General features: G+C 36.0%; 113 protein-coding genes, 6 tRNA genes, 1 rRNA gene, 6 pseudogenes and 1 riboswitch. Of the genes and pseudogenes, 94 read left to right on the top strand and 32 right to left on the bottom strand.

Features of this window, described 5'->3' with window-relative positions; all coding sequences use genetic code 11:
* A 5S ribosomal RNA gene (rrf, locus tag EW028_RS26410) occupies window positions 1-77 on the top strand; the annotation flags it as partial.
* Between the two features lie 122 nt (window positions 78-199).
* Here the strand turns inward: rrf and mbcS are convergent.
* The gene (mbcS, locus tag EW028_RS12055) at window positions 200-1,786 is read right to left on the bottom strand and encodes an acyl-CoA synthetase MbcS (protein WP_131521040.1); all 1,587 of its coding nucleotides are present in this window, start codon (window positions 1,784-1,786) and stop codon (window positions 200-202) included.
* Window positions 1,787-2,055: 269 nt separating this feature from the next.
* Between mbcS and EW028_RS12050 the strand changes: the two genes are divergently transcribed.
* From EW028_RS12050 to EW028_RS11980, 15 genes are all read left to right on the top strand, one after another.
* Window positions 2,056-2,132: transfer RNA gene (locus EW028_RS12050), tRNA-Asn, on the top strand.
* 112 nt (window positions 2,133-2,244) lie between these two features.
* A tRNA-Glu gene (locus EW028_RS12045) sits at window positions 2,245-2,319 on the top strand.
* Between the two features lie 56 nt (window positions 2,320-2,375).
* Window positions 2,376-2,451 (top strand) — tRNA-Val (locus EW028_RS12040).
* Between the two features lie 18 nt (window positions 2,452-2,469).
* Window positions 2,470-2,553: transfer RNA gene (locus EW028_RS12035), tRNA-Tyr, on the top strand.
* 14 nt (window positions 2,554-2,567) lie between these two features.
* Window positions 2,568-2,642: transfer RNA gene (locus EW028_RS12030), tRNA-Gln, on the top strand.
* Window positions 2,643-2,655: 13 nt separating this feature from the next.
* Window positions 2,656-2,728 (top strand) — tRNA-Lys (locus EW028_RS12025).
* A 184-nt stretch (window positions 2,729-2,912) separates the two neighbouring features.
* Entirely contained in the window at window positions 2,913-3,818 is a 906-nt protein-coding gene (rocF, locus tag EW028_RS12020; RefSeq protein ID WP_131521039.1) for an arginase, read from the top strand.
* 133 nt (window positions 3,819-3,951) lie between these two features.
* Window positions 3,952-4,515, top strand: coding sequence for an RNA polymerase sigma factor SigW (gene sigW / locus EW028_RS12015; protein ID WP_004225410.1), 564 nt, complete (start codon window positions 3,952-3,954; stop codon window positions 4,513-4,515).
* 13 nt (window positions 4,516-4,528) lie between these two features.
* Entirely contained in the window at window positions 4,529-5,155 is a 627-nt protein-coding gene (locus EW028_RS12010) for an anti-sigma factor family protein (RefSeq protein ID WP_004225400.1), read from the top strand.
* A 149-nt stretch (window positions 5,156-5,304) separates the two neighbouring features.
* Window positions 5,305-6,141, top strand: a complete 837-nt coding sequence (cdaA, locus tag EW028_RS12005) for a diadenylate cyclase CdaA (RefSeq protein WP_131521038.1) — start codon at window positions 5,305-5,307, stop codon at window positions 6,139-6,141.
* Complete coding sequence (locus EW028_RS12000; protein WP_131521037.1) at window positions 6,134-7,210, top strand: CdaR family protein; 1,077 nt, start codon at window positions 6,134-6,136, stop codon at window positions 7,208-7,210. The genes cdaA and EW028_RS12000 overlap by 8 nt, the downstream gene beginning before the upstream one ends.
* Before the next feature lie 213 nt (window positions 7,211-7,423).
* On the top strand, window positions 7,424-8,776 hold the full coding sequence (gene glmM, locus EW028_RS11995) for a phosphoglucosamine mutase (protein ID WP_131521036.1): 1,353 nt from the start codon (window positions 7,424-7,426) through the stop codon (window positions 8,774-8,776).
* Window positions 8,777-8,903: 127 nt separating this feature from the next.
* Window positions 8,904-9,419 carry a type 1 glutamine amidotransferase domain-containing protein gene (locus EW028_RS11990; RefSeq protein WP_054549732.1) on the top strand — a complete coding sequence of 172 codons (516 nt, stop codon included), beginning with the start codon at window positions 8,904-8,906 and terminating at the stop codon, window positions 9,417-9,419.
* Window positions 9,420-10,013: 594 nt separating this feature from the next.
* On the top strand, window positions 10,014-11,816 hold the full coding sequence (gene glmS, locus EW028_RS11985; RefSeq protein WP_131521035.1) for a glutamine--fructose-6-phosphate transaminase (isomerizing): 1,803 nt from the start codon (window positions 10,014-10,016) through the stop codon (window positions 11,814-11,816).
* A 222-nt stretch (window positions 11,817-12,038) separates the two neighbouring features.
* The gene (locus tag EW028_RS11980) at window positions 12,039-12,803 is read left to right on the top strand and encodes an SDR family oxidoreductase (RefSeq protein ID WP_131521034.1); all 765 of its coding nucleotides are present in this window, start codon (window positions 12,039-12,041) and stop codon (window positions 12,801-12,803) included.
* 248 nt (window positions 12,804-13,051) lie between these two features.
* On the opposite strand, the gene EW028_RS11975 is transcribed toward EW028_RS11980, so the two are convergent.
* Window positions 13,052-13,306, bottom strand: a complete 255-nt coding sequence (locus EW028_RS11975) for a GlsB/YeaQ/YmgE family stress response membrane protein (protein ID WP_016991561.1) — start codon at window positions 13,304-13,306, stop codon at window positions 13,052-13,054.
* 693 nt (window positions 13,307-13,999) lie between these two features.
* Between EW028_RS11975 and EW028_RS11970 the strand changes: the two genes are divergently transcribed.
* The 23 genes from EW028_RS11970 (at window position 14,000) to EW028_RS11860 (ending at window position 38,472) form a co-directional block, all read left to right on the top strand.
* Entirely contained in the window at window positions 14,000-14,488 is a 489-nt protein-coding gene (locus EW028_RS11970) for a VOC family protein (protein ID WP_131521033.1), read from the top strand.
* A gap of 335 nt (window positions 14,489-14,823) precedes the next feature.
* On the top strand, window positions 14,824-15,816 hold the full coding sequence (locus EW028_RS11965; protein ID WP_193767366.1) for an ABC transporter substrate-binding protein: 993 nt from the start codon (window positions 14,824-14,826) through the stop codon (window positions 15,814-15,816).
* A gap of 135 nt (window positions 15,817-15,951) precedes the next feature.
* Entirely contained in the window at window positions 15,952-17,622 is a 1,671-nt protein-coding gene (locus tag EW028_RS11960) for a helix-turn-helix domain-containing protein (protein ID WP_131521031.1), read from the top strand.
* Between the two features lie 165 nt (window positions 17,623-17,787).
* Window positions 17,788-18,480, top strand: coding sequence for a stalk domain-containing protein (locus EW028_RS11955; protein WP_131521030.1), 693 nt, complete (start codon window positions 17,788-17,790; stop codon window positions 18,478-18,480).
* A gap of 222 nt (window positions 18,481-18,702) precedes the next feature.
* Window positions 18,703-20,052, top strand: a complete 1,350-nt coding sequence (locus tag EW028_RS11950) for a TraB/GumN family protein (protein ID WP_227744936.1) — start codon at window positions 18,703-18,705, stop codon at window positions 20,050-20,052.
* Between the two features lie 183 nt (window positions 20,053-20,235).
* Window positions 20,236-21,189: a sugar kinase gene (locus EW028_RS11945; RefSeq protein WP_131521028.1), complete on the top strand. Its 954-nt coding sequence runs from the start codon at window positions 20,236-20,238 to the stop codon at window positions 21,187-21,189.
* 12 nt (window positions 21,190-21,201) lie between these two features.
* Window positions 21,202-21,822 (top strand): bifunctional 2-keto-4-hydroxyglutarate aldolase/2-keto-3-deoxy-6-phosphogluconate aldolase, encoded by a 621-nt coding sequence (locus tag EW028_RS11940; RefSeq protein WP_131521027.1) that lies wholly within the window; start codon window positions 21,202-21,204, stop codon window positions 21,820-21,822.
* A gap of 13 nt (window positions 21,823-21,835) precedes the next feature.
* Window positions 21,836-22,900 (top strand): mannonate dehydratase, encoded by a 1,065-nt coding sequence (gene uxuA, locus EW028_RS11935; protein ID WP_131521026.1) that lies wholly within the window; start codon window positions 21,836-21,838, stop codon window positions 22,898-22,900.
* A gap of 9 nt (window positions 22,901-22,909) precedes the next feature.
* A complete protein-coding gene (locus EW028_RS11930; protein ID WP_131521025.1) occupies window positions 22,910-23,932 on the top strand; it encodes a zinc-binding alcohol dehydrogenase family protein in 1,023 nt (340 codons plus the stop codon).
* Entirely contained in the window at window positions 23,925-24,758 is an 834-nt protein-coding gene (locus EW028_RS11925) for an SDR family oxidoreductase (protein WP_131521024.1), read from the top strand. The genes EW028_RS11930 and EW028_RS11925 overlap by 8 nt, the downstream gene beginning before the upstream one ends.
* Before the next feature lie 36 nt (window positions 24,759-24,794).
* On the top strand, window positions 24,795-26,060 hold the full coding sequence (locus tag EW028_RS11920; RefSeq protein ID WP_112116856.1) for an MFS transporter: 1,266 nt from the start codon (window positions 24,795-24,797) through the stop codon (window positions 26,058-26,060).
* A gap of 21 nt (window positions 26,061-26,081) precedes the next feature.
* Entirely contained in the window at window positions 26,082-27,581 is a 1,500-nt protein-coding gene (locus tag EW028_RS11915) for a UxaA family hydrolase (RefSeq protein WP_131521023.1), read from the top strand.
* Between the two features lie 12 nt (window positions 27,582-27,593).
* Complete coding sequence (locus tag EW028_RS11910) at window positions 27,594-28,859, top strand: mannitol dehydrogenase family protein (protein WP_131521022.1); 1,266 nt, start codon at window positions 27,594-27,596, stop codon at window positions 28,857-28,859.
* Window positions 28,847-29,854, top strand: a complete 1,008-nt coding sequence (locus EW028_RS11905) for a zinc-binding alcohol dehydrogenase family protein (RefSeq protein WP_131521021.1) — start codon at window positions 28,847-28,849, stop codon at window positions 29,852-29,854. Before EW028_RS11910 ends, EW028_RS11905 begins: the two co-directional genes overlap by 13 nt.
* A 15-nt stretch (window positions 29,855-29,869) precedes the next feature.
* Entirely contained in the window at window positions 29,870-30,868 is a 999-nt protein-coding gene (gene allD, locus EW028_RS11900; protein ID WP_131521020.1) for an ureidoglycolate dehydrogenase, read from the top strand.
* 74 nt (window positions 30,869-30,942) lie between these two features.
* Entirely contained in the window at window positions 30,943-31,944 is a 1,002-nt protein-coding gene (locus EW028_RS11895) for a LacI family DNA-binding transcriptional regulator (RefSeq protein ID WP_131521019.1), read from the top strand.
* 142 nt (window positions 31,945-32,086) lie between these two features.
* Window positions 32,087-33,298, top strand: a complete 1,212-nt coding sequence (locus EW028_RS11890; protein WP_131521018.1) for an MFS transporter — start codon at window positions 32,087-32,089, stop codon at window positions 33,296-33,298.
* Window positions 33,299-33,451: 153 nt separating this feature from the next.
* On the top strand, window positions 33,452-33,688 hold the full coding sequence (locus EW028_RS11885; RefSeq protein ID WP_131521017.1) for a small acid-soluble spore protein Tlp: 237 nt from the start codon (window positions 33,452-33,454) through the stop codon (window positions 33,686-33,688).
* 252 nt (window positions 33,689-33,940) lie between these two features.
* Window positions 33,941-34,474, top strand: coding sequence for an RNA polymerase sigma factor (locus EW028_RS11880; protein WP_048393966.1), 534 nt, complete (start codon window positions 33,941-33,943; stop codon window positions 34,472-34,474).
* On the top strand, window positions 34,461-36,095 hold the full coding sequence (locus tag EW028_RS11875; RefSeq protein ID WP_131521016.1) for a DUF4179 domain-containing protein: 1,635 nt from the start codon (window positions 34,461-34,463) through the stop codon (window positions 36,093-36,095). The genes EW028_RS11880 and EW028_RS11875 overlap by 14 nt, the downstream gene beginning before the upstream one ends.
* A 145-nt stretch (window positions 36,096-36,240) precedes the next feature.
* On the top strand, window positions 36,241-36,522 hold the full coding sequence (locus EW028_RS11870; protein WP_131521015.1) for a transporter suffix domain-containing protein: 282 nt from the start codon (window positions 36,241-36,243) through the stop codon (window positions 36,520-36,522).
* Window positions 36,512-36,943: a MarR family winged helix-turn-helix transcriptional regulator gene (locus EW028_RS11865; RefSeq protein WP_131521014.1), complete on the top strand. Its 432-nt coding sequence runs from the start codon at window positions 36,512-36,514 to the stop codon at window positions 36,941-36,943. Before EW028_RS11870 ends, EW028_RS11865 begins: the two co-directional genes overlap by 11 nt.
* 248 nt (window positions 36,944-37,191) lie before the next feature.
* A complete protein-coding gene (locus EW028_RS11860) occupies window positions 37,192-38,472 on the top strand; it encodes a histidine--tRNA ligase (RefSeq protein WP_131521013.1) in 1,281 nt (426 codons plus the stop codon).
* Window positions 38,473-38,535: 63 nt separating this feature from the next.
* Here EW028_RS11860 and EW028_RS11855 read toward each other — a convergent pair whose 3' ends face one another.
* Together EW028_RS11855 and EW028_RS11850 are read right to left on the bottom strand one after the other, a co-directional pair.
* Window positions 38,536-40,158 carry a hypothetical protein gene (locus EW028_RS11855; protein ID WP_066037933.1) on the bottom strand — a complete coding sequence of 541 codons (1,623 nt, stop codon included), beginning with the start codon at window positions 40,156-40,158 and terminating at the stop codon, window positions 38,536-38,538.
* Window positions 40,155-40,937 (bottom strand): ABC transporter ATP-binding protein, encoded by a 783-nt coding sequence (locus EW028_RS11850; protein WP_066037934.1) that lies wholly within the window; start codon window positions 40,935-40,937, stop codon window positions 40,155-40,157. The genes EW028_RS11855 and EW028_RS11850 overlap by 4 nt, the downstream gene beginning before the upstream one ends.
* Window positions 40,938-41,157: 220 nt before the next feature.
* On the opposite strand from EW028_RS11850, the gene EW028_RS11845 reads away from it, so the two are divergent.
* A complete protein-coding gene (locus EW028_RS11845) occupies window positions 41,158-41,682 on the top strand; it encodes a GrpB family protein (protein ID WP_131521012.1) in 525 nt (174 codons plus the stop codon).
* Window positions 41,683-41,729: 47 nt separating this feature from the next.
* Here EW028_RS11845 and EW028_RS11840 read toward each other — a convergent pair whose 3' ends face one another.
* Window positions 41,730-42,941, bottom strand: coding sequence for a Zn-dependent hydrolase (locus EW028_RS11840; protein WP_131521011.1), 1,212 nt, complete (start codon window positions 42,939-42,941; stop codon window positions 41,730-41,732).
* Between the two features lie 4 nt (window positions 42,942-42,945).
* Window positions 42,946-43,641, bottom strand: coding sequence for an L-2-amino-thiazoline-4-carboxylic acid hydrolase (locus EW028_RS11835; RefSeq protein WP_131521010.1), 696 nt, complete (start codon window positions 43,639-43,641; stop codon window positions 42,946-42,948).
* A 137-nt stretch (window positions 43,642-43,778) separates the two neighbouring features.
* Between EW028_RS11835 and EW028_RS11830 the strand changes: the two genes are divergently transcribed.
* The 4 genes from EW028_RS11830 to EW028_RS11815 all read left to right on the top strand — a co-directional run bounded on the left by EW028_RS11830 (window position 43,779) and on the right by EW028_RS11815 (window position 48,739).
* Window positions 43,779-44,660, top strand: a complete 882-nt coding sequence (locus EW028_RS11830; RefSeq protein ID WP_131521009.1) for a LysR family transcriptional regulator — start codon at window positions 43,779-43,781, stop codon at window positions 44,658-44,660.
* Between the two features lie 86 nt (window positions 44,661-44,746).
* Window positions 44,747-46,201: a sodium/proline symporter gene (locus EW028_RS11825; protein ID WP_131521008.1), complete on the top strand. Its 1,455-nt coding sequence runs from the start codon at window positions 44,747-44,749 to the stop codon at window positions 46,199-46,201.
* Window positions 46,202-46,377: 176 nt separating this feature from the next.
* A complete protein-coding gene (gene pdxR, locus EW028_RS11820) occupies window positions 46,378-47,826 on the top strand; it encodes a MocR-like pyridoxine biosynthesis transcription factor PdxR (protein WP_131521007.1) in 1,449 nt (482 codons plus the stop codon).
* A gap of 4 nt (window positions 47,827-47,830) precedes the next feature.
* Window positions 47,831-48,739 (top strand): D-alanine--D-alanine ligase, encoded by a 909-nt coding sequence (locus EW028_RS11815; RefSeq protein ID WP_131521006.1) that lies wholly within the window; start codon window positions 47,831-47,833, stop codon window positions 48,737-48,739.
* A 188-nt stretch (window positions 48,740-48,927) separates the two neighbouring features.
* Here EW028_RS11815 and EW028_RS11810 read toward each other — a convergent pair whose 3' ends face one another.
* Window positions 48,928-49,767, bottom strand: a complete 840-nt coding sequence (locus EW028_RS11810) for a YitT family protein (protein ID WP_036079667.1) — start codon at window positions 49,765-49,767, stop codon at window positions 48,928-48,930.
* A 203-nt stretch (window positions 49,768-49,970) separates the two neighbouring features.
* On the opposite strand from EW028_RS11810, the gene EW028_RS26065 reads away from it, so the two are divergent.
* The 5 genes and pseudogenes from EW028_RS26065 (at window position 49,971) to EW028_RS11790 (ending at window position 53,650) form a co-directional block, all read left to right on the top strand.
* Window positions 49,971-50,015, top strand: a complete 45-nt coding sequence (locus tag EW028_RS26065) for an erythromycin resistance leader peptide (RefSeq protein WP_112118014.1) — start codon at window positions 49,971-49,973, stop codon at window positions 50,013-50,015.
* 273 nt (window positions 50,016-50,288) lie between these two features.
* Window positions 50,289-51,737, top strand: a complete 1,449-nt coding sequence (locus EW028_RS11800) for an Msr family ABC-F type ribosomal protection protein (protein ID WP_131521005.1) — start codon at window positions 50,289-50,291, stop codon at window positions 51,735-51,737.
* Window positions 51,738-51,860: 123 nt separating this feature from the next.
* Window positions 51,861-52,303: pseudogene (locus EW028_RS11795) on the top strand (SRPBCC family protein).
* A 77-nt stretch (window positions 52,304-52,380) separates the two neighbouring features.
* Entirely contained in the window at window positions 52,381-52,515 is a 135-nt protein-coding gene (locus EW028_RS25645) for a DUF4303 domain-containing protein (RefSeq protein ID WP_217492442.1), read from the top strand.
* A gap of 13 nt (window positions 52,516-52,528) precedes the next feature.
* Window positions 52,529-53,650, top strand: a complete 1,122-nt coding sequence (locus tag EW028_RS11790) for a serine hydrolase (RefSeq protein WP_131521004.1) — start codon at window positions 52,529-52,531, stop codon at window positions 53,648-53,650.
* A 29-nt stretch (window positions 53,651-53,679) separates the two neighbouring features.
* On the opposite strand, the pseudogene EW028_RS11785 reads toward EW028_RS11790, so the two are convergent.
* Window positions 53,680-53,982: pseudogene (locus EW028_RS11785) on the bottom strand (US22-like family protein); the annotation flags it as partial.
* Window positions 53,983-54,227: 245 nt separating this feature from the next.
* Between EW028_RS11785 and EW028_RS11780 the strand changes: the two are divergent.
* Window positions 54,228-54,755, top strand: coding sequence for a cupin domain-containing protein (locus EW028_RS11780; protein WP_131521003.1), 528 nt, complete (start codon window positions 54,228-54,230; stop codon window positions 54,753-54,755).
* A 103-nt stretch (window positions 54,756-54,858) separates the two neighbouring features.
* Complete coding sequence (locus EW028_RS11775) at window positions 54,859-55,278, top strand: Rrf2 family transcriptional regulator (protein WP_131521002.1); 420 nt, start codon at window positions 54,859-54,861, stop codon at window positions 55,276-55,278.
* Window positions 55,279-55,318: 40 nt separating this feature from the next.
* Here EW028_RS11775 and EW028_RS11770 read toward each other — a convergent pair whose 3' ends face one another.
* Window positions 55,319-55,723: a carboxymuconolactone decarboxylase family protein gene (locus tag EW028_RS11770; protein WP_131521001.1), complete on the bottom strand. Its 405-nt coding sequence runs from the start codon at window positions 55,721-55,723 to the stop codon at window positions 55,319-55,321.
* A 110-nt stretch (window positions 55,724-55,833) separates the two neighbouring features.
* On the opposite strand from EW028_RS11770, the gene EW028_RS11765 reads away from it, so the two are divergent.
* From EW028_RS11765 to EW028_RS11745, 5 genes are all read left to right on the top strand, one after another.
* Window positions 55,834-56,253: an Lrp/AsnC family transcriptional regulator gene (locus EW028_RS11765; protein WP_131521000.1), complete on the top strand. Its 420-nt coding sequence runs from the start codon at window positions 55,834-55,836 to the stop codon at window positions 56,251-56,253.
* A 16-nt stretch (window positions 56,254-56,269) separates the two neighbouring features.
* Window positions 56,270-56,794 (top strand): GNAT family N-acetyltransferase, encoded by a 525-nt coding sequence (locus EW028_RS11760; RefSeq protein ID WP_131520999.1) that lies wholly within the window; start codon window positions 56,270-56,272, stop codon window positions 56,792-56,794.
* 22 nt (window positions 56,795-56,816) lie between these two features.
* Complete coding sequence (locus EW028_RS11755) at window positions 56,817-57,161, top strand: YunG family protein (protein ID WP_131520998.1); 345 nt, start codon at window positions 56,817-56,819, stop codon at window positions 57,159-57,161.
* A 137-nt stretch (window positions 57,162-57,298) separates the two neighbouring features.
* Window positions 57,299-57,892, top strand: coding sequence for an NADPH-dependent FMN reductase (locus tag EW028_RS11750; RefSeq protein ID WP_004231581.1), 594 nt, complete (start codon window positions 57,299-57,301; stop codon window positions 57,890-57,892).
* A gap of 75 nt (window positions 57,893-57,967) precedes the next feature.
* A complete protein-coding gene (locus tag EW028_RS11745) occupies window positions 57,968-58,906 on the top strand; it encodes a ring-cleaving dioxygenase (RefSeq protein ID WP_193767365.1) in 939 nt (312 codons plus the stop codon).
* Between the two features lie 48 nt (window positions 58,907-58,954).
* Here the strand turns inward: EW028_RS11745 and EW028_RS11740 are convergent.
* Window positions 58,955-59,164: pseudogene (locus EW028_RS11740) on the bottom strand (MFS transporter); the annotation flags it as partial.
* On the opposite strand from EW028_RS11740, the pseudogene EW028_RS11735 reads away from it, so the two are divergent.
* Window positions 59,147-59,365: pseudogene (locus EW028_RS11735) on the top strand (TetR/AcrR family transcriptional regulator); the annotation flags it as partial. The pseudogenes EW028_RS11740 and EW028_RS11735 overlap by 18 nt on opposite strands.
* Window positions 59,366-59,451: 86 nt before the next feature.
* Here EW028_RS11735 and EW028_RS11730 read toward each other — a convergent pair.
* Window positions 59,452-59,841, bottom strand: coding sequence for a RidA family protein (locus EW028_RS11730; RefSeq protein WP_131520996.1), 390 nt, complete (start codon window positions 59,839-59,841; stop codon window positions 59,452-59,454).
* Between the two features lie 422 nt (window positions 59,842-60,263).
* Here EW028_RS11730 and EW028_RS11725 point away from each other — a divergent pair, with 422 nt between their 5' ends.
* From EW028_RS11725 to EW028_RS11715, 3 genes are all read left to right on the top strand, one after another.
* The gene (locus tag EW028_RS11725) at window positions 60,264-61,316 is read left to right on the top strand and encodes an AI-2E family transporter (protein ID WP_048394009.1); all 1,053 of its coding nucleotides are present in this window, start codon (window positions 60,264-60,266) and stop codon (window positions 61,314-61,316) included.
* Window positions 61,317-61,380: 64 nt separating this feature from the next.
* Window positions 61,381-61,908 (top strand): GNAT family N-acetyltransferase, encoded by a 528-nt coding sequence (locus EW028_RS11720; protein ID WP_131520995.1) that lies wholly within the window; start codon window positions 61,381-61,383, stop codon window positions 61,906-61,908.
* Between the two features lie 234 nt (window positions 61,909-62,142).
* Window positions 62,143-63,174 (top strand): S66 family peptidase, encoded by a 1,032-nt coding sequence (locus tag EW028_RS11715; RefSeq protein WP_131520994.1) that lies wholly within the window; start codon window positions 62,143-62,145, stop codon window positions 63,172-63,174.
* A 42-nt stretch (window positions 63,175-63,216) separates the two neighbouring features.
* On the opposite strand, the gene EW028_RS11710 is transcribed toward EW028_RS11715, so the two are convergent.
* Entirely contained in the window at window positions 63,217-64,560 is a 1,344-nt protein-coding gene (locus EW028_RS11710) for an MATE family efflux transporter (protein ID WP_131520993.1), read from the bottom strand.
* Window positions 64,547-65,014 carry a GNAT family N-acetyltransferase gene (locus tag EW028_RS11705; protein WP_131520992.1) on the bottom strand — a complete coding sequence of 156 codons (468 nt, stop codon included), beginning with the start codon at window positions 65,012-65,014 and terminating at the stop codon, window positions 64,547-64,549. The genes EW028_RS11710 and EW028_RS11705 overlap by 14 nt, the downstream gene beginning before the upstream one ends.
* Before the next feature lie 86 nt (window positions 65,015-65,100).
* Here EW028_RS11705 and EW028_RS11700 point away from each other — a divergent pair, with 86 nt between their 5' ends.
* The 3 genes from EW028_RS11700 to EW028_RS11690 all read left to right on the top strand — a co-directional run bounded on the left by EW028_RS11700 (window position 65,101) and on the right by EW028_RS11690 (window position 68,594).
* Entirely contained in the window at window positions 65,101-65,931 is an 831-nt protein-coding gene (locus tag EW028_RS11700) for a MerR family transcriptional regulator (protein WP_131520991.1), read from the top strand.
* 184 nt (window positions 65,932-66,115) lie between these two features.
* A complete protein-coding gene (locus EW028_RS11695; protein WP_131520990.1) occupies window positions 66,116-67,417 on the top strand; it encodes an SMI1/KNR4 family protein in 1,302 nt (433 codons plus the stop codon).
* 1 nt (window position 67,418) lies between these two features.
* Window positions 67,419-68,594: a DUF4272 domain-containing protein gene (locus EW028_RS11690; RefSeq protein ID WP_131520989.1), complete on the top strand. Its 1,176-nt coding sequence runs from the start codon at window positions 67,419-67,421 to the stop codon at window positions 68,592-68,594.
* Between the two features lie 49 nt (window positions 68,595-68,643).
* On the opposite strand, the gene EW028_RS11685 is transcribed toward EW028_RS11690, so the two are convergent.
* From EW028_RS11685 to EW028_RS11675, 3 genes are all read right to left on the bottom strand, one after another.
* Window positions 68,644-70,056: an erythromycin esterase family protein gene (locus EW028_RS11685; RefSeq protein ID WP_131520988.1), complete on the bottom strand. Its 1,413-nt coding sequence runs from the start codon at window positions 70,054-70,056 to the stop codon at window positions 68,644-68,646.
* Between the two features lie 140 nt (window positions 70,057-70,196).
* The gene (locus EW028_RS11680; protein WP_131520987.1) at window positions 70,197-70,550 is read right to left on the bottom strand and encodes a hypothetical protein; all 354 of its coding nucleotides are present in this window, start codon (window positions 70,548-70,550) and stop codon (window positions 70,197-70,199) included.
* A 22-nt stretch (window positions 70,551-70,572) separates the two neighbouring features.
* A complete protein-coding gene (locus tag EW028_RS11675) occupies window positions 70,573-71,256 on the bottom strand; it encodes a DUF2225 domain-containing protein (protein WP_131520986.1) in 684 nt (227 codons plus the stop codon).
* A gap of 333 nt (window positions 71,257-71,589) precedes the next feature.
* Here EW028_RS11675 and EW028_RS11670 point away from each other — a divergent pair, with 333 nt between their 5' ends.
* Window positions 71,590-72,363 carry a Cof-type HAD-IIB family hydrolase gene (locus EW028_RS11670; RefSeq protein ID WP_131520985.1) on the top strand — a complete coding sequence of 258 codons (774 nt, stop codon included), beginning with the start codon at window positions 71,590-71,592 and terminating at the stop codon, window positions 72,361-72,363.
* Window positions 72,364-72,424: 61 nt separating this feature from the next.
* Window positions 72,425-73,021, top strand: a complete 597-nt coding sequence (locus EW028_RS11665; RefSeq protein ID WP_131520984.1) for a DedA family protein — start codon at window positions 72,425-72,427, stop codon at window positions 73,019-73,021.
* 30 nt (window positions 73,022-73,051) lie between these two features.
* On the opposite strand, the gene EW028_RS11660 is transcribed toward EW028_RS11665, so the two are convergent.
* The 5 genes from EW028_RS11660 to EW028_RS11640 all read right to left on the bottom strand — a co-directional run bounded on the left by EW028_RS11660 (window position 73,052) and on the right by EW028_RS11640 (window position 78,529).
* Window positions 73,052-73,789, bottom strand: coding sequence for a cyclase family protein (locus EW028_RS11660; RefSeq protein ID WP_131520983.1), 738 nt, complete (start codon window positions 73,787-73,789; stop codon window positions 73,052-73,054).
* A 91-nt stretch (window positions 73,790-73,880) separates the two neighbouring features.
* Window positions 73,881-73,986: riboswitch (SAM riboswitch) on the bottom strand.
* Between the two features lie 81 nt (window positions 73,987-74,067).
* Window positions 74,068-74,472: a YuzC family spore coat inner layer protein gene (locus EW028_RS11655; protein WP_227744935.1), complete on the bottom strand. Its 405-nt coding sequence runs from the start codon at window positions 74,470-74,472 to the stop codon at window positions 74,068-74,070.
* Window positions 74,473-74,589: 117 nt separating this feature from the next.
* The gene (locus EW028_RS11650; RefSeq protein WP_131520981.1) at window positions 74,590-76,161 is read right to left on the bottom strand and encodes a helix-turn-helix domain-containing protein; all 1,572 of its coding nucleotides are present in this window, start codon (window positions 76,159-76,161) and stop codon (window positions 74,590-74,592) included.
* A 74-nt stretch (window positions 76,162-76,235) separates the two neighbouring features.
* Window positions 76,236-77,186 carry an ABC transporter substrate-binding protein gene (locus EW028_RS11645; RefSeq protein WP_131520980.1) on the bottom strand — a complete coding sequence of 317 codons (951 nt, stop codon included), beginning with the start codon at window positions 77,184-77,186 and terminating at the stop codon, window positions 76,236-76,238.
* 158 nt (window positions 77,187-77,344) lie between these two features.
* Window positions 77,345-78,529 carry an MFS transporter gene (locus tag EW028_RS11640; protein ID WP_131520979.1) on the bottom strand — a complete coding sequence of 395 codons (1,185 nt, stop codon included), beginning with the start codon at window positions 78,527-78,529 and terminating at the stop codon, window positions 77,345-77,347.
* Between the two features lie 110 nt (window positions 78,530-78,639).
* On the opposite strand from EW028_RS11640, the gene EW028_RS11635 reads away from it, so the two are divergent.
* Window positions 78,640-79,023 carry a winged helix-turn-helix transcriptional regulator gene (locus EW028_RS11635; RefSeq protein ID WP_131520978.1) on the top strand — a complete coding sequence of 128 codons (384 nt, stop codon included), beginning with the start codon at window positions 78,640-78,642 and terminating at the stop codon, window positions 79,021-79,023.
* A gap of 55 nt (window positions 79,024-79,078) precedes the next feature.
* Here the strand turns inward: EW028_RS11635 and EW028_RS11630 are convergent, their stop codons facing one another.
* A complete protein-coding gene (locus tag EW028_RS11630; RefSeq protein ID WP_131520977.1) occupies window positions 79,079-79,924 on the bottom strand; it encodes an aldo/keto reductase in 846 nt (281 codons plus the stop codon).
* A gap of 331 nt (window positions 79,925-80,255) precedes the next feature.
* Between EW028_RS11630 and EW028_RS11625 the strand changes: the two genes are divergently transcribed.
* The gene (locus EW028_RS11625) at window positions 80,256-80,696 is read left to right on the top strand and encodes a VOC family protein (protein ID WP_131520976.1); all 441 of its coding nucleotides are present in this window, start codon (window positions 80,256-80,258) and stop codon (window positions 80,694-80,696) included.
* A gap of 56 nt (window positions 80,697-80,752) precedes the next feature.
* Here the strand turns inward: EW028_RS11625 and EW028_RS11620 are convergent.
* Window positions 80,753-81,607: pseudogene (locus tag EW028_RS11620) on the bottom strand (LysR family transcriptional regulator).
* Window positions 81,608-82,035: 428 nt separating this feature from the next.
* Here EW028_RS11620 and EW028_RS11615 point away from each other — a divergent pair.
* The 8 genes from EW028_RS11615 (at window position 82,036) to EW028_RS11580 (ending at window position 89,028) form a co-directional block, all read left to right on the top strand.
* Entirely contained in the window at window positions 82,036-82,704 is a 669-nt protein-coding gene (locus EW028_RS11615) for a response regulator transcription factor (RefSeq protein ID WP_016992630.1), read from the top strand.
* The gene (locus EW028_RS11610) at window positions 82,701-84,074 is read left to right on the top strand and encodes a HAMP domain-containing sensor histidine kinase (protein ID WP_131520975.1); all 1,374 of its coding nucleotides are present in this window, start codon (window positions 82,701-82,703) and stop codon (window positions 84,072-84,074) included. Before EW028_RS11615 ends, EW028_RS11610 begins: the two co-directional genes overlap by 4 nt.
* Window positions 84,075-84,184: 110 nt before the next feature.
* Entirely contained in the window at window positions 84,185-85,096 is a 912-nt protein-coding gene (locus tag EW028_RS11605) for an ABC transporter ATP-binding protein (RefSeq protein WP_131520974.1), read from the top strand.
* Complete coding sequence (locus EW028_RS11600) at window positions 85,093-85,800, top strand: ABC transporter permease (protein WP_131520973.1); 708 nt, start codon at window positions 85,093-85,095, stop codon at window positions 85,798-85,800. The genes EW028_RS11605 and EW028_RS11600 overlap by 4 nt, the downstream gene beginning before the upstream one ends.
* A complete protein-coding gene (locus EW028_RS11595; RefSeq protein ID WP_131520972.1) occupies window positions 85,800-86,537 on the top strand; it encodes an ABC transporter permease in 738 nt (245 codons plus the stop codon). Before EW028_RS11600 ends, EW028_RS11595 begins: the two co-directional genes overlap by 1 nt.
* A 24-nt stretch (window positions 86,538-86,561) precedes the next feature.
* Window positions 86,562-87,818: an erythromycin esterase family protein gene (locus EW028_RS11590; protein WP_131521046.1), complete on the top strand. Its 1,257-nt coding sequence runs from the start codon at window positions 86,562-86,564 to the stop codon at window positions 87,816-87,818.
* 69 nt (window positions 87,819-87,887) lie between these two features.
* On the top strand, window positions 87,888-88,772 hold the full coding sequence (locus EW028_RS11585; RefSeq protein WP_131520971.1) for a helix-turn-helix transcriptional regulator: 885 nt from the start codon (window positions 87,888-87,890) through the stop codon (window positions 88,770-88,772).
* Between the two features lie 97 nt (window positions 88,773-88,869).
* Window positions 88,870-89,028, top strand: coding sequence for a DUF1540 domain-containing protein (locus tag EW028_RS11580; RefSeq protein WP_004231699.1), 159 nt, complete (start codon window positions 88,870-88,872; stop codon window positions 89,026-89,028).
* Between the two features lie 49 nt (window positions 89,029-89,077).
* Here EW028_RS11580 and EW028_RS11575 read toward each other — a convergent pair whose 3' ends face one another.
* The gene (locus EW028_RS11575; RefSeq protein ID WP_004231701.1) at window positions 89,078-89,320 is read right to left on the bottom strand and encodes a hypothetical protein; all 243 of its coding nucleotides are present in this window, start codon (window positions 89,318-89,320) and stop codon (window positions 89,078-89,080) included.
* 320 nt (window positions 89,321-89,640) lie between these two features.
* On the opposite strand from EW028_RS11575, the pseudogene EW028_RS11565 reads away from it, so the two are divergent.
* The 3 genes and pseudogenes from EW028_RS11565 to EW028_RS11555 all read left to right on the top strand — a co-directional run.
* Window positions 89,641-89,769: pseudogene (locus EW028_RS11565) on the top strand (EamA family transporter); the annotation flags it as partial.
* A gap of 85 nt (window positions 89,770-89,854) precedes the next feature.
* Complete coding sequence (locus tag EW028_RS11560) at window positions 89,855-90,397, top strand: histidine phosphatase family protein (RefSeq protein ID WP_131520970.1); 543 nt, start codon at window positions 89,855-89,857, stop codon at window positions 90,395-90,397.
* A 75-nt stretch (window positions 90,398-90,472) separates the two neighbouring features.
* Entirely contained in the window at window positions 90,473-91,120 is a 648-nt protein-coding gene (locus tag EW028_RS11555; protein WP_131520969.1) for a uridine kinase family protein, read from the top strand.
* A 41-nt stretch (window positions 91,121-91,161) separates the two neighbouring features.
* Here the strand turns inward: EW028_RS11555 and EW028_RS11550 are convergent, their stop codons facing one another.
* The 4 genes from EW028_RS11550 to EW028_RS25870 all read right to left on the bottom strand — a co-directional run bounded on the left by EW028_RS11550 (window position 91,162) and on the right by EW028_RS25870 (window position 93,195).
* Window positions 91,162-91,806, bottom strand: coding sequence for an SIMPL domain-containing protein (locus EW028_RS11550; RefSeq protein WP_131520968.1), 645 nt, complete (start codon window positions 91,804-91,806; stop codon window positions 91,162-91,164).
* A 47-nt stretch (window positions 91,807-91,853) separates the two neighbouring features.
* A complete protein-coding gene (locus EW028_RS11545) occupies window positions 91,854-92,480 on the bottom strand; it encodes a DUF2238 domain-containing protein (protein ID WP_131520967.1) in 627 nt (208 codons plus the stop codon).
* A 108-nt stretch (window positions 92,481-92,588) separates the two neighbouring features.
* The gene (locus tag EW028_RS11540) at window positions 92,589-92,891 is read right to left on the bottom strand and encodes a YunC family protein (protein WP_004231716.1); all 303 of its coding nucleotides are present in this window, start codon (window positions 92,889-92,891) and stop codon (window positions 92,589-92,591) included.
* Between the two features lie 181 nt (window positions 92,892-93,072).
* Complete coding sequence (locus EW028_RS25870; RefSeq protein WP_255501615.1) at window positions 93,073-93,195, bottom strand: hypothetical protein; 123 nt, start codon at window positions 93,193-93,195, stop codon at window positions 93,073-93,075.
* 271 nt (window positions 93,196-93,466) lie between these two features.
* Here EW028_RS25870 and EW028_RS11535 point away from each other — a divergent pair, with 271 nt between their 5' ends.
* Window positions 93,467-94,201: a polysaccharide deacetylase family protein gene (locus EW028_RS11535; RefSeq protein ID WP_131520966.1), complete on the top strand. Its 735-nt coding sequence runs from the start codon at window positions 93,467-93,469 to the stop codon at window positions 94,199-94,201.
* Between the two features lie 65 nt (window positions 94,202-94,266).
* Here EW028_RS11535 and EW028_RS11530 read toward each other — a convergent pair whose 3' ends face one another.
* Window positions 94,267-94,527 carry a hypothetical protein gene (locus tag EW028_RS11530; RefSeq protein ID WP_131520965.1) on the bottom strand — a complete coding sequence of 87 codons (261 nt, stop codon included), beginning with the start codon at window positions 94,525-94,527 and terminating at the stop codon, window positions 94,267-94,269.
* A 105-nt stretch (window positions 94,528-94,632) separates the two neighbouring features.
* Between EW028_RS11530 and EW028_RS11525 the strand changes: the two genes are divergently transcribed.
* Both EW028_RS11525 and EW028_RS11520 read left to right on the top strand, forming a co-directional pair.
* Window positions 94,633-95,427, top strand: coding sequence for a DUF2268 domain-containing putative Zn-dependent protease (locus EW028_RS11525; protein WP_131520964.1), 795 nt, complete (start codon window positions 94,633-94,635; stop codon window positions 95,425-95,427).
* Window positions 95,428-95,445: 18 nt separating this feature from the next.
* Window positions 95,446-95,955 (top strand): DNA-deoxyinosine glycosylase, encoded by a 510-nt coding sequence (locus EW028_RS11520; protein ID WP_131520963.1) that lies wholly within the window; start codon window positions 95,446-95,448, stop codon window positions 95,953-95,955.
* Window positions 95,956-95,969: 14 nt separating this feature from the next.
* Here the strand turns inward: EW028_RS11520 and EW028_RS11515 are convergent, their stop codons facing one another.
* From EW028_RS11515 to EW028_RS11505, 3 genes are all read right to left on the bottom strand, one after another.
* A complete protein-coding gene (locus tag EW028_RS11515; RefSeq protein WP_131520962.1) occupies window positions 95,970-96,770 on the bottom strand; it encodes a cytochrome c oxidase assembly protein in 801 nt (266 codons plus the stop codon).
* Between the two features lie 13 nt (window positions 96,771-96,783).
* Window positions 96,784-97,266: a DUF2243 domain-containing protein gene (locus tag EW028_RS11510; RefSeq protein WP_193767364.1), complete on the bottom strand. Its 483-nt coding sequence runs from the start codon at window positions 97,264-97,266 to the stop codon at window positions 96,784-96,786.
* A gap of 71 nt (window positions 97,267-97,337) precedes the next feature.
* Window positions 97,338-98,228 (bottom strand): endo alpha-1,4 polygalactosaminidase, encoded by an 891-nt coding sequence (locus tag EW028_RS11505; protein ID WP_131520960.1) that lies wholly within the window; start codon window positions 98,226-98,228, stop codon window positions 97,338-97,340.
* Between the two features lie 132 nt (window positions 98,229-98,360).
* Between EW028_RS11505 and EW028_RS11500 the strand changes: the two genes are divergently transcribed.
* The 13 genes from EW028_RS11500 (at window position 98,361) to EW028_RS11440 (ending at window position 113,500) form a co-directional block, all read left to right on the top strand.
* Window positions 98,361-98,723 (top strand): hypothetical protein, encoded by a 363-nt coding sequence (locus EW028_RS11500; protein ID WP_131520959.1) that lies wholly within the window; start codon window positions 98,361-98,363, stop codon window positions 98,721-98,723.
* Between the two features lie 320 nt (window positions 98,724-99,043).
* A complete protein-coding gene (gene abc-f / locus EW028_RS11495; RefSeq protein WP_131520958.1) occupies window positions 99,044-100,684 on the top strand; it encodes a ribosomal protection-like ABC-F family protein in 1,641 nt (546 codons plus the stop codon).
* A 253-nt stretch (window positions 100,685-100,937) separates the two neighbouring features.
* Window positions 100,938-101,969: a hypothetical protein gene (locus EW028_RS11490; RefSeq protein ID WP_131520957.1), complete on the top strand. Its 1,032-nt coding sequence runs from the start codon at window positions 100,938-100,940 to the stop codon at window positions 101,967-101,969.
* 20 nt (window positions 101,970-101,989) lie between these two features.
* The gene (locus tag EW028_RS11485; protein ID WP_131520956.1) at window positions 101,990-104,560 is read left to right on the top strand and encodes a hypothetical protein; all 2,571 of its coding nucleotides are present in this window, start codon (window positions 101,990-101,992) and stop codon (window positions 104,558-104,560) included.
* Complete coding sequence (locus tag EW028_RS11480) at window positions 104,560-106,131, top strand: hypothetical protein (protein WP_131520955.1); 1,572 nt, start codon at window positions 104,560-104,562, stop codon at window positions 106,129-106,131. The genes EW028_RS11485 and EW028_RS11480 overlap by 1 nt, the downstream gene beginning before the upstream one ends.
* The gene (locus EW028_RS11475; protein WP_193767363.1) at window positions 106,112-107,785 is read left to right on the top strand and encodes a YcaO-like family protein; all 1,674 of its coding nucleotides are present in this window, start codon (window positions 106,112-106,114) and stop codon (window positions 107,783-107,785) included. Before EW028_RS11480 ends, EW028_RS11475 begins: the two co-directional genes overlap by 20 nt.
* A gap of 15 nt (window positions 107,786-107,800) precedes the next feature.
* Window positions 107,801-109,093: a hypothetical protein gene (locus EW028_RS11470; RefSeq protein ID WP_131520953.1), complete on the top strand. Its 1,293-nt coding sequence runs from the start codon at window positions 107,801-107,803 to the stop codon at window positions 109,091-109,093.
* A 46-nt stretch (window positions 109,094-109,139) separates the two neighbouring features.
* Window positions 109,140-109,922: a thiopeptide-type bacteriocin biosynthesis protein gene (locus EW028_RS11465; RefSeq protein WP_193767362.1), complete on the top strand. Its 783-nt coding sequence runs from the start codon at window positions 109,140-109,142 to the stop codon at window positions 109,920-109,922.
* 13 nt (window positions 109,923-109,935) lie between these two features.
* Window positions 109,936-110,655, top strand: coding sequence for a SagB family peptide dehydrogenase (locus tag EW028_RS11460; RefSeq protein ID WP_193767361.1), 720 nt, complete (start codon window positions 109,936-109,938; stop codon window positions 110,653-110,655).
* Window positions 110,656-110,657: 2 nt separating this feature from the next.
* Window positions 110,658-111,458 carry a hypothetical protein gene (locus tag EW028_RS11455; protein ID WP_131520950.1) on the top strand — a complete coding sequence of 267 codons (801 nt, stop codon included), beginning with the start codon at window positions 110,658-110,660 and terminating at the stop codon, window positions 111,456-111,458.
* Between the two features lie 10 nt (window positions 111,459-111,468).
* Window positions 111,469-112,368, top strand: coding sequence for an ABC transporter ATP-binding protein (locus EW028_RS11450; RefSeq protein WP_131520949.1), 900 nt, complete (start codon window positions 111,469-111,471; stop codon window positions 112,366-112,368).
* A complete protein-coding gene (locus EW028_RS11445) occupies window positions 112,361-113,152 on the top strand; it encodes an ABC transporter permease (protein ID WP_131520948.1) in 792 nt (263 codons plus the stop codon). The genes EW028_RS11450 and EW028_RS11445 overlap by 8 nt, the downstream gene beginning before the upstream one ends.
* 183 nt (window positions 113,153-113,335) lie before the next feature.
* Complete coding sequence (locus EW028_RS11440; protein ID WP_131520947.1) at window positions 113,336-113,500, top strand: thiazolylpeptide-type bacteriocin; 165 nt, start codon at window positions 113,336-113,338, stop codon at window positions 113,498-113,500.
* The last annotated feature ends 63 nt before the right edge of the window (window positions 113,501-113,563 follow it).

Raw genomic sequence — 113,563 nt, 5'->3', positions numbered from 1 at the left:
CCGAACACGGAAGTTAAGCTCTTTAGCGCCGATGGTAGTTGGGGGCTTCCCCCTGTGAGAGTAGGACGTCGCTAGGCGCAAAAAGTCGCTACTGATACACTCAGTAGTGGCTTTTTTTATTTGAGCCGACTATTTTTAATTCATCAATACATAAAAGAAGGCATCCTCAATGGATGCCTTCTTGTTTTAAATACTTAACTTAATGTGTATGAACTGTAGTAGCTCGTAGTTCGATACGGCGAATTTTCCCTGATGTCGTTTTTGGTAACTCATCAAGAAAGACGATACTACGAGGGTATTTATAAGGGGCTGTTAACGCTTTTACATGCTCCTGTAGCTCCTTTGTTAACTCCTCTTCATTACATTCTTTGAAGCCTTCTCGTAAGATAACAAATGCCTTTACAATATGCCCTCTAATTTCATCTGGCGCAGCTACAACTGCACACTCTTGTACAGCTTCATGTTTGTTTAATGCATCTTCAACTTCAAATGGTCCGATCGTATAACCAGATGAAATAATAATGTCATCTCCACGACCTTCAAACCAGAAGTAACCGTCTTCATCACATTTTGCTTGATCACCTGTAATATACCAATCCCCACGAAATGCAGCTTGTGTGCGCTCAGGTTCTTTATAATATTCTTTAAATAAAGCTGGTGAAGATTTGTGAACAGCAATATCACCAACTTCGCCAACTGCTGCTTCATTCCCTTCATTGTCGATAATACGTACAATATTACCTGGAGTTGGAACACCCATAGATCCAGGACGTAATTCTGTGTTTTCGAGTGTACCAATTAATAGTGTGTTTTCTGTTTGTCCATAGCCATCACGTACTTTTAGTCCAAAATGATTCATAAATGTTTCGATAACTGGGCGGTTTAAAGGCTCACCAGCAGAAACGGCACTACGTAGAGATGATAGATTGTAGTCTTGTAAATTATCGATTTTCGCCATAATCCGGTATTCGGTCGGTGTACAACAGAGAACATTAACTTTTTCATCCTGCATTAATTGAAGATAGGTTTTTGCATCGAATCCACCATGATAGACAAATGCAGTAGCGCCCAGCATGATTGTTGATAAAAAAGGACTCCATATCCACTTTTGCCAACCAGGAGCAGCTGTTGCCCACACGAGGTCTCCTTCACGTACACAAAGCCATTTTGAAGCCGCAGTTCTAATATGTGCATATCCCCAGCCGTGTGAATGAACAACGCCCTTAGGTTTACCAGTTGTACCAGAAGTATAAGATAGGAATGCCATGTCATCGCGTGTAGTAGCTACAGCTGTAAATGTAGCTTGCTGCTTGCTTGCTAATTCATCTAAAGAAGTCCAATCTCCTTTCGCAGCACCAATCACTAGTTTATTTTTCAATGTGTCTACAGAAGAAGTAATTTGATCAACTTCACTAGTAAAAGCCTCATAAGCAATAACTGCACTAGCAGAAGAATGTTCCATCCGATATTCTAAATCGCTTGCACGTAGCATCTCTGAACATGAAATGGGTACGATACCAGCCTTTAAGCAGCCTAGAAAAACGAAATAAGCTTCTGGAAGTCGAGGAATAATAACTAATACACGATCACCTTTTTGAAGCCCCTTCTCCGTAAAAGCGTTTGCGTATTGATTCATTTTTTGGCTAAGTTCCACATAAGAAACTGTACGTCTCTCTTGTTGTGTATTCAACCAACGTATTGCTTGGCGATCACTATCTTGCGAAAATTTTTCTAATTCCTCTGTGATGTTATAAAATTCAGGTGCAATTAAATCATTTGATACCATCTTGAACATCCTCCCCCAGAAAATTTGATAGAAAATTCATAAAACTATTTTTATTTTAACAATTACAATAATATACAGCAAGAATATTTAGTACGTTAAATAGAAATATTAGAATTAATAGAGAACTATTATGCTTTCAGACGAATGTAGAAGCAGACTTCGACAAAAAATATAAAAATTTTCACAAAATGTGTTGCATTATTTAGAATGCTTGCTATAATAATAAATGTACTTAAGAGGTTGTTTAAAACCGAAGTGAATAGCATTGTTCCGAAGTAGCTCAGTTGGTAGTAGCACCTGACTGTTAATCAGGTTGTCGCAGGTTCGAGTCCTGCCTTCGGAGCCATTTTTTTGTCCTTTTTTCAATCACTATAATACATAAAATAATTTGTGAAAAAGCATTGCAATTATTAATTAAAAATGTTATTATAATTCTTGTCTTGTTGAGACGTAATATTGGCCCCTTGGTCAAGTGGTTAAGACACCGCCCTTTCACGGCGGTAACACGGGTTCGAATCCCGTAGGGGTCACCATTTAAAAATTTAGGCTTTATAAAGAATATAAACTGTGATATAACACCTGTTTCTATGGAGGATTAGCTCAGCTGGGAGAGCATCTGCCTTACAAGCAGAGGGTCGGCGGTTCGAGCCCGTCATCCTCCACCATTCTTATTGTGTTATTTCGGAGGGGTAGCGAAGTGGCTAAACGCGGCGGACTGTAAATCCGCTCCTTAGGGTTCGGCGGTTCGAATCCGTCCCCCTCCACCAGTTTTATAAATGATTGGGGTATAGCCAAGCGGTAAGGCAACGGATTTTGATTCCGTCATGCCTAGGTTCGAATCCTAGTACCCCAGCCATTTTTTCTTTTATGAGCCATTAGCTCAGTTGGTAGAGCATCTGACTTTTAATCAGAGGGTCGAAGGTTCGAGTCCTTCATGGCTCACTTTTTTAGAATAAAATTATTCAAAAGTGTTATATTAACTACAGATAACTAATCTCTTGCTGAAAACAGTAGGAGATTTTTTTATGTTATTTATAAATGAATAAATATACAACTTTTTGTCGAGTTGAGCCAAGTGGTATATAGGCTTTACAATATTCTTATAACTTTTAGGGGGTATAAAAACATGAATAAACTTAATATTTCTATTATTGGAGTACCAACAGATTATGGACAAACACGCCGTGGGGTAGATATGGGACCAAGTGCTATTCGATATGCAGGTATTGTTGAACGTTTAGAGGCTATCGGACACGATGTACAGGATCAAGGGGATATTCGTGTTAGTCAAAAGCTTGCAGACGGAGCTGTGGATGAAAAATTACTAAATTTAGAGGAAGTTGTAGAAGTTAGTACTGCATTAGCAAATAGTGTGCATGAAGTAGTGGAACAAAAAAAATTCCCACTCGTATTCGGTGGAGACCATAGCATTGCTATTGGAACATTAGCTGGATTAGGTGAGCATTACAAAAATCTTGGTGTTATCTGGTATGACGCTCATGCAGATTTAAATACACCTGAAACAACACCTTCAGGCAATATACATGGGATGCCGTTAGCCGTTAGTATTGGGCTAGGACATGAACGTTTAGTGCAAATTCGCAACTATGCTCCAAAAATTAAGCCAGAAAACGTGATTATTATTGGAGCTCGTTCAGTAGACCCAGGAGAACGTGAATTGATACGTCAACAAGGAATTAAAGTATATACAATGCATGAAATCGACCGACTTGGCATGACACGTGTGATGGAAGATGCACTTGCTTATTTAAAGGAACGAAATGTTGATGGCTTACATTTATCACTTGATTTAGACGGATTAGATCCACTTTATACGCCAGGTGTGGGTACACCAGTTCCAGGTGGAATTACGTACCGAGAAAGCCATTTAGCAATGGAAATGTTACAAGAATCAGGCATGGTAACTTCAGCCGAGTTTGTAGAGGTAAATCCTATACTAGATGAAAAGAATACAACAGCAAATGTGGCTGTTGCATTAATGGGATCTTTATTTGGTGAAACACTAGTTTAAAGAAAATTTGACAAAAAATTGCCTGTTGTCACATTGCATAAAAATCTTTTGCTATAATTGAATTAAAACGAAACTTTTCTTATCGGTGCTTCGTATAGTATAAGACAGTTGTAAAGGTGGAGAAGTCAACACAATGGATGCGTTAGTAAATAAGAGAATAAAACAAGTGCTTAAAGGCGATCAAAACGCATTTGCCGATATTGTGAGTCTCTATCAGCACAAACTGTACCAAGTATGCTATCGAATGTTAGGCAACAAACAAGAGTCTGAAGACATTGCTCAAGAGGCTTTTGTGCGAGCTTATATGAACTTGCATACATTTGATCAGAAAAGAAAATTTTCAACGTGGCTTTATCGCATAGCGACAAACCTCTGCATTGACCGTATTCGAAAAAAGAAACCGGATTATTATTTAGATGCAGAAGTAGCTGGTACAGAAGGGCTTGATATGTATTCGCAAATCGCAGCAGATGACCAGCTACCAGAGGAGCAGTTAGAACAAATGGAGCTGCAAGATCGCATTCAATATGAAATTGGACGATTGCCGGATAAATACCGTTCGGTTATAGTATTGAAATATATAGAAGAGTTATCGTTACAAGAGATTAGCGAGATTTTAGATATGCCGCTTGGAACGGTGAAAACGAGGATTCACCGCGGACGTGAGGCATTACGTAAGCAATTAAACAATCTGTAGGAGGGGGAGCGTCATGAATACTTGTCCAGAGCATATTATAGACTATATGCATGATTATTTAGACGGTGACATTAGTCGTGAGCATGAGCAAGAGTTGAAACAACACTTGCATACATGTAATGATTGTAAACAGTTGATGCAAGAATTGAGTGAAACAATCGCCTTTGTGAAGAGTGCTTCCCATATTACAGCGCCTCCGGGTTTTGAAGCAGCAGTTATGGCTCGTTTACCAAAACCAAAAAGTCGAGTAGGTATACAAAAATGGATTCGCCGGCATCCGTTCTTTGTGGCAGCAGCAGTATTTTGCTTATTCATGAGTGCTACATTATTGGGTAGCTTCATGGATGACCAGCATTTCTCAGTGACCAAGCAACCTAATTTAGTTGTGGATGGTCAAACAGTGATTGTACCTGAAGGGGAAGTGGTGAAAGGCGATATTGTTGTAAAAAATGGCGATTTGATTGTTGAAGGTGAAGTTGATGGTAACGTCACAGTAATCAACGGGCAATATATGGCATCTTCAGCGGTAGTTTCAGGGAGAATCGAAGAAATTGACGAAGTATTTGAATGGTTATGGTATACAATTAAAAATTCTGTTAAGACAGCCATGACATTTGAGGAAAAAGAAGAAACTAAATAACACTCTATACGTCCTAAAAAATAGTGCACGTGAGAGGCTGAAAGGTCTACTCTTCTGAGTAGACTTTTTATTTGAAAAAAGTTACATTTGATAAGAATGTGATATACTTGAATGTGTATGGATTCGTAATGAAAAGTGGGGGATGCCACGTGCAAATTATCGAACATTTCACGGATTTAACGCCTGTGAATATTGTTATTAACTTCATTGATGTACTGCTCGTTTGGTACGTTGTTTATAAAGTCTTAACCCTCATTAAAGGTACGAAGGCTGTCCAATTACTTAAGGGAATATTCGTCATTATTATTGCACGAATTGCAACAGACCTTTTAGGGTTACAAACACTTGGTTGGATGCTACAACAAGTTATTGAGTTTGGTTTCCTAGCGATTATTATTATTTTCCAACCTGAAATCAGACGTGGTTTAGAACAAATTGGGCGAGGAAAGCTATTCCAACGCTCATCTAGTCAAGAGGAAGAAGAACAAACAAGACTTATTGAGGCAATGAAGAAGTCTGTAAGTTATATGGCTAAACGTCGAATAGGTGCGTTAATTTCTATTGAAAAAGAAACAGGTCTTAATGAATATATTGAAACAGGTATAGGGCTAAATGCTGAAATTTCATCAGAATTACTGATTAATATCTTTATACCAAATACCCCGCTACATGATGGGGCTGTTATTATGCAAAAAGATAAAGTTACAGCAGCGGCTTGCTATTTACCTTTATCTGAAAGCCCATTTATTTCAAAAGAGTTAGGGACACGCCACCGTGCTGCTCTTGGTTTAAGTGAAGTTACAGATGCTATTACAATTGTTGTTTCAGAAGAAACAGGCGCAATTAGTATAACATTAAATGGTAATCTCCATCGAAATCTTTCTCTAGAGGAGTTCGAAACATTATTAAGAAAAATGTGGTTCGGATCAGTACAGGAATCAAGTGCATCCTCTAAGTTGACTTGGAGGGGGAAAAAGAATGGATAAAATGATGGATAGCCCTTGGGTACTTAGAATCATCGCGCTATTTTTAGCGTTTTTGCTTTTCTTCTCAGTGCGTACCGAGTTGTCACCTTTAAATAAAGCTACCTCAAATGAACAAACGGATGTTATTCGTGATGTTCCAGTGGATGTTTATTACGATAATGAAAATCTTATTGTGACAGGTTTACCTGAAACTGTGGATGTAACGATAGAAGGTCCGATGGCATTGGTTTTAAAAGCAAAGGGAGCTAAGGATTTTTCTATATTTGCGGATTTGAGCAATTTATTGCTAGGAGAGCATGATGTAAAACTGCAATACGAAAATATTTCAGAAAAGTTAAAAGTGACATTAGACCCTGCAACTGTTCATGTGAATATTGAGGAAAAGGTCACGCAGGAGTTCCGAGTGGACCCTGAAATGAACAAACGTTTAATTGAAGAAGGTTTTATCTTAAAAGAAATGACAGCCAACCCGCCAACTGTTTATGTAACAGGTGCAAAAAGTGCTATTGAAAGCATTAGTTATGTAAAAGCAACTGTTACAGGAGAGCAGGGCTTGAAGCAATCATTCACGCAGGAAGCAGCTGTAAAAGTATTAGATAGAGATTTAAATAAGTTAGACGTGACTATTGAACCTGAAATTGTGAAAGTTCAAGTAGATATAGCGGAGTATAGTCGAGAGATCCCAGTTGTCCTTAACGAAACAGGGCAAGCTGCCGAGGACATTACCATTAACTCATTAACATTTTCACCGAAAATGATTAAAGTGTATGGAAGAAAATCCATTATTGACAGTTTAACATCCATTCCAATAACAGTTGACCTGTCAAAAATTACTGAGTCCAAAACTTATGAATTTGATGTAAAATTACCAGATGGTGTGACAAAAATATCTGACAAGAAAATAAAAGTGAAGGCAGATATTACAAAGGTTGAACAAGAAGAACAGCAGAAAACACCAGCTTCTACAGAGGAAACGCCACCTCCAATTGAAGAACCTGATGTGACAGATGAGAGTACTCCAACTGATAAAAATACGTCAACTGAGGAATCGGAAGATATTGATTCTTAAACAATATGTGACTATAATTTTATTTTGATTCTAAATCAAAAATCCAATCAGGTTTGTAGTTCAGGTTTCATCCAACAAACTGGCAGAGTGGAATATTAATAATTACCAATGAATGAACAAAGGCAGACTTTTCCAAAAGTAAGCGGACAAGTGTCTAATGCTTGATAGAAACTCACTAGGCACTGTCTTGCATTGAAGGAGAGAATAAGTAGAATGGGTAAATATTTTGGAACAGATGGCGTCCGTGGCGTCGCGAATAGTGAATTAACACCAGAATTTGCATTTAAACTTGGTCGTATAGGCGGCTATGTTTTAACAAAAGATGCAACTGACCGTCCAAAGGTTTTAATTGGTCGTGACACACGTATTTCAGGTGAGATGCTTGAAGGTGCACTTGTGGCTGGTCTTTTATCAATTGGGGTAGAGGTAATGCGTCTTGGTATTATTTCAACACCAGGTGTGGCATACCTTACTCGAATTATGAGCGCAGATGCGGGCGTCATGATTTCAGCTTCACATAACCCAGTTGCAGATAACGGTATTAAATTTTTCGGTCCTGATGGCTTTAAGCTAACAGATGCACAGGAAGCGGAAATTGAAGCGTTAATTGATGCGCAAGAGGATAAATTACCACGTCCTATAGGAGCAGATTTAGGATCTGTAAGCGACTATTTCGAAGGTGGTCAAAAATATATTCAATACTTAAAGCAAACAGTGGATGAAGAATTTGATGGTATCCACGTAGCGCTTGATTGTGCACATGGTGCAACTTCATCTTTAGCTACACATTTATTTGCTGATTTAGAAGCGGACATTTCTACAATGGGAGCTTCTCCAACTGGCTTAAATATCAATGATGGTGTAGGCTCAACACACCCAGAAGGACTAGCTAAGTTTGTTACTGAAAAAGGTGCAGATGTTGGTTTAGCTTTTGATGGCGATGGAGACCGTTTAATTGCTGTAGATGAAAACGGAAAAATCGTTGACGGTGACCAAATTATGTTTATCATTGGTAAGCATTTAAATGCGGTAGGGCGTTTGAAGAAGCAAACAATTGTTTCAACAGTGATGAGCAATATGGGCTTCTATAAAGCTGTGGCTGACAATGGTATGCAAAGTGTACAAACAGCTGTAGGTGATCGTTATGTTGTGGAAGAAATGCGTGCGAATGAATACAATTTAGGTGGCGAGCAATCAGGGCATATCGTCTTTCTAGATTTTAATACAACAGGTGATGGCTTATTGACAGGAATTCAGCTTGTCAACATTATGAAGGCGACGGGTAAAAAGCTTTCAGAACTTGCAGGTGAAATGAAAATCTACCCTCAGCGTCTTGTCAATGTGCGTGTAACAGATAAGCATGCTGTGACTGATAATGCGAAAGTAGCTGCAGTAATTGCAGAGGTAGAAGCTGAAATGGCTGGAAATGGTCGTGTTTTAGTACGTCCTTCAGGTACAGAGCCATTAGTACGTGTCATGGTGGAAGCAGCAACAGAAACGGATTGCGAGCGTTTTGTCGAGCGTATTGCAGATGTTGTACGTGTAGAAATGGGCCTAACAGAATAAGAAATAGAGTGTAAACCCGATTTCCGTAAACAGGAAATCGGGTTTACTTATTTGAAAGGAATGTTTTAAATAAGCGAGATGGGGAACAGTAATTAGGAGTCACAATAACAAGGAGTGTTTAATTGATATGGCTAAAATTGCTACAGTTATAACAGATATGTTTGAGGACATTGAGTTTACAAGCCCTAAAGAAGCTTTGGAAGCAGCTGGGCATCAGCTAGTAACAATTGATATCGAAGCAGGCAAGGAAGTTAAGGGTAAGCATGGAGAGTCCGTGAAAATTGATAAAGGCATTGATGAAGTAAAAGCTACAGATTACGATGCATTATTTATTCCTGGTGGTTTTTCTCCTGATATATTACGTGCGGATGATCGTATAGTAGCATTTGCAAAGTCCTTTATGGATGAAATGAAGCCTACCTTTGCCATTTGTCATGGACCACAACTTCTTATTACTGCAAAGACATTAAATGGGCGTGACGCCACAGGCTATAAATCCATCCAAGTGGATTTAGAAAATGCAGGGGCAATCTTCCATGATGAAGAAGTATTTGTCTGTCAAAAACAGCTTGTAACAAGTAGAACGCCAGATGATCTTCCTGCATTTAATAGAGAAATTGTTAAATTATTAGACAGTAAATAAAGGATAGGCACAAGCATTTAAAATGCTTGTGCCTATTTTGTATTATCAAAGTGCTTATGTATCGCTTTGTCTACATATTTGTCACGAAAAAGCTTTAGGGCTAGGTGTTTTTTATAACGAAAATTTGACGGATAGCATATGATTGAGTATGATGGAGAAGTTGAAGATGAGGTCCGACCTTGTCCTTTAACGAGCGCCTAAGGAGGGAAGAAAGCGCAAAATCGGAAAACAATTATAGCGCCTGAGCTGAAGAAATCGGACGAAAAGATCTTCAGCAGACGAGGTGGAGGTTTATCGAAAATTCGGCGGATGCCTCCCAATCGACATACCCGATTGTCATTTTTCATTTTGAAAGCATTTGAGTGATTGAATGTACAGAAAATGGAGAAGGTATTGTAAAAGCAATAGATAAATAGATGAAGCTTCACATGTCGAAGATCTCTATTCAGGTGGCTGAGTAGCGTGAGTAGCTTGTGTGTATTGGAGTGCTTTATTTTTATAAAAATAAAGCATCGCTTGTGCATTCAAAAAATTCGATAGGATGAGGCCTAGTTTGTCATTGCATTAAATTGACATTATCGGAGGACGAGAATTATGTGTGGAATTGTAGGATATATTGGTGAATCAGATGCAAAGGAAATTTTATTAAAAGGCTTAGAAAAGCTAGAGTACCGTGGTTATGATTCAGCGGGTATTGCAGTACGTAACGAGGAAGGCGTAACGGTTTTCAAAGAAAAAGGGCGTATTGCAGATTTACGAGAAGCGGTAGATGAAGATGTTGCAGCGAAAATAGGGATTGGTCATACACGTTGGGCAACACATGGTGTGCCAAATCGTTTAAATGCTCACCCACATCAAAGTGCATCAGGACGCTTTACACTTGTGCATAATGGGGTTATTGAAAACTATCACTTATTGCAAAAAACATATTTAAAGGGCATTCCAATGAAATCTGATACAGATACAGAGGTTATTGTGCAATTAGTAGAGTTATTTGTGAAAGATGGTCTAAGCACTGCAGACGCTTTCCGCAAAACATTATCTCTATTACATGGCTCCTATGCACTGGCACTATTAGATGCAGAGGCAGCAGATACAATCTTTGTAGCAAAAAATAAATCACCACTTCTAGTTGGAATTGGTGAAGGCTTCAATGTTGTTGCGTCAGATGCAATGGCGATGCTACAGGTAACAGATCAATACGTAGAGCTTCACGATAAAGAGGTAGTTATCGTACACAAAGCAAGTGTGGAAATTACAAAATTAGATGGTACTGTAGTAGAGCGTGTACCATATACTGCTGAGCTTGATATGAGTGATATTGAAAAAGGCACATATCCACACTATATGTTAAAAGAAATGGATGAGCAGCCTACAGTTATTCGTAAAATCATTCAAGCATATGAAGGTGACAATGGTGATTTAACGATTGATGATGAGGTTTTAGAAGCATTACGAGCAGCAGATCGTTTATATATTATTGCAGCGGGCACAAGCTATCATGCGGGTCTCATCGGTAAACAATATTTCGAAAAAATGGCTGGTATCCCTGTAGAAGTGCATATTTCTAGTGAATTTGGCTATAACATGCCATTACTTTCAGAAAGACCATTATTTATCTTCATTACACAATCAGGTGAAACAGCAGATAGCCGTCAAGTACTAGTAAAAATTAAAGAGTTAGGCTATCCAACTTTAACGATTACCAATGTACCTGGCTCTACGTTATCACGTGAAGCTGACCATACCTTGTTATTACATGCAGGTCCAGAAATTGCTGTAGCTTCTACAAAAGCTTATGTGGCACAAGTAGCAGTCCTGGCATTAGCAGCCTATGTGACAGCAAAGTCAAATGGCAAAGGCTTAGAATTTGATTTAAAACAAGAGCTCGCGATTGCCGCTAATGGCATCCAAACAATAATTGATTCTAAAGATGTGCTAGAAGACATTGCAGAAGATTACTTAAAAATCGCACGTAATGCATTCTTCATTGGCCGTAATATGGACTTCTATGTCAGCCTTGAAGGTGCCTTAAAACTAAAAGAAATCTCGTACATCCAAGCAGAAGGCTTTGCTGGTGGAGAACTGAAGCACGGAACAATTGCCTTAATCGAAGAAGGTACGCCTGTATTTGCACTTGTCACACAAGCATCAGTAGGATTAAACATCCGTGGTAATGTCAAAGAAGTAGCAGCTCGTGGTGCATATCCATGTATTATCGCGATGGCAGGCATTGATGAAGACGGCGACCGTTTAGTCATTCCGCATGTTCATGAATTACTAACACCACTTGTATCAGTAGTACCTTTACAATTAATTAGCTACTATGCTGCACTTCACCGTCGCTGTGATGTAGATAAACCACGTAACCTAGCTAAATCGGTAACTGTTGAGTAGGAACAAAAATTAGATTTAATATGTTGTTGATTTGAAATAAAGTCATACCGTTTGTAAAAAAATCACACCATTTTACCCCTTTGGATACTATTAATCTAAAGGGGTGTTTTTATCCATAGCGAAACACCCCTTGAAACAGAATAGGAGAGCAACATTTCAAATAATGTCCCTTGATATAATTCTCTATGTAATCTAACTATGATTGAACAAGGAGATGGAAGCATGGGTAAGTTAACAGGCAAAATCGCTTTAGTTACAGGATCAAGTCGAGGAATTGGCCGTAGTATTGCATTGCGTCTGGCACAAGAGGGAGCCTTTGTCGTCGTTCATTATGGGAAAAGACGTAATGAGGCAGAAGCAGTTGTTCACCAGATCAAACAAAGCGGAGGAAATGCTTTGGCGATTGGTGCTGACCTTAGTACACTAGATGGTATTCAAGATTTATTTACTACTTTGGATGATACTATTCGGGAATATATGGGCTGTTGCGGATTCGATATTCTTGTCAACAATGCTGGAATTGGTCAAATTATCAGTTTAGAAGAGACGACGGAGGTATCATTTGACGAGGTAATGAAGATAAATGTTAAAGCACCACTTTTTATTACTCAGCAAGCTTTGCCACGTTTAAAAGATGGGGGACGTATTATTAATATTTCATCTTTTGTGACACGTGCAGCTTCACCAAGTGTCTTCACGTACAGTATGTCCAAAGGTGCAATCGATACGTTTACGCGTCTTCTAGCCAAACAACTAGGGAGCCGGAATATTACGGTAAACGCCATCCAGCCTGGGATTATTAATACAGAAATGAATGCTGAGACTTTGAAAAACCTTGATGGACAAAAATATGCGGCTGGTCTTTCAATTTTCAACAGATTTGGAGAGCCCGGGGATGTGGCAGATATTGCCGCCTTTCTTGCTTCATCAGACAGCCGTTGGGTAACTGGTCAATTGCTCGATGCAAGTGGAGGATCACATCTATAGAACATTAATTATCAAGCTTTGTATGGCATAATCCTCCTCAATCAGGCGCTATTGTTGTATAGGCTGTTCTGTTCTTCTTGAATTCACGGAGCGGAGGATTGTTAAGTTAATTAAAAACAAAGTAAAAGCGGTCCTCCACAGATATGATGTGGAAGACCGCTTTTTTGTTATAAGCACATTCACCATTTATTATTGGTTACATCTGATTCGCTTAATCGTATAGTAATAGATTAAGAGATCTATTTAGCTTACGAAGCATTACGCAATGATTTCAGAATTAAACTCAAAATGAAAACTAGTATAATTGCTCCAATGAGGGCAGGGAAGATATAGAAATCAGAAATTTTAGGACCCCAACTTCCAAGAAGCATACCACCAATCCATGCGCCGATAATACCTGCAATAATATTACCAATAATTCCACCTGGGATATCTTTACCCAAAATTATACCTGCAAGCCATCCGATAAGCCCGCCAATTATTAAAAACCAAATGAAACTCATACTATCCATCTCCTATTTTGTATTTTAAATATTTTGTTATAGTGTTTTATAACCTTTATTGAACTCTTTCAAACTATAAGGAGAGAAAAAATTTGTGGAAGTTTCAATGGGGATGATTTTTACTTCTATAACTGTTACAGTAACAGTACATGAAACTACTGAGAAGTTTGCTGCAAGCAAATATCCTCATTTATTTGCTTGTTCCGACTAGAGATACGGCTTTGTCAATATATACAATTGTTAAAAGGAGGTGTTGATACATCAGCTCATTTTACATTATTTGTTACACGCTATTATCATCGGTTTAAATATTAGTTAAGGCTGTAACTACACATAATTAATCTCTAAATCTTCCCTGTTAGATAAACAAAGTATCTGAATATCTAATAGGTGTTTTTTATATTTTTAATATATAAAAGCCTCCCGATGTAAGGGAGACTTCTAAGGTTTTAATGAATTCTAGGCCCCTTTGAATTATAGTATAATCAAGAAATTAAGCAAAATTTAAACAAGGCCTTCCTTTGCTATTTTAGTAAATTCTTAAGATTTTTCTAATCAAAATAATCCTACCATTCAAATTACAATCGGTTCGCCTATACTACTTAATCACTATTAACCTTTTGATTAAGCACAGTGGGAAGCTATTCTGCAATTAAAAGGAAATTATTAAAATAGGAGAAAGGGGTATGAAATATGAAAATCCGTAAGATTGATCATGTGGGAATAATCGTGAATGATCTTCCTGCAGCAAAAGCATTTTTTCTTGACTTTGGCCTTGAGGTGCTAGGGGAAGGAAAAGTGGAGGGTGAATGGGTGAAGAGGATGGAGCGAGTAATAGGGCTTCATGATATCAAAGAGGACGTTGCAAAATTGCGAACGTCAGATAGTGACGCAAATCTAGAAATAGTAATGCTGCGAACGCCAGACGGTGAGACGAATATTGAACTAGTAAAATTTAACGCGCCATCAAATGAAATAGGCATCCAGCATCCTTTAGCAAATACTTTGGGTATCCAGCATATTGCCTTCAATGTTGAAGATATTGAAGCCCTCGTTAACAAATTGACAAGGAAGGGCGCAGAACTTATTAGTGACATTTATAGGTACGAAAACGCTTATAAATTATGCTACGTTCGTGGGCCAGAAGGAATTATTTTAGAGCTCGCTGAAGAAATCAAATAGAATAGTAATCAACAGCTTGTTAATATGAAAAGAAACCACTGAAATGGTTTCTTTTTTTTCTATAGGGAGTTAATACTTATGCTTACATTTCACCATTTTCTCTCTTGAGATTCTAAATTGATCATATAGTCGAAATAGAAAGCACCATTAAAATGAATAATTCTTCACTAAAAATGAAGATAAAAAAGCAAAAGGCTTTCATAATCCTGATTATTGACATTTATCCAAATAAATTATTGCGTTTTTTCCATTGTTTCGCCCTTTCATAAAATCTATAATAACTCTGTAAATGATAATCATTTTCAATTGAAGTAAATCTGAAAGGGGCAACAAATATGAAGCAGTATATTGGAAAGCGAATTATACTATGGGGGAGTTTCCTCCTGTTGTTATTGATATTAGCGGCATGTAGTTCTAATGGCAACACATCTGTTGCGCAGAAAAAGGAAAACGAGAAAATAACTCAATCTGATGTGAAAGCAGAGGAAAGTGAGTCAATTGTTCAATATACAACGATTACAGGTGAACAGGTTGAAATACCTGCAGATCCAAAACGAGTCGTTTATATTGGTCAGACAGTTGGTGATTTCTTGGCGATGGATATTCCGGTTGTTGGTAATAATCTTCCTAAAGATTCTCCTAGTTACTATGAAGGTAAACTTGAAGGAATCGTTGATATTGGTAATCCAGCTGATTTAGAGACGATTTTGACTTTAAAACCTGATCTAATTATTAATGGCTATTACAAGGCGGATCCAAATCTTAATGAAGAATTGTCAAAAATCGCTACTACGATTCCCTTTAATCCTGCTCTTCCTTATACAGAACGAGTAAAAGAGATGGGGAATATCCTAGATAAGCAGGAAGAAGTAGCTCAATTGCTTGCTAAGTTTGAAACAGAGTCTAAACAAATGTTTGACAAGTTTCAATTAACTGAAGGGGAAACCGCAACAGTTTTCTATCAGCTAGGAAAGACGCTTTATGTTATGGGTGATCGTAGCCTAGGTGCTATTATTTATGGGAAAAATGGCTTTGCTGTCCCACCATCAGTACAGAAGAATATTATTGATGTAGAAGGGGTATCTTTCCTAGAGGTTTCCGAAGAGGTGCTTCCTGAGTTTGCTGGTGATCATTTGTTTGTTATTGTACAAGAGGATAGTGAAAGTGAAGCAGAAGCTGATCGGCTGCTACAAAGCCCGATATGGGGAACTTTGCCTGCTGTCAAAAAGGGGAAAGTTTATGTTGTTCCTAATGAATGGAATACAGATAATTTATTAGCTTTGGAGCAATTGTTCCAAAAGCTACCAGAGTGGATGCGCAAACAGTAAAAATTGTATCCGTGCAATCAATTTTTAAACCGCTAGTATTCTAAATACCACATACTCGAACAATCGTTGATAGTGAGTTATTATATGTTACAATAACGATAATGAGAATCATTTTCAATATTTGGAGAGTTGCTTATGAATCTGGCATCCTTATATATTAGACTACAACACTATGATCGATTTCAAGTTGATCGATTAATGTCAGCTAGTAGCCATAATGAGGGAATAAATAATTATGAAACAAATTTAAGCACGTTATTGATAGCACTTAGTCATGACATACGACTGTATGTAGACAAAATGGCAATCGATCTACGCCAAGGAAGCTGCACGCTCATTTTACCTGTACAAAGCTACACGGTAGAGTCAAGTAACAAAGAGGCACAGCTTGCTCGCTTTACCTTTGAAACTTTTGAAGTAGAAGGAATGACTTTGAACCGAATTGCTCATCCACCCTTGCTTTATGGTTATCCCTATCATCTGTTATTTTCTCAAGTCAAGCAGGTATTAGGAAATGAAGCATCGAACAATAATCAATTTTGTTCCTCTCTATCCACATTAGAAATGGCCATGTTGCAAGGTAGACTTCAGCAAATACTAGCTATGATGGTTCAGTTAGATGAACAAGCTAACCAGATACAGCACGAAGAAAAGACAAAATTGGTTCAACAGACTGTACAGTACATAGAACAGCATTATGATGAGGACTTAACAGTTGAACAATTAGCTAACATGGCTGGTATGGTAAGATGGCAATATAGTCAAAAGTTTAAAATATTGACTGGTAAAAAGCCGACGGATTATTTGACTCATGTACGGATAAACCAGGCAAAAAAACTTCTAAGTAATTCCACTGAGCCATTGAGAAAAATAGCTCGACAAACTGGGTTTAAGGATGAATATTATTTTAGTCGATGCTTTCATAAATTAACTGGAAACACCCCACGTGAATATGCAAACATTCAACTTCATACTCCAGAAAGAACAGTGATCGATTCATTTGGTAGAAAGATTCATGTTCCTAAAGATGCAACACGTATTGTGACTGATGGCAAATTTACACTTGGGGAATTACTTGTTCTAGGCATACCCCCTATAGGGGCGGCCATCTCAATCATGAAAGATAACGTGGTTTATCACAATAAATTAAGGAACATTCATAGTATTGGGCATTGGGTAGATCCGGATAAAATCGCACAGCTGCAGCCAGAGTTATTATTGCTTAGCTATTTTCATCCTGAACATGATTTGCAGAAACTAGATGCGATTGCTCCTACTATTATACTGAATAGCAAGTTTAGTCTATTTGAGCGGTTACGATATATCGCTAAACTATTTGAACGGAGTAAAGCGGCAGAGAAGTGGATTTCTACATATGAGAACAAAGTAAGATTGGTACGTAGGCAATTAGCAGATGTTTATGTTGCTGGGGAGACGGCTACTGTTTATCTCAAGTTAGATACTAAATATTATGTTATGTGTCAGACTGGATTGGCTGCAAGCTTGTATGAATCTCTTGGCTTTCGTCCTACTCCTCAGGTAATGCAGCTAATCGAGCAAGGGCAAGCATGGATAGAAATTCAGCAGCATCAAATAAATCACTATGCTGGAGAGCGTAATTTTATTTTGGCTTCCCCCCAAGAATTACTAACGATTACTCACTGCCCACAAATCGCCACGTTAATCGAGCTAGCTCCTGGTAAGACTCATTTCATAGATTTTATATGGAATCATTGTGATCCCATTACACGTGAACGGTTATTAGAGGTTCTACCGTCTATTTTTAAGAAGAAAGTTATTCGATAATTAAACAGTAAAACTCGATTCATTAATTGGATTGAGTTTTTGCCATTAATCGTATAATTGCTCACATATAAATTTAAAAAATATCCTGATATAAAAATCTTTAAAGGCTGTATGAAATTTCTGGTATAATTACATATATCTATGTTTATTTTAAGGAGTGATTTTATGAAAAAGCTATTTATAATAACTAGTTACTTAGGGTTTTTTATAGTAGGAGGTTTGACTTTTACCTACTTTTCAACAACGGAAGCAGCAAGTGACATGAAAAAAATTAGCGTGTTTCAGGATCCAATTAATTACTATGTAGATAAGGTTGAGAAAGTACCGCCAGAAGGTCAATTTGGATTTAATTATCAAGGTACGATATATGTCCCAATGCGATTTATTGCTGAATCTTTAGGTGAAAAAGTAACATGGGATGGGAAAACAAAATCCGTTTATATTGGTGATGTTCCAAAATTCATCGCTTTAAAAGATGTAAAACCTATTGGAAGTGATGAAGACCACTTCTTCCACAATCCAAGCTCTGTCATTATTAGTACAGGTGAAAAATTTGAGCGATCCTATCAGCTTGGTGGTTATCATGGAGGAGGCGCAGTTCAAGACCATACAGTTGAATATTTAGCTAATGGAAATTACAAGGGATTCGAAACCTATTTGGCACCCATTAAAAAATTAGCAGCTAATTCCTTCGGAATAGGTTTCTTGAAAATTTACGCAGATGGGAAATTAGTTTATGATAGTGGAGCAATCAAAGACAAGGTAAAGGTTCATGTTAATTTAGATGGAGTTTCAAAAGTGAAGTTTGAACTTGAAGGCAGTGGTTTAGGTATATTAGATCCTAAATTTATTCAATAAACCTTCTCTACTAATAAACAAAAAAGACGATGACATCATAATTTGTCATCGTCTTATTAAATTTGACCTCTTCATAACTATTTCAAAATAGAGAAATGCCAATACATATTTGTCAATATTTACACTTTTACTTATAAAATAGTTGGATGTTATATGGTATAATTTCATACGATACTGATACATAAAATAGGAAAAGGGAGAGAAAAGAATTTGATGAAAAAGATGATGAAACGAACGAGTGCAGCATTGCTTGGTGCCTCATTAATGCTGACGACAGTTGTTCCTGTGATTCATGCTGAGGAGCAAACAACACCCCTAGTACCGTCGATAAGCGAATGGGCGATAGAAACATTAAATGAGGGCGAAAAATACGGGATTTACTCAACTGAATGGTACTTTGATGGTTTCCTTCAGGAAATTCCAGTGGACAAAGTAAATGAGCTACTAGCTTTAACAGAAAAGAAGGTTGCCTCTCTAGGCTTAGCTGAAAATAAACAATACAAGCCACTAAGTGTGAAAAACGATAATACACGTGGTGATATTGTCAATCGCTTGTATAATATTGTAGCGCGGTATGATTTGCCTGTTGGTACAGATGCTGTGCAATTTATGAAAGAGCAAAATATATTACAAGGCTCTCCAAATGGACTGCAGCTAGAGAAAAAAGCAACCACTCAACAGGCTGTTTTGCTAGCCGTTCGTTTCATTCAGAGTACATATGCACTTGCAGAACAAGGCTCTAAAGGGGTTGCCTGGGTAGTAGAGGACGAGGATACGCTTATCTACTTATTAGGCTCTATTCATTTAGGAACACCAGACTTATATCCATTCGATAAAAAATTAGTAACGGCATTTGATGAATCGGATGCACTGCTGGTAGAGGCGAATATCTTGGATACGGAAGCACTTGAATACTATTCAGAGAAAGCAATGTATACAGATGGCTCAACATTGAAAGATGCTGTTGCACCAGAAACATATGCGAAGCTTGAACAAGTGGCAAAGCTGTATGGTCTACCAATGGACCAACTAACAGTTCAAAAGCCATGGATGCTTTCTAGTGCATTATCGATGCTAGCTATGGATGATTCATTTGGTATGACACCTCAAGAAATGGCTATGCACGGTATCGATATCTACTTTTTATTAAATGCACAGTTGCAGCAAAAGCCAGTGATTGAATTAGAAGGTACAAGAGCACAGGTTGATATGTTTGAAGGATTATCACCAGAGGCGCAGGAAGAGTCATTAGTCGCTGTACTGGATAGTATCATTCATCCATCGGAAGAAAATCAATCTGAAGTACTTCAAGAGTGGTTTACAAGCTGGAAGCAAGGAAATGTTGAAGAGTTTGCAAAAAGCTTCCAAGCAATGGAAGGTACATCGTCTGAATTTAATGAAATGCTATTTGGTCTACGTGATGAACAAATGGCCAAGAAAATCATGAATGTATTGGAAGAAAAAGAAGGTAAGTACTTTGTTGTTGTTGGTTCAGGTCACTTCCTAATCGATAAAAATATTCGCTATCATTTGGAGAAAAACGGCTACAAGGTAAAGCCATTTTATCAATAAAATAGATTCCCCTCGTAAAAGGATAGATTATTATCTGTCTTTTACGAGGTTTTTTTATTCATGTAAGACAAAAATGGTTATTTGATTCTAACTATCTAAATAATCGGATTATTGTTGCAACGTAAAAAAAATCGTGTTAGTATAAGTAAAACGTTTTACTAAAACGTTTTACTTATGAAGGGGATGAACATATTGGCAAATAAACGAATTGCAACGATTGGAGATGCAATGGTCGTTTTTAATCCATCTAAGACAGGTCCTCTACGTTTCGTTCCTTCCTTTGAGCGAGCTGTGGGTGGTGCAGAGTTAAATTTTGCGATAGGTGTTACGCGTTTAGATATGGAAGCAAAATGGATTAGTTGTATTGGAGACGATGAATTTGGCAAATTAATTTATAACTTTGCGCGAGGTGAAGGGATTGATGTATCACATGTCTTACGAACACCACATATTCCAACGTCTATCTACTTTAAGGAGATTCGGGAAGACGGTGCAGGTAAATCGTTTTACTACCGCAACCCATCACCTTTACTTGAGCTGACAGAAGATCGTATCGATGAGTCAGTATTGGATGATGTGGACTTATTACATATTAGCGGCGTGTATTTAGCGGTATGTGAACATAACATTGAAGTTGCATTGAAATTAATTGCTTTAGCACAAGCAAAACATATTCCAATTTCTTTTGATCCAAATTTACGTTTAAAACTATGGACTATAGAAGATGCCCGAGCAGTATACGAAAAAGTGTACCCATCTATCAATCTTCTTTTAACAGGACAGGATGAATTTGAGCTTTTATTTGAAGGGCGTACAGTTAAAGACATTCAAGAGAGTTATAAAATAGATGAAATTATTGTGAAAAAAGGTGAAGAAGGCGCCACGGTTTATACAGCCTCTCAACAGTATAATCGAGAAGCATTTTCCATTCGTGCCATTGATACAGTTGGAGCAGGGGATGCATTTGATGCTGCATATGTCTATAGCTATTTAAATGGTGATGATATTGTAGAACGCCTCCGTTTAGCCAATGGTGCAGGTGCATTGGTAGCAACAATTAAAGGAGATAATGAAGGGCTTCCATCCCTACAAGAATTAAGGCAATTTATTGGTGATGAAAAACTAATTGAGCGTTAGGAGTTGTTAGGAATGCAAAAAATCAAAATTTTGAAAGCGTTGTCAGATGCGAAAATTGTAGCTGTTATTCGCGGAAATTCACCTGAAGAAGCGACGGAAATTTCAAAAGGTGCTATCTCAGGTGGCATTCGAGCAATTGAAATAACGTATACAACACCTTTCGTTGAAGAAACTTTTAAAGCCTTACGCAATAGCGATGCAATAATTGGAGCTGGCACAGTATTGGATGTTGAAACTGCACGTCACGCGATTTTAAACGGTGCCAAATTTGTAGTTAGTCCAAGCTACAACGCTGCAATTGCAAAGCTCTGCAATCGCTATAGTATTCCATATTTACCAGGCTGTATGACCATTACAGAAATGGTGACAGCACTTGAAGGGGGAAGTGACATTATTAAACTATTCCCGGGAAATCAATTTGAACCAAACTTTATTAAAACCGTTAAAGGGCCTCTACCACATATCACAATTATGCCTACAGGTGGTGTTGGTTTGGCTAATATGAATGAATGGTTAGAAGCAGGCGCAGTTGCAGTTGGGATTGGAAGTGATTTAAATAAAGCATTTGCAAAAGATGGCTATGCAGGTGTAGTTGAACGTGCCAAAGCATATATCGAAAATCTATCAAACTAGGAGGTAATGACGTATGAATATGACATTTAGATGGTATGGTCGTGGCAATGATACAGTGAAATTAGAAGATGTGAAGCAAATACCAAATGTAAAAGGTATTGTTTGGGCACTCCATCACCTACCAGCAGGAGAGGTATGGACTAAAGAGGCTATTCAAGATGAAGTTGACTATATTCAATCGTTCGGATTCCATACAGATGTCGTGGAAAGTGTCAATGTCCATGAAGATATTAAATTAGGATTGTCCACACGTGATCAATATATCGAAAACTATAAACAATCGATTCGCAACCTTGGTGAAGTGGGTGTCAAAGTTATTTGCTATAACTTCATGCCCGTATTTGATTGGACACGTACAGACTTATTTCATCCACTAGAAGATGGCTCAACGGCTCTCTATTTTGATAAGGAAAAGGTCATGAACTTAGATCCACAAGAACTAGTGAATGAAGTAAGTGCTTCTTCAGATTTAACCCTTCCAGGATGGGAACCAGAACGATTAGCTCGACTCTCAGATTTATTTGAACAGTACAAAGAAGTAGATGAAGCCAAACTTTGGGACAACTTAGCTTACTTTTTACAAGCCATTTTACCAGTTGCGGAAGAGGTAGGTATTCAAATGGCAATTCATCCAGATGATCCACCATATACCATCTTTGGCTTACCTCGCATTATTACAGGAGCAGAAAGCTATGAAAAATTAATTAAAATCTCTGATTCAAATGCAAATGGCTTTACGTTCTGCTCAGGTTCAATGGGAGCAGACCCACAAAATGATATGGTAGCCATCGCTGAAAAATATGCATATCGTGCTCCGTTTGCTCATATCCGCAATGTCAAGATTATGGAAAATGGTAGTTTCTTTGAAACATCACATTTTACATCGGATGGTTCAATCGATATTAAAAATATTGTACGTACATTAAATGACCAAAACTATGAGGGTTATGTACGTCCAGATCATGGTCGTCATATTTGGGGAGAACAATGTCGTCCAGGCTACGGCTTATATGATCGAGCACTTGGCATTATGTATTTAAATGGACTTTGGGATGCTTATGAAAATCTGAAGAAATAGGTGACATGTATGAAAGCACTACAAGTAATCAAACCTTTTGAAATGGCTTTAATTGACGTAGCAGAACCAGTAATAACAAAGTCAACAGATGTCCTTGTTCAAACAGAATATGTTGGTATTTGTGGCTCAGACATGCATATTTATCATGGCTCGAATCCATTAGCGACATTGCCTCGTGTACCTGGGCATGAAGTTGCTGGCCGAGTGTTAGAGGTTGGTCAAGACGTACAAGGTTTAAAAGCTGGTGACAAGGTTGTTGTCGAACCAATTCGTTATTGTGGTGAGTGCTATGCTTGCCGTAAAGGACAACCAAATGTCTGCGAACAACTTTCTGTTTTTGGTGTTCATGAAGATGGAGGCATGCGTGAGCGTTTTGTTGTTGCTGAAAAGCAATTGCATAAAGTAGCAGACAACACCTCTTTAGAAGAGGCAGTCTTAATTGAACCTTATACAATTGGCGCGCAGGCAGTATATCGTGGTGAATTACAGGCTGGTGAGACACTATTGATTCAAGGGGCCGGACCGATTGGCATTTGTATTTTAAAGATGGCTAAATTAATAGATGCACGCGTGATGATTTCTGATCTAGATCCAGCAAAGCTCTCTTTTGCAAAAGAACTTGGTGCAGATGTAGTTGTCAATGTAAATGAGCAAGATTTATTAGAAGCTGTTAATCATTGGACAGATGGAGTAGGTGTCAATGTATCTATTGATGCAGTTTGTATTCCACTAACATTTAAGCAATCTATCGATGCTGTTTCAGTTGCTGGGAGAGTAGTAGTCCTTAGCTTTGGTGAGGAAGCCATTGAGCTTGCCCCACTACCGATTACGAAAAAGGAATTATCGATAAAAGGCTCACGTTTACAAACATTTCAATTTGAAAATGTAGTGAAGCTTGTTGATGCTGGAAAGTTACAGCATCAAGGTTTAATTACACATACTTTCTCACTACATGAAGCAAAAGAAGCATTTGAATATATAGAAAAAAACCAAAATGAAGTACGTAAAGTTATTTTAAAAGTAGGTGAGTAAGGTGCATGAAGCATTGCAAAATAAAGTGGCTGTTGTAACGGGTGGTAGTGGTGTTCTTTGCTCAGAGATGGCAATGGAATTGGCTAGGCAAGGTATGCGAGTTGCTATTTTAAATCGTACGGCGCAAAAAGGAGAAGCAGTCGTCCGATCGATTACAGAAAATGGCGGAGAAGCAATTAATTTTTCTGTGGATGTTTTAAACAAAGAGTCGTTAATAGCAGCGAGACAAGCAATTTTACAGCAATATGGTCAAATTGATGTACTGATTAATGGAGCGGGCGGCAATCATCCAGATGCCATTACGGCTGATGAAGTATATAAAGAACAATCGGCTACACCAAATTTCTTTGAATTAACACCAAACGGTTTTGAAAGCGTCTTCTCGAATAATTTTACAGGAACATTTTTGGCTGCCCAAGTTTTTGGTGAAGCATTACTGAGAACGAAGGGGACAATTATTAATATTTCATCCATGAGCTCCTATGCCCCTATGACAAAAGTGCCTGCATATAGCGCGGCAAAGGCAGCGATTAATAACTTTACGCAATGGATGGCGGTGCATTTTGCAGAAGCAGGTTTACGTGTTAATGCCATTGCACCTGGATTTTTTATTACCGAACAAAACCGTAATTTATTGCTAACAGAGGATGGTTCATTAACTGCACGTTCAGAAAAAATCATTACAGCTACACCACAAAAGCGTTTTGGAAAACCACAAGATTTATTAGGAACTTTATTATTTTTAGCTGATGATACATACTCAGCATTTGTCACTGGCGTAACAATTCCTGTTGATGGTGGATTTATGGCTTATTCAGGCGTTTAACAAAGGGGATTTATTTCAAATTTAGGGGTGAATGATATGAAACAACAAGGTATTTTTGGAGATGGCAAAACGGTTGTTATTGTCATGCTATTTTTAGCAGGTGTCATTAACTATTTAGATCGTTCAGCCTTATCAATTGCAGCACCATTTATTCAAGAAGATATTCATCTAACGTCAACCCAATTAGGGATTATCTTTAGTAGCTTCTCTGTTGGGTATGCCATTTTTAACTTCTTAGGTGGAATGGCTTCCGATAAATTTGGTGCCAAGTTAACGCTATTTGTAGCAATGATTGTATGGTCTTTATTTAGTGGAGCAATGGTTTTAGTCGTTGGGTTCGCATCGTTGATTATTGTTCGTATTGTATTTGGTATGGCGGAAGGGCCATTGTCATCAACCATAAATAAAATGGTGAATAACTGGTTTCCTGCTGATAAACGTGCCTCTGTAGTAGGGCTAGCCAATAGTGGTACGCCACTTGGTGGTGCAATCGCAGGTCCAATCGTTGGTTATATTGCATTAGCATATGGATGGAAATATTCATTTATTGCGATCATGATCCTTGGATTTATTTGGGCAATCGTATGGTTTAAAGTGGTGAAAGAAAAGCCAAACAAAGAAGACAGTGTAGAATCAATGGCAAACTTAGAGATTGCAGCAGAAGATATCAATCATAGTCGTGGTCTATCTTATTATTTAAAACAACCAACAGTATTATTTACTGCTTTTTCGTTCTTTGCCTATAACTATATCCTATTCTTTTTCTTAACTTGGTTCCCAAGCTATCTAGTAGAAGCTCGTGGAATGGCTGTAAAAGATATGAGTATTGTAACGGTTATTCCGTGGATTTTAGGATTCCTAGGTTTAGCATTGAGCGGAATTGTCTCAGATTTCATTTACAAACGCTTTATGCGTAAGGGAGTTTTATTCTCTCGTAAAGTCGTTCTAGTGACATGTTTATTCTTAGCAGCTGTATCGATTGGCTGTGCAGGTATTGTAACAACAACGGTTAGTGCTGTTGCGCTTGTTGCTACCTCTGTTTTCTTCTTATATTTAACAGGGGCTATTTACTGGGCAATCATTAATGATGTGGTGGAATCTAAGTATGTTGGATCTGTTGGCGGCTTTATGCACTTCCTTGCAAACACAGCTGGTATTATTGGGCCAACTTTAACAGGTTTCCTAGTAGACAGAACAGGAACATTCTCCGCAGCTTTCCTACTTGCAGGCGGCTTAGCGGTTATCGCTTCATTAGCAGTTATTAAATTTGTTACACCAATAGTTCATAAAGAAATAGCTTAGAAATAGAAAGGATGGATTCAAATGAACAATCAATCAGTTATTAAAATTCATCCGATGGACAATGTTGCCATAGCCTTGAGTGATCTTCCTCAAGGCTTTTTACTTCCATTGGATGGAAAGGAAATAACGTTACAGCAACAAGTACTACGTGGGCATAAGATTGCCATCAAGACTCTTTCTAAAGATGCACACATCACGAAATATGGTTTTTCAATTGGTCATGCGACAGAAGAAATCCTAGCAGGTGGCTGGGTTCACTCCCATAACATGAAAACCAATTTATCGGGTGAATTAAGCTATGAATTTAATCCAAAAACACATCCCGTAGCCGAGTCTCGTCATGCACAGCGCATGTTCAAAGGGTATCGTAGAAAAGATGGTCAGGTTGGTGTTCGAAATGAAATTTGGATTATTAATACTGTTGGATGTATTAACAAAGTAGCTGAAAACTTGGCGAAGTTAGGCAACCAATTATTGAAGGCTGACAATTTTGATGGTGTACAGCATTTCGCTCATCCATATGGTTGCTCACAACTTGGTGATGATTTAATGTATACACAAAAAATCTTAGCTAATTTAATTCATCACCCTAATGCAGGGGCAGTCATTGTATTAGGGCTAGGATGTGAGAACAATTATATTGAGCTCTTTAAGAAAACAATTGGTCATTATGATGAACAACGCGTTTCCTTTTTAAATGTTCAAGAATCAGCAGATGAAATGGAAGAGGGTCAACAACTGCTTGAAAAAGCCTTTGACTATGTGACGACATTTGACAGACAAACATTACCTATTTCAGAACTGAAAATTGGTTTGAAATGTGGTGGTAGTGATGGTTTCTCTGGCATTACCGCTAATCCGATGATTGGTGTATTTTCTGACCAGTTGATCTCAGCTGGAGGTGCAACGGTGTTAACGGAAGTTCCAGAGATGTTTGGTGCTGAACAGATTTTAATGGAACGTGCAAAAGATGCCTCTGTTTTTGAGGATATTGTGCATTTAGTAAATGACTTTAAACAGTATTTTATGAAATATAATCAACCTGTCTATGAAAATCCCTCTCCAGGAAATAAAGCGGGTGGAATAACAACATTGGAAGAAAAATCACTTGGCTGTATACAAAAAGGGGGCTTTCAAGAGGTAAAAGAAGTGCTTGATTATGGCGAACGTATGACAACAAAGGGGCTACATTTACTAAACGGTCCAGGAAATGATCTTGTTTCAACAACAGCACTGGCCTCAACAGGCTGCCAAATCGTCCTTTTCTCAACTGGTAGGGGAACACCCTTTGGAGGACCTACACCAACAGTCAAAATTTCAACAAACACACCACTTTATGAACGAAAAAAAAATTGGATTGACTTTAACGCAGGGCAGTTAGTGGATGGGAAGCCGATGGATATATTAGTCGATGAATTTATGGATTATATAGTAGCGCTAGCTTCAGGTGAAGTGCAAACGAATAATGAGAAATATGGATTCAAAGAAATCGCCATTTTTAAAGATGGCGTGACGATGTAGGAGAGAAATGACATGAAACATCCTATTAAAATTATGCAAATAGGTGATGGGAATTTTATCAGAGGCTTTTTTGACCTAGCAGTTGAAAAACTACAAGTCCCTTGCAGTATTGTTTCTGTCGCAGCAACAGCAAGAGGAAAAACAGTTAAACTGCTAGAAGAACAACAGCTGCAATTCACTGTGATGGAACGTGGGCTAAAAAACGGTGAGGTCGTAGAAGAAGAAACCACTGTTAAGATTATTCAAGATACTATTCATCCATATGAGAACTGGCCTACATTTTTACAATATGCACAGTCTGAGACATTAGAAATGATTGTGTCTAATACAACAGAGGCAGGGATTTATTATGAAAATATTCCTTATCCAACGGCTTGTCCAACAAGCTATGCAGCAAAGTTAACCGTCTTTCTAGAACAATATTACAAACATTTTCAAGGTGAAAAACAAGTGGCAATTGTGCCTTTGGAATTAATAGAACAGAATGGCTCTACATTAAAAACAATTTGTCTACAGCATGCTAAAGACTGGAAGTTGCCTACAGCATTTAATGATTGGCTTGCGACGTTAACTTTTTGTAATACACTTGTAGACCGTATTGTAACAGGTTATCCACAGGATTATCAGGGGGAGGATGCCCTTTACACAGTTTGTGAACCGTATTTCTTATTTGTAATTGATCAAAAAGAGCCATTTAAACATTGGCCAACAAGTCATGATTTCCCTTTTGTCTTTGATGATTTAGACATGTATCGAAAACGCAAAGTAGCCATTTTAAATGGTAGTCATATTTTGCTTTCAGCATTCGGCAAGATTTTTAACTATAAAACTGTAAGAGAGGCATTTTCTCATGCAGGTGTTCGAGCCTTTATTGAAAAAATAACAAACGATTTTACCCAACGCTTCCAAGTGGATGAGCACTATCAGCAAGATGTCTTTGAACGTTTTTTAAACCCATTTATTGAGCATCAGCTATATGATATTCAATTAAATGAGTTATCCAAGTGGCAAACACGTATTGCCCCTTACGCTGAAACAGAAATATACTATCAAGCTTTAGCAATAGGGATATATGCAATGAATCCAACACGCTTTTCCGTGCGTGAATCTGATCAAATTATTGAAAAACTGACTGAAATCCATAACTATTTTGAACAAGGTCAGTCAGAGCCAATGCAACAATTTATCGAACAATATTTCCAGTGTGATGCAGCAGAGGTTATTCAGCAATTATCTACAATTACTAGTTTATTGGAGGCAATAGCATGCGACAATTAATCATTAATGAACCGTTTCAAATGGTGGAACGTGAAGTAGACAAGCCTAGTATTGAAGGAAGTCATGATGTTTTATTAAAAATCACGCATATTGGTGTATGTGGAACAGACACACATGCTTTTGCAGGTGAACAACCATTCTTTAGTTATCCACGAGTGTTAGGCCACGAACTAGCTGCTATTGTGGAAGAAGTCGGTGAAGCAGTTAAGGACATCCAAGTAGGAGATCGTGCAACAGTTATTCCATACATCCATTGTGGAGAGTGTGCTGCATGTCGTCGAGGTCAAACAAACTGCTGTAAATCTTTGAAAGTATTAGGTGTACATATGGATGGTGGTATGGGCGAATATATCGTAGTTGATGACAGTATTGTAATTACTGATAATGCTGTGTCAGGTGACCAATTAGCTACTGTGGAACCATTAGCTATTGGTGCCCATGCAGTACGTCGTTCGGAACTAACAGAAAATGATACGGTACTTGTTATCGGTGCAGGGCCAATTGGATTAGGAGCAGCACGTTTTGCTAAGTTACGCGGTGCAAAAACAATATTAATGGATTTGAACGAAGAACGTTTAAAAGAAGGACAGGCATGGTCGGAAGCGGATGGTGTGATTGTTGGTAGCCATGACATAATGGCGCAGTTACAAGAAAAATGTAATGGTGAACTTCCTACGGTTGTCTTTGATGCAACAGGCAATCAACAATCAATGGAATCCTCATTTCAATACGTAGAAAATAGTGGGACATTAGTGTTTATTGGTTTAATGAAGAAAACTATTACATTTAATGATCCTGAATTTCATTCAAAGGAATTAACATTGAAAAGCAGCCGTAATGCTACGTTAGAAGATTTTGAGACGGTTATGAACTACATGCAGTCAGGAGCTATAAAGAAAGGCTATGTCACGAAGCATATTGCATTCGATGAAGCGATTTCTTACTTTGAGGCGAAACAATACAACACAAATAAAGCACAAATCTATTTTAAATAATGAGGAGGATTTTCAATGAATATTTCTGTACCAGCATTAAAAAAAATAGTAGTTCAAAAATTCACAACTGAAGGTGTTGAAGCTGAAACAGCAGCGCAAGTAGCAGATGTTTTGATTTATGCCGATTTACGAGGTGTCAGTTCTCACGGTGTTATGCGCGTGGAGCATTATATCACACGTTTACAGGCAGGTGGCATAACGAAAAATCCTCATTTTTCAGTAGAAAAAAGAGGCACAAATCACCTTCTTTTTAAAGGAGATAATGGCTTTGGGCATGTTATTTGTAAGGAAGCGATGGATGAAACCATTAAAGTGGCTAAGGAACATGGCTCATGTACAACGATTATTCAAGAGAGTAGCCATTGTGGGGCACTCGGCTATTTTCTTGAACAAGCCACGAGTGAAAATTTAATTGCTATTATGTGCTCTCAAACGGACTCCGCAGTTGTTCCTTTTGGCGGAAAAGAGCCTTACTTTGGTACGAATCCAATTGCTTACGGTTTTCCAACCAACGATAAACCGATTATTTTGGACATGGCAACAAGCAATGTAGCGCTAGGGAAAATTCTATATGCACGTGAAAAAGGGGAGACAATTCCAAATACATGGGGAGTTGATGCACAAGGAGCACCAACTACAGACCCACACCAAGTAAAATCTTTAACACCGTTTGCAGGGCCAAAAGGATATGGTATGGCACTTGTAGTAGATGTTCTTTCTGGAATTTTAGCAAGTGCAGCTTTTGGTCCACACATTTCAAAAATGTATGGTGATTACGAACAGAAACGTAATCTAGGACAATATTTATATGTATTAGATCCAAATATTTTTGGAGATGTAGATCAATTCAAAGCAAATATCTCACAAATGATGAACGAATTACATGATGCGCCAACCGCACCAAATTTTGATCAGGTACTAGTGCCTGGTGAAATTGAACAGAAACGTAGTGTGGAAACAATGGATAAGGGAATTGACTTACCTGAACAAGTCTATAACTATTTGACTAGTTAATTTAACCAGTAAAGTATGCTATGCTACATAATACCAAGGAGAGTTTTCATATTATAGGTAGGAGATTGATTTTAGTGAAAAAAACAACAATTGCCGATGTTGCACAATATGCAAATGTTTCGAATAGTACAGTATCGCAATATTTGAATAAGCGATATGAATATATGAGTGCAGAAACTCGTAAGAAAATTGAAGAGGCTATTGAAGCATTGCAATATCGTCCGAATTTAATGGCTCGTAGCTTAAAACAGAAATCTACCTTTACAATTGGTATTATTGTGGCAAATATTATCCATGACTTTTCAACAAAAATAATAAATGCATTGGAAGCAGAGTTCGATAAAGAAGGCTTTCATATGATTGTGTGTAACTCAGCGGATAACCCTAAAAAAGAGAAAAAGCATATCGAAACTTTACTAGAAAAACAGGTGGATGGCTTAATCGTTTTTCCAACAGGAGAAAACAAAAATCTCTACATAAGACTTCATCAACAAGCAATGCCAATCGTTTTTATTGACCGTTTTATTGAGGGAGTAGATATTCCTGCAGTGTTGCTTGACAATTTTTCTGCCATGGATACGGCAGTGGGGACATTTCGAAAGCAACCAATAGCCTTTATCACTACTTCTTTAGCCTTACCGATTACTCCTCGTGTCGAACGTTTAGAAGGATTTCGTCAAGCGCTCAGAAATAGGGATCTGTTGATTGATGAGCGCTATATAAAAAATGGTGAGCCAGCTGAGATGACAGAGATTTTTAATCAATTATTTACATTGGAGCAACCACCCAGGGGAATCATTGCGGCAAATGATCGTATTTTTCAAGAATTAATGCTTTATATTAAAAAAAGAAACATACATGTGCCTAATGATGTACAAGTAATCGCTGTGGATGATGTACCATATGCCAACTTTTTAACACCTTCCATTACAACATTGCAACAACCCATTTTACCAATGGCACAGAAAGCGGCATCATTGCTCTTAGCAAAAATAAAAAAAGAACATCTAGCTGATGATGACCAAAGACTATATCGCTTCAAACCGATATTAATCGATCGAGATTCAACTAACTAAAAAGGCAACCCAAAGCTATGAACTTAGCTAAGGGTTGCTATTTTTAGTTGCACCGATATTCTTCAATAGATATGATTATCTAAAGGAATACTTTTATGTCAAAAAAGACCAATCATTCATTTAGGTGATAGAAAGGGGACTTATGAGCATTGCTAAGAAGTATTGGCTCATTCTATTTGGCTTTGGTTTCTCGTATTTAGGAAATTGGGTGAATCTAGTCGCCCTCAATTTATTAGTTTGGCATTTAACAGAATCGCCTACTGCTATGGCGAGTATATTTATTGTAGGACCGATTGCTCGAATTTTAACAAGCTTTTTTGCAGGCTCCATCATTGATCGATCGAATAAACAAAAATTAATGATTTATAGTGATATTATTCGTGGCATATTGATTTTATTGTTACCTTTTACGTCCTCTCTTTGGCTCATCTATTGCGTTTTATTTTTATCTAATATAGCAAGTAGCTTTTTTGGGCCAAGTAGTACCTATTATATTTCGAAATATATACCAGATGAAGATAAACAATCCTTTAATGCCATATTAGGAATGTTTAGCTCAGGCTCATTTTTAATTGGGCCCGCATTGGCTGGGTTTATCATTGCCATTTCCGATGTATCTGTAGCGTTTTGGTTTAATGCATTGACGTTCTTTATCTGCGCGCTCTCCATTTTTAAGCTTCCCACAGTAGAAGATCATCAGAATATGCACCGAAAACCCATTACTTGGAGGATGCTAAAAGAGGATTATGGTATTGTCTACGCTTATATTAAAAAAGAGTATGTTTTTGCCAAAGTATTTCTTTATTTTCAAGTTGCCTTGATGATTGCCTTTGCATTAGACTCACAGGAAGCTACATTTATTAAACAAAACCTTCAAGCTTCGGATAGTCTATATGGTGTCATCGTTAGTATCGCTGGATTTGGAGCTATTATTGGTGGAGTAATGGCTGCTCGCTATGCTAAAAGATTTTCAACAAGACAATATATTGTCTATGGTCTGCTTTTGACCACACTTTGCTATACATTGTTTTACTCTTCACCGAATGTGACAATGGCGATTATTAGCTTTATAGCATTAGGAGTATGTATGTCATTTTGTAATGCGGGCTACAGCACCTTTTATCAAATAAGTGTACCGACATCAATTATGGGCCGTTTTGGTAGTGTTTCAACGATGGTCATTAATGTGCTACAGATTGTCTTTACGTTAGCCTTAGGGTTGCTAGCGGAATGGCTCTCCCTACAAATGGTCTGCATTGTCTTTGGAATTGTAGCTATTTTCCTCTCCATAGTTTTATATGTATTGATGCATTCAAAATCTGCCTATGAAGGTTTGAAGGAAGAGATTGTTTAAAAATCCTGTCAGGTGGAAACTTAATTGCTTTTAATGAAGGTAGAATTATTGGATAGATAGCGTTTAAAGGATGTTATTTTAGTAAAAGTTAGCACTCATATAATGATAAAATCATTCCAAAATAACCTTATGTCATAATTTGAGGAGGTTAACATGGCTAATTCAAGACATCGAAAATCAGATGATCGCTCCAATAATGTTGAACGCATTCGTGATATTGTTAAAAATACTGAGGAGAAAGTGCAGGAAGCAGAAATTAGTATGGAATTTGCAGATCCTCTAGAAAGTAACAGGCTAAAGGAAAAAAATAAGCGACGTAAACAGTCAATTGAAGCTTTAAAAGATGAAATGAAAGATGAAATGACAGCACGAAAAAAAGGTGAAGTTTAAAATTAGTTTCTAGAAGAATCAAATGTGATTCATGATATTGCCTTCGCTCACCATTTCCCAATAGCCAAAAACAGATGGATTAGATGTTCCATAACGGACCTCTATTGCCATCTGTTTTTTTTGCACATTAACTGGATCTTTTTACATAAACACTAAATTAAAAAAGTACGTATATGAATTTCTTAAAAAAATGAACCTTTTCAAGTAGTCATTTGTTTATAACGTAGAACCATCAGAAAGGAGTGCCTTGGATTGACAGAACGTGAATTATTCGATTCATACAACAAAGATGTTTACCGTACCTGTTATTACATGCTACGGAATGCCCAAGATGCGGAAGATCTCTGCCATGATGTATTTGTCACCGTCTTTCGTCAGGATTGGAGAAGTGTAGAGCATACACGTGCTTGGATTTTACGGATTGCGATGAATCAATGTTTAAATTTGCTTAAAAGAAAGCAGGCTCAGTTAAAAAAAGTGAGTCAGGTACAGTTGCTACAGGAGCAAACTACGGCATCAGTTAAATCTGTAGACACCATTGTACTGGAGAAGGCAGCTGAGGAGGAGTGGGAGGCACTACTCAGACAGCTACCAGAAAAGTTAATGGCTGTTGTCACCCTCCGCTACATTGGTGAGCTATCATTAGTGGAAATTGCGGAAACGCTAAAGATTCCAGTGGGAACGGTGAAATCGAGACTCCATAAGGCATTGAAAATCATGCGCAAAAAACTAGAACAAAAACAAAATTTATGGTTGAAGGGAGAGAATCAATTTGGAACGCATTGAAAAGAAATTGAAAAAAGAGATGAACGCAGACCATAACATGAAGTATCCTGACTTTGAACAAATGTGGAATGGTATCCAGCAGGATGAACTAAAAATGGTAAATGAACCGATCGAACTTCTACCTCGAAAAAGAAAGAGATTTGTTTTAGTTGCAGGATTAGCTGTCGCTCTAATGGCTACACCTGTCTATGCAGCACTGAACTATGATTGGTCAACTATTCTATCTTATAGAGCTGGTATTCAGTCTGCATTAGACCAGGGCTTAGGGCAGACGATTGAACAATCTGTTACGAAGGATGGGTTTACGTTGACCGTACATACGGCGTTTATCGATGATAACAGAACCTTTCTTTTGTATAGTTTGAAACCTGATGCCTCTTGGGATGGAGAGGATATAGGCTTTGAACATACCGGGCTTAAAGATTCAAAGGGTAACTTTATTGAAGGGAATTATACACATTCTTGGAATGAGGAGCTTGGTACCTTTCAGGGTTATTTTGAAACGGATTGGGTTGCTGAAGGACAGATGACAGATGTGGAGCTTATGATGGAGAATATTCAATTCATCAGCGATAAAAAATATTCTATCGACTATAATCCAAATGACTTAACTACGCAAGTGTTCCCTATTCAAAAGGACGGAGTTGACACAGTGTCTATTCAATCTTTTGCACAAGATGAGGGTAAAATATTGCTTAAAACGGCAGTTACACTTACAGATTTAAAAGTCCGAAATACAGGGATATTCATTGAGGCGATTAATAATACGAATCATTCAATTGAAACAGGGAAAAAATCTTTCATGGGAAGACAGGGAGCAAAAGGAGAATATTTTAGTCAGCAACTATTCGAGTCTGAAGCCTTACAAGAAGAGGGAACTAAATTCCAAATTTCTTATAACCGCATACTAGAAACAAAAGAAAGCACTTGGAATATGCAACTAAATCTCTCTAAAACACAACTGGAAAATACATCATTTAAGCAAGTATTAGATATTCCAATTGACAATGTGCCTGGTGGCACTAAAATTCATGAAATGACGGTTACACCGACCCAAGTTCGATTAGTTCTTACTCAAGAAAAATACGAAACTTTCCCTTATATGGATTATCAACTGGATATAGGTGGAACATTATTGACTGGATATATTTCGGGTAAAGTTGGAAATCCTAATGAAACAGAGCTGCGCTTTGAAATAGTTGGACTAAATGCAGCTTCTTTGGAAAATCAACCTTTAACTTTCGTTGCTAAGAACCGTGTTGAAGGTTTATACGGAGACGATAATTCAATCCAATTAACGAACATATCAGCAAAGCATCAAAGTGTAACATCTAATATAGCAGGGTATCCAATTTCATGGACGTATTATATGAAGGACAATAACCTTTATGTGGAATCATTAAGCCCTGATCCAGGGTTTGCTGGAGTCAATCAAACCTATTATTTAGAGGGTAAAGAAGAAATCTATGGGACGCCTGAATTTATGGGCATTCTTGAAAATAATAAAAGAATGGATGTTTATGAGAATTTTGACAAGGAGGAGCTAGAAATTCTCATTTATAAATATTTAACTAACAAGCCAAATGATGAGCTACGTATACCCCTTACATTTGGAAAATAACTAAATTAGTAATCCCATCTATTTGACTCTCACTAGTCAAATAGATGGGAATTTTTGTTATAAAGATTAAAAAGCTTTACATAAAAAGAAATGTATCATATAGTTTAGTTAACTTAAATAAATTAATTATTACAGGAGAAGATACATGACCTCTAACGAAAGAACACAAAAATCTTTTGCTTATAAGCTTGGATTAGGCATTATTATCTTTTCACTTTCTTTATGGTTAATCCCAATTATTACACCTTTCACACCGATACCTACAAAAGTAAAGGCAGGGATTATACCAGGAAGTATTATTATGGCTGAAATCTTATTTTGGCTTGGTGCTTTACTTGTTGGAAAAGAAGTAGCCAACAAATTTAAAAGCTATCTAAATCCTAAAAAATGGCGAGAAAAAGGTGACACTCAAAAAAATGAAGAATAACCAGGTAGCAGAGCAAATAAATCAAACCATTGAAGATATTTGGATCATGCTTGAGAAAATGGAAAGGGCTTATACTAATTTCTCCTTAAATAATCAGCAATATGTTCTTTTAACATTAGTAATGCGTCATCCATCCTGCTCGCCTTCAGAACTAGCAGATAAAATGGCTATTACAAAAAGTGCAGTGAGTCAGCAATTAACCAAGCTTGAACAGGATGGCTATATAATGAAAAGGCAGCATGAGGAGGATAAGCGTGCCTTTTCTGTCGAATTAGGTGAGAAGGGTCTATTATATAAACAGGAAGTCGAAGCCTTTAATCAACTGATTACAGAAAAGTACCATGCTCACTTAACAACTGAAGAGTTAGCTGAAATGTTAGCTACTCTAGAAAAAATGAAAAAAATACTGTGTGAATTTTAGAAAAAATTTGACATTCTATTGGGTGTGTCTTATAGTAACCCTTAATATAAAAGGGGGAATAAACATGGTCATTACTCTTGTCCAATCATTCACAATAAAACATCATCATCACTAGTCTTGCTATCCTTATTAACTTATTAATATTGAATAGGAAGACTATTTCTCATGTAATCGTATAAATAAAGCTGATTTGAAGCTTTATCGTTATACGGTTTTTTTATTGCTCAAAAAATGAGGAGGAGATTATGATGAAAAAAATGGACTATCAGAATGTTCGAGGAACACAAGATTATTTACCAGAGCAAGAGGCTACTCGTCGTGTGATACGACGTACGTTAGAAGATACATTTATAGCCTATGGCTGCAAGCCGTTAGAAACACCTATTCTTAACTATACAGAGTTGATGGCTTCTAAATATGCTGGTGGTGCTGAGATTTTAGAGGAGATGTATACATTAACAGATCGAGGTGAGCGAGATTTAGCGTTACGCTATGATTTAACAATTCCATTTGCAAAAGTTGTAGCGATGAATCCAGCGATTGCTATGCCATTTAAACGATATGAGATTGGCAAAGTGTTTCGAGATGGCCCCATCAAGGCTGGTCGTTTTCGCGAATTTACACAATGTGATGTAGATATTGTTGGGGTAGAATCACAGGCTGCTGAGGCGGAGCTAATGATGATGGCGATAGATGCCTTTGATCAGCTTAAACTTAAAATTAATCTCCAATATAATAATCGCAAGCTTTTAGTTGGTTTACTGCAATTATTTGAGGTTGAACAGGAACAAATGAATCGAGTTATTTTAACATTAGATAAGATTGAAAAAATAGACGAGAAAACAATGCTCGCAGAATTGAAGGCATTGGGGTTATCAGATAATAGTATTCATAAAATAAAGCACTTTTTAGATGAACGTCCTCAAATAAGTATGGCGTATTTTGAAGGATTCGCGACCGAGAATGTCTTTTTACAACAAGGTTTACAGGAATTAATGGAATTAACTTCTTATTTAGAGGCACTTGAAATAAGTGACCAATGTATTTTCAATCCATTTTTAGCGAGGGGACTTGAAATTTACACAGGAACAATTTATGAAATTTTTTTAGCAGATGGAACAATCCGCTCAAGTATTGGTAGTGGGGGACGCTATGACAATGCTATTGGTGGCCTTTTAGAGACAAATCAAACCTATGCTACTGTTGGTATTTCATTTGGTTTAGATGTCATCTATACAGCACTAGAGCTTTCGGGAAAAATAGAGCAAAACGCTCATAGCGTGGATATTTATATTATTCCTCTGGGAACAGAAAAAGAGGCACTAAAGCTAGCAACTGCATTACGGCGAGAAAAATATAAGATAGAAGTTGAGCTAAGTGGGAAAAAAGTGAAAAAGGCGATGGAAAAAGCCAATCGTGAAAACACACCGAAGGTTATTGTATTAGGAGATAACGAGGTCAATCAAAATATGTATAAAATAAAAGATATGAAAAGCGGTGAGGAAGAAATCGTTGCATTTATCTTTTAAACATCATGGCATGGAAAAAACGGCTGATCCCACTCTATTATAGGATTTGAGCCGTTTTTTGGTTTATTTTTTCGATTTAAAAACCAGTTTCCATATCAAGATGTTGATGAAGAAAAGCACAATGAAATATATAGTAGAGCCGTATGTTATCTGACTAGCTATTATATAGTGCAGCCCTACAAGTAAACCTAAAGGGAGCAATAACAAAAGAATCTTCCAGCCTTGTGCATCATTAACTTCATCATAGGGTTTGGTAAAGGGTAATTTGTTTGTCATCATGACGAAACAAAGGATGGTATATAACCAGCTTGTTACCAAAACAGCTAGTAAATCAGGGATAATTCGAATACCATAAATATAGCTAAAGACTATACTTAGTACTAAAAATAACGGAGTATACAATTTAATTAAAAATGCCTTTAAGCTACCTTTTTGTAAATCTGTATAATCTTTAAGCGGTAGCGTTTTATAAATCCATGCAGCCTTATATTTAGCAGAGTGACCAAGCATAAGGACAGCGGATGGTATAATCATCATACTAAAATAGATATTTAAATAGCTCATACTACTAGCATAATCGACTTCTTCCCCTCTGCTAAAAGTAAACATGAAAATAAAGGGAATAATAAATGAAAAGCCTAAAGATGGGTAGACCTTTAGCTTAAACTCTCGCTCTTGCTTCATCATCAGAGCTGCGAAGCGATAGAAAGCTCGTTCCTCGTGTGTTCTACACACAATGGTTAATAAAAACGACTTTAGTCGATTGTTCTTTTCCTTTTTAGACTTACTTGTACTTAGCAGTTTTTGGAGATTGCGTTCAAAGGTTGGTATGAGTTTAATATAGATCCAAATCGAAATAATAGGTACAATCACTGCTAAGATGGTATAAATGACGGTCAATAAGGATGTGTCACCATGCAGTATGAGTTCATAAGGGGCAGCGAACCACATCGGTATTAAGAAGAGGTTCCACCAATGAAACGACACTACCATATCTAAATTGACAAATTCAAAGGATCGAATAAGAACTTGGTAGCCAATCATCAGCATTAGAGATAAAGCGATTTGTACATAATTAATCATATCCTTCAGCTTTTCACCATCGAAGAAGCGTAAAATGGCAATATATAAAATGGCTGTGATGGCAACTATAAATAAATTCATTAATAGAATCTCAAGACCTGTTAAAATAAAAAACACAATACCTTGAGTAAAAAGGCTGACTATTAGAGGGATGGCTGTTAGGGCCAATGTTAAATAGGATAAATAAATAAAAATATGCATAAATTTTGCTGCATTAATTGTTTTAGCTGAAATAGGCTTAGTTGAAAGTATGCTTTTATCTCGTACATCTAAAAGCACAGAAGAAAAGTCAGAAATCAATGAAGTCATAATCAAAAAGATGATCATTGCAAAGGCGATACTCATCTGAAATAGAAAATTTTGACCAAATCCCATAAGCGGGATGAGTATAAGCCCGAATAACATATAAATCCATAGAGACTTAATGTAGCCATACTTTTGATTGTCTTTCTTTTTGTTTTGATTAAATAGGGTAGGTACTTTCCGTTCATCCATTGTTAATTTTATATGGAGGATTTTTCTCATCATGTCATAATCAATGCCCATTTTTATAAAAAGCCATCGGAACTTATCAAGCAATCGTAGCGTTTTGAAATCTGTCATAATTGTCCCCCACGAACGACGGACACAAATTTTTCTCCGATTTCCTGATGTTCATGAAATCCTGTTAACTGGTTAAAAATTCTTTCTAATGTTCCTTCAGTATTATCTGCTTGTAATTGGGCAAATGTTCCGTCCGCTGCAATTTTTCCATCATACAGCAAAATGATGCGGCTACTGATTTTTTCAACGACATCCATAATGTGTGATGAGTAAAATATAGTCTTTCCATTGGCAGCTAGTTGCGTTAAGATTTCTTTAAAAATCATGACACTGTTTGCGTCTAGGCCATTGATTGGTTCATCTAAAAATAGCAGGTCTGGATTATGTATAAGGCTTGCAATAATTAGTAGTTTTTGACGCATGCCTTTAGAATAGGAAGAAATTCTAGAATGGTATGCTTCACCAACTCCAAACAGTTCCATTAGTGATTTGGATTTGTCAGCCGCCTCCTCTAGCTCTAATCCATATAGCTGGCCGATGAAGGTTAAATACTCATAGCCTGTTAAGTTATCATAAACATCAGCGATTTCAGGGACGTAACCAATTCGCCGTTTATAATCAATTTGGTCTTGTCCTATGCTTTTCCCAAAGAGCTTAATCTCGCCACCATAATCACCTTCTAGCCCTAGAATAAGTTTTACAGTTGTACTTTTACCCGCGCCATTGGGACCGATATAACCGATGATTTCACCTCTAGCTGCGTGAAGGTCAATCCCTTTCAAAATTTCCTTGTTTCCATAACTCTTCGTTAAATTCGTAATTGTTAAAATCTCTTCCATTTTATAGCCCCTTTCAATTATTTTGGAAAATTAACCATAATTACACTATATCATATTAAAAGAGATAATATTCCTTATGCTAAAATGAAACCAGTTCAATCAAATATAGAGAGATCTTCTTATATAAAGGGAAATTTAAAAACGAAATAGATTTATTATTTTAAGGTAAATACGCTTTATTTATAGTTGGCTTATTTCAAAAAAGTGAGGTGAATGACACATGAAAAAAATTGAAGTGGTATTGTCTGACTATGATCCAAATTGGGAAGGACAATTTTTAGATGAAAAAAGGAGTATACAAGAAGCTATTGGTCCTGCAATATTAGGGATTGAGCACATAGGTAGCACATCTATCAAAGGTTTAAAGGCTAAGCCCATTATTGATATTCTTCTAGGAGTCCAAAGGATAGAAGGAGTCTCGGAATTAATAGAGGCTTTAAGAATAATTGGGTATGAATATGTTCCTAAACCTGAGCTAATGGATAGAAGAAGATTTTTTAGAAAAGGGCTATGGGGCCAAGGAACATGTCATTTACATATATGTGAATATAACAGTAGTGAATGGATTGACAAATGTCTGTTCCGAGATTATCTTCGATTAAATGCTCAAACGGCGGATGAATATGAAACGTTAAAAGAACAGCTTGCTGTTCACTTTCAGTATGATCGCCAAACCTATACCAAGAAAAAGGAACCGTTCATTCAAAATACTATTGCTAAGGCGAAGAATAAAGACTTTCTATAAAAGCCACTCTCAACAATTTAGAGAATGGCTTTCTTCTATATTATGGGCTATTTAGAGAGTTCGACAACAGTATCATAAAAAATATTAGTTGCTACAACAATATCCTCATCTGAGCTGTATTCTAATGGATTATGACTAATGCCGTCCTTCGAGCGGACGAATAGCATTCCAATCGGGGCAATTTCAGCTATATTCATTGCATCATGCCCAGCACCACTTATGAGAGAATAAGGACGTATACCTTGCTTTTCAATACTTGTAGTAAGTTGCTGTTGTAGTAAGGCATCGGTTTTTGCAGGCTTAATGCGCTGTAATACTTTGGAAGCCAATGAGACATGTCTTCGTTCAGCAATTTGTTGAAGCTGTTGCATAATTTCCTGCTCTAATGCACTTACTTTATTTTCGTCAATATCACGAAGATCAATCGAGAACGTAACTTTACCTGGTATAACGTTTGTCCCATTTGGAGAGACCGTTAGCTTACCAACCGTTGCAACGGAATCTGTTGTATTGTTTAATAGTTGCTCAATAGCTAAAATCATTTCACTTGCTGCAGTTAGAGCATCCTGACGAATCGGCATAGGTGTTGCACCAGCATGTTCACTGACACCCGTTACGGTTACCTCTAGCCATAATGGGGCTGCAATACCTGTGACAACACCGACTGGTAGGTCTTCATTTTCTAACACTTTTCCTTGCTCGATATGCATTTCTAAATAAGCTTTTATGTCATTACGATGCACTTGTGTTAAAGGATAAGGTGATAAATGGAAATCTTTCATGGCTTCTTCGATGGAAATGCCAGCTTCATCTGTATGCTGTAATTGCTCCTCTGTTAAAAGACCAGCCATTGCACTACTGCCAAGAAGCCCAAAGCCAAATCTCGTGCCTTCCTCATCCTTAAAAGCGACGACTTGAATTTTTTTAGAGGGTATCAACTGTTGCTCATGCATAGTATGTACCACTTCAATAGCTGCTAGCACCCCTAATGCTCCATCATATTTGCCACCCTCTGGTACTGTATCGATGTGAGAACCTAGCATAATGGTTTCATTTCCTTCACCATATGTACCAATAAGGTTTCCAACTGCATCGATTGTGACATTCATACCTGCTTGCTCCATATAAGTTGTGACTAACTCAATTGCCTGCTTTTCTTCTGGTGTGAACGAGAAGCGGTTAATGCCACCTGTCTTTTCATTACGACCAATTTGACTTAAGTCTTGAAGATGCTGTACGAGCCTAACTCCGTTAATCATGACATCACTCTTTCATTTGGAATTGGAAGTGGCACTGTCCTTCACGTAAAACAAATTGATCATGTACCACCTCTAGGCTTTTATTGTACCCTTTAGCAATAGAGGGGTCGATGACTTTACAATACAAAATGCCGTATTTACCCATATCATCATCTGCCCATTGTTGACCTAATGGGCAGTGAGTAAACGTTTGTTCAACCTCATTTTCCTTATAAACTGTATCGATTTCAAACAAATCACTACGACCCATATCATAGTTAGTTAAATAATGCTCCACGGAATTTTCTAGACCGTTTGTGCGAGCACGTTGAGCAATACCTTGGCCTCGTTTATGACCAAAACGTTCTACTGCCCGCATAATCACTTGTTCACCAGCTTCACCATATTCATCTACAACTTGCTTGGCAATCTGTGCAAACATTTTAGAAAATCGAGCAAACGGTGTTAAATCGGCAAATTTCTCTTCACCTACAACGATTTGGGGTAAGTATTCAAAGAAAGTATGATTTTCCCCTTCTGCTGTTGCTTTTTTCGCCATTGCTTCAGCATCCTTTAAACCAAACGCATCTAAGCCTTTTTGTACTAATCTCCGACCATGCTCGCCATACTGCTCTGTAATGGAGAGATGTAATTCTGTAAACATTTTTGCGGTAATTATGTCCATAGATAAAGCCTTCATCATTAATTTGTCCTCTGCCATTTTATGAGCCCCCTCATTAACAAATCATATTGATTTACTTGGATTTTATTTTTATTATAGAGGTGGCTAGTAATTTAAATCAAATGAATATTTACACAATCGAATATGAAAAAAAATCATAAAAGGAGCAGAATAGCATGGCTACATTAGCACAATATATTGCGTTCCATACACTTATCGATACAGGAAATTTTACAGAAACAGGCTTAAAGCTCAATCTCACACAGTCTTCAATCAGTCATACGATTAGTAATTTAGAGGCAGAATTAGGGCTTTCTCTAATTATTCGAAACCGCAATAATATTGTTTTAACGAGTGAGGGGAGAATTGTTTACGAACACATCTCAAAAATATTGCAGCAACAACAGCAGCTTGAAACCTCTGTAGCAAATTTAAAGAATCTCATTGGTGGGATGTTATCGGTTGGTATTCTACCAAGTGTTTCCTTGGTCTTATTACCAAAGGTTTTAGCGTATTTCGAACAGCATTATCCAGACCTAGAAATACGTTTGATGGAGGGAGATTATGATCAAATCGAAGAATGGCTTCATAATGGCGTTGTAGATATCGGTTTTTTAGTGCAGCCAAATTCTAAATATCTTGTATTCGATGCGATTTTTAATGATGAGCTTGTTTGCATTATGGCACAGGAACATCCATTGGCGAAGGAAGAAAGGCTCTCTCTAGAGCAATTGCAGGATGAACGTTGGATTATGCCTAAACGTACGATTGATCGAGATGTATCAAGGATTTTAGCTAAACATAAAATCCATCCCAATGTAGTCTATGAATTATCAGTTGATCAAGTCATTTTGACAATGGTCAATGAAAATTTAGGCATTTCTGTTGTGCCCAACTCCCTTTTACTACATGCACCAAGTAACCTGATTAGAAAAAAATTTTATCAAGCATATGTTAGACAGGTTGGAATTGCACACAAACACAGTATTCATCTTTCTCCAGGAGCTTTGAAGTTTGTAGAAATATCGAAATACTTTGCCTCCTTTTTACAAAATTAGTTATTGACAATTAAAAAAACCCGAACTATTATCTGATAAAACCAATTGGGATTGTTTAGATTAATCAGATGGAGGACTTTGGGTATATGCATACAATTGTTTATGTTGAAATATTTGTCTATTTACTCGCTATGCTAGGAGTAGGGATTTACTTCAGTAAAAAAGATTTATCACATAATGATTACTTTCTAGGGGGAAATAAACTACCGGGCTGGGCGTTAGCCTTTTCAGAGCGCGCAACGGGTGAATCCGCCTATATGTTTTTAGGGGCAATTGGCTTTATTTATGTGGCTGGGCTGTCAGGCATTTGGATTTTATCTGGCATGCTTTTAGGCGTTGTTGTGTCATGGCTATTTTTATCAAAGCGCTTTATGACAGAGCAACAAAAATATATGGTGAATAGCCTAACAGATTATATTGCTGTTAAATTTCCAAAGCACGCAGATATAATTCGTTGGTTAGCTTCTGCAGTAATGGTATTATTCTTTGTTTGCTATTTAGCAGCTCAATTCTCTGGGATGGGTAAAACGATTTATTCATTCTCAGGATTCAACATCACATGGGGAACAATTATTATTGGAGCAATAATAATTGCCTATTCATGTATGGGGGGGTTTATGTCCGTTGTTTGGACAGATACAATCCAAAGTTTTTTAATGCTGATCTCGTTTGTTATTGTTCCAATTGCTGCTTATATGGAAATTCAACATCAAGGTTTAAGCATTTCAACAGAGCTAGCTCAAATGGGCAATGGTGCAGATAGTTGGGTTGGAGGCTTAAATGGACTTGCCTTAGGGGCGATGTTATTTACAAATCTATCCTGGTTCTTTGGCTGGCTTGGGGGGCAACCTCAATTGAGCTCTCGCTTTATGGCTATTACGACTGAAAAAGAGCGAATTACTGGCCGTAATATGGCGATTATTTGGACATTAATTGTCTATGTGGGTGCCTTTTTATCTGCGATTTTCGCCTCAACTTTGTATAAGCAAGGTTCTATTGAAGATCCTGAAATGATATTGCCACATATGGTATTTGAAATTTTACCGCCTTGGGTTGCAGGAATTATTGTGGCTGGTATTTTAGCAGCTATTATGTCAACGGCTTCGTCTCAATTGTTAGTCATCACAACATCGATAAGTGAGGACATAATTCATAAAACATTACGTTGGAATATTTCTAGCAAAAAATTAGTTCACCTTTCGCGTCTAGTGGCTGTTATTAGTGGGATTGTGGGTATTATGATTTCACTCAAATCAGGTTCTGTAATTTATAGCTTAGTATCCTTTGCATGGGCAGGGATTGGCAATACATTTTCGGTTGTGATCCTTTTAATCTTTTTCTGGAAACGTGTGTCAGGCATTGGGGTTATTGCTACAATTATTGTCGGTTTTATTAGTGCGATTGTATGGTCCCTGTCACCTATGGAGGCTGTAGTGTCAGCCAAGGCAGCGACATTCTTTATTTGCTTAATTGTTGGAGTTGTGGTGTCCTTAGTATGTCCTGATAAAAAGGAAAACGGTCTGGATGATATTTTAAAATAATAATAAAACTCCTTTTTTGCTGATATATTTCTCAAAAGAGGAGTTTTCTTTTTATGCTTATGACCATATTGAAATATGATAGAAAGAAGAGCAACCACTCTAACAGGAAATTACATAATGTGTGGACCTTTTTGGTTATCAGGGTTTATGCAAAAATGAAGCAAGGGGGTTAGGAAGTGTTTAGTGATTTTAAGCTTATGGATGAACGACCAGTTTATGTACAATTGAAGGATTATGTTCAAGACATGATTGTCAAGGGGCATCTGTTGGAACATCAAAAGCTTCCATCTACCCGTGAACTTAGTAAGTTATTAGCGGTCAGTAGAAACACGGTGCTGAACGCATATGCCGAATTAGAGCTAGATGGCATCATCTATGCAGTGAAAGGAAAAGGGCATTTTATCGGAAAGGTTACTACATTGAAAACTTCTTCTATTGAAATAGATTGGAAACAAAGGCTGAATGAAACAACTTTATTAGCTGATGAAATTGATTTAATACGACAAGATATACACTGGAAAAAAGGCATGATTTCATTTACTAGTATAGCTCCAGAAGAAAAGCTTTTTGATGTTGAAAATTTCAAAAGGGCATTTCTCACAAGGATGTCCATTGAAGGAGATATTGTCTTAAACTATGGCTATGCCAAGGGCTATAAGCCCTTAATTGACCACCTTCTTAGCTATATGGAGATGAAAGGTGTGGACATTTCTAATAAAGATATTTTAATTACAAATGGTTTTACAGAAGGTCTAGATATTTTATTGTCCTCTTTAGCTAAAAAATCAGGGCGTGTACTATGTGAAAATCCTACACATCATGCAGCATTGAAGCTTTTCCGTTTGCATGGGTTAGACGTACATGGCATCGATATGCAAGATGACGGGATTGACATGGAACAGGTGGAAAAAACATTAGCAGATAAGGACTTTGATTTTGCCTATCTTATCCCGTCCTATCATAATCCAACAGGAATTGTCACTTCCTCCGAGAAAAGGAGTGCTATTTTTCAGCTTTTTTCCAAATATCAAATACCCATTATAGAAGATGGCTTTAATGAGGAATTAAGGTATTCAAGCTCGCATTTGGCACCACTAATCGCTTTTAGCGGTATAGGTAATAACATTGTCTATATTGGTAGCTTTTCTAAAATTCTTTTCCCTGGCTTACGTGTTGGCTGGATTTTAGCAGATAGGGAGTTAATTGATAGCTTGGAAAGTATGAAAAGAGCTCGAACAATTCATACATCAACACTGGATCAGGCAGTGTTATATCAATATTTACAGGATGGTTACTTTGAAAAATATTTAAAGAAAGCAAGATTTGTTTACAAGAAAAAATATGAGCTTGCCCGTCAAGCTTGTATGCAATACATTCCCTATAGCAGGATAACAGGGGATGGGGGGCTTCACCTTTTTATAGAACTAAAAGAGGACGTAGATGCACGATTGTTGCTTGAGAAATGCTATGACAAGGGCGTGGTATTTTATCCAGGTGATGTATTTTATACAAATGGAAGAGGTAGTCATACATTTCGTTTAGGCTTTTCTCGTTTAGCAGATGACGATATTGTTCGAGGTATTCAAATCATTGGTGATACATTGAAAAACGTTATGAGGAGTTGAAAAAATGAAGGTTGGCGTAATTATGGGTGGTACTTCCTCTGAAAAGCAGGTTTCCATTATGACAGGTAAGGAAATGGTCACTCAATTAGATAAGCAAAAATACGAAGTTGTGGCCATCACATTAGATAACAACAAAGAGGTAATTGACAAGGTGGGTGATATTGATGTGGCTTTGTTAGCACTTCACGGTAAGTTTGGGGAAGATGGTACGATTCAGGGGGTGCTAGAAACGTTGGGTATTCCTTATACAGGAAGCGGTCTTCTAGCAAGTAGTTTGTGCATGGATAAAAATATGGCTAAAAAAATCCTTCGATATGAAGGTGTTGCAACGCCAGATTGGGTGCATCTCATAAAAGGAGAGGAGTTGCCCTTACAGGATATAGAGCTTATGGGTTATCCACTTGTAGTTAAGCCAAATGCTGGTGGTTCTAGTGTGGGTGTTCAAATTGTCCATGACCGGAGTGCCTTATTAGCTGCAGTTACAGAGGTATTTAAGTGGGATAACGAAATCATTATTGAGCAGTACTTGATTGGCGAAGAAATTACATGCCCCATCCTTAATGAACAGCTATTGCCAATCCTGTCAATCAAACATACAGCAGTATTTTTTGACTACCAGGCAAAATATGACGATGCTTCTACAGTAGAGGAGCCTGTGGAACTACCACTTGCAATTCACGACCGAGTTGCAAAGGCTGCGATGATCAGTTACAAGGCTTTAAGATGCACTGTCTATGCAAGAGTAGATATGTTAATTAAGGATGGCGTTCCTTATGTGTTGGAGGTTAATACATTGCCTGGCATGACGCAAAATAGCCTCCTACCAAAAAGTGCCCTTGCAGCGGGGATCAGCTATTCAGCACTATTAGACAGTATTATCGAAAGCTCCTTACAGATTGATAGAAATAGGTAAATAGAAAAACAAAATCACCAATAGAATTTTTGTGAAAGGTGAAAATGAATATCCGTTCCAAGCTACTTCTAATTGGGGAACGGAAATCAACCCTTCGCTTTGCCAAAGGTTCTTTTTCTGCTAGTGAAATCTTTTTCAACAATATAAAACACCTTTTGTTGTTATCTACAAAAGGTGTTTTGACTGTTTTATGATTTTGCTAATTCAATAAAGCCTTCTCCGAAAACGTCCCTTACATCATGAATGGCAATAAATGCGTCCTTGTCTACTTCCTTGACAATTTTTTTAAGCTTTACAACTTCTTGCTTACTAATAACAATATACAGGATTTCCTTTTGTTCCTTTGTATAATAACCATGACCTGATAGTACAGTTACCCCACGATTCATATAAGCAGTTACCTGTCCAGCAATGTCTTCTGGTTTTTTGGAGATAATGGTAACTGCCTTTTTAGGGTTAACCCCTTCAATAACAAACTCCATTACCTTTGTACCAACATACAGCATAACAATTGTTAGCATTAATGCCTCCGCACCAATGATAAAATAAGATGAAAAAGCAACAATTAAATCGAAGAATAAAAGTCCATAGCTAATACTCCATCCAAGATATTTGTTAGTGATTCTCGCTAAAATTGTAGAACCTGCTGTTGTACCACCAACTCTTATAATTAAGCCAATACCGACTCCTGCAAATACGCCACCAAAAATTGTATTGACGATAATCTCATCTGAAGAAATAGACCACGTTTCTGTTAAATGTAAAAATAAAGAGTGGAATGAGACCGCTATGATTGTATAAATTGTTGTTTGTCTATTTAAAAATTTATAACCAACGATAAGTAAAGCTGCATTCATAACAAAGCTGACAATACTTGGCGACCATCCGAACAGATAATAAGCAATAATCGTTAAGCCTGTTACGCCACCTTCACCTAAATCATTAGGAATAACAAATAAGTTAACTGCTAGGGCAAAAAGCAGTGATCCAAGCATAATCATTAAAATATCGATAACGTATTTCTTCATTCACATAACACCACCAAATCAAATTTTATTTTTTCTTAAATTCCATACTATATCAGGTTTTCACCAAATGATATACTTTTTGGAATGTTCATTTGTGATATATCGACAGTAATTAGTGTGTCTTTAGAGAGAACTTTGGAAACTTGACATATTATAGCTAAAATTTATAATAGTCGTAACACTGCTAGGAGGGTTATTAAAAAATGACACATGCTATGAGACTACGTTTCCCAATGTTGAACCAGTAACTGAATAGGGCCAAACTCTGTTTTGTACACCAGAGTAAATGGGATAGTCTGTCCTTTTTTAATCATCTTCATCATCATGAGAAAAAAGACGCTTGTCTTACAATCAATCTCTTTTACTTTACATCACAGGCAAATTGTCTGTGTTTTTTTATTGAATGTAGGGAGGAAAGTGAAATGTATAGTCTATTATTCTTTTGATACGAGCTTTGATTAAAAGCTCGTATCGATACCATCGCTATCGATACGGAATGATCAATTTCGGGAGGTAGCAATATGGAAAAGGTTTGCTTTGAGTTAGAGAATGTAGTCGTTACTTATTTAGATAAAGAACTATTAAATATTGAAAAATTAGCTGTGCATCAATTTGACCGGATAGGTATCGTTGGCAAAAATGGTGTAGGTAAAAGTACGTTGATGAAGTTACTTGCTGGCAAGATACAACCGATAAGTGGGAAATTGAAAAGTCATGTTCATTTCGGATATTTTGAACAGATGAAGGCACCAACGTTAATAGAGGCCGATCCACAGTTATTAGGGAAATTAGCAGTACCTACGTATTCTGAAGGATTAAGTGGTGGAGAGCAAACAAGATTAAAGCTAGCACAATTATTTACTTCTTATGAGGAAGCTTTGCTTATTGATGAGCCGACAACACATTTGGATCAACTTGGAATTTCATTTTTATTAGATGAATTACGTTATTATTATGGGGCCCTCATACTCATCAGCCATGATCGTGCTGTACTAGATGAGCTGGTTACAACGATATGGGAGGTAGATGGTGGTAAGGTAACGATCTACTCAGGAAATTACAGCAATTATGCCATGCAAAAGCAATTAGAGCAAGATCAACAAAATCAGGCTCATGATCAATATTTGAAAGAAAAGAGCAGACTTGAAAAAGCTGTAGATGAAAAAATGAAAAAAGCTAAAAAGATTGCTCAGGCAGGCAATATGTCTAAAAGAGAGGCTAACGCTAAACCTAATCGTATGTTTATGACAAAGTCCAAAGGCACAAGTCAAAAAGCTGTACAGCGTGCAGCAAAAGCTATCGAACATCGGATAGGGAAGCTTCAAAAAGTAGAAGCGGTGCAGGAGGAAAGAAAAATTGTTTTTCGGCAATCAAAAGCCTTGGCATTGCATAATAAGTATCCCATTATGGCAGATCGATTCACTTTATATGCTCAAGATAAGGTACTATTACACGAGGTCAGCTTCCAAATCCCGTTAGGTAAAAAAATTGCGCTTAAGGGTAAAAATGGTAGTGGTAAAAGTACATTACTAAAACATATAGCTAATACTGGTGAGGGAATAACTATTTCTCCAAAGGCTAAAATAGGTTATTTTCATCAGATGAGCTACCAATTTGCTGGTGAGGAAACAGTGCTACAATTTTTAAAGAATCGCTCTGAATATGATGAAAGTTTATTACGAAGCGTACTTCATTCCATGCAGTTTGCTGGCACTGATTTACAAAAGAAAATTACCACACTTAGTGGTGGTGAGGCCATACGCCTTCAGCTTTGTCGGCTATTTTTAGGAAATTATAATATTTTGCTGTTGGATGAACCAACTAATTTCTTAGATATTCAAGCACTCGAAGCCCTTGAACAATTTATAGCTGCTTATGAGGGAACAATAATCTTTGTCACACATGATAAAAATTTTATCGACAATGTAGCAGATATTCAGTTGACTGTTCATAATAAAAAAATACTTTAAGTGAAAAGGTGCGATTCCATTAGGAGAATCGCACCTTTTTTAGTGAATTTTTATTAGGAAGGAAGGTTAATGGAAAATTTCGGCGAAGGTGTAGATAGACAATATGAAAAAGGAAGATGAATGATGATAAATACGGATGTGACGACGAAACTAAAAATCAATCAACCAGCCCATAAAGTATTTAAGCCATTATTTCCCCTACTGAAATCGGTCATTATTGGTTTTCTAGCAGTTCCGAAAGATGGGCAGAAGGTAAAAGAATCACGCTTAAATATGAGGAGTATGGTGCAGAGGGTGTGATCACTGTGCTTGAAATGGAGATGAATAAAAAAATTGTGTTTGTTTGGGGAGAAGAGCATGGTGAAGTGACAATGGTTACCATCACTTTTGAAGAATCAGAAAGTGAAACAATTATTACTGTTGTAGAATCTGGGTTAAATGCACATGACCCAGAAATTGTGACAAAAATGATGGGCCAAAAAGAGGGTTGGGTCTATACATTAACGTGCCTCAAAGGATATTTAGAAAATGGGGTTAGCAATTTACGAGCTTCTCTAATTCATTAAGGAGGAGAGTATGTCAACGATCGATATCATCGAGCAATTGGAGCTGAATTAGTTTGTGCTAAGAAGAGTTATTCGAGGTGAATCAAGCAAGGGATTCTGTATGCATACTTGTTGAAGTGATGCCTCCAGAAATAAAAACAGAAATAGCATTACGATTAAATAACCAGTCGTCTACAGTATTACAGCAATGGTTGTTAGAAGCAGCTGAATGATGGAGGGATGAATATGAAAAAGTTGTATTGGATGATTGGCAGTGTTTTGGTTTGTATAGGTTTTGTATGTAGCATTATTTTTTGGAAGTTTCAAAAAGAAATCAAGAAGAACGATCCTGAATATATCGTGCAATTTATCAAGGAACATAAAGAGGATAAAAATATTTCCGTAGCCATTCAATATAATCAACAACATTGGGTGGAGCTAAACACCAAGGAACAGCTACCGTTAGCAAGTACGGTTAAAATAATCGTAGCCATCGCCTATGCGCAACAAGCAGCTGATGGCCGTATTAATCCTAAAGAGCAAGTAAATCTAAAGGAGTTAGAGGCATTCTACATTCCTAAAACAGATGGCGGCGCACATAAAGCATGGTTGGCGCAGTTAAACCTTCAGGGTGCAGATAGTGTACCTTTAAGTGAAGTAGCAAATGGCATGATTGCCTATAGCTCCAATGCAAATACGGAATATTTAATGAATGTATTAGACTTTCAAATATTTAATGATGTGCTTACACAGTTAAATGTAGAGGATCATGAACCTTTGTATCCAATTGTAAGTGCACTTTATATTCCCATTCACTTGATGGAGGAAAAAAATTTAACGAAAAAAGCAACATTAACTGCTTTGCGAAAAATGGATATGGTTGAATATCGTGATCGTGCATTGGCTATTCATTCGAATTGGATAGAACATCCTTTAACAATTGAGGAGAAAACAAAAGCTCAAAAAATGCTCAATATGGATTTTCAAAAGATATGGTCTGATCGTTTAATAAGGGCCACAACAAGTGATTACATCTCTATTTTAGAAAAATTGAATGGTAAAAATTTCTTTAGCGCAGAAGTACATAAATATTTAGATCCCGTGTTGGAGCAATTGATGCAGAATCCTAGAAATCAAGCATGGTTAAAACATGCTGGTCAAAAGGGAGGATCGACGGCATTTGTGTTAACACTAGCAGCCTATGCGGAAGATAAAGATGGAAATCAAACAGAAATAGCCTTTTTCGCTAACAACTTAAATACAATGGAGCAGATTAAGCTCTCAAATAGTATGAATAGTTTTCAATTGAAATTTCTTACAGATGATAAATTTCGTAAGCGTTTGAAAGAGGAATTTTCCGAGTTGTGAGTTGCCCATAGATAAGGCAACTCATACTATTAACTACGCTCATCAATCAGTTTTTCAAGAAATTCTGAGAAAGAAGAGGCATATTCATAGATCATGTCATTCATTAAGTCATAGCACATAACTGGAAATTCGCCGTGTTCATCTTTAGACGAACGATCAAAGAAGTACAATTCGTCAGAGTCTGGAATAAATAAATCCAATCTATTCGGAAATTGTTTACACCACTCCTCGTCAGCCAAGTTAAGACGATGTATATAGAGAATATCATGATCATTGATGTCTCTGTATGCTGGTGGGCCGATTGAGAGAATAGATCCACCATTCAGCTGCCCATTGCCATAATTTTTTAACCACCAGCAATAGGATGGTGGTAAATCGAATCCTAACTCTGCTCAACGTGTCCAGAAAACCATTTAATCGCAGGATTACCTGCAAGCTTTTTTGTTAATCTAGCATACACTGTATCTACCTCCAGTCTATATATAAAGATTACTCAATTAAGTCACACTACATGTGAGTACCTTCTTTCATTCAGCTGCATACTATAGCGTTATCATGCATGAGAGGATTGAGATAAATGTACCACCCTTATTACGGTAATTATCAATCGTATCATTACGGTTATCAACCTGTTTATTGGGCCTATCCAAATCAGGCAGAACGAGCGCCAAGAAGTAATGTCCAGAATGATTTTGGACCAACACCATTTGTTATCGACATTGAAGAGGCTACAAAGCGCAATAAAAATTATCGTACAGCATTGTGGACAGGGTCAAACGTACAAGTAACGGTGATGAGTCTTAATGTCGGAGAAGATATTGGTTTAGAAGTACACCCACATGTGGACCAATTCATTTGTATTGAGGAGGGGCATGGATTAACTCAAATGGGGCCAACTAGAGATTATTTAAACTATCAGAGACATGTCGCAGAAGATACGGCTATTATGGTACCAGCAGGAACATGGCATAATGTTACGAATACAGGGGATAAACCACTAAAGCTTTACACGATCTATGCGCCACCAAATCATCCATTTGGGACTGTACAAGTAACAAAGGCTGATGCTCTTGCTGGAGAAGCGGGTTATGGACAGCATGACTAGGGATCATAAAAGCGTGTTTTCATACAAAACATGCTTTTTTCTTGAATTATGATAGAATGTGTTTTAATTGCAGATAATAAAGGTCCTGAATGAAGGGTGATGAATGATGAAGTATTCAAAAGCAACAAATTATGCTTTACATACAATGGTGTTTTTAACACGCAATCCTAAAGGGAAATCAATGAGTGTAGAGTCTTTAGCAGAAATGCAAAAATTATCTCCAACCTATCTTTCCAAAATATTAACTAAGCTTGTGAAGGCAGGCTTAATTGAGTCAAACCCAGGTGTCAACGGTGGTTACCGCATTTCTAAGCGCCCCCAAGAAATTTCGTTTTTAGAGGTTATTTATGCGATTGAAGGACAAACCTCATTATTTAGTTGCTCTTCTGATCACGAAGATTCCTTCCATCATCAAGGCTGTCTCATTGAGCAAGTGATGGTGGATGCTGAAAATAATATGAAAGAAGAGCTTAGTAAGAAATTTATTATAGATATAGCTAATAAAATGGAATTAAAAGGATAGCAGCTGGAATAGGAACTAGGGTTTCGCCCCTAGCTCCTTATTATTTTAATTGCATGAGTGCGCCAAAATATTGCTGTGCTGTCGTGAAGCAAATAAATGCTAGTAGCTCACTAATCTCCGCTTCTGTTAAATAGTCCTTTAATACAGCCGTGACGTTGGGGGCGGTGTGCCCCTTAGCAGCTAAGAATGCTTCCGCAAAACCTGTGCATACTGCCGTTTTCTCATCATAGTTCTGGGGATCAGGCTTGCCTTTTGCCTGACAATACTGACAGCCATTTTTTTGAGCTAAAGTTTTTCGAACCTCTTCTTTTAATGAAGTGGATAGATGCCCGTCTTTTTCGAGTACCTCCCCCAACTGCTGCCAGTGCAGCTGAATTCCCTTGTTGTAGCCTAATAATTGTTGAAAGGGTGTTAAGCCCTTGTCATATAATTGAATAAGTGTCATCAATCATTCCTCCTTCTATTAATTAGTGTAAAATGTTCATAACGAAGTTAACATATCAATTCGAAGGGAAATATGATTGTTTTCCTTCAAAAAGAAGGGGTATTTACAAAATGGATTTCATTAACGAAATGATACTTAAAGAATTAAAAGAAGATAGTCGAATTTCTATGAGCGAGCTAGGAAGAAGGGTTCACTTATCTGCACCAGCAGTTCGTGAAAGAATAAGACAATTAGAGGAACAGAAGGTCATTAAGAGATATACGTTAGCTATTAATAAGAAAGCATTGGGTTATCCAATTGAAGCGATTGTTGAGGCGACAATCAAAAATAACCGCTATGCAGACTTTAAAGAACATCTGAAGGTTTATACAAATATAGACTTCTGTTATCGCATTTCAGGTGAGTCATGTTTTTTATTAAAGGGGCATTTTCAATCTTTTCCTGATGTAGAGCAGTTTATTGATGCATTACAGCCATATGCACATACAAAAACTAATTTTATTTTTTCAGATATATGTGAGGACGTTTAGATGAAAGGAGATATGTATGGAAATAAAATTATTTGAAGAAGAAATCGATGATTTAGTTCATTTATTAACGCAAAATAGATGGTTGTATCACACGAATTCCTACATAAAAGAAGAGGCTATTCGAGCTGCATATGCCGAAGGATACTATCAGAACAATCGTGAAACACATTGGATACTAGAAGATGGAGAAAAAGTTGGCGTTATCTTTATTCATGATATAGACGATACGATCCCTCTTTTTGATCTCCGTTTAGATGCAAATTATCGAGGCAAAGGATATGGTGTCAAAGCACTTCATTGGCTACAAGAATATCTGTTTGCCGAAAGAAAGAAAATTCGTATTGAAGGCTACACAAGAGTTGATAATATAGGAATGCGAAAATGCTTTAGTAAAGCTGGCTTTGTGAAGGAAGGGTATTTAAGAAATGCTTGGGAAAATGAAGATGGTACTGTGACAGATAGTATTGTCTATGGTTCTATTAAAGATGATTGGGTAGTTGGGAAGTCAACACCAATAAGAATGGATGAAGTCCCATTTTAACGTGTTTGAAAGGAGTTTTTGCATGGAAAAAGATGTATTAAATGCCTTAAGAAAATCATGGTCCATTCAATCAAGTTCTAAATGGAGTGTGGACAACCCTGCAAAAGGACAATGTGGCGTCACTTCATTAGTTGTGCAGGATATTCTTGGCGGAGAAATTAGGAAGACATTTCTTGAGGAAGGCTGGCACTTTTATAATATTATTAATGGAGAAAGAAAGGATTTCTCCGAGGAACAATTTCCATATCTAATCCACTACCAAGATATTGATTCAAATAGGGTAGAGGCTTTTCAAGATACTAATGATAGTCAATATCGTTATCTAAAAACACAAGTTTATAAGCTTTTAGGGGAGGCAGAGAATTAATTATCTCTGCCTTTTTAATTTTCAAAACAAAGTTGTTGACGTTTATAAAAATATCGTGTTATTATTATCTCGAATTCAAGATAAATAAATTCAAGATAAATGAATTCGAACCTTTAGCTTCGCCAGGAGGTACAATTATGGGGTTTTTTAATAAATTATTTCGTACAAAAAAAGAGGAGGAACAAACAATGGCAGAATTAAATATCGGTATTATTATTGGATCAACTCGTGAGGGGCGTGTAAGCCCTCAAGTAGCACAGTGGGTAAAGGAAATTGCAGATCAACGTGGAGATGCCAATTATACAGTGATTGATATTGCTGATTATAAATTACCATTATTAGGTGAGCCAGGACAGGATGCTTCAGGAGCACAAGGTTGGTCAGAAATTATTGCTAAACAAGATGGTTTTGTATTCATCGTACAAGAATACAATCACTCTATTACAGGTGCATTAAAAAATGCACTAGACTACTTACGTGTTGAATGGAATAACAAAGCAGCTGGAATCGTATCTTATGGTTCTGTTGGCGGTGCTCGTGCAGCAGAACATTTACGTGGGATTATGGGTGAGCTTTTAATCGCAGATGTGCGTGTTCATCCAGCACTATCATTATTCACAGATTTTGAAAATGGCACAGAATTTAAACCAAAAGAAGTACAAATAGATTCAGTAAACCAAATGTTAGATCAATTGATCCCATGGTCTAAAGCGTTGTATACAATTCGCTAAGCTTTTACAGATTGAGGTAGGTATAAATAGGGCATAGTATAGGTGAGAAATATAGTCATGAAAGGGCTTGTTAACATGAAAAAACATACAGCAGGTATACACCATATCACAGCGATCGTAGGACATCCGCAAGAGAATATTGATTTTTATGCGGGAGTATTAGGCTTACGTTTAGTAAAACAAACAGTAAACTTTGATGATCCGGGCACATATCATTTATATTTCGGTGACAAAGGTGGGAAACCAGGAACAATCATTACCTTCTTCCCTTGGGCTAATGCTTATCAAGGACGTATTGGTGATGGTCAGGTTGGCGTTACAACGTATGTTGTACCAGAAGGAGCACTGCCATTTTGGGTTAATCGCTTAGCGAAATACTCGATTCCTTTCCAAAAAGCTGAACGTTTTGGTGAGCAAGTCATTCAATTCGATGATCCACATGGTTTGCATATTGAACTCGTGGCACGTGCGAAAGGCGGGCTCAACGAATGGTCATTTGGTGAAGTAACACCTGAGGTTGCTATCAAAGGATTTGGTGGAGCTACACTATTCTCAAGTCACCCTGAAGAAACTGCCAAAGTTTTAACAGAAGTAATGGGTCTTGAAAAGGTAGCGACGGAAGGTGACTATACGCGTTATACTTCTAGTGCAGAAATCGGCAATACAGTGGATTTAAAAACAGTTGCAGGTCAACGTGGCCAAATGGGTGTAGGAACTGTGCATCATATTGCGTGGAGAGCTCAAGATAATACAGATCATTTAGAATGGCAAGAGTATGTGATGAATCATGGACAACATGTAACAGAAGTAAAAGATCGTAATTATTTTAATGCGATTTATTTCCGTGAACCTGGCGAAATTTTATTTGAAATCGCTACAGATCCTCCTGGATTTGCTCATGACGAGACAAAAGAGACAATGGGTAGTCAATTAATGTTGCCACCTCAGTACGAGCAGCACCGTGAACAATTGGAAAGAACATTAATTCCGATTAAAGTACGTGAGCTTGATTAAGCAGGCTTGCAGGATCAAACTAAGCTAAAGTTGGAGAGATTTTTGAGAGCCTAGCCCATAAAAAATTTGTGTGATAGTAATAATCAAACCAATAATTGATTGATCAATAGCAAAATCATTCGATAATTCATCTAGCAGCGGCTGAGCAAAATAAATATTGGCAACAGACATTCCGCAGGCTGTAGCGAATAATAATGTTACAGCGCGGGATATAGAGGATGATTGATTTATATGAATCGCCTCATTTGCAGTGAGCATCAACTCTATCTATCAGTAATTTTTCAGGAGACAATTGAACGGGGAATTCAATCAGGAGAACTAGAGGCGAACACGGATTCAAAGTCTTTAGCGCAAGGATTAATTGTTGCGTTAATAGGGTTAACAGTTATGCTGAAATCGCAGCCACAACGCTCGTTTGCTGATAACGCTATTGCAACGACGCTGACATTACTTAAATAATAAGGCAATACCCCTTTAGCACTGCTAAAGGGGTATTGAAAAATAAAAAAAATGCACAAATTTAGTTTATAAAACATAGGATGAATTTATAAATCCTTACAAGCCCATGCGTCAATCTCAACCTTTAAAGCTGGCGTAGCGAGTGCAACGACATACATTAATGTTGTACATGGAAGATGTTCCCCCAAGAAGTCACTGATAATTTCCTTTCGTTGAATAGCATCCATATCCCCCACTAAATAAAAGACGAGCTTTGTAATATCTTGAACTTCCATATCGGCACTATCTAGATTTCTTTTAATATTTTCAAGTGCTATCTTCAATTGAGCTATTGCATCTTCAGGTATAGATCCATCAGCTATCATGCCGATTTGTCCAGATAGTGTTAACCATCTCTGAGGCCCCGTCACCTCAATTTGATGAACATAAGGAGCAACGGGTGGATGAATGTTCTGAGGGTTTCTCGCAATTTTCATAGAATCAGTCCTTGTCTCTGTTTAATTTATATCTCTAATCAAAATAGCATAAAGTAATAGTTGATAAAAGTTCTATACAAATACCATTATAAAAGAACATACAAATTGGATATGCTGGTTTAAAGGGTTATAATAGATTTATAGAATTTTGGCTAATACGCTGGTAAAGCTTTCACAAAGGATAAGAGTTTCGACTTTTTAATTTGACAAGACATACAATTCACTTCAACCCCGCCTTAGGTTTTATACAGACACTTCTAAAAGAAACATATATTTCGTCTTATTTTGAAGGTAGATGGCTATACTCAGTAAATGAGAGGGAAATTTTTACATAAGAATGATGCGTATTGTTATAAATCAATTTTATAGTGTAGCCCTAGGTAGCAGAGGCAGCGAGGCCGTTTTGTAGAAGGAGTGAATAAATGAATAATTTCTTTCGGAGTAATGGATTTAAGCGTTTTATTATTCTAGTTGGGATTGCTCTTGCATTATATTTAATGCGTAGTATGATCAATCTAATTTTACTTACGTTTATTATTACTTATTTGATGAACCAGCTTACTACCAAGACAACGAAAAGCATTAGAAAATATACGCCGATGAATGAAAAAGCTGTGACGGTAACATTATATCTTTTACTTGTTGCGGGTATTGTAGCTGTTATTTACAAATATTTACCGATTGTGACCCAGCAGATCACACAGCTTTTTGACCTCATTGCAAGTTTTAATCTCGACCCAGATGACAATGAGATTGCGAGATACTTAGCACCGACTTTTGAGAAAATAGAGCTCGGGAAATATTTAGAGCAAGGTGTGGATTTAACTCTTAAAAATATTACGAATATTGGTAAAATCATTATGCAAATATTGATTTCTCTAATTTTGAGTTTATTCATCTTGTTAGAAAAGAATCGTATTATTGAGTTTACAGCTAAGTTTAAGGATAGTAAAATTGGACCGCTTTACGATGAGCTTCATTATTTCTCAAGAATATTCATCCGCTCATTTGGTAAAGTAATTGAAGCACAATTTATTATTGCTGCTGTTAACTGTGTGTTATCCGTCATCGCCCTTTCTATTATGGGCTTCCCACATTTGATTGCACTTGGGATTATGCTCTTTATTTTAGGCTTAGTTCCAGTCGCAGGCGTTATCATCTCATTAATACCATTAAGTATTATTGCATATAGCATTGGTGGTTTGATGTACATCGTCTATATTTTAGTTATTGTTATGGTTTTACATGCCATTGAAGCGTATTTCTTAAATCCAAAGCTTATGTCTGCCAAAACAGATTTACCGATTTTCTATACGTTTATGGTCATTCTCTTTTCTGAGCATTTCCTTGGTGTATGGGGACTAATCATAGGTATTCCACTATTTATGTTCCTGCTTGATATTCTAGGTGTAACCTCCTCGGAAGACCCTGCGAAGAAATCGGTGAAGGTACACACTGAAAAACAAATGGAATAGTTCTAACAAAGGAATCATCTACATACATGATGATTCCTTATTTAATGCACAAGAGGTGTTTATATTGATAAAAGGTCAACAGGTCTATTTAAGAGAAATACGTGAAGATGATTGTGATAGTATTATAAGATGCTTTCAAAATGAAGAAATCATGTATATGACAGGAACACGGAACATCTTAACAAAGGAACAAATCAAAGAGGCAATCAAACGCTTTACAGTAGATTCTTCTCGCTATGATTTTGCTATTTGTTTAGTTGATAATGATCAGGTAATTGGTGATTTGGCGATTATGGAGGTTGATTTAGATAATAAAAAGGCAGTGTTCCGTATAGCTTTACATAATATAGAGAACTGTGGCAGAGGTATGGGTTCAGAAGCAGTTAGGCTTGCTCAAAGATTTACATTTGAGGAGCTAAATCTGAATCGCTTAGAATTACAGGTATATTCACACAATAGTAGAGCAATTAAATCCTATGAAAAGGTCGGCTTTAAAAAAGAAGGTGTTTTGAGGCAGGCCTTGTTTATGAATAATACGTTTTCTGATGAAATCATTATGAGTCTGTTGCGTGATGAGTATATGAAAATTTAAAAGTAGAAATTTAACCAGCGCAGATTTTTGTGTTGGTTTTTTTTCTGAACACAAGTATAATTGGTAAAAATTTCTGTTTCTGTGTGAAGGACAGAAATAGTGTTGAAACTTACATAGCTGTATTTTTAGTTAAAATGTATTCTAAAAATGATATACGAAACTAATTAAGAGACCCAAAATCGTCTTGTTGTTGTAAAACAATTATTTTTTGAAGGCACAAAGGAGAGATGGTAAATGAAAATACAATATCCTACTTTAAAAACACCTCTTACGATTGGCGTGACAGCACCCTCTAGTGGAGTCGAACAGCATCTCCATCTATTACTAACAGAAGCTGAAAAACAATTAATACAAAGAGGAATGAAAGTTATTATTGGAAATACTACCTGGACGCAGCTTAAAGGTAGAAGTACAACAAAAGAAAAGCGAGTCTCTGAACTTATGGACTATTTATTAGATGAGCGTATAGATGTCGTCATGCCACCGTGGGGAGGCAGTTTTTTAATGGAGTTATTACCTTTAATCGATTGGGACGAATTAAAAAAAGCGGGACCCAAATGGATATTAGGGTATTCAGATATTAGTACTTTATCTTTTGTATACACAACCATGACGGGGTACGCATCCGCACATGGGGTGAATTTTACTGAATTATCTGCACCTCAATGGGATGAACTTTCTTCTAAATGGATAGACGTAATTACATGTAAGACTGGTCATTCAATAACTCAAAGCTCTTCTCACTATTTTCAATCGAGCTGGGAGCAAGTTTATAAAAATCCTGCTACAGGATTTTATTTTGACAGTGCAACCGAATGGAAAGTTCTAAACCAAGATCGTAGTAATCGTATGACAGGTAGGTTGATAGGTGGCTGTTTAAATACATTGCAAATTCTTATAGGTACGCCCTTCGATTACGTTCAATCATTTATTAACGAATATTGCTCTGAGGAAGGAACAATATGGTATTTAGAAAGTGTTGGTATGGATGCAGCAAAAATCTACCGAGCTTTGTGGCAATTAAAGTATAATGGTTGGTTCAATAAATGTAATGGTGTTCTAATCGGGCGAGCAGGACTATATGAAAATCTAGGGGACTTTACATTGGTGGATGCATTAGGGGATATTTTTGACGAGATGGGAATACCAGTTTTCTATGAAGTAGATATTGGACATGTCCCCCCTCAATTAATTCTAGTGAATGGAGCAGTTGGGGAAGTAATAGTAGAAGAAGGAAGAGGTACGCTAAAAATGCAATTTTGTTAGGCAAACATATTAAAAGGGGACCTTGATGAGGTCCCCTTTCATTTAAGCATGGTCAGGAGATGAAAGCGTTCTTGGATTTTTCCTAATGAACAAGTAAATAAGCAATGCTGTAATTCCTTCTGCTACTGGGAAGGTCCACCAAATAGCCTGCGAGCCAAGTATCTTGGGTAGTATGATGAGAGTAGGGATAAATAAGATAATACTGCGTAGTAACATAATTGTTGTAGCAATACGAATTTTTTCAATGGATTGAAAGAATTCTGCGAACACCATGTTGATCCCTAAAAATACATAGCCAATGGCAAAATGAACAAAGCCCTGTGCTGCCATACTGCGAATTTCCAATGAGCTATCTCCGAATAACGCCATTAATTGAGAAGGGAAAAGAAGAGCTATAAGAGCTGTTGTTAATCCTAAAATAAACGCGGTAGCTAAACCGATTTTCAATAAAGCTGTTAATCTTTCTAGTAATCTTGCCCCGTGGTGATAGCTAACTAACGGTTGTAGAGCCATACCGACGCCAAGGAAAATAGTCAGTAAGACAGTATGGATGTAATTGACCATTGCATAGGCAGTAACGCCATTCGCACCTAAATAATGTAAAAATGTAACGTTATACAAAATAACGATAACTGCAACGGAGGCTTCAACAATAAAGCTAGGTAAACCTATAGCAAAAATTTTTTTCAAATCTGATAGATTTAAAAATGAAGTGACAAATTTTAACTCAGATTGAGGACGGAAAAAATGGAGACATAGCACAGACGTACCTATAATTGTAGCTATTGCTGTCGCTAAGGCACAGCCAGTCACACCATAGTCTAGTACAAAGATGAAAACATAATTTAAGAGTATATTCAAAGCCGATGTTGTAATTAAGCCCAGCATAGCCAATTTTGGATTGCCATCATTTCGAATAAAGATGCTTAATAAATTTTCAATTGTGTAAAATATCCCAAAGAGCAAAATTACATGTAAATACTCCTGCACATAAGGATACGTATCATCACTCGCTCCGAATATATAAGAAATATCCTTTAGATTTAATGCGAGAAATCCAATAATCGTGATCACAACCACAAGCATTGTAGAAAACGCCAATGTAAATAGTTGATGGGCTCGTTGCTTATTTGCCTCTCCTAGAGAAATCGAGAAAAGAGTAGCTCCTCCCATACCAATCCATAGAGAAATAGAAAGCAAAATAGAGAAAATAGGAACAGCTATATTAACCCCAGCTAAAGCTGTAGGTCCCACGCCGTGACTAACGAAAATGCCATCTACCAATATATTGACGGACATTAAAAGCATCCCGATCATGGCAGGGAATAAGTATGATAAAAATAATGGTTTCAGTGGCTTTGTTTCAATTGGATTAATGGTTGTCATAACCATGCACCTCCAAAACCATTACTTTTTCCCCTTTATCATCTAGCTCACCATTAAATATAAAACCGAATTGTTTATACAGCTGGATAGCTACAGCGTTATTGTCATAAACACTTAAATATATCTGAAGACAGTTGAACTTTACTGTTAAATATTGAATAAGTTGCTGTAAAAAATGTTTTCCCAAACCTTGTCCTTGGTATTGTTCTGCTATTAGATAGCGATCAAGCCATACTCGTTGACTATAATCATCATGAGGGAATAAGCCGTACATAGCGAAGCCTATAGCGGTGTTATCTTTATACAGACCTAAAGGCGTAAAGTGTCGATCCATTTCCGCCTCTGCTAAGCATTGTTCTGTAGATTCAATAAAATGTTGCTGATTGTCAGCGATACGTAATGCTAAAATTTCTTTCTTGTTAAAAGCTGTAATGTCACGAATCTCCGTGAACATAATGTCAAAACCTTTCTATTTTTATTTTGAATAGGTACAATCTAAAGTATATAGTAACTATATAGTCAAGGGAGGAAACTCAAAAAATGCTTAATAAAAATGTAAAGTATTTTACAACTGGTGAATTTGCCAAATTATGTAAGGTGAATAAACAGACACTTATTTATTATGATCAAATTGGTTTATTATCTCCCATCATGAAGGATAGTAAGGATTATAGGTATTATTCACTTGCTCAATATGATTTTTTCGGTGTTATTGAATTATTAAAGGCAGTGGGGATGTCCTTAAAGGATATTCAGCATTATATGGAAGAGAAATCACCTGAAAATTTTTTAGAATTGATGCACCAACAAAAAGAGCATGTTGCGAAGAAACGTAGAGAACTAGAAATGATTGAGAATATTATTGATGTCAAAATCAAAATGACAGAGGAAGCACTGCATCTAAATTTTAAGGACATCACGATTGAGTATTTTCCTGAAGACACATTATATTTGAGTAAAAATATTGAGAATTCTACAGAAGAGCAGTTTGTGAAGGCTGTATCTGACTTTATTGAGGAATTGGATCGCTCTCAGTTAGATACAGGGTATCCCATTGGAGGGATAACAAGAAGAGAGCAAGTGTTAGCTGGGAATTACGATAACTATAGTTATTTGTATATTGAGCAGCCTCATCCAAGAGAAGGGCATCCTTATTTTAAGGCGATAGAGGGTGAATTTGTGATTGGTTATCATGTAGGCCCCTCCTCAAAACTTGGTGAGACATACACACGGCTATTTAATGTCATGCATGAAAAGGGTTATGAGCTAGGTCAGTATGTATACGAGGAATACATTTATGATGCCGTAATGAAAAATCGAGAAGAAGACTATGTAACCAAAATTATGATGGAAGTAAAGAAAGTAAAATAATTCATTAAGACGTAATAGAAAAGAATGAATATAGCTGAGACATTTATCATATACGAAGGTTTAGATGGCAGTAAAATAATAGCATTTTGTCATTCTTTTTAAAGTTAGCCTAATCAGTAAATGATTTCCTGACGATAAATAAGAAGTATGACATCACATGAGCCTTATATGGAGGTTAGAGACAATGTGGATTGAGCGTTGGAATCATTTAGTAGAGCAATTGAAGCAGCAGGGAGCTTGTGTATATCCGATTGAAATACGGCCAGTCGCTACCGAGCAAGAGTTACAGCAGGTTGAGGAAAGACTTGGTGTACAAATCCCTAATGGGTTTCGTCAACTGTTGCAAAATTGCTCAAAGCAAGTAAGTATTTATTGGTCATTACCAGATGAGGCGATACTTCCCACTGAATTGCTAGATACGCCTTCTGGTGAGTTTGGCTGGAGCCTAAAAGCTCTAGACTTTCCTTACTTTGGAGAAAATGATGAATCGTATGAACAGCAATATTTACAATTTTTTACGGCTGGTAATGGAGATGCTCTTCTTCTTAAGCTTGACGACGAAACCGTTTGGTATTGGAGCCATGAAGAAGATGAGCTTGATTTGCTTGCTGCCAGCTTTCATTCGTACGTTGATAATATGACGGCTTTAGGCTGTATTGGAGTAGACTGCGGACAGCATCGTCAATTTTGTAGTGAAAATGGATTGGATATTGAATTGGATCGCTCACAATTATGGCTAACTTGGCTAGAACAATATTTAAGCTCTAATTTACAGCAGGCTCAATCCAGCTTAGCATCTTTACTTCATTATGTTTCCATGCATGGTGTCAAAAAAACAAGCGTGCAGGAGGCATTTTTGCATTTTGATGGAGTACAGGTGTATCAGGCACTTCAACATAAATTAGAGCGAGCTCAATCTCCATCAGAACAAAAGGCGTGGAGTGAAGTTTTAGTCAAGATATGTCCGAGTGAGGCGGGAAATTGGGCAAGAGAACTTTGGCAAGTACAGAGTGACATACCAGACTGGCTGCGTGATTATGTAACAGTACATTGTTTGCCAGTTAATGAGGGACAATCTTTCATCTTAATGGATATCGAAAAAGATAGAATTGATGCCTATACTGCTCTATATCGTCTACGCCAATTTCACCATCCAAATATTATAGACTGGATGAGACCCTATGTCACGTTTCCTATTGATGGGTGGGATACACTTTTGGCTGAGTCACAGCCAAGTGCAGAGACGTTATATGAGTGGTTAAATGGCAACGAAGTAGAGAGGCTAACATCCATCCGAGCTATTTGTCAAATGATGCAGCGGGGAATCACACCTACAACTATGATAGACGAAGAAAAATGGCGTCCTTTGCTGGCGTATTGGGTTGAACATGAGGTGCTACAGAAAAATAAACAGCTGTTTAGCCAAGCGCTTAGTTGTTTGGAAAATTGGTTATTAAAATGCTATATGCGACTAAGGAGAGAGTAGATTGAACCAGTTTACGATATTCGCTTCCAAAAATGATACAGATGATATTCAGGATAAACTATCCGATGTATTGGCAAAAAGCTTCATTATTGAAAAAGATGAAAACGAATATTTATTAAAATCAAGAGGTTTATTTAAAAAATATAAATGCTCTATAAACATTTTAACTGAAGATACGAACCCTGATTATTTTGCAAAAAATATACCTGGGATGATGGGCTTTTACGATAAAATTCCATTTAAAGATGAACAGCTAAAAGAACGCATAATGATTCAAATATCAGTGCTCAATACGGTCGTTGCAATCGAAATGGACAAAGAGATGACAGAAGACCATATGCAGCAATTTATAAAATTACTAGCAAGCATAGGGGGGATTGGTTTCCTATCAGATGGTACTTTGTTGGATCAGAACGGTATGGTTATTGTTTATCCTAATGGAGAATCAGGTCCATCTGATTTTCAACCACATGCTTGCACAAGAAAGATACATGCACAAGAGGTCACATCAGCACAGGGAGAGGCACGGAAAAATAGAACGATAGCTTTTTTAACAGAGAAGGAGATACCTTATGCGTCATCGCTTCCTCAGCTACCACCAGTAGAAAATCTCCAATTTAAAAGCCAAGAGGATATTGCAAGAAGAGCGGTTGCCCTGTTGATTGTTATTCAATTTGCTTGTGATGTAGCACAGAAGGGTGATATTGAGGAGTCTAGAGAGTTCTTTACCAATATGCTACGTACATATGAGGTGCATGAATTTTTAACGGAGCATGAAAAATTCTTTCTTGAGGCTCAGCATCCTGGTGCTCAAGAAGCAGTCAATATATCATGGCAATATGAAGCCTATTGGACACTTATTTGGGCATTGGGACTTGTGGAAGAGCTAAATTTCCCTGACGATGTATGTGATTGTGAATATGCAATTCAAGTAGTTTCTCGTTGTGAGACATTTGAGCAATTTTATGGTCAAACGGTATTGCGCAGTAAGGAAGATATAGTGGATGAGGCGGATAAAATTTACAGATTACATTGGGCTTGTGTAGATAGCCGCATCAATGGACAAGAAGCTCCTTTAGCATTAAATGAAAGTGTTGTGATGGAAAGACGTAGAGGCTTATTTTGGATGATTGGATATCAAGGCGAAGAATGGGATACTATATCGATGAATACTTAAAACAATAGCAAACTAGATTTCCTAGTTTGCTATTGTTTAATAAGAGAGATTATTTGATATAGGTTGGTTTATCCACCTGATCTATTAAAAGTATACCATCGTATTGGTCGCGCGGAACAAGACTTTCCTGGATCATTCCCCAACTATAGGATAAGCGTGGTTCAAACATCCATGAGTTGCCTCGTTCATTTTGACGATTGCGTAAATCGATGAATGTGTAAGGGTTATTTGTTGAAGACAGAATATCTTCAATAGATCCTTTGACAGGAGGTAAAACAGGCATAGGTTCTCCCATATTATTTGCTGTCTCTCCACTAGCCATGTATAGACCTAATACATAGCTATATTTCTTATAGATATCAGGTAAACGTTCCCCCATTAATTTAACTGGGTAAGGAGATCCCATTACATTCGATTGTGCTTTACGAATATGATCGTTATGAGCCCATACAATAAACTTTTCTGTTGGATACACCTCTTCAGCTAGCCAAAGTAAGTTCTCCATCATTGCTTGATCTCGCCATTCCATAGTTTGCAAAAATGATTCTATATTATTTTGTTCAATGTCGATATTGGACTGAATTGTTAACTCTATATATTCGTCTGCTAGTCGAATACGATCTGCTAGAGTGCGATCCATTAGTTTTACAATATGAGGCTCTTTTGGATAAGCTACCTGTAGCTCTTTTTCTTTGATTTGTATTTGTGATTTTACCTGTTTATACACATCAATTATAGTAGTTTTTACTTTTTGATAGCCCTTCAAATCTTTCCCCGAGCTCCATTCAGCAAGCTGCTTCTCAGCTTCATTGAATTGCTGAGCCAACTTGGGGTTTTGCAGCCAATCTCCGTTCGTAAATGCTCCTTGCTGTTGAATATCAAAGCCAGTAAGTACAAGAGGTTGCTCTGTTGCTTGAGTTGATTTTGCATAGTCAAACAGAGGCAAAGTTTCTTTTGTCCACCAAACGCCGAAAATGGCATCTTTCATTGTTTGTAGAGCTGCTTGTTTATCAATTTGTTCTTGAGCATTCATCACATTACCCATACCACTTTCAAAGGCAAGGACATTATAGCCCATATCTTGATGTAAAAATTGTATTAAACGTGTTTTCGCTAGATTGAATTGTGCCACTCCATGAGAGCTTTCCCCTAAAAAGACAATACGTTTATCATGTAATAAAGGTTTTAGCATCTCTAAATCCTCAAATTTGTTAGCGGGAATTTTTTGTCCATTAAACGTTTCAGGCTGGATGGATGCCAGGCTGTATGCATGGTCATTCGCCCATTTTTTCCAATCAAGTAATGTTTCATTAGAAGTCCTAGCTTGTTTGACAGCAGAATCGTTTTCCGTAATCTGCTCATTTACAGGGACAGCAGCAGAGACATTCACTACTCCACTTATTGTCATTAAACTGGCCAGTGCAAAACTTAATAAAACCTTATGCTTCCTAGCTTTCCTCATTAGTTATCAGCCCTTCACTTTATATTGATACTAATTATAGGAAGGGAAGTTTAAAGTTTAGGAAGAATTTGTTTAAAATTAGTTTAAATTTAGTATGTAAAAAAAGAAAAACACCTCCAATTGATGGAGATGTTGGAATGCTATTTATAGTGATAAGTACTTGCTCTTACATGGTTACGTTGAATTTGGTTAAACCATGCACGATCCTTTTCTTCTTGTTTTAATGTCCCAACAATGGAGGAAGAGCAGCTTACGCAAATTTTAGCCTGGGTAATCTGTCCACATCGTTCGCATGGAGCCCCTAAATTAGGAAAAATGGAGTTCTTTAATTTTCCTGCTTTTACCCATTTGTAAAGCAACTCAGATGACACGCCTGTTAAAGCGACAACTTCATCGTTTGTTAGGTAGCGATTATTTTTTCTTAATAAAAAATGATGCAGCTCTGAAAATATATCCTCTTCTCTCACATCAATTTTCCTTTGAAATAGCAACATAATTAATCATCTCCTCGTCCCATTAATGAATGATTTCATTAATTGTTATAGGTTGTTCGTCATATTTATAATTTTCCCAACGATTGCGTGCAAGCTTGCGATATTTCGGCGAAACATTTCGATCAGCGATTAAGCGTGAAAATCCTTTTTTAGCTTCAGGAATATCATCAAGTCGAAGGCTTAATTCAGCATGTAAAAACTGAATTCTCTCTCCACCTTCTTGATTAGAGGCAAAGGATTTACTATAAAAGTCTCTCGCTGCAAAAAGATAGCGCTTTTCGGATTCTTCGTCTTTTTTTAAACGATAGAGCCAAGCGATTTTTAAAGCGAAATTCGCCATTAAAAGAGATTCTTCCATTGACGCACGGGATACTAAATAGGCGAGCTTAAAACTGATAATGGCATCATCAATTGTACGTTCCTGACAGATATCCATAGGTTTCTGGAGCTCTTTAATGTATAGTTCATCAATGAGTAGCATGAAAGGTCCGTATGTCCGTGTCATAGATTTATGGTAGGCATAGCCACAATGTGGACATACGGCAACTTCATATAGCAAAGGGTTTAGGCCATCGTAAACAGGCATGAAATCCGTTTGTTCTTCGATAATTTTATATCGATTAGGGCGAACTTTATATGTTGTAAACTGCTTTTTGCAAAATTTACAATCCACACTACTTTCATAGTAGTAAATGTTAAATGCCATAAGAATCAACTCCTTTGCGTACTCTAAAATTTTATTTCTTTTGTTCTATTTATACGTAAGATTTTATCGTTCAATGTATTTAAGATATTATCTTTTATTTTAACAATTTTGTGTTCTTTGGTATACTCCTTTAGAATTATTAAAATAAATATATTCAAAGAATTTTTAGTTAAATATTATTATAAATACGCTTGTAATAGTTTTTATCGGAGGTGTAAATGGAAGTTATATAGTTTGCTTAAAGTTTGTCAAAATACTTTCACATATTTCAAGAGAGAAGAATTGTAAATTTAAATCAATTGGTTCTAAAAGACTATGATGGAGGTGCTCAAAATGAAGTGTAATATCGTGATTTTTGATGTAGACGGCACATTGATTAATTACGAGGATGGCTGTGTGGAAGAAAGTACAAAACAAGCTATTCAGCTATTGCAAGAAAAGGGAATTCATCTTGTAGCGGCTACTGGAAGACCCTTATCTATGTGCTATGAATTAAAAGCGCTGGGGATTGAAACCTTTATTACAGCAAATGGGGCCTATGTGAAACATAAGGAACTTGTCATACATAAAACTCCGATTGCCAAAGAAATTGTCTACAATATACAGGCTTTTGCACAGGAACAGCAGCATAGCCTAACATTTTTTACAGAGGAGTTATCTATGAATAGCATACAAAGTCCAGTAGCTTTAAGAGCGATGCAAGAAACTTTATCTTTACGGGATTTTCCACTTATAAATGAAAAAATTGTAGATGAAGAGGTTTTTCTCATGTGTTTATATGCGGATGAGCTGGCTGAAAAAAGATATACTAGCCAATTTTCGAATATATTTTTGCAGCGTTGGCATCCTTATATTGTGAATGTCTTACAGCAGGATGTTTCGAAGTCTATAGCTATTAAAGCGGTGCTTGATCATTTTAACATTGACCCTGAGAATGCGATTGCCTTTGGGGATGGGGATAATGATATTGATATGTTGGAGTATGTAGGAGTAGGAATTGCCATGGGAAATGGCAGTAAAGCTCTAAAAAGTGCTGCCAATTTTGTTACAAAGAAATCTACGGATGGCGGTATCAATTTTGCTTTACGTCAGCTTCAAGTCATTTAGAGCGCTGAGGCTACACTATATATAGCAGGTAGATTTTAATAAATTTTAGGTGGGATGATTTATGGCACATCACGTGCAGTCTCTAATTGAACATTACGGATATTTTGGGATTATCGTGATTCTAATTGGAGGTATTGTTGGGGTGCCACTTCCTGATGAGGTGTTTCTGACTTATGTAGGCTATAGTGTTTACCGAGAAAGTCTTGAACACATTCCTGCTTTAGTCAGTGCAATGATTGGTGCGATTGGAGGCATTACCTTAAGCTACTATATTGGTTATCGTTTTGGCTTACCGTTATTGCAGAAATATGGCCCTAAAATTCATATTACCGAGCAAAAAATTGACTTTACGAAAAAGATGTTTACAAAAATAGGACCTACCCTATTATTAATTGGCTATTTTATTCCAGGGGTACGCCATTTGACAGCTTATATTGCGGCTATTAATAATTATCCTTATAGAAAGTTTGCTCTTTTTGCCTATACAGGGGCATTTATTTGGACGTTCACATTTATATCATTAGGAAAGATGCTTGGAGAGAAATGGCGATTTGTTGGATACTATTTAACCCATTACAGTATCTATCTTATTCTTTTATTTATTATAGGGATGCTCATTGCTTATTTTTTATTTAAAAAAAGAAATGGACAAAAATAAAAGTCGGTATACGCTATACCGACTTTTATGTTATGGCAAAATAGCAAAAGATCGCACAGGGAAGCCAGATGCTTTTTCTGGCTTAGGTACGATATTAAAGATGATAGCGCCTTTCGCAGGTAGCTTGTCCAAATTCGTCATTAGCTCAATTTGATAGGCGTCTTGGTCAAGCACAAAATATTCGCCATCTAGCTTGCCATTTTTACGAAAATCAGCAGCAGAGTCCGTATCGAATGTTTCATGACCAATTGCGCTTACCTTGCGTTCTTGTAGTAAAAACTGTAAAGCTTCTAAACCCCAGCCAGGGATATGGTTATGTCCATCTGCATCCTTATTACTGAAAGCCTCTTTATCTGGCCAGCGCTTACTCCAATCTGTACGTAATGCTACAAATGTTCCTGCTTCAATTTCTCCATGCTTGTCCTCAAAATCAAGAATATCTTGAACACTTAATGAAAAATCATGGTTGCTCGCAGCCTCCTGTGATTTATCAATAACAACAAGGGGGAGAACAAGCTCTTTTAGTTCTAATTCTTCTAAGTAGCGAGTATCTCGCACAAAATGAATGGGTGGGTCGATATGTGTGCCATATTGACCAGGGAACGTGAATTGTTGAGCGAAGAAACCATCCTTATGAGAAAATAACGTTTCAAATTTAGCGTCCTCAAACATAAAAAAATGTGGAGAATTAGGGCCGAATGTATGTGTTAAATCAACCCACTGTTTCGATTTTAGTAATTGCAATGCTTGCAAAAGTTCATTAGACATCGATTTCCCTGCTTTCTGTAAAAAATAGTGGTAAATAAAAAGGAGTCCCCTAATAGAAGAGGACTCCTGCTTGAAACAACGGTAGTTCTTCTTCTCATCTTCAAGGCTGATCATTTTGCCAATTGGAATTAGCACCATACTGTTAGCTGGTTGCTGAGACTTCGTCGGGCCAATCCCTCCGTCTCTCTTGATAAGAAAAGTAATATAAGAATTTTCAGAAATAACAATACAAACACTTTAGCATAGTTTTTTATAGTTTACAAGTTCACTAGGAATTTTCACCAATTCAAATTCAAGGTGACTCCACAACAATCATTATCAATCAGACGTATTCTAAAACTGTCTGGTGTATAGTTCGTTTCAAATTTCATCGTAATGCCTGTTGATGTGATTAATTTTTCAACCTCTGTTTTATTTGAAAGTTGAGCAGCATTCATTAAATCATGTGCGAATTGTTGGGAGCTATCTATTTTATCCGTAAGTAATTGGGCTTGCTGCATCATCGCCTTTATCCGTGTTGCTGAAGCTTTTAATTTGTGTGTATCGACAGGTGGAAAAGGATTATTGGTCGGCATTGCTAAATGTTGCGAAAAGGGTCTAATGGCAAAATGATTAGCGATAGGCGATGTTGGATAATGATAGGGATGCACAAAATACGGATAAGGATTGTAATACAAGGTCATTCCTCCTATCCTATAACTGATATCCTATCTTATGTAGCCAAACTACATTCGGTGTTATTTTGCGGTGCAATGTTTGTCCTCCTCACCATTTAAAAAGGAAGCTAAAGTAAGCTTTTTTTAGCCAAGTACATTCAAGACATCATCAATTTTTTTACTATGTGATAAAATGCCATAATTCATCCATGTTAAAAAGTCTACTTCATAGACACAGCTGCTTTTAACGGCAGCTAGGTTTTTCCAAGTAGGAGTTTTTAAAATAGCACGTTCCTCATTTTCATAAATGGAATGTTGCTTATCAAATGTAATAAATAAATGATCCGCATCTAATTGCAACAATTGATCAAATGTCAGTTGTGCTTTACGTTGATTGTGCGGAATACTCCATACTAGTGAATGTGGCATTAAACCTAAGTCACGATATAAAATGGGGCCCGTATAGCCACATTCAGGACCCGCGTATAGAGTAATGCTAATGGCTGAAATACGGAGAAATGCCACACTTTGCCCATAAACTGATTTGCTAAGAATTCCTTTTGCTTGTTGTACTTTATCTTCATATTGTAGGATTACGTCTTGTATCAAGGAGGTTTTTCCTGTTAGATCTGCAATCTTAAATAACGTAGATTGCCAATTCTCTCCAGGGTGTGAAAGATGACAGACGGGTCCTACTTCATCTAAGTGCTGAAAGGATTCCCAACGCTCTACACCAGAATCTAACATAATTAAAGTTGGCTTATAGTAAAGGAGTCGATCCATTTCTCTATTTTGTACATCAATATCTGGCACTTTCTGTAGACCTAAATAGTCTTGTTTTCCCCATTTTGAATGACTGAATTGAGCAATTGGCGTAATCCCAAGCGCAACAAAGAAATCTTCTAAGAATGGTGCAAATACACGTAGATGGCTGCTTTGATTTCTTCGATATTGTCCTGGAGAGATGCCGACATGTTCCTTAAAGCGACGATTGAAATAATACTCATTATTAAATCCGACAGACTGGCTAATTTCAAATACTCGATCATTTGTTGTCATTAATAAATGCTTAGCTTTTTCAATACGAAGTTTAGTTAAATAGTGAAGAGGAATTTGTCCCGTAATATCTTTAAAAATGCGCGTATAATTCCATCTTGGTACGTCAGCTAGCTGTGCTAGCTGCTCAACCGTCCACTCTTTTTCAAAATGTTTATGTAAATGGTTAATGGACTGCTCAACAGATTGTCGATCATTTTTTTGCATCTGCTTGGGTATGGTTGGATGTAGGAGTAATAACATCAGCTCTTGAAAGTGTACATGCTGTTCAAAAATCGTGTGTTCATCCTCCGCTAACCTGTTCTGATAGATGACTTCTAGCAGTCTATGACATTGTGAAAAGGGGAGAAGATGTCGTTCGCTGATACTTGTAAAATGACTATATGAATTCTGACTATTGCTGAGATTGACAATGTTGAAATGTAATTGATAAAAACAAAGGTGCTCACTTTGAATATGGATACTAACCGTGTTATTTGGCGGAATCAATATGTACTTTTCTTCACTAAAATGAATGATGTCATGATCTATTTCTAGCTTTCCGCTACCATTCATTACGATGAAAAGTGTATAGAAGTCACTACTAATCAATAACTTTTTTGATGATTGAATTGAATAAGAGATATTTTGTAACGTATAAACATGTGTTAAGTTACCCATTGATAATTCACCCCTTTTTTTGAATTGGCAGAACAACACAAAGAAAGCCCTCATTAAGAGCTTTCTTTGGAAAATTATTTGACGAACCATTTCTCTAAATCATCATACTTTAGCAAGTTGGCTGTAATTGCGCCAGATTGCCAATATGTGCGATCAGCAATATAGACATGCCCATTTTTTACAGCAGGGAGTGTTTTCCATAGTGTACTATCTAACCATTTAATGGCTTCTTGGTTTTCTTTAGACTCCCATGTACCGTTTGAAGGGAAAAGGATAATATGATCCGCATCTAATTCCGTGATAGCCTCTTCTGATAAAACCTCGTGGAACTCTGTCATATCACGGGCTAATGGATGTGGTGTTAAGTCTGTCTCTGTGTAAATATAGCCAGAGTAGCGATTTTTAATGCCAAATAATGCTAATGTATTATCTGCTACATTTAGTCGTACAACGGCAACTGTTTCGTCTCCAATTGATTCATCTAGTTTTGCTTTTAAATCGGCAACACGTTGCTCATATCGATCAACCATTTCTTTTGCCTTATCGGGAATATTTAAAACATCAGCTATTGTTTTTGTAATTTCACGTGGATCTTGTAGAATATCTTCTTTCAAGCGGTAAGTAGGCGCTACCTTTGAGTATTCCTCATACTTTGCCTGGTCCGCGGCACCATCTACAATGATTAAATCAGGCTTGGCTTGTAATAATGTTTCCATGCTACCGGTAATGTCGAACTCAGGAACATCTAATCCTAAATAGTCCTGTTTTCCCCAAGATGGGTGATACCATTGCACAACGGGTTTTACATCCAAAGCTGTTAAATAGTCTTCCAAATAGATAGCAGCTACACGCTGTGGATTTGTAGGAATTTCTACTTTTCCAAACTCGTCTTCTACAATTCTTGTATCTTTAGATGATTGTTCTTCTGTAGCTGTATCCTCTTTTACTTCATTTGAGCCACAGGCACTTAATACGAACATTAGTGCAATGAAAACTACAAATGAAAAATATCGACCTCTACGCATTTTATTCACTCCTATAGATTTACTAAAACAGTAAGGGTATACCCTTAAATTAGAATGATAATCATTCTCGTTTGACTCAAATAAATTATAGGATACAACATATTAACAAACAATACACATTCTCTACTAATTTTTTATACAAAATGAAATTTAGAGAGTTATTGTTTTTTGTTATCGAAAAGTAACCATAAAAGTGTAACAATTGCTGCTAGCATAACCATCAGGAATCCGTATATAGGCGTATGCGCCAACGATTGGTGGCGAATAATAAAGCCTCCGATATATGAGCCTAAAAATATGCCAATGTTGAAAGCAGAAATATTCAATGCCGAGGCCATTGAAATGGCTGATGGTACATATTTTTCAGATAGTAGAACAGCATATAGCTGCAATCCTGGGACATTCATAAACATGAACAATCCCATTGTTAGCACCATTATTAATCCCATAATAGGTGATTCTAGGGTAAAGCCAATGCCAAGCAATGACAATGCAAGTCCAACAAAAATAATAAAGATGGAACGTAGTGGATTATGATTAGCAAAATGACCACCAAGAGTATTACCGATAGCTACACAAATACCATAGACAACTAGAATAATGACGACTGTATGTGGGGAATACCCCATATATTGTTCTAAAATAGGTGAAACATATGTGTAGACAACAAAAGCACCGCCGTATCCAATTGCGGTAATGAATAGTATTAAGATCATACGAATATTGCCTAAAACTTTGCCGATATCACGAATAGAGATGGGATTGCCTTTCGATAATTGGCTAGGTACTAACAATGCATTACTAATTAAACCGACAATTCCAATGACAACAATAAAAATGAATGACATACGCCAATCTGTTACTTGTCCAATAAATGTACCGAGTGGGACACCTGTTACAGTAGCTAATGTTAAGCCAGTAAACATAAAGGCGATAGCACTTGCTCGTTTATTTGGTTCCACTACATCTGCTGCTATAACAGAAGCGATGGACATAAACACACCATGTGCTAATGCTGAAATAATACGTCCGATTAATAGTAATGCGAAATTAGGAGCTAAAGCGACTGCTAGGTTACCCACTATAAAAATGGACATGACAAGCAATAATACGGTTTTTCGACTAAGGCGGGATGTTAAAGCTGTTAGTAAGGGAGCCCCAACAGTTACCCCTAGTGCATATATAGAAACGGTTAAGCCAGCTGTGCTAAGAGAAATACCAAAGTCATCTGTAATTAATGGTAAAAGTCCCACACTGATAAATTCAGTGGACCCTATACCAAATGCACTGATAGCAAGTGCTAGTAAGGTAAGTTTAGCATTTGGCTTTTTTGATTTTGACATTTTACTACTATCTCCTTTGATTTTTTTTATGATGTGTAGTAATATTCATACATACCAAAAAGATATGTAGAGTACTTTTAGTTACTTTTGGATATTACAGGAGGTTTACGATGCAAAAAATTTATAATATTGGTGTTGAAGCTACACTAGAAGTTATTGGTGGTAAATGGAAACCAGTTATTCTTTGTCATTTAAACCACCATGGTAAAATTCGAACAAACGAATTTCGACGATTGATTCCAGGTATTTCGCAAAAAATGCTCACAAACCAATTAAGGGAACTGGAGCAGGCTGGGTTAATCAATCGAAAGGTCTTCAATCAAGTACCACCAAAAGTTGAATATTCATTAACAGCCTATGGACAAGGAATGGAACCAATTCTGAACATGCTTTGTACGTGGGGTGAAAAACATGTTGAATTATTACAGGATAAAGGTGAAGATGTACTGTTAAAACAACGTGATGATGATATTGCCATGCAGCAAACATCATAATGAGGGGAGAAAGAGACTGTCATATACAAGACAGTCTCTTTCCTCTTTTTAATGCTTATAGAGCAAAGTCAAATTCATCTGGATTTGGTCCAACACGTTGTTCACGATTCATCTCATTGATTAATGCCATTTCTTCGTCTGTTAAAGTAAAGTCAAAGATATCAGCGTTTTGCATCATACGCTCTCTACGTACTGATTTTGGAATTGTAATCACTCCATTTTGTACATCCCAGCGTAAAATAACCTGAGCATTTGATTTTCCGTATTTTGTTGCGATTTTTGAAATTGTTTCATCTTCAAGAAGTCCACCTTGCATTAAAGGTGCCCATGCTTCAAGTTGAATTTGGTGCTTGTCACAGAATGAACGAAGCTCCACTTGTTGTAAGCGTGGGTGGAATTCCACTTGGTTCACAACAGGTTTAATATGAGCAAATGATAATAAGTTATCCAAGTGTGCCACAGTAAAGTTACATACACCGATTGCTTTGATCTTGCCTTGTTCATATAAGTCTTCAAGTGCTTTCCACGATTCAGCATATTTATCTTTACCAGGCCAATGAATTAGATAAAGGTCTAAATAATCTAATCCTAATTTTTTTAGGCTCTCTTCATAGGCTGCAATTGTTTCATCATAGCTTAAACCATCGTTCCATACTTTAGATGTGATAAATAAATCTTCACGACGTAAGCCAGTAGATGCTAGACCTTGTTTAATACCTTCTCCTACACCTGCTTCATTGCCATAAATAGCAGCAGTATCGATGCTTCGATAGCCAACCTCGATAGCATTTTTAACCATTTCTGCAGTAGCGTCATTTTCTACTTGAAAAACCCCTAAACCCATACCAGGCATTTGTAGGCCATTATTTAAAGTGATTGTATCTTGTAAATGAGTAATCATTTTTAGTCCTCCATGTTTTGTGATTATTGGATTGCTTACTCATTATGCTGCTAATAAACTCTCAAAAAAAGTACGTACTTTTTTGTGTCATAGAAACGTAGAGGTAACTTTTGTGAGCTGGCAATGATTAGAGGAATAAAAATATTTATTGATGATGAACGATTAAATAAAAATGTCACACCTGATTGGTCTTAACTACTAGTAAAAATATCGAGTAGTCTACAAAAGGCTTTGGAGACAATTAAACAAATATTTTTCTTGCGGTAATAAAAGGAAATATACGTTCGGTAGAGAATTAAAGTAGTAATACTTTAAAAAGGGGATTTTGAAGATGAATCGTTTAAATTTAATTACATTAGGTGTGAAAGATATGGTGGAATCTCTCAATTTTTACCGAGAGGGACTGGGTTTTGAAGTGGTGGTATACGGAGAGGAGACGAATCCCGATGTCATGTTCTTTAATAATGGAGGAACAAAAATATCGTTATTTCCAATTGAACGTTTAGTCAAAGATATCAATGCATCCAATCCACCAGAAATTAGCCAAGGCTTTGGTGGAATCACGCTTGCCTATAATGGTAAATCAAAAGAAGAAGTAGATCGAGTCTTTGCATTAGCAAAAAAGGCGGGTGCTAAAATTGTTAAGGAGCCCGTAACTGTATTTTGGGGTGGCTATAGTGGCTATTTTCAAGATCCAAATGGCTACTATTGGGAAGTTGCCTATGGCGACATGTGGCAGTTTGATGAGAATGATATGCTGATTATTCAATAACTGTTCAAAAAGAGAGCAAACGAAGGTTACAAATTTGTTCTCTTTTTTATTAATCATTAACAATAATGCTCCCTCATTAAATTCACAAAGTTTTGAGCGGCTTTAGATAAATAATGATTCTTCAACCATACGAGTCCTACTGAGGTGGATAATTCTGCTGATGGAATTTTATATGCATGAAGTGGTAAATCTCCATAATGCTTTAAAATAGTTTCAGGTATGATAGAGGAGCTAAAGCCAGAAGCGATTAAGTTCATTAACAGTGCCGTATCTGAGCATTCTCCAACAATGTGGGACTGCAACTGGCAGCGAGAAAATGCTTCTAATATCGAATAATGTACGCCTAAGCCTTCAGTGCTTGGTCTTGGTAAAAGGATTGGCCAATTTTGCATGTCAGCTAAAGATACATCGTGTTCTAAGAAGTCGGATTTTTTGGATTGTATAAAGTAAAATGGTTCAGTGTACATATGAAGAACAGAGAAATCATCTAATTCTAAAGGTAAGCGAATGATGGCAAGTTCTAAACACGGTCCCTTACTAAAGAAGATTCGTTTTGTTGAATTTTATAAGTCACCTTTGGATAATATTGTTGAAATTGTTGTAGTAATTGAGGTAGCTCAACAACTGAAAATGTATTAATGCCCAATGTCAATAAACCATGAAGGCCTGATCCAATATCCTTGACCTCTGCTTCTGCCTCTTCCATTAATTGTGCAACCTGCAATGCATATTTATATAACGTATTTCCCGCTTCAGTTACTTCAAAATACTTGCCGCTCCTTTCTACCAACTTTGAACCGAGTTCTTCCTCCATCGTTTTGAAATGCTGACTTAATGGTGTTGAGAAATATGTAACCTTTCAGCCTTTCCTCCACAATTGCTATAAAATAGATTAGCTGTCTAATATCCAAACATAAACACCCCCTCTATTATAAGGAAAACCTAAGTAAATTATATTTCTCTAATACTCCAATATAGTTAGGGCCATGTTAGCATATTTATCAAAAAAACAAGAAGTGAAGTTTCTTTTTTTCCAGCACCTAAATGTGAAGCGAGCAACATTGATGGAAAGATATTTCCATTTTAGGGGTATATGATTCTTCCCATGCTTTGAGGCTTGCCTTGTAATACAGATTTCCAACACCTTTTTAAATGAATTTGAAGCATGTGATAAAGTAGCAGCGTATACTATAAAAGAGCAACTTTTAGTAGTTGCTTTTTTTAATTAGTCAACGTTTTTGAATTTCCTAAGAAAATAAATAACAGTTCCCCTATAATAACCATGTATGGAAATTATAAATTTTTTATTACAAGTTAAATGTATCAAGGAGGATGAACATTGATTCGTATATTATACATAGAAGATGAAAAAGAAATCGGACAATGGGTAAGCAAAGAATTAACTGAACGAGGCTATGATGTGACATGGCTAGAATCAGGGGAGGGGCTTGAACAACATATTAACTCAAAAGATATTGCTATATTAGATGTGATGCTACCTGGATTGGACGGTTTCTCCATAGGTAAAAGAATTAAACGGGAAAATAAAGACCTGCCAATTCTAATGTTATCAGCACGAACAGCTGTTGAAGATAAAATTGAAGGGCTGCATTTTGCTGATGATTACTTAACAAAGCCATTTCACCCTGATGAGCTCGTAGCAAGACTGGAAGTATTATTAAGAAGATATCAAAAAAGTGATGATGTACTGACATTGCAGCACCTTAAAATTGATACGAAAGATATGCAAATAATCAATACGATTGATGAAGAAGAAATTCTTTTGACAGGAAAACAATTTTATTTATTACAGTATTTTATTCGTCATTTAAATCAAATTTTAACGAAGGAACAACTCTATGAGGGTGTTTGGGGTGAGAGCTATATAGAGGGTGATAAAACACTCATGGTGCATATTCGTTACTTAAGAGAAAAAATAGAAATCAATCCTGCAAAGCCTATGATTATTGAAACAATCCGAGGCATTGGCTATAGGGTGAAACAATGATATTTTTTCGATCATTATTAGCAAAATATATGCTGATTATTGTATTAGCCATATCTATTGTACAAATCTCCTATCTGGGTGTTGCTATTTTCGTATTAGGCATTACAAAGACAGGGACAGGAGAATTTTCAAGTGGAGTACTTGTAGAAAGTGATATTGAAGAGCGATGGCATGCACAGGCTAAAAATATGACCAATGCAACAGATGATGCGATTACGCAGTTATTTCAAAAGTGGCAGGAGCAATTTCCAACGGCTTCTATGTTTTGGGTAAGTGAAGAGGGGAACTTACTGACTACATTGAATGTGAAGGATCAGTTACCAGCAAAATGGACACCAGCCTATACAACTCAATTTATAAAAGAACGTTATGGAGACGATCCATTTACTGTTATTGCCTTCTTAGGTGATGACATATCAAATGGCTTTATTGTATTAGAGATTCCAAGGGTAGCATTTAATCCTCCACTTATAAAGGTCTATGATAACTATGGTAACTTTTTATTTTTTGGTGTTATTGCAGTTATTTTATTTTTTATTGTAGTGTCGCTTTTATTTTTCAAGGGAATTCGAAAAAGACTATTACATCTGCAAGAGGCTATGGAAATACGTGATGTAGATGGTCTACCTATTGAAATTCAGGTGAAAAAACGAGATGAGATTGGGCAATTGGAGCATAGTTTTAACAGAATGGTTTGTGAACTGCGAGACAGTAAACAACGTCAACAGAAGGAAGAACAGCTAAGACGTGAACTGATTGCTAATCTATCACATGATTTACGGACGCCTTTAACGAAGGTAAGAGCTCAATCCTATACAATTAGCAAAGAAGTGTTATCTGAGGAAGGGAAGCAGGCATTAAAGGCTATGGACGCATCCATAGTGAATATTGATGCTTTAATTGAAAATTTGATGTCCTACACATTGCTTATGGCAAGTAAATATAAATTTGAACCGAACGACATCAATGTTATCCGATTTGTAAGGGAACATCTAACGACATGGTATCCAGTTTTCGAGCGAGAAGGTTTCATAATCGATATTGAGCTACAGCCATTTGAACCTGTTGAATGGCGTGTTGATCCATTATGGTTAGGGAGAGTATTTGATAATATTTTCCAAAATGTACTGCGCCACGCGAATAGTGGTAAGTATATAAGTGTGAGAACGCAATCGACGGAGTATTATACAGCATTTATTGTGGAGGATCATGGGCAAGGGATGAAAAATGAGTCGAATGCAAAGGGCGCTGGTATTGGCTTATCAATTGTTGATGTCATGATAAAGGGCATGCATCTTGAATGGGATATTCATTCCGATCACTCTGGTACAAAAATTATCATAAAAAAATCTGCGAAGCTTAAGAAATAAATGCCTCGCAGATTTTTTTTATGATAGAAATGAATTTTTAAACAAAATTTAAACTTAGCCCATACTTTTTTTAAACTTCCCTTTTTAAGATAGTTAAAGAGGTGAGGACATTGGAGTATATCGTACAAACACAAAACTTATCAAAAAGCTTTGGGAAAGAGCAAGCTGTATCAAATTTGAACTTGCAAATTCGCAAAGGTGAAATATATGGATTTTTAGGTCCGAATGGGGCAGGTAAAACGACTACAATTCGAATGCTTCTAGGTTTAATGAAGCCATCTTCTGGAACAATTAAAGTCTTTGAAAAGAATATTACGAAGGAACGTATCCAAATTTTAGCTAAGATTGGTTCGTTGGTGGAAAACCCTTCTTATTATCCACATTTAACGGCTTATGAGAATCTAGAGGCACTAAGAAAAATACTAGGTGTACCGAAAACTCGAATCGATGAAGTTTTGGAAATTGTCCGTTTGAAGGAAGCTGCCCATAAAAAGGTCAAAGGTTTCTCTTTAGGAATGAAGCAACGTCTTGGTATTGCTGCTTCTTTACTACATAGTCCTGAATTACTTATTTTAGATGAACCAACGAATGGCCTCGATCCTTCAGGCATTATAGAGATTCGTAATTTAATTAAAAGATTACCAGAGGAATATGGCATGACCATTATAATCTCCAGCCATTTATTATCAGAGATTGATCAAATGGCAACACAAGTGGGGATTGTTTTGAAAGGGAAATTAATTTTCCAAGATTCTATTGAAGCTATGCGTCGATTTGCCCAACCAAAGGTTATCTTTAAAGTAAGCAATGGTGAAAAAGGATGGCGTTTCTTATTAGCAAATGGTATTAAGGCAGATTATCAGGGTGGTGTGATTTTCTTAGAAGAGTGCTCGGATGAAAAGGTTGCTCATATTGTCCAAGTTCTTGTTCAGGAGGGTATATCCGTATTCCGAGTCGAGGAAGAGAAACGCTCATTGGAGGATATATTCTTGCAAATGACGATGGGAGAGCAGGGGATATGATGGGGCTTTTAACTGCTGATTTCTTAAAAATCAAACGTAAAGGATTATGGCTTCTAACGCTTATCGGCCCTTTAGGAGTGGTTGCTCTGCAAATGGTCAATTATGGCGTAAGAAAGGAGTACCTCTTACAGCAAAGTGAGGATGATTGGGGCTATTTCTTATTAAATGTGCATTCATTTACACCGCTTGCCATAGTCTTGGGTATTGCCATTCTTACGTCATTCATAGCAAGCATTGAAAATGAGACCAATGCTTGGAAACAACTCATTGCATTACCTGTTTCCAAAATAACCGTATATTTGTCTAAATTTACGCTGTTAGCTATCTTACTATTTTTCGCTTCAACGTTATTAATGTTTTTTACGCTGAGCTACGGGCTGTTTTTAGAATTAGGTGACACGGTACCTTACATGGAGCTTGCAAAATATAGCTATTTCCCTGCGTTTGCAGCATTACCTATCTTGGCACTTCAATTGTGGATAGCGAGTGTAAGTCATAATCAAGGGATTCCGATAACTGTAGGCATTTTTGGGGTGATTTTTGCCTATTCTTCCTATGTTCTTCCAGATTGGATGATATGGAAATGGCCATCATTGATGAACCAATGGAATGAGCCGATGATCAATGTCTTATTAGGCGTAGGAATTGGTATCTTACTCTATATTATCGGCATGGTTGATTTTGCAAGAAGGGACGTGAAATAATGATTGCTTTACTTCAAGCTGAGTGGTTTAAGTTACGTAAATCAAAAATGGTACCGATTATTTTAGCAGGACCCATGATTGGACTTTTTATAGGCCTATCCGCTAATTTAGAGGACAACATGCAGGGGATTGAGATCAATGAGTGGTATGTATCGTTATTTTCGATGAATTTAACATATGCTCTATTATTTTTACCACTTATTTCTGGTGTTTTTACCAGTCTTATTTGTAGGTATGAACATCAGTCTGGTGGATGGAAGCAGCTTTTAGCATTACCTGTAACAAGAGGGAAGGTATTTGTAGCTAAATACATATTGATTATGCTGCTTGTTTTAGCAATGCAGATATTGTATTTAGGTTCGGTCTTTGCTGTTGGGATGGTAAAAGGCTATACAGATTCTTTTCCTATGGAGATTGTTTGGAAAAGCATAGTGGGAGGCTGGGTAGCGACATTGCCATTAGTAGCCTTGCAATTGTGGATGTCCATTATGTTTAAAAGCTTTGCTGCTCCATTTGCTGTTAATGTCATATTTACTTTACCATCAATTTTAGCAGTGAATTCTGAAAGAATTGGTCCGTATTATCCTTGGGCACAACCCTTTTCGATGATGTATATAGGTGGCAATACAGACGATGTATTCTTTGTACCGTGGGAGCAATTGTTAACCGTAGTAGGTGGCGGATTCATCGTATTTTTCCTCGGAGGATATTACTATTTCCAGCGAAAATCCATTTAACCTAAAAGGAGAATTGACATGAGAATGATGAAACGTAGCTTACGTTTTTTAACAGTATCGATGCTATTAGTAGCTTTAGTAGGATGTGGACAGAGAGAGATTGTAAAAGATGGCACACGATATACGAATGAAATTAAAGATATCAACATTCCTGATGATGTAAAAATTATTGGTTTTGGGGAAGCAACACATGGCAATATCGAATTTCAAACATTAAAAAAAGATGTATTTGAAGCGATGATAAAAAATGAAAATGTCCATGTTTTCGTTTTAGAAGGAGATTTTGGTGGAGCCCAGCAGATAAACCAATTTATCGAAAACGGTGTCGGAACGGCGGAGGAAGCTATAAAAGCGTTAGACTATGGTATCTACAAAACCGAACAAATGGTAGAGTTTGTGCAGTGGATGCATGACTATAACCAGACAGTTGATGATCAAGAGAAAATTTATTTTTATGGCAATGATATGCAGCGCTATGATTATAGCAAAAAGGGGTTACTTGATTTTTACGCCAAGGTACATGCTGACAATGCACGAAAATTCACGACTAAGCTAGAGCATGTTTCCAACAAAACGATGAGAGATTTATCGGATAGTCAGCTACTTGAGCTTGATAAAACGATTGATACAATAATCAACGATTTACAAGCAAACAAGGCGATGTATGAGAAACAATCTTCAAAGGATGAATTTGCATTTGCTGTTCAATATGCGCAAATTATGAAGCAGCGTACGCAATTATTTTTAAATGATGGTAATTATATGAATTTGCGGGACGAATATTTAGCTGAAAATTTACAATGGATTGTTGAATATGAAGCAACGCAAGGTCATGATAAGGTATTAATGTCTGCTCATAATGGTCATATTGAGAAAACTTCTGCTACGATGGCAGGCTATCAATCGATGGGGCATTATTTAAGTGAGATATATAAAGATCAATATTTTGCGATTGGCACAGACTTTGTGAAAAATACATTCCAGGCACAAAATGGGTCTGGTGCACGAAAGGAATATTCGATTGAGCATCACAATGCTTTAGTGGATGCCTTTAGTGACATTGATAATAACATCTTTTATGTGAATTTTGAAGCTGCCAAACAATCGAAGGAGCTGGCGAATATTCTTGCCAAAAAGCAAAGAATGGGCAATATCGGCGATGATTTTCGTCCGTGGTATAAGCTGACACAAATGCTGTACACCATTAAAATGACACCTGAGGAAGCTTATGATGGTCTCATCGTTGTGCAAGAAGCAACACCAACAAAAATAATTGATTAAGCTAAATTTAGCAACCTCCATCAAAAAATCTGTTTCCTTCTCCATTATGATAAAGATGAGGTGAGTAACATGGAGTATAGTCAAGCGACGCAAAGAACTATTGCCTATATCGAGGAGCAATTGATGGAAGAAATTTCCTTTGAATGTCTTCCTAATACTGCTGGCTATTCGAAGTACCATCTAAGCCGAATTTTTAAGCAAGAAACGGGATTTACGATTGGTGAATATATTCGTATACGTCGGCTAGCTATGGCAGCGAGTTATTTGATGTACTCTAATGTATCGATATTAACGATTGCTGTTACACTTCAGTTTCAATCACAAGAGGCTTTTACAAGAGCCTTTAAAGAAGTTTATGCTTTACCACCAGGGAAGTATCGAAAAGTAATGCAATCATTAAATATGATGGAGGAGGAACATTACATGGAAACAGTTGAACAGGTTAAAGGTTGGGTGTTGAGTGGTGCTAATCCAGAATTGTATAAATTTCATACAGATGACAAGGTATTTCATTCAGGGAAGCGTTCAGGAGTATTGTATTCCACAACTGCCTCAGCAAATCATGGTCAATTTGCTACAATGATGCAGGGTTTTCTGGCAGCTGACTATAAAGGGAAACGCTTGAAAATGTCATGCTACTTAAAGACGGCAGATGCTACAAAGTGTGGTGCATGGATGCGTATTGACAATGGTACAGGTGATACGATTCAATTTGATAATATGGATCAACGCCCTGTGACAGGTTCTACTGAATGGAATCATTATTCGATTGTCTTAGACGTACCTGAAGAAGGTAATTCCATTTATTTTGGTGTGTTACTAATTGGTTCGGGTAAAGTCTGGGCAGATGGCTTCCGTTTTGAAGAAGTTGACAACAAGGTACCCTCAACAAATATGCTTACGCAGGAACATTTATCAAATCATCCTACTAATCTAGACTTCAGTATGGAGTGAATCAGACAGCTCTTACAATAATTGCGAAGTGACTTTTTTGAATAACGTATTGATTACCTCTAATTTGTTAAAGATAACAAAGAGGAGGTGTGAGACGATGGCACAAGAAATTCTTTGTGAAGTCAATAACTGCACATTTTGGGATTCTGGTAACAAATGCACAGCTGAAAAAATTTATGTTGTCAGCCAAAAGGGACAACATGCTTCCAACAGCGAGGAAACAGACTGTAAAACATTCGAACCTGAAACGCATTAATGTCAAAAGGGTAGCCATGTATTATGGTTACCCTTTTTCCTGGTCTTGATTAATAAATATCTACCTTTTCTTTGTTAAATAAAAGAGCATGGGCATTTTTCACTTTTTCCTCTACATAATCCAGTGAGTATTTACCAACAGAATCTGTTAAATCCCCAATTGCCCGCGACAAGTTATCAATAATCGGAATTAATTTGTGCATTTCTGTGCGATGCTTTTCTTTGTGCATCTCATCCATAATTTCATATGCAAGACGTTGAATCTTCCTTAGTCGCAATTTCTCAGATTGCATTGAATCCTCCTTATTGAACCAATTTATGATGTCTAATTATATGAGCTACAATAAGGTTTCATGAATAATGTGCTTTAGAAATAATTGCTCGTGTTATGAAGGGCTAGCGCAATTTCCCTTATGCCAACATCAATCTTGGATTCGTCTATATTCGATACATTTAGTTTGATAATACGTTCCCGATAAAATGCTTCTAAATAATTACGTTTAATAGGATCTAACAAAATATTTTGTTATGCCAAATGATCAATAATCTTAGAAGTATTCACCTGTCTCGATAGAATGATATGGCTATGCATACAGATTTCCTTAGAGGATTGATTTTGGCAGGGGTCTTATTTTTACAGGAAGATTTCCATCTATATCATCTTATTGGTGGCGTCATGATTATTATTGGTGTGATAGGGACGAATTATTTTGGGCGGAAAAATGTAGAACAAGTGAGATAATGAATAGGAACATTTAAATCGTAGCTATTTAGTAAACGGGGTATAATAATCGTTTAAAAATGACTTTCTAAACGAGGAGGTATGTATGGGGAAAATTTATGTCATTAGACATTGTCTCGCACAAGGACAATCACTAGATGCACCCTTAACACAGAAGGGAATAGAGCAAGCAGATAGTTTAGCTGAGTTTTTCAAGGATCTAAAAATTGATCGAATTGTATCTAGCCCTTTCTTACGAGCAATCCAATCCATTAAACCATTAAGTAGTAGAGAAAGTATGACGATTGAAATTGATGAACGTCTTTCGGAGCGCATTTTAAGTACTAGAGATTTACCAGATTGGTACGAAAAATTACAGGCGACATTTGTGGATATGGATTTAAAATATGATGGTGGAGAATCCAGTAATGAAGCGATGCATCGAATTGTAGACCTTGTAAAAGATGCATTTGCACAGGATGTTGATAATACATTAATCGTGAGTCATGGCAATATCATCTCTTTGCTACTGAAGTATTATGATAAGGATGTTGATTTTCACTGTTGGAAAAATTTAAGCAACCCAGATGTTTTTCTACTAAGCCCTCAGCATAATGAAGTAATGATAGAGCGAATATGGGGAGCATAGTAAAGTGAAGGCTAATATTAAGTGGTATGGTAGGAATTGTTTCTTGCCATACCTTTTATAGTGAAGGAGAGTAAGATGGAGACGATATTAAAAGAAATTTTAAAATGGGTTAAACAGGCTGATAAAAGAATCATAATCGGCATTTCTGGTCATGGTGCTGCTGGAAAAACGACATTTGCCAAAAAACTTATACATGCTTTAGATCAAGATGAAGTGAATTATTTGAATACTGATCCGTATATTGTGAATTCGGATATTCGCAAGCAAACAATACTTAATTATACATATCAAAATGAGCATCATCGTTTTAAAATGACGGCTTGTCATCCCGCTGCTCATCATCTGCCATCATTGGAGCGAGATGTTCAGATGATAAGAGCAGGGCTTGATTTTATGACAATCGATACAAATTATATGAAAAGTACATTAATTTCTTCGAAAAAACAGATCACGATAGTAGAAGGAATGTGTGTAGCATTTATAGATCCGCAGTTACTCGATTTAAAGATTTATTTTTATACGGATGGGGCTACAGAGCTTAAGAGAAGATCAGATCGTGATGTGCTGGAAAGAGGGACAGATATAAATTATTTAAAACAATCACATGATGAGCGACGTATTCAATATGAATTATTTATGCATCCACATTGCCAGCATTTTGATATGGTTATTAAAACTCAGGATGATGAAATCCGTATTGAAAAAAATACACTTGTAAAATAAATGAGGGCCTTCTGCACTTTGACTAGCGGAAGGCTCTAACTTTAGTATTGAAATTTTACACGAACAGTAGCATCAATAGCAATTTGTCCCTGTTCTATAGGCGTAATTCCCGAGGATACAGCCATAGAGCGATAAAGGATAGGTGTGTTAGCCTGCTCTTCCACAATCTCTACAGGGAATGGCTGCAAAGGCAGGTGCATAGTTTCTGCTATTGTTTTCGCCTTCAATTGAGCATTCTGTAGCGCTAAACTTAATGCTTGCTGATAGTAAGCATCGGTATGGTCCATTTTGAACTGAATATTGGTTATTCGATTTGCCCCATTTTCTATAGCCGTATCAATGATTAAGCCCAAATCATTGGTATCCGAAACGTTGACCGAAATGGCGTTGACTACTTCATAGCCATTAAAAATTTGTTTGCCATCTTCGAAATTATATAGTGGTGTGATGGTATAACTAGCCGTTTGAATTTGTTCTCTTGGAATACCAAGTGCGAGAAGTGATTGCATAACTTCATTCATGATTGCCGCATTTTCCTGTTGAGGACCTTGTACATGGTTGCCCTGTGTTTGGACTTCAATTTGTAATTGTACAGAGCTAGGTGTAGCCATTACCTGTCCATAGCCGATTACAATCATAGTACGTGATGGATGATGTGTTTGTTGATTGACCTGTGCATAGTACATCTAATACCACCTTTCATTGGTTATATAATCATGCTATGCAAAAATATTTACGATTTGTTTATTCTTTTTAAAAATTTATCATGGAGCTTTGTGAATAGAAGTAAAGCTAAAATAGCTCCCAGCAAGGCTAAAAACATGTCCCATTGTGCATCCCATTTATCTCCCTGCATGCCTAAAAAATCCTTTGCTCCTTTACTTCCCTTCGAGATTCTTGTACTTAACCATTCAATGATTTCATAAAAAGCGGCAATTGCGAGTAGAATACTGATCGTAATACCTGTAAGCCAAGCTCCTTTTGTAAGTGGTGTTTTCCTAATTAGTATTTCCCTTATTACGATGGCTAATAAACCTTTTAAAAAGTGGCCAAAGCGATCATAGTGATTACGTTGTAAATGAAACTCATCTTTTATCCAATTAAAAAGAGGGACTTCCGAATAGGTATAATGCCCACCTATAAATGTCAGGATCGACAAGAGAGCAATAATAAAATAAGAAAATGTGGTGAAGCGGAATTTACGATAAATGCAAACAGCGACTGTTATTGCCACAATTCCAGGACTAACTTCAGCTAGCCAATCTAAATAGGAGGACGGCTTTATAACAGACCAGATGAAAACAATTAAAACAATAATAAGTAAGGTGGCGTGTATTTTAACATGTTGCCTACTATTCATACTAACAACTCCCTTTGTCCCACAGTATGGGGAATGGGGAAATTGCTTATTCAAATTAGGTTAACAAACAAAAAAGAAAAGCGTCTAGTTGACGCTTTTTTTAGCCAATTAGATCATTTTTAAAAGTGCTTCTACACCAGTCATTCCTTCTGTTATACCAAGCTGTTCTGCTTCATAAGTTACAGATTCTAATGGAGCTGTTAATAGCTCGTCAATTGTTTTCACGCCTACTGCACGACCAGCAATAATTTTTCGATCAACTAAGCGACTATTTAATAGGCCGACATCTAAAGCACCACACATAATGTAGCCTGTATCATTAGAAATAGTTAGTAATGTTGTTTTAGGTAATTGAACAACTACTGCAGTGAAGAAATGCCCTTTAATCATAATAGGTTCAATTGTCACCATTGAAATCACTCCTTTTCTCTATATACATATGGTGAAGGCTAGCAAGGTGTTCGACATTTTCAGGAAAAAATCATGGCAACTAACTAAATATGTTGTTAGATGTATAAGGATGAAAGGAATTAGGAGGGACTTTATAACAAAAAGGAATCTACTCAAATGAATAGATTCCTTTTATCCTTTATTATCTTGTATAAGAAAGCAAAGCGGTTTGTTTAAATTTATGTAGTGCATTTGTTGCCTCACGTTTAGAACTATACTCAAACATACGATAAGTGTTTTCTTCAAATACTGTAATAATCCACATATATGTCATCCCCTTTGTTGTGTTGCATAACATTTATATATTTATAATAACTGTTATATATCAGATTTGATTTAATTTTACACCAATAAATAAAAAAATAAAGTACTATTCAAAGATTTTCACATATTGTTCAAAATTAAAAATAACGTTTAAAATTTTCCTGAAATAATTAAAAGGAGAAAACAGACAATCCTTTACAAGTATATTTCATGGCAATTCGTAAATAGTAAGTTGACGGAGTTCTGTGATTTCGGACTTGGGAGGTGATGCTATGACACGTATTTACGTATTCATTTTTATGGTTTTCTTTTTAATCATCTCGGGATTTTTAGTGCAGGAAGGCTACGCAGATAAAGGTCGTCCCTATTATGAGGAGACAGGGGAAGTTGTTTGGGATATCAAAACAAAGGATAAAATTGTTGCACTCACCTTTGATGATGGTCCACATCCTAAATACACAGCGGCTGTGCTAGATTTATTAGCAAAATATGATGCAAAAGCCACCTTTTTTATTATTGGAAAAAATGCAGAAAAATATCCAGAGCTTGTTTTACGTTCTTATACAGAAGGCCATGAATTAGCAAATCATACGTATACACATCCATTTAAAGTTTCCATCAAAAAATTGCAAGAGGAGCTTCAACAGACAAATGACACGATTTATAGTATTACTGGTTTTTCCCCAGTTTTATTCCGTCCCGTTGGTGGAAATTATACGGATGCTATGATTAATGCGGCTGTGAAGGACGGCTATAAGGTAGTAATGTGGTCCTGGCATCAGGATACGCAAGATTGGAAAGAGCCTGGTGTAAGGAAAATTGTGCAAAAGGTAATGAAGGGAACAAGGCCTGGAGATGTTATTTTATTTCATGATGGTGGCGGGAACCGTACACAAACAATTCAAGCACTAGAAGAAATACTACCTGCATTAAAAAAGCAAGGCTACACATTTGTTACAATATCCGAGCTGATTGAAATCAAACAGCAACAAGAGCAAGTTCAATAATGAAAAATGAGCCATCTCAACAAAGTTTGAAATGGCTTCTTTTTCACTTAAATAAAAGGTTTGAATTAGAAGAAAATAATTGGAGCTAGTGCAATACCTAAAATTGTTCCTAGAGCAATTCCATAGCCAAAACCTGCTCCTCCATACCCTCCAAATCCCCAAAACCCTAAACCATAACCACTATATCTTCTATCAGGTAGAATCCATACCTGTCTTCTATCTACCCTTGTGATTTCTCCAACATGTACTTTACCAGATGAATCTGAGATTCGAACACGTTTACCATGATATTTACAGCAAAGACTATAAGCATCAGCTGGATTCACACATATCCCTCCTTTCAATGTCATTACAAGCTAATATATGCGATTTGATGGATTTATCACTAGCCGATTGTCTATTCAAGGCATATGCTGTGAAGAGGTGATAATATGGCAGTTGTGTCAACGGATAAGTGGTTAAATGAATTTGTAAGTGCTAGAAAATCAACTAGAAAGGATGAGCGAACAAGCTTACAATGCTCCATTCTTTGTGATCGATTGGTCAAACTATTTCAAGATGGGCTTCCAGAAGAAATTCACTATACATTACAGCAACAGGGTCTTTTTTTACCTCATGAGGAAGTCGATGTTGAAAAATTAAAGAGGCAAAAAGTATGGGCCAGTGTACAGCAGGAGTTCCTATACCTACAGAGGAAATGGAATGGCCCATCAATACCAATTTATATTTTCCCAATAACTCAGCAGCAAACGATAACCAATAAAAATGGTGTCGCTTATCCTCATTCGCTTTTTTTATTTGTGGGTGATTTAGATAAGCAGGAGCTTCAAGCATTATTTGCTCATGAATATAACCATGTTTGTCGTATACACATATTAAAAAAAAGTTTAGACGATATGACTTTATTGGATACTCTCATTTTAGAAGGCTTAGCAGAAGATGCGGTGAAAGATTTATATGGGGAAAAGTGGATTTCTCCTTGGTTGCAATTCTACTCAGATAAAGAACTTTTAGCTTTATGGGAGCATCATTTTTTACCGAATTTACAACTCCAAGGAATCGAACAGCATCATCCATTTCTATACGGGGGGGCCCTTCCATCTTGGATCGGCTACTGTATAGGCTACAAAATTGTGCAGTCATATAAAATGAACCATTCATGTCAACATCCCTTGTTCATTTCAAGCCAAGATTTACTTGCTGGTTCGAATTTTCCGTTACAATAGAGAAAAGGAGTGATTGTTGTGTCCAATGAATTAAAAAATATATTATTACCAATTGTAGACCCATCAACAAGGGTGCTCATTGTTGGATCCATGCCAGGAAAACAATCGTTAGAGAAACAGCAGTACTATGGCAATTCACGCAATCACTTTTGGCCTATTATGGGTGAGTTATTACAGATAGCGATTCCAAATGATTATACAGAGAGAATAGCCTTATTAAAAAACAATGCAATCGGTCTTTGGGACACGATTGCAACTTGTGAACGCGAAGGAAGTTTAGATGCAGCGATACGCAATGAACAGCCCAATGATTTTCAAACCCTTTTTAAACAATACCCTAATATCCAATTAGTGCTTTTTAATGGAGCGAAGGCATTTGAGGTTTTTAAAAAGCATATTGGCTTAGGGCTTCTAGAAGGACGAGCCTATAAAAAAATGCCATCAACAAGTCCAATACCAGGGAAAAATATTAAAACGTTCACTGAAAAGCTAGAGGACTGGCGGATTATCCAATCCTATTTAACTTAATCAACAGGGCGAGATTAGCGTGATGAAGTCGCTGCTTTGGGGTGAATACTATTCCTTGTGCTTTTAAACCATTGATAAAAGAGAATATACACAAGAAGGATTTCAATAGCATCTCCACCGTAGTACATGATCTTAGCACCTAGTTCTGCCTCTGTGGAGGGTACATGACGAGGCGGATTTGCAAAAATAAATTTTGCCAATATGGCATGAGCGGCCAATGCTACTACTAATGTAAGGGATCGAAAAACATAAGAGTATGAATGTGGAGTAGGATCAATATAAATAAAGGCAATAGTAAACAAATAACCCGCTAGAAAAATATGGAGATGAATGAATATATACAGTAGTATATGTTCATGCATCAAATTGAAAAGTGAGGTTGTATAGAGTAACCATAGACCTCCTACATTTAGAATAGATGCAATAATTGGATGACGTATAAAACGAACATACGGATTTTTTAGTGTCCGAGAGAGAAAACGTGCCTTGTTTACTGATAAGGTTCTTAACAGCAGAGTCATGGGTGCTGCTAAAGCCATAAGTAATGGTGCCAGCATGCCAAGCAATAAATGTCCTATCATATGTGCGTCAAAATGAATATGACTAAGAGCAGCCAATGGGCCGATTAATGTAATCAGAGCACAGACATTTCCAACAATCCAACAGATAGTACGGAAATGAGGCCATTGTTTTTTATATTGATTCGAAATAATAACAGCGAGGATATAGCCTATAAGAGCTAGAACAAATGGCAAGGCCAGTAGAAGCTGAACTATAATAGGAAAGTTTTGAGCATGAACATCGTGAGAATGCAAGATGCGCCACCTCCTATCGATCTTTTTGATTTGTTTGGAGCAGTAAGACAATACCGATAATTATTAATAGCACCGCCAATATGTTCCAAACGATATCATAGGGAAGTATTTCAACATTGTAACGAATTTGGTGAAGTTTCATGAATTTATGTTGTATAATTCCATCGTAAAGCTGAAATGAGCCTGCTCCAAGAAAAATACCGCCTAGCCATCTTTTTAGCCAAAACCCATGTTTTCTATGTAGATCAGCCAATAAAAAAGCAGATCCAATCGTAGCAAAAAAGCTGAATGCATGAAATAAACCATCTGAAACTAGTCCAATAGCTGCTGTAGACTTATCATAGAAATGATGCCAGTGTAATAATTGGTGAAAAATCACCTCATCTATAAATGCCACCACCCCAAGCCCAAATAAAATCCCAGTCCACATGTTACGCTGCTTATATTGAAAGCGATTTTCATGCTTATGTTTTTGTTCTTCATACATATTCGTCATATCCAATCCTATCACCTCAAGCTGATTTTCTTTTAGTCTACCCCTGAGATGAGCTCTTAAACAAATATCCCTCAAAACAGTCGTTTGTCAGAGGGAAGTAAGGATGATTGCCAGCTATTATAGTAAGAACCAGCAGGACTGTAAAAGAATTTGAAATGATGCTTCTCAGCTAATGCACGGCTTTTTGATTCTTCTTCAAAACCAATTGCCATCACCTGTGTACCAAATTTATTGCGTATGTGGACAAGCTGTTGCATCATATCGAGTGACCATTTATCTTTTCCTACCACAGGATACGAAAAATCCTCCCACATAATAAAATCAACATATGGTGCTGTATAATCGGCGAGTGTTTGAAATCCCCAATTTTGAGCAACAGATATATTCGGATGTCGTTTTTTGATTTGTTGGATAAAAGATAACATGGCTTCATTTTGCCACTTTTGTTCATCTTCAGGTAAATAGGAATTGATATTACCAACCGTATCTAAAAACACACCGTCTAAGCCTTTCTGAACAATTTGCTGCTCTATTTCCGCTAGTAAAATGTCTTGATAGTGCGTAGAAGTCAAATCCATTAAAAAAGAATCCCATTTGGTAAAATACATTCTTTCACCCTGTTTGTCTCGATAAAAATCTTCTTCCTTCAATTGTTGATAGAGTGCTGTATTCCATTTGTCTGCTTCCATCACATTAATATAGCCGTACACTAAAGTACCGCTTTTTTGAGCATTGACGATATACTTTTGCTGCATTTCAAGAGGTTCTACAATCACTAAATCTAACTTCGTCATGCTCTTGCCAATGGCATCGTTGCCTTTATCTAAGTAGTATGTGTAATCTTTCACATCAGCAAGCTTTGCTTGGATACTTGTGGAAGAAGAGACTGAATTTTTAGCAAGCAGCATCCACATACTACCTGCGATAAGCAGGGCTAATAAGAGTATCAATAATTTTTTCATAAGTACTCCTTTTTGAAAAATATCCCTTCCATTATACAGTAATAGGAAATGGATTACCTTCGATAAATGGGCAATGGCTCAACGGTGAATCGCCCTTTTACATATATTGAATAATGTAAAAGGAGGGTTTGTGTGTATAATAATCCATTTAGAGAAGATAATTTTAGAAGACCTGGTTGGGGAGATTATAATGATTTTGAAACAACGTCATTTGGGCCAAGTCATTTCGGACCCCCTCCAGCAGGACAAATGCCAATGAGCACACCGCCAGGTTTTTCGCCACCTATTCCAGCTTGGCGAGTAGGATCAAGTGGTATACGTTCCTGTTTGTTTAGAAATACGTATATTTGGATGAATAGTGGTAGAAGTTTTTGGTTTTTCCCAACAGCTGTAGGAAGGGAAATCATTGCTGGCTTCCGATGGAGTCGAAGATATGGCTGGTATTTCCGTACCATTTCAAGAAATCAAATTCGCTCCTATGAATGTTTTAGATAGACTAGGGAGTTTAATTTTTAAAAAAATGATGTTACAATGACGGTAACGATAAATGAAGGGAAGATGGGTGGCTAATGAATAACTAATCTTAATTTTTGTATAGGAAATTTTATATTTCACGAACAACAAAAATAGGATTAGTCTGCCCATTTTTCATAATAATTGCTTTATATTCGCAAACAACTGCTGATATTTAGCTACTCCAAAGATTGTTTTCACAATAATTTTGGAGCTTATTTGTGTATGATATTGTAGCGACTAATCCTTCCAAATGAATTGGAGGGATTTTTTTGTCCCTCCAACTGGAGAGGATGGATAATATGAAGGAACTTTTAAAATTACAGGATATACGTTATGAAATAAAGGATACATTACTATTTGAGCATGTGACAGGCACAGTAAAACAAGGTGAGGTCATCGGCATTATAGGGAGGAATGGTGCTGGGAAATCAACATTATTACAATTGATTCGAGGTGCATTATTGCCCACTAAGGGAGCAATACAGGAGTCACAGGCTTTAAAAATTTCATTTGTAGAACAGGAGCTAGCTCATTTTGACAAACTAGAAATATCCGCAAGAGAGGCTGATCTGCTGGCTAAGTGGCAGGTACCTAATGTGTCATTTGCAGCGTTAAGTGGGGGTGAAAAGCTGAAAATGCGTCTTGCAGAAGGTTTTTCCCAGAATGCTCAAATTTTATTACTTGATGAACCAACGAATCATTTAGATGAACGAAGTACCGCATTCCTCATCAGACAAGTACAAAATTATAAGGGGACAATCATCGTGGTATCACATGATCGCTATTTTTTAGATAAGGTTGCCACAAAAATCTGGTCTATTGAGGAAAAAAGCCTGATTGAACATGATGGCAATTATACAAGCTACATGGCTGATAGGGAACACCGACGATTAACACAACAACGTGCCTACGAGAAGCAGCAAAAAAACATTGAACGAATTGAGGCTCAAATGTCGGAACTGACGTCTTGGTCACAAAAGGGCCACGCCCAGTCAACAAAACTGGAAGGTTTTAAGGAGTACCATCGTGTGAAAGCAAAGCGTTTAGATTCTCAGGTGAAATCTAAGAAAAAGCGATTAGAGGCTGAACTTGCGAAGACAAGAGTGGAAGCAGTGGAGCCAGAAGCAGAGATTCGTTTTTCTTTAGGCACGAATCAACGAGTTGGCAAGCGCTTACTGGAAATCAAGCATTTATCTTTAAAATTTGGTGAACGTATACTATTTAACAATGTGAATATTACGGCTCAATTTGGAGATAAGATAGCTATCACAGGAAAGAATGGAAGTGGGAAAACAAGCTTTTTAAAAGTTCTTTTAGGCAAGCTAGAAGCTGAGGGTGAAGTATGGGTATCACCAGCTGCAAACATTGGTTATCTGACACAGGAAGTATTTGATTTACCACTTGATCAGACACCAGAGCAATATTTTTATCAAGACACATTTGAAGAGCGTGGAAAAGTCCGCAACTTGATGAAGAATCTAGGATTTACACAGGCGCATTGGACATCCGCCATAGGCAAAATGAGTATGGGAGAGCGCGTAAAGTGTAAGCTGATGGCCTATATTTTAGAGGATAAAAATGTTCTTATTTTAGATGAGCCGACAAACCATCTTGATCTACCTTCTCGTGAGCAGTTAGAGCATACTCTTACTCAATATAATGGAACATTGCTTGTCGTTTCACATGATCGATACTTTCTAGAAAAAGTCACGAACAGTGTTTGGGAGCTTCACGGTCAGCACATCAAGAAAAAGTGGACAGAAGCCACACCAAATAAAGTGGATGATACAGCGGCACTTCGTTTAAAGCTAGAAACGGAAAGGCAAGAGATTTTAGGCAAACTAAGCTTTCTAACAGCAAAAGATAAGGACTACGCAATGCTTGATCAGAAGTTTAATGAGCTGACGAAGCTTATTAATGAGCTGAAAGTCAAATCCTAACACGACTTAAAATAAGACATCCTGAATTAATGGATGTCTTATTTTTATTTGTAATTATTGAAAGCATTAATGCTGAAAAGTTAATCCTAAATAAAAAAAATAATATCAAAAGTGCTTTTGATTATAAAAAATAGTGCACTTTTATAGTTAAATCATTTAATTAGGAAAAAAAATACTCTTGAATGAAAATAAACTATTATTAATTTACAAGGTAAGTCAAAACTATTTAAGCATATTGAAATGGGGAGGAAAAATGTCAATTAAAATATTTGATTACTCGTCTAGCAAATTACAATTAATGAACAAAATAGATAAGTTGATTTTGGAACAGAATATACTTGATTATTATTTTGATACAGATTGGCTGAACGGTCCTAGTATTGTTATTAATTTTCGAAGTATAGAAAGTGAAATGGATATTTTTAAGAAAATACAGGAGATCGTCAGTGAGTATAAGCGAAACAATCCATTATCAAATACAGAAATCCTAAGAAAAATGAAAAAATATGAAAAAGAACAAAAAAGACTTACGGATTTAGAGTTAAGAAATACTAAAGAAGTGGAAATGAAAGAGGATGGCACAGTACTCATAGAAAATAAAACGAAATCAGGAATATACAACTCTCCATTTCATGAAAATAGATTTTTAGAATACAGATACCAGTTACAGCCTATTCACAGTAAAATTCAAAAACTATTACCAACAATGGATGAAAAAAAAATAATGCACTTTTTCATTGAACAATTTAAATATATTTCTTTATTTTTTAATGGTGAAATAAAGGATGGATATATTTCCTATGTCTCACACGTAATTGGCTTTTTTTCTCGACTAAAGCTAGAAAATAAAAATTATGATCTAAAAGGGTATTTTGATTCGCTCTATTCAAATCTCTATAAAGAGACTCTTATTTTTACTTTAGAGGAGAGTTTAGTTTTAGAGGAATGGAAAAAACGTTGGGCTGAGGTTAATCTTCAGATGATAATGGATATTCCTTTTTATAAAGAAAGTGATACTAAATATTTAAACCTAGAGGATCAATATGAACATTTTATTAATAACATTAGTGAATTAAATAGCCCATTCCATAATCTTCTCTTAAGAAAAGATAACTTAAAAGAATTTATACTCTCTGATCAGATGCTTCATTATCGAAATGTAGTAAACCTATTTTACGTAACCCTGCCTTTATTCGAGCAAAATATGCTAAAAAAACACTTTTATGGATATTGTGTGATAAAGGATGTTCAAAAAGATTATGAGGATTTATTAATTCGTATTTAGATATGTAATGGAGGAATAAAATGGGGAAATTAAATCCATTTATTTTAGTAAGAAAAAATTCACTACCCAAAGCTTCAATCGAATTGAAAAGAGAAGGAAGTATAACTTTACTATTAAATAAAATAGAGAAAAATAATTCTCTTTTTCTAAAAAATAAAGAAAATACAATTGAACTACTTGAAAATCAAATTGCTTATTCTTTTGACAATAATCTACTGAATTTGAAACGTGTTATATATAACGAGCAATATAACAAATTTATTAACATTTTGAATAAGATTAAAGTTAGTTTAAATCCAGAGATGGAGCAAGCTCTTAAAGAACTTCATAAGTATTGGGAAAATAAACACCTATTAAATCAAAACTATAATCAATTATTTGAAAATCTAAGTGTAGAGAGTCGAGAGGTTTTGCACGAGGCATCAAATAGTAAGATTATTCAAGATTATCTATTAATGATTCAACCCAATATTTATAAAAAGCTACAGTCATATAAAGAAATGGATGCAAAAGATCATAAGAATAAGGAAAGAAAGCTTGATGATACATTATATAAAGTGTTAGCTAGAGCTTCCTTAAAAACAAGTCCATTTGCGAATATGACAAGAGTTGGATTGGTAGAAAGAGCAAGTTCAAAAAAAGAGAAATTAGAAGAGGTAAGCGCAAATATAAATTTCTCGAATGAAGTTAAGATTAATTATACTTTCTTAAATCGATTGATTTTCGAGTTTCTCTTAAAAGAAGACAGCTTCTATTTTATTACTAATTATCGAACACCACCATTGTCAATTGAAATACAAGATAATGCTAATATTGTAAATTTTGTATCCACACAAGACGACAAAAAAAGCGTAAAAATCTTTGAAACAAGCGAGATTTTAAAAAAGCTTAAAATCCCTACAAAGTTAGCCGCTTTTTTAAAAGATAATAGTGTTAAGAAGAATTTCAATTTAAATGATATCTCATTAGTGTTAGACAATAAATTGAGTAATTTAGAGCTAATTGAACTTGCCAAGAAATATGTTGAGATTGGATTATTAGTTCCTACAATTGGATTTTCACAATTAGATGATAATGATTTCTTTTTGGAAATGAATGAGATCGGGAAAAAATTTCTGAACAAAGATAGCTTTAATAGACTTAATGACATCATTAATCAGCTAATTTTAACGAAAGAAAAACTACAATTTGTTGAGACGATTGAGGATAGAGATTGTATTTACAGAGAGTTGGAAGAATTTTTGGATAGCATTGAAGAAACAAAAAACATTAGTATGTCTGTAAATCATATTTATTATGAAGATGGTGTTCTTACTAATGAGTTTCCAGTGAACAATCTCTGCACCCAATCTGATATCAATATTCTTAGTAATATACAAAAAATTACGTTGTTATTTGATGTTAGCCTGCGAATGAGGTTGGAACTCGGGGAAAGAGTTTTTCTTAGTGGTGTTCAATCGTTAAATAGCGATTTCTTTACAATATTATTTGAAACCTCTAAAGACATACTTTCTTACTGGTCAGATCCTCTTTACATAGGGAGCAATATCAAATCTAGTTGGATAAAAAAATTGGATTCATTAAAAATTAGATTTATTAATGATTTAAGAGAGTTAACCTCGGTTTCTAATCAAACTATTGATATTACTAATCTCATCAATGAATATGTAGAAAAAATACCTAAGCAGTTAATTTTAAGAGCTGATCTATCTTCCAGTTTTTTTGTTCAAAAGAATGGTGAAAAATTGATTATTAACAATATTTATGATGGTCAAGAAAAATATAAGGCGAGGTTCATGGATTACTTTAAAGAGTTCCTTGAGCAAGATGCAGAATATAAAAAGTTTGAAGAAGAATATTATATGGATCAGGGTTACCACGAATATACTGAGAATTTTGGTTTTAATGGGAATGTTAAATCAATATTTTTACCAAATAGGGTAACAACAGTAGGGACTGGAAGAAAGAGATTTTCCACTATTGCAAAGAACTATTTAGAAATAGAGGAGTTAGGGATTAAGGTTGATCCGATTTGTAATTTTATTACTTTTTTTGAACGATCAACAAAAAAGGAAGTTAAAGTTTTGTACAGAGGATCCTTAATTCCAACTGCTATGCCTGGTTATATTTCTACATTACTACAGCTTTTTTCATCAGGAAGAATGACCTTTAAGTTCTCTGATCTTTTATGTCATGAGTCGATTCCAAAACTAACAATAGGAAATATAGTTTTGAGCAGAAAGAAGGAGAGCTTAAGTAAATATAAGAATCTATTTTTAGCTAAGGATTTAGAAGCAGCAGAATACCATAAGAAGATAAACACCTTTTTCTGGAAAAATGATTTACCAACAAATTTCTTTGTGGTTGCAAAAAGAGATCTCTCTGATAAACAATTTAGATTTGTAGATTTTAAACCATTTTATGTTGATATAACTAACCCTGTATCTTTGAAAATCTTTGTTAAGGAAATTATAAAGAAATATCAAGATGAAGATTTTGAAGGTCTTTATATAGAGGAGAATCTAGGTAATGAAGGAAATTTTGCTATTGAATATGATCTAGAACTTTACAAAGTAGGTGGAAAAATTTAATGAATGAGAACATTTGTGTTTTAAATAGACAAAATGTGATGGTTTATAGAAAAGAGAGTGAAACAGTTCTTAAAACGAGCTATAAAAGCTTTAAATTTAGTACGTCGGATGACAAGCATTTAAAGTTATTAGATCTTCTAAATGATTCTATTATTGGTATCCCGTTAGAAATGGTGAATGATGAAGATAAAAAACTAATTAAAATGTTGAGTAAAAATGGAGTTTTACTTGTCTATAGAAAGGGAGGAATAGTAGATAAATGTAAGTCTTTAAAGTGGTTTCAAATTTTGTCCCAATATCTCCCGCCTGATTTTGATTTAGAGATAGTGTGTAAAGAAATAATGAATACTACAATCGTTTTAAGAAATTCTTTGAACGATAAAATACCAAAAATTAAGGAAATTTTTTCAGAGTTCGATATGTCTTTAGTTTTAACAGATCAAAAATTTTCGAATAATAATAAATTGTGCGTTTTGACAGATAATGAGCTTGATCCAAATCAAGATTGTGGGATATTAATTCAAAAATTCAATCAAGGTATTTCAGGTACAGTTCTTAAAGATTTGTATTATGAACCATTGGATAATGACTTATCTAGAATGATTAAAATATTTAGTCCTTTATATATTTTAATTTATACTATAAAAAAATTAGCAGGTTTCGGGTCTAATACATTTTATATGAATGAAGTAGGTAAGTTTACTGAAAATGATGTACAGCATCACATAGTGAATGTTGTGAGTACTTCTCAATCCCCACTTGTTCTACAAGAACAACAAAAAGATATTGAGAGAATTGAAAAATTTGAAATGCTTATACAAAATAAATATTTAAAGATGAAAATAGCGAATCAATATACTGAATATTCCGATTTATTCCAAAGTGGTTTATCTACTTATGCCATTATTGATGAATTCCTTAATAAAGAGTACGTTATTGCAGGGTTAAATTTCGAAAAATCCGCTGTTGAAGCAATTAAATATGCAGTTAGATTACATTTTGAAAATGTCTCAGGTGGCAAGTGGCTAATTACCGAAAATGAAAATTATTTCTTAGATAAAATACTTCTGTTAGTTAATAGTCTTCCTGAAAAAGGTATTTTTACAAAGCTTAGTGGTGCTATTATGAACAATTTGAAAGTATTTAGGTCGTATGGTGCATTTTTAGATAATATAGAAATTTATATAGAAAAATTCGAAAAATCAAATTCCTATAAAGTTTATTTGAAAGATAATGATGGAAAAATGTTTGGTGACTCAAAAAAGTGTATTGATTTGTCTAAAAAAATAGAAGAAACTATTTTGAATTATTTGCTACATTATCACAATGATTTAGGTAGCAAAGTGAAAACGCCTTACTCGTTCTATGATAAAAATACAACTAGCCAAAATGATTGTGAAAATCTGCGAGAAATCCCATATGTATCTTCTCGATTATTTATAGAAAATGCGCTCAAACTTTTCAAAGAAAATGATATTCGATATGAAGAATTTGCATGGGATAGAGAATTTGAATTGCAAAGTTTAAATCTCTGCGCTCGGAGAATTGATGTTGGATCGTACGGAGGGTAGAGCTGTCATGAAAAATAGGGTTAACGAAATTATTTTAATTTCAAAAGAAAATGATTGGGAAAAATTTATTAAGAGTCAAATTATTAACAACACTAATTTTGAAATTGAAGAGAATTATCTCCCAAAAAATTATTTAGATAAATTATTTACTGAGTTACTGGATACTGAGTTGGCAGAGGGCTCTTATTATACTTTCAACTTGAATTCAAAAATATTTTCTAAGAGAAAAGTGTTGGATTTATCGCTTGTTACAAATGATGTTGATAAGTTTGGTGAGTTGAACAAAGTTTCAAAATTCGAATTTAGGACAAAAGAGTTTAATGAAATTGCGAAAGATCTAAAAGCCAATCATAGTTCTTTAGTTGACCCACTTGTAGGGATATTCAAAGGGCATTATAGAGGTATTGCGGATTCAATGCCTTTAATCGCCTTCGATGCAAAACTTGGCACTAGAAGCTTTGATGCATATGGTCGAGCAAATACTTATAAGAAAGCATATTTTACAGGTTTACTAGAGGGATTAGAGCGATTTCATTCTGTTGGTTCTATCCATACTCAAGCAATAATTGCTAGTGAAAAGGAATTAATAGATTCAGGTAAAGCTTTTGTGCCGTTCCAAAAGTTCTGTCATTATACATGGGAACATTACCGTTCCAGACATTTTGAACTTGGAATTTACTCACCAGAAAAACCAATTAGGTGGATTAATACGTATTCCGTAAAAGAAGAAAGGGAAATTCTAATTCCAGAACAAATAGCTTATTTTTCATCTGAACAAGTATTAATTGAGACAGATGAAGAGAAGTATATTTCTGAAACATCTAATGGTACAGCGGTAGGAAGTTGTTGGACCGAAGCGGCTATTGCTGGCATATTTGAATTGATTGAGAGAGATAGCTTTTTAGTCTATTGGTATACGAAATCATCCCCAATTAAAGTAACTAATTTGATGGAATGTCAGGATAAAGAGATCAAAATGATTCTGGGTTATATCAATATGATGGACTATGAACCTCATTTATTTGATATAACACTTGAATCAAACGTTCCCACTTATTGGCTTTTACTAGAATATAAAGGGGATGATCCCGATGCTCTTAGTTTCTATACAGCTGCCGGATCAAATTTAAATCCATACTCTGCTATTAAATCAGCGTTTGTAGAGGCAACAACTTCAATTAAAGTTTTCAAAGAGTATATGTATAAAAAGTATTCTATTGAAGAAATGGAAAAACTAAAAAGGGATTTTAATGAAGTGAAAAAGTTAGAAGATCATTTGTATTTGTACTCTTCAGAAACAATGAAACAGTATTTGGATTTTGCACTTAAAACGGGAAAGAATGAAGAACTTAAAAGTAATATGATGAAAAGACTTCCTGATGATAAGGAAATTTCACAATCTAAATTATTACATGATATAGTAAGCCGCATTACAGAGGATGAAAATGACATTTATATCACGGATTTAAGTACAAAGTTTTTAACTGATATCGGCTTATCATGTGTTAAAGTTCATATTCCAGAATATCAAAATATCGGGTTTGGTAGTCAATATCAAAATGTCAATCTTGAGAGGTTAATGAACGCTATAAAATTGAATAATCTGGATGGAAACTTAGATGATATTTATCAAGCACCACATCCTTTTCCATAACGTTGGAGGTAGATTATGAATAATATTGAATACGATTATTATAAAAGATATTCTGCATTAAGATATGATTTAGTGCATTTTACTCACGCTACTCCTTATGTGAAGAAACAATATTCTTTAAAAGGGGAATTTCTAAAGATTGAAGATTCATCTTTGTACAAATTAGTTTCAGGGATAGCAGAAGCAAGTTTAAAAATTAATCGATATGAAATTCTTTCAAGGTATCAAGACCATAATAATTCTCCTTCAACGAGGAACATGCACTCTTGCCAATTAATATTTATTATTGATAGTAAAATATTTTTCTATGATATGTACGAGGATAAATTCATTTTGCTTAGTTCAGAGAGTCAAAGTACCTTTTTAAAAAGTAAAATTTATATTATCGGATTTTCAGATATCTTAAATATCTCAAGATATTATGGAGAATTCTCTCTCTATTTAAGTATGTTAGATGCAGGGCATGTTTTAGGAAACATAAAAAATTTTTTAAGCTTTAATAAATTATCTTGGCAACAACACTTGTCTTTCAATTACTCAGTTGTTTTTAATAAGATTCTTAATATAGATGATTGCGTATATGGATCCTTTGTCATTGAATTAGAGAGGCCAAATGGTGAATTAAATTTGGGTCACTTTGAAAGAGGTATTGAGAGAAAACGGATAGCGGAAACAAAGTTTTTCAATGAAATCAAATGCTCAAAGCATATTACAGAAATTATTAGCAGTATAAACAATGGGGCGACTGACTTTCAATGTAAGCAGTACTATCCAATTGATTGCAACTTCCATTCTTCAGTTAACAGGAATTCTGCTCATAATATGGTAGGTAATTTCAATTTAAATTCAGATGTGATTTTAAACAAATTTGAAGTAGCTACTTGTCTTTCTAGATTAAATAAATTCAGGAATCTAATTAGCATGAACAAGATCAATTATTGTATTTTGGAACACCATCAAATAACTTTCCAAAATGGAGTCGTTTGGGACAAGGAAGTCGAATTTTCTAAGGTTCTTTATAATGATCATCAATTTTTTGATCTTAATACATTTAATAAAGTTGTTGTCTTTTACACAGAAGATAAAAATATAGTTCGGAAAGGTCTATTACCGATTCTTCTCTCAGCTGGAGAATTGATGCAAGGCTTTTGTCTATACGCTGCAGAAACAGGTAATGCTTTTCGACCAATGAAGAATCATCATGACTCATATTTAAAAAAGTTATTAGAGTTAAATGATGATTCAGAGATTAATTATATTGGAGTGCTTTGTAGCTCACCTATTCAACAAATAAAAATGACTACTTAGGGTAGATCGATCTTAATAACACAATATGATGGGAGAGGTGAAAATCATGTGGCATTCATTCCATGTATATATTCATGATTACAAATTATTAGATGAATATTTACAAAGTGAATTTGAACATCTTATCTGTAATAATTTGCAAAGTGATATTGACTATTTTTTTATTAGATATTGGTTAGGTGGTCCTCATATCAGATTGAGAATCAAAGAAAATGTAGACTTTGATGCAAAGATCTTTTTAAAAATATTAAAAAAATCGGTGGATAATTTTTTGTCCTATAAAACGCCAGTACTAATTGATAGAGAAAAATTTTATACACCTGAAATGCTAAAAGGAGAGGGGATCACAGAGGTATTCTGGAAACGACACGGTACTGTGGAATTGGATGAGTATAAACCAGAAATTCCACGATATGGTGGTGAAAGAGGGATATATTACGCTGAAAAGCTATTTGTACAAAGCTCTAAACTTGCACAAAAATTAAATAAGATGAGTTTTTCCAAAAGGTTATTTGCAGCAATCGATCTCCTATATTTCTCATTTGAAGTAAAAGATAAAACTGAAATGGCACAAAAATATTGTGATCTATGGGAGATATATCATAAAAATGAATCGAGCCTAAAAATGATTACCTCCTTAACTTCCAGAAGAGTTTCATATCTCAAAGAAAACCGAGATAAAGCATTTAAAATATATGAAGAATATATCGACTTATTGAAGAATAATCCGACTAAAATAATGTTTTCTCACATTCATATGACAAATAATCGAATTGGTGTTTACCCAGAATTAGAGTATTGCATTGCTAAAAGCATCCAATTAGCTTAAGGAGTTAAAAATGATGAGAAATAATATGAATTCGACAGTTTTATGGGATACAGAGGTTGACAGATCTTTATTAAGAAGAACATTTCATTCAAAAACAATATCTAGAAAAGATTACACCTCAGTACAAATAAAGAAGGTCAAAACAAAAAAAAAATGGGAGACGAAACCAGGGATTTTTCTTCATAAGAGAGCTCCTCAAAACGATATTGAAAAGCTATTGGTAAATAGAAGAACACGGAGATATCCATCAAATAGAGAAATAAATATACAAGATATCTCTGAGATATTACAATTTGCTGCTGGGATAACTGATGAGAAAAACAAATACTTTTCCTATCCCTCTCCGGGTGCTTTATATCCATGTACTCTTTTTCTTAGTATTAATTTAGCTGGTTTCAAAGAAAAAATTTATAGATATAACCCATATAAACACCAATTAGAAGAATATGCTGACGCATCAATAAGAAGTGCCGATTCAATTATCATTGACACCAATCTAAAGAAATTTCCTGTAAAGATTTTCTTTACAAGTGATTATCAGCTCTTAGAAGAGAAGTATGGGGAATTATCATATCGTTTATTAAATCAAGAAATAGGACATATCGCACAAAATATTTCGTTATATTCAGAATTTGTAGGGTTAAATACTACCTGTATTGGTGGATTTTATGAAGAAGAGTTTAAAAGATATATTCCTGAATACGACCTATTATATGCAATGGTGGTGGGCTAAATATGTATATGGTATTAGATTCTGAATATCGTTTATTCAATGATTTTAATAAAATTTATATTGAACATATATTTAATAAGAAAATCATTGAATTATCCCTTAAAGAAAAAATTAATTTAGATTATTTTAAAAGAACATTGTATTTTGGTACAAATTTAAACTTTTTGAGTAACTCAAAAAAGAAAGAAGATCAATTAATCATTTATTTGTTAAAAAAAGAAAATCATATCTTCTTATTATCATCAGAAATAAAAGATATCAATCGCGAACTTAATTGTAGAAGTCTTTATATGATCTGTGACGAGGTAGGGACCTCCCGTGAAAAACTTTTAGATTTTAAAAACACTATGAGCAACACTGGCATTGATATTATCGGAGATAGTAGTGGTAGTCTATCTAGTTATTTGAAAGATAATGGATTCTTGGTTAATAAATCTAGAATCGTTGGTTATAACAAAATATTGATTGTAGAGAGAAGCTCAATAGTAGCACCAGTAAAAAGTCTTTTCAAAGATTACAATTGTATACTTCCATATTCTGTTGTCGACATGTCGATTGGTCCCTGTCTATTTAAGAATGATCAGAATCTTGATGATTATAATCTTTTAATTGAGGATAGTGAAACAAATAGAATTCCATCTCAAGCTAACTTAACATCCATGTACTCACTAATAATAAATACTGTTTTGTACTTAATAAATAATGTTCATCAGGAATTATACATCGATGCGGGTTTACCTATTAATAGAAAATTAAAATTTAGTCTACCCGACATGGGATTGAGGGCTTTCTCGCAAGATTAGGAGGTAAAAAATGAATGTAATAGAGATTAAGAATGTTTCAAGAGAAATAGAAGGTAGAAAAATACTGAAAGATATCAACCTAGATATAAAAAAGGGAGAAATAATAGCAATTTTAGGACATAATGGTGCAGGTAAAACTACATTAGTTAATACAGTTATGAAATTAGTTAGACATTCGGGGGCTATTGAATATTCCTTTAACGAAAAGGAGTTATATAAAAAAATAGCATATCAGATGCAGACTTCATCATATGAAGACGAGGCTAAAGTTCTGGAAGTGTGTCTTCTCTATAAACAAGTCCTTCAAAGCAAAATCGATATACAAGAATTATTACGAGAATTTGATTTAGATAAATTTCAGCATTCTTATATTAAAAATCTATCTGGTGGTCAAAAACAATCACTCTCAATTTTGCTCACATTAATAGGTGAACCAGAGGTGCTCATTTTTGATGAATTAACAACAGGTTTAGATTCACTTAAACGAAGAAATATTTGGGATACTATTAAGAAAATTAATAAGTACAGTGGTACTACGATTATTCTAACAAGCCATTTTCTTGACGAAGTTGAGTATTTAGCAGATAGAGTTGTAATTATGAATCAGGGGAAAATAGAACAAATTGGAACTGTTTTTGATATAGTGAATGTCCAATTTAAGGATACTAAAAAAATGGAATTTGAAACTGTGTTTCTAGAAAATCTGGAAATCATTTTTGAACGGAAAGTAAAAGTTTCTAATAATAAAGTTTCTTTTACGTATAGAAGTAACGAGGAAGAAGATATTTATAAAAAAGTGAAGAAGATAGCTGGAACTAATATTGTTATGAAAAACTTTTCATTCGAAGATGCCTTTTTGCAAATGTTAGGTTATAAATTGGTGAATGGAGGAGAGATACTAAATGACTAATTTATTAAATCTTTCACAGTTTCAAATCAAATTACTTTTTCGAAATTATAAAGGATTGATCTTGGGATTTTCTCTACCCATTATAATGTTTTTTATATTCGGTAATTTATTATCAGAATATTCTATTTACGATGGCATGCCATTAAATAATGCCTTAGTTCCAGCGTATATACCTATTATTATTATTAACGGAGTATTGGTCATTTTCGGACAGAATTTTCTAGTTTATAAAGAACAGGGTAATCTCTTGAAATATAGGCTTCTAGGAATTAGCGAAATTACTGTAGCTACCAGCATATATATTGCCACATTTATTTTCCAAGTATTAGCAGCGATAACTCTAATTATATTTGCGTATTTAACTAAAAATGTAGAATTTCCTTTTGAGAGTATACTGAAAATTTTGTTAGCCTTTGTGATTATTAATTTTTTTGAATTTGCTATTGTGTATTTTGTTACATCTTTTATTAATAAGAGCACTACTTATCAGAGCTTATCATTAATAATTTTTTATTTCCAAATTTTCTTAGGAGGTCTTACTTTTCCTCCAGAGATGTTCCCATCTTTTTTAAAGGAAGCTGTTTATATTTTTAATCCAATTATTTATGGGTTAGAAATGATGCGAAGTTTTTGGTTGCTAGATGGATCAATCTTGGACAATCTTAAAGAAATATCTGTACTAATTGGATGGGCAATATTCTTTATTACTTCCGGAATGATTGTAAATTATAGGAAGAAAATAACGTATAAAAGTAATAAATTGTTAATATTTCAAGGTGAATAAGTCAGGAATAATAGGACTTCAATCAAACTTCGTATTGTTGTTATTGATAAATATATGACATGAATTTAGTGAATGTAAAAAGCAAGAGTGCTACTAGAAACTGTTATTAATGTTAATGGCTGCTCAACATATAGCTCTAGCTCATGTTGTTCATCATAAATAAAAAAAGTGGAGGAAAGACTTATGAAAAAAGAAACACTTATGGAAGAATTATTCTCAGATATTGAGGACATGGACTTTGTAGAAATCAATGAAGCAACAGCACTACCAGAAACAGCGGCAACAAGCGGATCAATGATAAGTAATGGCTGCTCAACATGTGGCTCTAGCTCGTGTTGTTCATCATAAATAAAAAAAGTGGAGGAAAGACTTATGAAAAAAGAAACACTTATGGAAGAATTATTCTCAGAT

The sequence above is a fragment of the Lysinibacillus sp. OL1 genome (genome assembly GCF_004332175.1).
In the GTDB taxonomy this organism is placed as follows: Bacteria; Bacillota; Bacilli; order Bacillales_A; family Planococcaceae; genus Lysinibacillus; species Lysinibacillus capsici.
Note: the sequence above shows the minus strand (reverse complement) of the source record. Positions and strands in the feature narration are given on the sequence as shown.

Coding starts and splice junctions, on each gene's coding strand:
- mbcS (WP_131521040.1), bottom strand. CDS start 1,786: ATGGTATCAAATGATTTAATTGCACCTGAATTTTATAACATCACAGAG.
- rocF (WP_131521039.1), top strand. CDS start 2,913: ATGAATAAACTTAATATTTCTATTATTGGAGTACCAACAGATTATGGA.
- sigW (WP_004225410.1), top strand. CDS start 3,952: ATGGATGCGTTAGTAAATAAGAGAATAAAACAAGTGCTTAAAGGCGAT.
- EW028_RS12010 (WP_004225400.1), top strand. CDS start 4,529: ATGAATACTTGTCCAGAGCATATTATAGACTATATGCATGATTATTTA.
- EW028_RS12000 (WP_131521037.1), top strand. CDS start 6,134: ATGGATAAAATGATGGATAGCCCTTGGGTACTTAGAATCATCGCGCTA.
- glmM (WP_131521036.1), top strand. CDS start 7,424: ATGGGTAAATATTTTGGAACAGATGGCGTCCGTGGCGTCGCGAATAGT.
- EW028_RS11990 (WP_054549732.1), top strand. CDS start 8,904: ATGGCTAAAATTGCTACAGTTATAACAGATATGTTTGAGGACATTGAG.
- glmS (WP_131521035.1), top strand. CDS start 10,014: ATGTGTGGAATTGTAGGATATATTGGTGAATCAGATGCAAAGGAAATT.
- EW028_RS11980 (WP_131521034.1), top strand. CDS start 12,039: ATGGGTAAGTTAACAGGCAAAATCGCTTTAGTTACAGGATCAAGTCGA.
- EW028_RS11975 (WP_016991561.1), bottom strand. CDS start 13,306: ATGAGTTTCATTTGGTTTTTAATAATTGGCGGGCTTATCGGATGGCTT.
- EW028_RS11970 (WP_131521033.1), top strand. CDS start 14,000: ATGAAAATCCGTAAGATTGATCATGTGGGAATAATCGTGAATGATCTT.
- EW028_RS11965 (WP_193767366.1), top strand. CDS start 14,824: ATGAAGCAGTATATTGGAAAGCGAATTATACTATGGGGGAGTTTCCTC.
- EW028_RS11960 (WP_131521031.1), top strand. CDS start 15,952: ATGAATCTGGCATCCTTATATATTAGACTACAACACTATGATCGATTT.
- EW028_RS11955 (WP_131521030.1), top strand. CDS start 17,788: ATGAAAAAGCTATTTATAATAACTAGTTACTTAGGGTTTTTTATAGTA.
- EW028_RS11950 (WP_227744936.1), top strand. CDS start 18,703: ATGATGAAACGAACGAGTGCAGCATTGCTTGGTGCCTCATTAATGCTG.
- EW028_RS11945 (WP_131521028.1), top strand. CDS start 20,236: ATGAACATATTGGCAAATAAACGAATTGCAACGATTGGAGATGCAATG.
- EW028_RS11940 (WP_131521027.1), top strand. CDS start 21,202: ATGCAAAAAATCAAAATTTTGAAAGCGTTGTCAGATGCGAAAATTGTA.
- uxuA (WP_131521026.1), top strand. CDS start 21,836: ATGAATATGACATTTAGATGGTATGGTCGTGGCAATGATACAGTGAAA.
- EW028_RS11930 (WP_131521025.1), top strand. CDS start 22,910: ATGAAAGCACTACAAGTAATCAAACCTTTTGAAATGGCTTTAATTGAC.
- EW028_RS11920 (WP_112116856.1), top strand. CDS start 24,795: ATGAAACAACAAGGTATTTTTGGAGATGGCAAAACGGTTGTTATTGTC.
- EW028_RS11915 (WP_131521023.1), top strand. CDS start 26,082: ATGAACAATCAATCAGTTATTAAAATTCATCCGATGGACAATGTTGCC.
- EW028_RS11910 (WP_131521022.1), top strand. CDS start 27,594: ATGAAACATCCTATTAAAATTATGCAAATAGGTGATGGGAATTTTATC.
- EW028_RS11905 (WP_131521021.1), top strand. CDS start 28,847: ATGCGACAATTAATCATTAATGAACCGTTTCAAATGGTGGAACGTGAA.
- allD (WP_131521020.1), top strand. CDS start 29,870: ATGAATATTTCTGTACCAGCATTAAAAAAAATAGTAGTTCAAAAATTC.
- EW028_RS11890 (WP_131521018.1), top strand. CDS start 32,087: ATGAGCATTGCTAAGAAGTATTGGCTCATTCTATTTGGCTTTGGTTTC.
- EW028_RS11885 (WP_131521017.1), top strand. CDS start 33,452: ATGGCTAATTCAAGACATCGAAAATCAGATGATCGCTCCAATAATGTT.
- EW028_RS11870 (WP_131521015.1), top strand. CDS start 36,241: ATGACCTCTAACGAAAGAACACAAAAATCTTTTGCTTATAAGCTTGGA.
- EW028_RS11865 (WP_131521014.1), top strand. CDS start 36,512: ATGAAGAATAACCAGGTAGCAGAGCAAATAAATCAAACCATTGAAGAT.
- EW028_RS11860 (WP_131521013.1), top strand. CDS start 37,192: ATGAAAAAAATGGACTATCAGAATGTTCGAGGAACACAAGATTATTTA.
- EW028_RS11855 (WP_066037933.1), bottom strand. CDS start 40,158: ATGACAGATTTCAAAACGCTACGATTGCTTGATAAGTTCCGATGGCTT.
- EW028_RS11850 (WP_066037934.1), bottom strand. CDS start 40,937: ATGGAAGAGATTTTAACAATTACGAATTTAACGAAGAGTTATGGAAAC.
- EW028_RS11845 (WP_131521012.1), top strand. CDS start 41,158: ATGAAAAAAATTGAAGTGGTATTGTCTGACTATGATCCAAATTGGGAA.
- EW028_RS11840 (WP_131521011.1), bottom strand. CDS start 42,941: ATGATTAACGGAGTTAGGCTCGTACAGCATCTTCAAGACTTAAGTCAA.
- EW028_RS11835 (WP_131521010.1), bottom strand. CDS start 43,641: ATGGCAGAGGACAAATTAATGATGAAGGCTTTATCTATGGACATAATT.
- EW028_RS11830 (WP_131521009.1), top strand. CDS start 43,779: ATGGCTACATTAGCACAATATATTGCGTTCCATACACTTATCGATACA.
- EW028_RS11825 (WP_131521008.1), top strand. CDS start 44,747: ATGCATACAATTGTTTATGTTGAAATATTTGTCTATTTACTCGCTATG.
- EW028_RS11815 (WP_131521006.1), top strand. CDS start 47,831: ATGAAGGTTGGCGTAATTATGGGTGGTACTTCCTCTGAAAAGCAGGTT.
- EW028_RS11810 (WP_036079667.1), bottom strand. CDS start 49,767: ATGAAGAAATACGTTATCGATATTTTAATGATTATGCTTGGATCACTG.
- EW028_RS11800 (WP_131521005.1), top strand. CDS start 50,289: ATGGAAAAGGTTTGCTTTGAGTTAGAGAATGTAGTCGTTACTTATTTA.
- EW028_RS11790 (WP_131521004.1), top strand. CDS start 52,529: ATGAAAAAGTTGTATTGGATGATTGGCAGTGTTTTGGTTTGTATAGGT.
- EW028_RS11780 (WP_131521003.1), top strand. CDS start 54,228: ATGTACCACCCTTATTACGGTAATTATCAATCGTATCATTACGGTTAT.
- EW028_RS11775 (WP_131521002.1), top strand. CDS start 54,859: ATGATGAAGTATTCAAAAGCAACAAATTATGCTTTACATACAATGGTG.
- EW028_RS11770 (WP_131521001.1), bottom strand. CDS start 55,723: ATGACACTTATTCAATTATATGACAAGGGCTTAACACCCTTTCAACAA.
- EW028_RS11765 (WP_131521000.1), top strand. CDS start 55,834: ATGGATTTCATTAACGAAATGATACTTAAAGAATTAAAAGAAGATAGT.
- EW028_RS11760 (WP_131520999.1), top strand. CDS start 56,270: ATGGAAATAAAATTATTTGAAGAAGAAATCGATGATTTAGTTCATTTA.
- EW028_RS11755 (WP_131520998.1), top strand. CDS start 56,817: ATGGAAAAAGATGTATTAAATGCCTTAAGAAAATCATGGTCCATTCAA.
- EW028_RS11750 (WP_004231581.1), top strand. CDS start 57,299: ATGGGGTTTTTTAATAAATTATTTCGTACAAAAAAAGAGGAGGAACAA.
- EW028_RS11745 (WP_193767365.1), top strand. CDS start 57,968: ATGAAAAAACATACAGCAGGTATACACCATATCACAGCGATCGTAGGA.
- EW028_RS11730 (WP_131520996.1), bottom strand. CDS start 59,841: ATGAAAATTGCGAGAAACCCTCAGAACATTCATCCACCCGTTGCTCCT.
- EW028_RS11725 (WP_048394009.1), top strand. CDS start 60,264: ATGAATAATTTCTTTCGGAGTAATGGATTTAAGCGTTTTATTATTCTA.
- EW028_RS11715 (WP_131520994.1), top strand. CDS start 62,143: ATGAAAATACAATATCCTACTTTAAAAACACCTCTTACGATTGGCGTG.
- EW028_RS11710 (WP_131520993.1), bottom strand. CDS start 64,560: ATGACAACCATTAATCCAATTGAAACAAAGCCACTGAAACCATTATTT.
- EW028_RS11705 (WP_131520992.1), bottom strand. CDS start 65,014: ATGTTCACGGAGATTCGTGACATTACAGCTTTTAACAAGAAAGAAATT.
- EW028_RS11700 (WP_131520991.1), top strand. CDS start 65,101: ATGCTTAATAAAAATGTAAAGTATTTTACAACTGGTGAATTTGCCAAA.
- EW028_RS11695 (WP_131520990.1), top strand. CDS start 66,116: ATGTGGATTGAGCGTTGGAATCATTTAGTAGAGCAATTGAAGCAGCAG.
- EW028_RS11685 (WP_131520988.1), bottom strand. CDS start 70,056: ATGAGGAAAGCTAGGAAGCATAAGGTTTTATTAAGTTTTGCACTGGCC.
- EW028_RS11680 (WP_131520987.1), bottom strand. CDS start 70,550: ATGTTGCTATTTCAAAGGAAAATTGATGTGAGAGAAGAGGATATATTT.
- EW028_RS11675 (WP_131520986.1), bottom strand. CDS start 71,256: ATGGCATTTAACATTTACTACTATGAAAGTAGTGTGGATTGTAAATTT.
- EW028_RS11670 (WP_131520985.1), top strand. CDS start 71,590: ATGAAGTGTAATATCGTGATTTTTGATGTAGACGGCACATTGATTAAT.
- EW028_RS11665 (WP_131520984.1), top strand. CDS start 72,425: ATGGCACATCACGTGCAGTCTCTAATTGAACATTACGGATATTTTGGG.
- EW028_RS11660 (WP_131520983.1), bottom strand. CDS start 73,789: ATGTCTAATGAACTTTTGCAAGCATTGCAATTACTAAAATCGAAACAG.
- EW028_RS11655 (WP_227744935.1), bottom strand. CDS start 74,472: ATGACCTTGTATTACAATCCTTATCCGTATTTTGTGCATCCCTATCAT.
- EW028_RS11650 (WP_131520981.1), bottom strand. CDS start 76,161: ATGGGTAACTTAACACATGTTTATACGTTACAAAATATCTCTTATTCA.
- EW028_RS11645 (WP_131520980.1), bottom strand. CDS start 77,186: ATGCGTAGAGGTCGATATTTTTCATTTGTAGTTTTCATTGCACTAATG.
- EW028_RS11640 (WP_131520979.1), bottom strand. CDS start 78,529: ATGTCAAAATCAAAAAAGCCAAATGCTAAACTTACCTTACTAGCACTT.
- EW028_RS11635 (WP_131520978.1), top strand. CDS start 78,640: ATGCAAAAAATTTATAATATTGGTGTTGAAGCTACACTAGAAGTTATT.
- EW028_RS11630 (WP_131520977.1), bottom strand. CDS start 79,924: ATGATTACTCATTTACAAGATACAATCACTTTAAATAATGGCCTACAA.
- EW028_RS11625 (WP_131520976.1), top strand. CDS start 80,256: ATGAATCGTTTAAATTTAATTACATTAGGTGTGAAAGATATGGTGGAA.
- EW028_RS11610 (WP_131520975.1), top strand. CDS start 82,701: ATGATATTTTTTCGATCATTATTAGCAAAATATATGCTGATTATTGTA.
- EW028_RS11600 (WP_131520973.1), top strand. CDS start 85,093: ATGATGGGGCTTTTAACTGCTGATTTCTTAAAAATCAAACGTAAAGGA.
- EW028_RS11595 (WP_131520972.1), top strand. CDS start 85,800: ATGATTGCTTTACTTCAAGCTGAGTGGTTTAAGTTACGTAAATCAAAA.
- EW028_RS11590 (WP_131521046.1), top strand. CDS start 86,562: ATGATGAAACGTAGCTTACGTTTTTTAACAGTATCGATGCTATTAGTA.
- EW028_RS11585 (WP_131520971.1), top strand. CDS start 87,888: ATGGAGTATAGTCAAGCGACGCAAAGAACTATTGCCTATATCGAGGAG.
- EW028_RS11580 (WP_004231699.1), top strand. CDS start 88,870: ATGGCACAAGAAATTCTTTGTGAAGTCAATAACTGCACATTTTGGGAT.
- EW028_RS11575 (WP_004231701.1), bottom strand. CDS start 89,320: ATGCAATCTGAGAAATTGCGACTAAGGAAGATTCAACGTCTTGCATAT.
- EW028_RS11560 (WP_131520970.1), top strand. CDS start 89,855: ATGGGGAAAATTTATGTCATTAGACATTGTCTCGCACAAGGACAATCA.
- EW028_RS11555 (WP_131520969.1), top strand. CDS start 90,473: ATGGAGACGATATTAAAAGAAATTTTAAAATGGGTTAAACAGGCTGAT.
- EW028_RS11550 (WP_131520968.1), bottom strand. CDS start 91,806: ATGTACTATGCACAGGTCAATCAACAAACACATCATCCATCACGTACT.
- EW028_RS11545 (WP_131520967.1), bottom strand. CDS start 92,480: ATGAATAGTAGGCAACATGTTAAAATACACGCCACCTTACTTATTATT.
- EW028_RS11540 (WP_004231716.1), bottom strand. CDS start 92,891: ATGGTGACAATTGAACCTATTATGATTAAAGGGCATTTCTTCACTGCA.
- EW028_RS25870 (WP_255501615.1), bottom strand. CDS start 93,195: ATGTGGATTATTACAGTATTTGAAGAAAACACTTATCGTATGTTTGAG.
- EW028_RS11535 (WP_131520966.1), top strand. CDS start 93,467: ATGACACGTATTTACGTATTCATTTTTATGGTTTTCTTTTTAATCATC.
- EW028_RS11525 (WP_131520964.1), top strand. CDS start 94,633: ATGGCAGTTGTGTCAACGGATAAGTGGTTAAATGAATTTGTAAGTGCT.
- EW028_RS11510 (WP_193767364.1), bottom strand. CDS start 97,266: ATGACGAATATGTATGAAGAACAAAAACATAAGCATGAAAATCGCTTT.
- EW028_RS11505 (WP_131520960.1), bottom strand. CDS start 98,228: ATGAAAAAATTATTGATACTCTTATTAGCCCTGCTTATCGCAGGTAGT.
- abc-f (WP_131520958.1), top strand. CDS start 99,044: ATGAAGGAACTTTTAAAATTACAGGATATACGTTATGAAATAAAGGAT.
- EW028_RS11490 (WP_131520957.1), top strand. CDS start 100,938: ATGTCAATTAAAATATTTGATTACTCGTCTAGCAAATTACAATTAATG.
- EW028_RS11485 (WP_131520956.1), top strand. CDS start 101,990: ATGGGGAAATTAAATCCATTTATTTTAGTAAGAAAAAATTCACTACCC.
- EW028_RS11480 (WP_131520955.1), top strand. CDS start 104,560: ATGAATGAGAACATTTGTGTTTTAAATAGACAAAATGTGATGGTTTAT.
- EW028_RS11470 (WP_131520953.1), top strand. CDS start 107,801: ATGAATAATATTGAATACGATTATTATAAAAGATATTCTGCATTAAGA.
- EW028_RS11465 (WP_193767362.1), top strand. CDS start 109,140: ATGTGGCATTCATTCCATGTATATATTCATGATTACAAATTATTAGAT.
- EW028_RS11460 (WP_193767361.1), top strand. CDS start 109,936: ATGAGAAATAATATGAATTCGACAGTTTTATGGGATACAGAGGTTGAC.
- EW028_RS11455 (WP_131520950.1), top strand. CDS start 110,658: ATGTATATGGTATTAGATTCTGAATATCGTTTATTCAATGATTTTAAT.
- EW028_RS11450 (WP_131520949.1), top strand. CDS start 111,469: ATGAATGTAATAGAGATTAAGAATGTTTCAAGAGAAATAGAAGGTAGA.
- EW028_RS11445 (WP_131520948.1), top strand. CDS start 112,361: ATGACTAATTTATTAAATCTTTCACAGTTTCAAATCAAATTACTTTTT.
- EW028_RS11440 (WP_131520947.1), top strand. CDS start 113,336: ATGAAAAAAGAAACACTTATGGAAGAATTATTCTCAGATATTGAGGAC.